Below are 115,343 nucleotides of genomic sequence, written 5' to 3'. Positions count from 1 at the left end.
CCTGCCCCTTTGTTTCTAGAATTTACGATATCGTTTGGGAAAACAATGAAGAGGGGGTTCCCGTCGTTATTGTAGGGGAGAAAGATCATCCGGAAATAAAAGGCATCGCCAGTTACGGCGATAATATTTTCATTGTAAAGGACGAAGAGGACGTAGAGAATCTTCCACTTCAGGACGAAAAGAAGATTGCCATGGTTTCACAGACCACAAATCCGAAGAAAATCGTCGATAAGGTGGAAGAAAGGCTAAAAGGTGTTTTCACAGGCGAGATTTTAAGGTATAATACCATATGTAAAGCCACAAACGACCGTCAGGATGCCTGTCGCATGTTGGCTCAAAATGTGGATTGTATGCTCGTTATAGGTGGTAAGAATAGTGCTAATACGAAAAAACTCGCTAAGATAGCGGAAGATCATTGCGATCACGTTTACCATATTCAAACCATAAATCAACTCGATCTACGTCCATTTAAAAAATTTAATAAAATTGGTATTACCGCCGGAGCATCCACTCCGGATTCGGTAATCAAGGAGGCTGTTAGTAGAATGGATAACTTAAATAGGGACGAAATGAACAATGAAATGATGGAGGCCATTGAGAACTCTTTCACACGTGTACGTCGCGGTGAAATTGTCAGTGGCGAAGTTTTGTATGTAACCGATGATGAGGTCATGGTAAACATCGGCTACCGTGCAGACGGTATTATCTCCAGAGATGAATTGTCCAACGATCCCGATGTTAAACCTGAAGAACTTTTCAACCAAGGTGACGAAATTCAGGTTTACGTCATGAAAATGGACGATGGAGACGGTAATGTCGTCTTATCCTACAAACGTGTTGAAAACATGAAAGTTTGGGATGAGATGGAAGAAAAATTTGAAAACGAAGAACGCGTTATGGCGCACGTTACTAATGTCGTCAAGGGCGGTTTAACTTGTGATGTAGATGGCCTCAACGGCTTTATCCCCGCATCTCACGCATCGGTTCGTTTCCAAAGAGACTTGAGCAAATATGTAGATCAAGATTTGGAATGCGAAATCATCGACTTCGACAAGAGCAGAAGAAAATTCGTACTTTCCCGTAAAAACGTGGAAGCTACCGAAATCGAAGAAAAGCGTAAAGAAGTTTATAAAACTCTCGAAGAAGGTCAATTCGTTGAGGGTACCGTTCAAAGACTTACAAACTTCGGTGCTTTCGTCGATGTAGGCGGCGTAGACGGATTAATTCATATTTCCGAATTATCCTGGAACCGCGTAAAACATCCCAGCGATGTTGTAAGCCCCGGCGAAAATGTAAAAGTTTTGGTTCTTAAGATCGATGAAGAAAAGAACCGCATCGCCCTCGGTTTAAAACAAACGACCCAAAAACCTTGGGATACCTTTGTTGAAACTGTACAAGTAGGCGACGACGTTAAAGGTACTGTCGTTAACATCTTGGACTTCGGTGCGTTTGTTCGCCTCGAATCCGGCGTTGACGGATTACTTCACGTTTCTCAAATCTCCAGACAACATGTCGAAAAACCGGCTGACGTTTTAGAAATCGGTCAAGAAATCGATGTTCGCGTTACCGACATTAACTTCGACGATAAGAAAATCTCTCTATCTATGAAGGCTCTTCAACCGGGCGGCGAAGACGAACAGGCTAGCCAAGAAAAGAAGAGAGAGAAAAAACCTCGTCGTAAAGACTTTGCTCCGGCAGAAGCTAAACCTGAAGAAGAAAACTTCTCCATGGCCATCGGCGATTTAATCAACTTTGGCAATTTAGAAGCCGAAGCAGAAGAAAGTCAAGACGAAGAATAAACAAGTAAGATGCGCTTTCCGAGGAGAGCGCATTTTTTGTAGGTGAACAATGACGAAAGAAGCCATTATACTCGGTATGATGTTGGGCCTTATTTTTTCATGGAAAAATAAGGTTTTTCTTTCATTGCCGACATTTAAAAACTTAATCATTGCAGGTATCGGCGCACTTATCTTTATAATAAGCATAAAATTGGCGCCGAATTCTCCCTCAATTCTAAAAATCTTTTCCGCTATACACGGAGTTTCCTTGGGGATCATAGGTTTTGGTTTTATAGTAGGGAAGCACTTGGGCTACCGATTAGTCGGGATAGGTGTGTTGTTAAACAGCCTCCCTGTCGTATTAAACGGAGCTATGCCCGTCGAGCCGTCACGCCTTATAGAAATAGGCGACGATCGTGCTCGCTCTCTTATTGCCGGAGGTAAGACATTGACACATGTTTTAGCTGACGAGGGAACAAGAGTGCGCTTTCTCTGCGATCGATTTATTTTTTCTTCTCCCATGACCTCGGCACGGGTCATGAGTCTTGGCGATGGTTTCATAGCCGTCGGCATCTTCGTTTTTGTAGCCAGTGCCGTATCGTATGTTTTTAGGAGGGCCAATCTAAATGAAATGGATAAGTGAAACTCTTTCCATCCTGCGAATCCAAGATATTATCGACATCGCCATTGTCGCAGTGATTATCTATTGGCTTTTAAAATTAATTCGTGGAACCCGCGCCGAACAATTGAGTAAAGGTATCGTCGTCGTATTGGTACTTACTAAGGTGAGTGAGGTTCTACAGATCTATATGCTGAACTACCTTTTAAAAAGTATGTTGACATGGGGATTCCTAGGTCTCTTCATCGTTTTTCAGCCGGAGATTCGTCGAGGTCTCGAGTTTATCGGGAGAAACAGTTCCTTAAAAAAAGGCTTAATTTATTCCAGCAAGCGCGACGAATCGACGATAAATGAAATTGTAAGCGGTGTAGCATCGTTATCGCGACAAAAAATTGGGGCTTTGATCGTTATCGAACGCCAGACAGGGCTGAACGAGATCATCGAGACGGGGACGCCGATCTACGGCGAGCTCTCCTCGGCTCTTCTCATAAATATTTTTATCCCCAATACGCCACTACACGACGGGGCCGTCATCGTAAACGGTGACCAGATCGTATCGGCAGCTTGTTTTCTGCCCTTGACGGAGCAAAAAGGTTTATCGAAGGAACTGGGAACTCGCCATAGAGCCGCCATAGGCATAAGTGAAAAAAGTGATGCTTTCGCCATTATTGTCAGTGAAGAGACGGGCTCGATCTCCATCGCGGAGTATGGTGGTATTAATCGTCACTTAGACTTGGCGACGCTGGAGCAATTACTGCGCGATATTTATTTCCCCAACGAATCGAAAAGCGAGGTAGAAAATGCGTGAACGCTACTTGAATTTCATGGCGAATAATCGAAACACCCTCGCAAAGATTTTTTCGTTGGTGATCGCCATTTTATTATGGTTTTTTATCATAACAGAAATCGATCCGACCATTAAAAAAGACTTTACCAATGTCCCGGTAGAACTCCGTAATCAATCCACGATGCGCGAAGCCGGTTTAGAACTTTTAAAACACGACGATTACACGACTAATATTGTGATCAGCGGCAAAAGAAGCGCCATTTTAGGTTTAAAAGAAGAAGATATTTCCGCTTATGTGGATCTTGAAGATATTCAGCCGGGTTCTCAACGACTGCCCATTCACTACCGTTTAAGCGACGAAAGTCTAACGATCGAACGTTCAAATCCTAAAGCCATAACCGTATCGGTAGATGAAATTGTAAAAGAGGAAAAGACCGTTACTGTTAAGAGTAAGGGCAAGCCCGATGACAACTATGTAATCGATCGGATTAGCGTCAGCCCCGAAAAAGTAACCGTCAGTGGACCCAAGCGTGATGTGGACAAGGTGCAGTCCGTCGTAGGTTATGTTGCCGTTGACGGAGCAAAGGATACGGTGGTGTCTACTGTAGAACTTTTTCCAATAGATCAAAGCAAAAATGTCGTATCCAATGTGGATATTTCACCTAACAGTGTAAGCGCCCAAGCCGTCATCTCAAAGGCATTGAGCGTTCCCATTAATGTGGAATACACAGACGAAAATGTCGAAGAGTTCAAACGAGAACGCGCCATTTTGACGCCGACCAGTATTTTGATTACAGGAGAGGGCGAGCAGATCGATAAGGTAGAAAGTGTTAAGACCAATCCGGTAAATCCGAGAGAGCTGATGACCGAATATACTCTACCCTTAACACTGGATCTTCCCGACGGAGTTCACTTAGTCAATCCCGATGAATCAATATTCCTGCGCTATATGAAAAATGAAACGGCCAAACGGAGCTTAGAAATTGATCCGAAGTCCATCGATTTAGGCGGGAAAAAATTTAAAATGCCGAGTCATATTACAGTGGACGTCTATGGCGAACAAAGTTTGGTGGATTCTATTAATGCGGAAGATCTGACCGTAACGATCGACGGCAACGGTAAGCTTACGGCGAAAGGACCGAAAGGGCTTGAAATTATTCAAATTCTTCCGCGGCAATTGAGCCGGTAACCTTGATACAATCCCGAAGTTTTGCTAAAATAACCTTTATCTTAAAATGAGGAGTGCAAGGAGGTACTGATGAAATATTTAGGAGACGGTTTAACATTTGACGATATCCTGCTTATGCCGGGCTATTCCGAAGTTTTACCGAATGAAGTAAGTTTAAAAACGAAAATCACCAACCAAATCGAATTAAATATTCCGCTTATGAGTGCGGGTATGGATACGGTTACGGAATCACAAATGGCCATTGCCATGGCACGTGAAGGTGGCATCGGTATTATCCATAAGAGCATGCCTTTAGAAGATCAGGTAAAAGAAGTAGATCGTGTAAAGAGAAGCGAACACGGCGTTATTACCGATCCATTTTCCCTTTCCAAGGAGCATGTTATTAAGGATGCTCTGGAGTTGATGAGCCATTATCGAATCAGCGGCGTACCCATCGTCGACGATAAAGGTATTTTAGAAGGCATTATTACCAATCGCGATATTCGCTTTGAAGATGATCTCTCTAAAAAAATTGCCGATGTCATGACCTGCGAAAACCTCGTTACAGGTCACGAAGGTATTTCCATGGACGATGCTTTAAAAGTCATGAAGGAATATAAAATCGAAAAACTTCCTTTAATCGACGATCAGCATTATTTAAAAGGTCTTATTACGATTAAAGATATCGAAAAAGCTATTCAATACCCGAATTCTGCAAGAGATGCCGGGGGCAGACTTCTAGTAGGCGCCGCGATCGGCGTTACCCACGATGTTTATGATCGGGTAGAAGCTCTCGTAGCTGCGGGAACGGACCTTTTCGTTATCGACACCGCTCACGGCCAATCGGCAGGGGTTTTAAAAACCATTCGTGAAATTAAAAAAGCCTTCCCCGATCTTCAATTAGTGGCGGGGAATGTGGCGACTTACCAAGGAACCATGGATCTTATCGACGCCGGTGCAGACTGTGTCAAAGTCGGTATCGGACCCGGTTCTATTTGTACTACGCGCGTCGTAACGGGTATCGGTGTACCTCAAGTAACGGCTATCTTAAACTGCTCCAAAGCCGGTCAAGAGAAAGGTATTCCCATTATCGGCGACGGCGGTATTAAATACTCCGGCGATGTTACAAAGGCCATTGCCGCAGGCTCCGACGTGGTCATGATGGGCTCCATGTTTGCCGGTACCGACGAAAGTCCCGGGGAAGAAATTTATGTAGAAGGACGTCGCTTTAAAACTTACCGGGGTATGGGCTCCTTAGGCGCCATGAGCAGTGGTTCCAGCGATCGTTATTTCCAATCGGAAACGAAGAAATACGTTCCCGAAGGTGTTGAAGGTCGAATTCCCTACAAGGGAAAAGTCGGCGACGTCGTTTATCAACTAGTGGGCGGTTTAAAGAGCGGTATGGGCTATGTAGGTGCGAAAGATATTCACGAGCTCAAGACCAAGACCGAATACATGAAAATTACGCCGGCAACTTTACAAGAAAACCATCCTCACAATATTACCATTACACGCGAAAGTCCGAACTATATCGGTTCTCGCAAATAGGCAAAAAAAGGCCGCTTCTGTAGAAACACAGGGGCGGCCTTTTTTGTTATTCGTATTTTAAACATCTTTTAGCGAAGGTAAAGGCAAGTATACTTTCGGCGGCGGCAAATCCAAGGACGATAAGTGAATCCTGTATTGTAAATCGAGTGAAGTGATTCATTTCATAGGCCAAGGTGTTTAGAGCGAAAACATTTTCGATTACGGGGAAGATCTGTTGGGCGCAAGACATAAAACCCGCCATGGTTACGGCCACGGAGATAAGGCTTACGCCGCCTAAGGATTTCATACGAATACTAAAAGCGGAGAAAATGAAGATTGCCGGAATTGCCAGAAAAATACTTGCAAAAAAGTAGTAGAGATAAAGTGAAAAATCGACGGAACCGAAACCACAGACGAATCGGCCGGACAGATAAAAACAGAAAAAGAAGAAAACCTGAGCGATAATGACGAGCGCCAGCGCTAAGAAACATTTCGCAAGAATAAACTGATGATGCTTGACGGTGCTTAGTCGGATAAAATTCAAACCTGCCTTGTGTTCCACTTGCCACAAAAGAGCGACGATGATGGCGATTAGTGGAACGTAGAAAAAAGAGAAGTAGAATAGGCCGATTTGGGTGAATAAACTTTCCCATTCATGGTTGAGCATGGCGCGATTGCCCATGTAATTAAAGGTACCAAAACTCGTCGCCAATAAAGGTACGACGAGAATGGCCAACAAAAGTGGGAACCATTTTATTTTTTTGACCTCGATTGAAAAAACAGAAAACATAGTGCCTCCTAAATAGTTTTGTCGCTACGAATATGCGTGTGTTTTTTTATTATAATTAAGCAGATTAATAAACCGGCGAGAGAAACTGCCAAGCTTAGCCAAGGAGTGGGGTTTAGTACGCGGGCAAATCCCTCGCTTTGCTTGATGTAGGAAATCGACAATAGGGAGCTGTACCACGCAAAAGGATTGACGAGAGTGAGTGCACGGGAAGTTAACATGGAGAGTATGCCCGACAGAGCCCCGCCCATGGAAAAGAATAGGGTAAAGTAAGGGCTCTTGGACCTTGTATCCAGAATAAGAAAGAAAGCGACAATAGCCGAGGCGATGAGCCACTGGCTGAAAAAAATCACGGCCACGTGTGTACTCGTCACTTGAGACAGATGAAAATGATTGGACCGTGCGGCCATTTGAAGGATCAAAACCCACTCTACCAACTGCAGAATGAAGAGGCGCAAACTAAGCCACGACCATTTTCTGAAGAGGAGCGTGGAAGGCTCTACGCCCAGCATTTCCTGAAGTTGAAACATATTGTTTTTCTCTTCGATCTCAACGACTTTTTTTACTAAAGCGGAAAGAAGTACAGGGTTAAAGATCAAATGAAATAAGAAGTAAGCATCCAAAAGAGAGAAGAGGGGGTAGATGTCTTTAATAAAAGAACCTTCAAATGCAATGACCCCCAAGACGACGACATGAACACATAACATGAGAAAAAGAAGAACGTAGAGGCGTAGACCTTTATATTTTCTCGATTCCGTATTATTCAACGGTTCCACCTCCCTTTTGTGTATCCTGAATAAACAAAGCTTCCAAGCTTTCACGCTCTTCTTCAATGCGATAAATATCGACGACTGAAGATAAGCGGCGCACGATTTCTGCCACTTCGTCATCGTCGGGATGATTTAAAATTAAGCGTTCTCCGCGAATTGCAAATTCTGTAGAGTTGAGTGCCTTGGCTGCCAAATCATTGTCGGATGTACGTAAGGAGAGAATCGGCGGATGAAGCTCTCGGTAGTTTTCAAGGGTTCCGTTATAGATCAAGCGACCGCTTTGAAGCATGGCAATATGGGTGGCGATTTTTTCCACTTCGTCGAGAATGTGAGATGAAATTAAAATCGTCGTATTCTTTTCCTCCGCCAATTGTAGAAATAGATGGCGCATTTCCAAAGTGCCGATGGGATCCAGTCCGTTAATCGGTTCGTCGAGAATTAATAATTTCGGATCGCCGATAATAGCCATGGCGATCCCCAATCGCTGTTTCATACCCAGTGAATAAGTTCTAACCTTGTCGTGACCTTTATTCTCAATACCGACAGATTGCAGTGTCGGTACAATATATTTTTTATCGATACCTTTTAACGTACATAGAATGGAAAGATTTTCTACGCCCGTTAAGTGGTCGTAATAGGACGGTCGTTCGATCAAGGCGCCCAACTTGCGATTCAGTATCTTTTGATTTTTAGTGGTTATTTTTTGGTCGAAAAGTGTCATCTCGCCGGAATCTTTTGAAATTAAGCCTAGTATGGACTTCATCAAAGTAGATTTACCGGCGCCATTGGGCCCGATTAAACCGTAAATGGCACCTTTAGGTAAGGTTAAGTGATCGATGTCCAAAACTGTTTTGCCGTGGTAACTCTTTTTTAAATTGTCGATGGATAAAAGATTTTCCATAAGAACCTCCTTTTTGTGTCATTATAAAATCGGAAGCTCACAGACTTATGGAACCTACATCACATTTAGATCACAAAGGATAAACTGCTTTTGCCCTGTGATAAAATAGCACTAAAAGGAGGCGACACTATGGAGAACAAGAAAGGTCCGGTTATTTTAATCGTAGACGACGAAAAATCCCTGTTGGATCACTTGGATAGGTATTTACGAGGTGCAGGATACGACTCGATTAAAACAGCATCCAATTTGGCCCAGGCGAAGTATCAACTGGCCCATCATTCCGTGGATTTAATAATTTTAGATTTAATGCTTCCCGACGGAAGCGGAATGGACTTGCTGAAATCCGTCCGTCAACGTTCCCATATGCCGGTCATTATTTTATCTGCTTTAGACGGCATCGACGATCGCCGCGAAGGCTTTGAATCGGAGGCCGATGATTATATCGTAAAGCCTTTTCTCGCAGAGGATCTTTTATGGCGCATAGAGGCTGTGCTTCGAAGAAGTTTCCGAGAAGAAAAGGGCAAGCTTGTCGACTTAAACGGCGCTTTATTCGATCTTTCCAAGGGAACGATTACGAGAGGAAACAATGAAGAGAAGCTGACGGCGAAGCAGTTTAAAATTTTGAGTTTACTTGCGGATAATTTAAATCATATCGTCTCCATCGATCAAATAATCGAAAGTGTCTGGGAAGAGACCTTTGGTTATGAAAATACATTGATCACCCATATTTATCGCCTGCGCGAAAAACTTGAAGATGACCCCTCAAATCCTAAACGATTGGTGACGGTAAAGGGTCTCGGTTATAAATTAGTAGGAAAGTCATAACGGAGTTACTATGTTTCAGTTCATATTACAAAAATTACGCCGTTTCGTTTATTTCACAGTCGCCTTTTCGCTGACCTTTATTTTTCTAATTTTCGTTATTCTGTACATAAATTACAATGTAAGCAAACAGTATGCTCAGCCCGATAGTGTCCACGTTTACATTATGGAGAATAAAGGCGACGAATTCTTTTTTACGACAGCAAACCGAAATTTTCTAAAAGAAAATAATCTCTGGGCCATTCGCATTGGCGCAAGCGGCAAGGTTATTGAATCCTGTAGAAAGCCTTCTGAAATTCCGGAAACTTATAATATGACCGATGTGGCCCGGTTTACCCGTTATTATTTGAAAGATTATCCCGTGCTGACGTACATTGTCGGCGACGAGCTCCTCGTCATCGGATATCCTAAGGGAACATTGGATAAGCTGCCCTTCAACTATTACAGCGCGGAGCAATGGCTTTTAAACGTAGATTTGGCACTTATTTTTTTATTAGGCTATCTATTCTTTCTCTTTTTTATGTACAGAAGGGAGCGGAACAATCTGTTCAAAAAATTATCCCCTCTACAAAGAGCATTGGGGAAAATTTACAGCGCTGATTATATTCCCCTGGAAGAGGATGGTCCCTTAAAAGATGTTTCTCGCGCAGTAAACGATGCCAATCGACGCTATGAACAGTTGAGTAAAAGCCAAAGCCAATGGATTCGCGGCATTAGCCACGATGTGCGCACGCCTCTCTCAAAACTCAGCTGGGGATTGAACGATTTAAAAACAGAAGAAAATGAAGAAGCTATTGAGGCAATGGAAGAGGAGCTGATGTGCATCAGCAAAACTATACAAGATCTCAATGATACGTCGCGGCTTCAGAATCTTAGCAACGAACGATTTGTTTTGAAAAACCCGATTCCCATTTTAAGAAAATTGTTAATTCGTTATTTAAATGAAAATCCGGATCGCAAGATTATCTTTGAAAATAAAATAAAAGAATCTACAAAAATTAAAATGGACTCTCACTTGTTTAGCAGAATGATCGAGAATATTATCAAAAATAGTTTGACATATCAAAGTGGCGATATTTATGTAAGCTGCTGTGAAGATATGGATTTTATTTGTATCAATCTATGGGATTATGGTGGAGGCGTCAGTAAAGAAGTATTGGAGCGTTTAGATACTTCTGATTTAATTTCTGTGAATGTGCATGGTATGGGGCTTTTAATTTCCAAACAAATCTGTTACTTACACGGCGGTGAGATGAGGGCTGAGAATGAAAATGATGGTTTTAAAGTTGAATTCACATTACCGATATCAAAGTAATTTTCAAGTAAAGCCGGATTCTACATTTATTGACAGTATTACTGGGTATTGATAACATGTTAAAGGATATAAGGAGGCTGATTATGAAAGTTTCAATTCTTATGGGTAGTTACAGCGATAGAGAAATCGCATTTGATGTTATTAAATCGTTAAAAGAGTTGGGTGTGGACTACGATGTTGTGGTTTACAGTGCTCACCGCACGCCCAATGAAGTGGTCGAATATGTAAAGGAACAGGAAAAACAAGGAACGGAAGTTTTTATTTCTATTGCCGGCAAGGCGGCTCATCTCGGCGGTGTCGTCGCAGCACATACGACGCGCCCCGTCATCGGCGTACCGGGCAAGACATCTGTAGCAGGGGGAATGGATTCCCTCCTTTCAACTGTTCAAATGCCCTCCGGCGTCCCTGTAGCGACGGTAGCCATTAACGGAGGAAAGAATGCCGGAATTTTAGCGGCACAAATTTTATCTGTAGCCGATGATGATCTTAAAAAACGTCTCGACGATTACAAGTTAAAATTACAATCGGAAGTTGAAGAAATGAATCGCAAACTCGAGGAGGATTTACGTGGCTAAAATGAAAACAGATGTGGAAATTGCCGGAGAGGCCCATTTAGAAGAGGTCTATAAAATCGCCGAAGATTTGGGGTTGAAAAATGAAGATATAAAGCCCTACGGTCATTATATGGCGAAGATTCAAGGGAATCCCTTTAATGCACCTAATGAAAAGGAAGGTAAACTGATTCTCGTTACCGCCATCAACCCGACACCAGCCGGGGAAGGGAAGACGACGACCAATATCGGTCTTGCCATGGCTATGAACCGCATGGGTAAGAAAACCATCAGCACATTGAGAGAACCGAGTCTGGGGCCGGTCTTCGGCATCAAGGGCGGAGCGGCCGGCGGCGGCTATTCTCAAGTTCTTCCCATGGACGATATTAATCTTCACTTCACAGGTGATTTCCACGCTATTACCAGCGCCAACAATCTTATCAGCGCCGCCATCGACAATCATATTCATCAAGGTAATGCGTTGAATATCGATCCTAAAAATGTAACTTTTAAACGTGTATTGGACATGAATGACCGTGCCCTGAGAGAAATCATCGTCGGTGCGGGCCCTAAGAAAAACGGCGTAATACGCGAAGAGGGCTTCGATATTACAGTAGCCTCTGAAATTATGGCAATTCTTTGCCTTGCACGCGATCTCGAAGATTTTAAGTCGAGAGTGGCAAGAATTATCGTTGCCTACACTATGGACAATAAGCCGGTCTATGTAAAAGATTTAGAGGTAGAAGGTGCCGTGGCCATGCTTATGAAAGATGCGATCATGCCCAATTTGGTGCAGACCATCGAAAATACGCCGGCTATTATTCACGGCGGGCCTTTCGCCAATATTGCCCACGGATGTAACTCTATTTTAGCTACAAAGGCGGCTTTAAATCTCGGTGATTATGCCGTTACGGAAGCGGGATTCGGCGCCGACCTCGGCGCGGAAAAATTCCTCGACATTGCAGCACAGGAAGGCGACTTCCACCCGAATTGTATCGTCGTCGTCGCCACTATTCGCGCTCTTAAATACAATGGGGGTGTGGCGGTAAAAGATCTCAGCGAAGAAAATGTAGAGGCGCTGAAAGCAGGATTCCCGAATTTGAAACGCCATGTAGAGAATATGAAAAAATACGGCGTTCCCGTGGTAATCGCCATTAACAAATTTCCCGCCGACACGGAAAAAGAGCTTGAAACCATTGGCGAACTTGCCGATGAACTGGGCGTAGATGTAGCTCTGTCCGATGTCTTTGCAAAAGGGGGAGAGGGCGGCATGGAGCTTGCCGAAAAAGTAATCGCTCTATGCGAAGAAGAAAGCAATTACAAACCCATTTACGAACGGAATACGAGTATCGAAGAAAAAATCGAGACCATTTCGAAAACTATTTACGGCGCAAAGGATGTAGTATATTCCGACGAAGCCAAAGCCGTAATGAAACGCATCGAAGATTTAGGAGCGGGCGACCTTCCCATTTGCATGGCGAAGACGCAAATGTCCTTTACCGATGACGCGACGAAGCTAGGTGCTCCGGAGGATTTTACGATTCATATTCGCGATATGCGTCTTTCCAATGGGGCGGGCTTTATCGTAGCGCTGACAGGTTCCATTATGACCATGCCCGGCCTGCCGAAAGTTCCCGCAGCCAATGGTATGGATATCGATCGAAACGGAAAGATTACCGGTCTATCATAAAGTGAGGTAAAATATGGCCTATACATCAAAAATCGAAGATAAAAATATGGACGAACTATTCGATGCCATTTTAAGCTTAAAGAACAAAGAAGAATGCTATCGTTTCTTCGAAGATATCTGCACTATTAAAGAATTAAAAGCTATCTCCCAACGTTTGGAAGTAGTAAAACTTCTCGTATCGGACAACACCTACCACGCCATCGAGCAGGAAACCGGCGCCTCTACGGCGACTATCAGCCGTATCAATCGCGCCCTTCATTACGGAGCGGACGGATACAATCTCGTCTTGAAGCGTTTAGGCTATTTAAATGACAAAGAAAAAGAAGATTAATAAAAAAGGTCGAAAGACGGGTAATAATTGTCCGTCCTTCGACCTTTTACTATGCTTTTAATTCTTCTACGAGCTCTTTTTTCGGCGTTACATACAGGGTAGAGAAGTCCGTATAAATAACGAGACCCGTTTGATTGGAGGGATGGCGCCTGATAAATTGACGTTTCGTGTAATCTACCTCTACATTAGACGATTGTCTGCTCCTACTGTAATAAGCGGCGAGCTCCGCACATTCGATTAAGACTTCTTCGGAAGGCTCCGTTCCGTCGGTTTTTAAAATAACGTGACTTCCCGGGCCGTTTTTTACGTGGAACCAATAGTCGTTTTTCCGAGCAAACTTTAAGGTGAGCTCCTGATTTTGACGATTGTTGCGCCCCACATAAATGGGATGTCCCTCAGATGATTTGAAGTGAAGAAATTCCGCTTTTTTTGAATGTTTCTTTTTATTTCCCCGACCGTGATCTTTGAATTTCTTTTTTAAATAATCTTCTCGAAATTCCTCTTGGATGCCGTCCACTTCGTCGACAGTCGAGGCATCTTCTAAATTATAGAGCATGGAATCCAGGTATTGGATTGTCGTGCGATTATTTTCGATGCGATCTGTTAAAGTGGCTTCGGCGTGTTTTAATTTGGTGAACTTTTTATAATAAGTTGCGGCGTTTTGGATGGCATCTTTCGTGTCGTCCAAGGGGATAGTAATAGGTTCCATATCGTCGTAAAAGTTTTCTAAGGTAATCTCGCGGCTCCCTTTTTCAATTTTCCATGCATTGGAAGAGATAAGGTCGCCGTAGACTTTTAATTTTTTACGATCCTTCGCTTCCCGAAGCTCCAATTCCATCTTTTCCTGCTTCGTCAATGCACGCTCCAAGTAGTTTTTAATCTGCTTGTGGAGGTTTTGACTCTTCTGACGAATTCTATCCTCCATGACGCGAATAATAAAAGTTTGATCCAAGAGTTTCGAAGGAGAATCGTAAAATGTCTTATTATCTTCGGGATAGTGTTTCAGATTAACGGCGGAAAAGGCGATAATTTTGTGACCGTCGGAAATGCTTTGAGGCCTATATTCTCCGTTTCGTACCTCGTCCATTACTTCTTTGAAGGATCGATAAAGAGGAGTTTTTTCCACGGTCTTCATAGGATCTTTTTCGGAATAACCGGCTCGATAGGCAATTTCAGACGCGATAAGGGGTGAGATGCCGAGGTAACGACGAATAAAAAAGTTTTTAACGGAAAGAGCTTTTTCCTCACTTGCCGATGCTATAAAATCGGTCTCCGTTTCTTCTAAGGGATTGACCCTGTCCATAATTCCCTCAAGAGTATAGTGAACTCCGGGGAGGATTTCCCGCACGCGGCTCGTGCCGTGATTAATACGCTTCAGTGCGTCTATAATTTTTTCGTCCTCATCCACGAGAATAATATTGGAATGCCGTCCCATCATTTCGATAATCAGCGTCTTTTTAACTTTATCGAAAAGATCGTTAAATCCCTCGACCTCGATACAGAGGACGCGGTCCATTTCGATTTGGTAAATTCGTTGAATTACAGTAGATTCAAGATGCTTACGCAACAACATACAGAAATTAGGAGGAGTTGCCGGGTTTTGAAATTTCTTTTCCGTAATATAAGCGCAGGGATTATTGGCCGAGGCGGACAACAATAAGCTGCCGCGTGCCCGATGACTTCTTAAATTTAAAATCAGGGTATCCTGTTGCGGCTGATATACTTTGTCGATTTTCCCGCCGGCATAAAGTGTGTCAAGTTCCTCGCTTACGGCTTTTGTCATAGTTCCGTCGTAACTCAATCTATCTCCTCCTTGTGATGCTGAAAGCTCGTTGTCTTTCATGTATAATAACATAGAGGAGGCGCCTATGCACAGCATGACCGGCTTTGGTTCGGTAGAACAAATGACAGAGAACACTACATTAAGTGTCGTTATAAAATCGGTAAATCATAAGAATCGGGACATTCGTATAAAAGGTTTGGGAGACTTTCAAGCTGTCGAAAATAATATAAAAAAAGCTATTGAAAGAGATGTCTTCCGTGGAAGGATTGAAGTTAGTTTTTCTATTAAGAAAAGCGGAGAAAAGAAGTTGAGTTACTCCGAGGAGACCGCCGAATTTTATATTTCGCTTTATGAAGAAATGGCGGGGGAAGAACCTTCGGTCCAATGGCTTTTATCTCGGCCCGGCGTCGTAGAAGTATTGGATTTAGACGAGGACATATCATCTGATTTTATTCAAAAGGCTTTCGAGGAGGCATTTGATGAATTTCTCGCCATGCGCAAGCGAGAAGGCAGCTATTTATCCGAGTGCTTAAAAGAAAAAATCAAGTACATAGAAAGTGAGCTCGATATAATAAAGGCTTCTACGGAAGAAGATAAAAAAACACAGCAAAAGTTTTTCCGGAATCGAGTTGAAGAATTTATGGAGGAGTATGCGATGGATCCCTCCCGGTTTGCCACGGAGCTCGCACTTTTGTATGAAAAAATTTCAATCGAAGAAGAAATCGACAGGCTTTATTCTCATATCGAGCAGTTTAATGTTATAATTGAGAGAAAAGGTTCTGTTGGTCGCAGTTTAGATTTTCTCCTGCAGGAAATGTTTAGGGAAGCTAATACAATGGCGAACAAATCGAGAACGATCGATGTCTTACATCGCCTCGTAGATGTTAAAACGGCTATCGATGATTTAAGAGAACAAGTTGCAAATGTAGAATAAATTAAAGGCGGTGTTGTGTGTCTAAAGGTTTTTTATTGGTACTTTCCGGTCCGTCCGGCAGCGGCAAGGGAACGGTAAGCGAAGCGCTCATGGCGAAAAATGAAGAAGTTAAGTTTTCCACATCTGTCACCACGCGAAAACCGAGGGTGATGGAAGTGGACGGCGAGAATTATTTTTTTAAAACCGAAGAAGAGTTTAAAGAAATGGTTAAAAACGACGAGCTGCTCGAATACGCCCATGTGCATACCAATTATTACGGGACGCCGAAAGAATTCGTCTTTAATGAGATCGAAAAAGGAGAAATTGTACTTCTTGAGATAGACGTTCAAGGCGCTCTTCAAATAAAAGAAAAGTACAAAGAGGCCGTATTTATTTTCCTATTACCCCCTACGATGGAAGAGTTAAAACAACGGATCGTCAATAGGGGAACGGAAAGTGAAAAGGACATCGAGACGCGCTTTACCAATGCTTTTAAGGAATTGGATTTCGTGGGCGAATACGACTACTTCGTCGTCAACGACAAGGTAGAACAAGCGGTCGAAGATATTGAAAATATTATTGCGGCGGAAAAGCTCCGCGTGAAACGATATAACGATATTAAAAAAGATATTGTAGAAAGAAGGTCGATACGATGAATATTATGTCATTTGGAGAAATTGCAAAGATAACGGACAGCCGCTATGAACTTGCGACCCTCGTTTCTAACAGAGCGCGGGAAATCGTAGACGGCGACGATGCTTTAATCGATACCGATCTTGAAAATCCCGTATCCATTTCAATGGAAGAAGTTTATAAGGGAGCGGTGAAGTTCACAACGAAAGAGCGTTTTGAAGAAATTCAAGCGGAAAAGGAACGTCGTGCCGAAGCGCTGAGACGGGAACTTGAACAAAGCGAAGGAGAGGAAGAAGGGGATGAGTAAGCATGTTCTCCTCGGCGTCAGCGGAGGAATCAGCGCTTATAAATCACCGGGTATCGTCAGCCGTTTAAAAAAGATGGGCATCGAGGTGCGCGTCGTCATGACGGAGCATGCCACGGAGTTTGTAACGCCTCTTACTTTTCAAACCATGAGCAATGAAGTGGTCCATGTGGAAATGTTTAATCAGCTTTCCAATATGGATGTAGAACATATTTCATTGGCTAAGTGGGCGGACTGCGTGATTATTGCCCCGGCTACGGCCAATACTATCGCCAAGCTCGCTTACGGCATTGCCGACAACATGCTTACTACCGTCGCCATGGCGACAAAGGCGAAGATTTTAATCGCCCCTGCCATGAACACCAATATGCTCGAAGCCGAATCAACTCAAGAAGCCCTGAGACTATTGAGTTCCAGAAAGAATGTGGAAATTCTTCCAACAGCGGAAGGTTTGCTGGCTTGCCAAGATGTGGGATCGGGAAAAATGCTCGAACCCGAGGAAATCGTAGATTATATCTTAGAAGCACTTACACCGAAAACCATGGAAGGTGTCGAGCTGACGGTAACGGCAGGCCCTACGAAAGAACGAATGGATCCAGTACGTTTTTTAAGTAATCACAGTAGCGGAAAGACGGGATACGCCATCGCCGTGGAGGCGCGCAATCGCGGTGCCAAAGTGCACCTTATCAGCGGGCCGACCCATCTTCCCGTACCGAGGGCCATCGATTTTATCGGCGTAGAGAGCACACAGGAAATGTTCGACGCTGTGGAGCGGGTATTTCCTACAACCGATGTATTGATTAAATCCGCCGCTCCAAGCGATTATAAGCCCGCTCATTATGTCGATGAGAAGATTAAAAAGAGCGGCGGCGAAAATATGACCGTAGAGTTTTCTCCTAATCCGGATATCGCCAAACATTTCGGCAATATTAAAGGCGATCGCGTCGTGGTCGGCTTTGCCGCCGAAAGTCACAATATGACGGAGTATGCTAAGAAAAAGTTGAAGAATAAAAACTTTGATTTTATCGTCGCCAATAATATTTGTGAAGAGAACGCGGGCTTCGGAAGCGAGACCAATCATGTTAAAATCTTTTCTGCAGACGGCGGGGAAGAGGATCTGCCCATGATGGAAAAGACGAAATTGGCCGAAGAAATTTTAGATCGTGTAACAGAGAATTTGAAAAGCTAGCACTGTCTAGCTTTTTTTACATGTAGGGAGTTCCTATGATTGTAGATGTTTATATCGACAAGGCTTTGCCGCAAATTGATCAATTATATAGCTATTCTTGGAACGACCATGGAGAGTCCCTTATAGGTCGACGGGTCGTCGTGCCTTTCGGCAGGGGCAACAAGATGGAAATTGCGGTAGTTGTCGCTGAACGTGAAGGAGACGAGTCTAAGCTTAAGGAAGTTTCCGAAGTAATGGACCGCAACCCTATTCTATCGAAAGGGGCTATCGCCCTCGGTCTAGCAATGCGAGAGAGATTTTTAACATCCTACGTACAATCCTTTCAACCCTTACTTCCCAAATATGTATTGGGGGAAACCGTAGAAGTTCTGATCGAGGAAAAGGATACGGCGAGAACGAAGGATCTTATGGGAGATAAGCACAAAATTCTAACAAAAGAACTTCCTATCAGTAAGGAATCCATTTTGAAAGAAGCGGTAGAAAATGATGAGGTTTCTTTTTCTTTCGAATCTTTAGACGGAGTCAAGGCGAAAAAGATCCCACATTTTCGCGCCATATGCGGAAGAGATGAAGATTTAACTGAAAAACAAAAGATCGTCTTCGATTTGCTGTTAGAGGATGGGCCCCTTACAAAATCGGAAGTTCGCGAACGGACGTCTTTTTCCGACTCTCCTTTAAACGGACTCATAAAAAAGGGAGCAGCCGAAGAGTCCCCCGAGGAGAATTTGAGAGGGGAAACGCCGCCCGAGCTCAGGGAAGATCAAATAAAAGCTATCGCCGATATTTCGAATTCTGAAAAGAAAGTGCACCTACTCTACGGCGCTACGGGAACGGGAAAGACGGAAGTTTATATGCAGTTGGCGGCCCTCGCAATGGAAGAGGGTAAATCTTCCATGATAATCGTCCCGGAAATCGGTTTGGCGACGCAAATGGTCTATAGATTAAAAACTCGATTTCCCGGGAAAGTGGACATTCTCCATTCCAAACGCAGTCAGGGAGAAAAGTCAAAATCCTGGATTCGCCTCAAGACGGAACCCGGACGCATTCTTGTCGGTGCCCGTTCGGCAATTTTTGCGCCGATTGAAAATCTCGGCTATATTTTTATAGACGAAGAGCAGGAGGAATCATACGATTATCAGGAAGGCCTCCGCTACGATGTCCGTACCGTCGCGGAAATGCGCGCTCGAATCGACGGGGCGAAAGTAGTTTACGGATCCGCCACGCCGTCGGTAGCTATGTATTCGAGAGTAGATGTGGATCTTCAAAAACACGATCTCGTGGGAGATCCTGAAAATGCAAAGAATAATTTGGAAATGACTGTCGTCGATATGCGGGAAGAAATCCTCAGAGGCAATACGGATATTTTATCTGCGGAGATGGTGGAAGGTCTGGAGGAAACCCTTAAGAATAAAAAGCAGGCCATTTTATTTATTAATCGGCGAGGCTTCAGTAACTTTGTTAGTTGCCGGACTTGCGGCTATGTTATCGAATGCGACGCCTGCGACATTTCCATGGTCTATCATAGAAAGACCGGACGATTGCACTGCCACTATTGCGGCCGCACCAAGCCCTATCCCCCTACATGTCCTTCATGTGGGAGCGAGTATCTTCGCCAATTCGGTATCGGTACGGAGCAAGTGGAATCTTGGATTCAAGAACATTTCCCGAACGCACGGGTCGTGCGTATGGATAAAGATACTATGGCGCAAAAGGGGAAATTTGATGCCCTCTACCGCGCCATGAATGATGGGGAGATCGATATACTGGTAGGCACGCAAATGCTCGCTAAAGGATTGGATTTTAAGAACGTAGACTTTGTAGGCGTAGTGGCGGCAGATCTGTCCCTCTTTGTTTCCGATTACCGTGCCCAGGAAAAGACATTCCAACTTCTTACACAAGTGGCAGGTCGGGCAGGCCGAGGCGATCGGAAGGGTAAGGCAGTAATTCAAACCTATAATCCCGATAATTACAGCATTCAATACGCTAAGGGGCGCCATTACGATCGCTTTTATCATCGGGAAATGGGAGAGCGTAAGCAGTTTCTATATCCCCCCTTCGTTCGCCTGTTAAAAATTCATATCAGAGGTCGGGGAAATGTAAATCAGACCGCTTACAATTGGATGAAGACTTTGGAGGCTATCAATCGTCACCATCACATGAACATTCAAATCGGCGCGCCCGTCGAACAGCCTCGTATTCAAAACAGGGAGCACATGTCTTTGACGGCGAAAATATTTCCCGAGGAGTATCAAACTTTTTTAAAGGTCTTCAAACGGGTATTAATGCATTATTATAGATCCGCCACAGATAAAAATATTTACGTTACCATAGAATTAGACGGATAGTAGGAGAGTGTAAAATGGCTATTTTAAAAATCAGAACAGATGAAGATCCTATTTTAAGAAAGAAATCCCGTGAAGTCGATACATTCGACGATAATCTAAAGCAATTAATCGACGATATGTACGAAACCATGTATGATGCGGAAGGCGTGGGCCTGGCCGCGGTGCAAATCGGCAAACTTAAGCGCATGCTCGTTATCGACGATTACGAAGGATCGAAGCTCGTTATGATCAATCCGAAGCGAATTGAAGAATCAGGCGACGTAGAGGCTCTGGAAGGCTGCCTGAGTGTGCCCGAGCGCGTGGGAAAAGTAAAGCGCTTTGAAACGGTAAAAGTGGAATATCAAACGGCCGACGGTGAAGAAACCGCAATAGAAGCGGAAGGCTTTTTGGCTCGTATCATTCAACACGAAATGGATCACTTGGACGGCATACTCTACACCGATCTTGCGGAAGAGATGTTCGACATCAATAAAGAAACCGGCGAGGGTGAATAATCATGTTAAAAAGTATTTTTTTCGGTACGCCGGAATTTGCCATCCCAACCTTAAATGCATTGGCAGACCTTACGGATCTAAAATTAGTCGTAACTCAGGAAGACAAGCGAAAGGGAAGAGGCAAAAAACTTTTGTCGACGCCCGTTAAAGAAAGAGCGGAGGAATTGAATATTCCCGTCTATCAACCTTCGAATATTAATACACCGGAATCGCTTCAACGATTGAGAGAAGAAGATGCGGACCTCTTTATCGTCGTGGCGTACGGTCAAATTTTGAAGAAGGAACTTTTGGAAATTCCGAAGCGCTATATTATGAATGTTCACAGCTCCCTCCTTCCCCGCCACAGGGGAGCGGCACCTATGCAGTGGGCCATATTAGCGGGAGATAAGGAGACTGGTGTCAGCTTTATGCAGATTGAAGAAGGTCTGGACAGCGGACCGGTTTACGATACGCGCTCTATCGAAGTAGGCGACAAAAATTTCGGAGAGATTCACGATACCCTCGCCGAGATGGGTGCCGACCTTTTGAAGTGTTTTATTGAGGATATGGGGAGAGGGGATATTGTCCTTCGAGAACAAAATGATTCCCTGGCTACCTATGCACCGAAGATCGACGACGATTTATTGACAATTGATCCCGAAAATCTTAAGGCTGAAGAAGCTCTTCGAAAAATACGGGCTTTTTCCCCTGAACCGGGTGCTCATCTCGTGATGCAGGGTGAAAGACTTAAGCTTTACGATGCCGAAATAAGCGAAGAAAATCTCGCCCCCGGTGAATTTAAGTCGACGAAGAAAAAGTTATATATCGGCATGAAGGAAGGATCTGTTTCCATAAAAGAACTTCAGCGGCCCGGAAAGAAACGCATGGCCGTAGGATCTTATTTAGCCGGCGCCCATTTGCCGGAAAGAGGTGAATTATAATGTACGGATATTATGGTTACGATATTCAATACCTTATGTATCTCTTGCCGGGTATGCTGCTCGCCATGTATGCTCAAGCAAAGATCAAGACAAATTTCGAAACGTATAGTAAGATAAGCAACTCTAAAGGGCTTACAGGAGAAATGACGGCCCGTCAAATTCTCTCGAGCTATCATATCGATAACGTTCGAGTAGAACGGGTTAAAGGATCGCTCACAGACCACTACGATCCTACACAAAATGTACTTCGTTTAAGCGATTCGGTGCATGACTCCACATCTATCGCTGCCGTAGGCGTCGCTGCTCATGAAGCGGGCCATGCGATCCAACATAATATTGGTTATGCGCCGTTGAAATTTAGAAACGCCATTGTTCCCGCCGCCAATATCGGATCTAATCTTTCGTTTTTATTCGTTTTTATAGGTTTAATGGCTTTTAGGCCCCTATTGAAAATCGGCATTGCCTTATTCGCCATTACGGTGTTATTCCAACTCCTAACCCTTCCCGTAGAGTACGACGCCAGTCGCCGTGCCAAGGTTATTTTACGAGACGGAATTTTATCGGGGCAGGAAATGGAAGGCGTAGAAAAAGTTTTATCCGCCGCAGCCCTGACCTATGTAGCGAGCCTCGTTACCGCTATCGGCACACTACTCAGATTTCTATCCTTGGACAGGAGACGTGATTGATGCGAAATCCGAGATTTAGCGCTCTGAAGACGCTGCAAAGAGTATCTCAAGGCGAATTTATTCAAGACGCATTCGACCGAAAAGGACTAAGCCCGAAAGATGAGCGATTGGCCGAAATTATTATAAACGGAACAATTCAAAACGAACTCTTTCTCGATTATGTGATCGATAAATTTGTCTCATCACCCTCCAAGCTTCAAGATAATATCCGTATTATTCTTCGGATGGGGATTTATCAACTACATTTCCTCGATCGCGTACCGGAGAGGGCGGCAGTAGATGAAAGCGTCAAGCTCGCAAAGAAGATCGCCAATCAGGGAGCGGCGGGCCTTGTAAACGGCGTCTTACGTTCCATTATTCGCGAAGGAGAAAATGCATTTACAATCGATGCTCGAGACGAAATTCATTACCTCTCCTTACGTTACAGCTTTTCAGAAGAATGGGTAAAGTACTTCAAGACTTTATTGGGAAATGATGTAGAAAAATTTCTGGCGTCAACTTTTAATTCCGCTCCCGTTACGCTCCGCCCTATCTGTATTGAAAAGGAAGAACTGCGAAAAAGACTTGAGGAAGAAGGCTTTGAGATAAGCGAAGCTATACTCGGGAAAAGTGCTCTTAATGTAGAAAACCCCCGAGGACTTTTCGATTCCAAGTCTTTTCACGACGGAATTTTTTATGTACAGGACGGCGCCTCTCAAGAGGTGGTGCCGTTATTTACAAAAGATGATAAAGCAGAAGCGCTGGATCTTTGCGCTGCTCCCGGCGGTAAGAGTTTTCAGATGGCGGAGTTATTTAACCATGTGGACAGTTGCGACAGTAGCGCCGAGCGCTTGAAACTAATGGATGAAAATATAAAGCGGCTGGGGTATGACAATATTACGACTCGAGTTCGAAATGCGAAGACACCTCTCCCTAAAAAGAAATACGATCGTATTTTAGTAGATGCCCCTTGTTCGGGCTTGGGCCTCTTGCGCAGAAAACCGGAAATAAAAAATCGTGTCAAGTTAGAAGACGTATTGCACTTGGCGCAAACCCAACGCCTTATTCTCGAGAACGCCTACGGTGCATTGGCGCCCGGCGGAGAGTTGATCTATAGTACTTGTACCGTAACAGTTGAGGAAAACGAAGGGGTGTTGGCATCCTTTTTAAAGGATCATCCGGAATGCACTCTTAGGGAAAAGGGTTTGCGCTACTGGCCTCACCAAAAAGATTGCGACGGTTTTTCAATGGCCGTCATCGTAAGAAAGGAAGACTATGCACTGGATGGAAATGACGCCTGATGAGCTGAAAGAATATATGGAGTCTCTCGGTGAAAAATCATTTAGAGGGACTCAGCTCTTTGAAGGCATACACAACCACCGCAAAAGCCTGAGAGAAATGAGCAATATTTCAAAGGCGATCATAGAAAAGTTGCCGGATGAACTTGATGGCATTCAAATCGTAAAGCGTCTCAGTTCGAAAATCGACGATACAAAGAAATACCTCTATCGTCTAAGTGACGACGAAATAATCGAAGACGTCCTGATGAAGTACCATCACGGTTATAGCCTTTGTGTATCCACTCAAGTGGGCTGTCGTATGGGATGTAAGTTTTGTGTATCCACTTTAAACGGAAAGATTCGCAATCTTCGCCCTTACGAAATGCTCTCCCAAATTTATGAAGTGGAGAGAGCGGAAGGTGTTTCTATTTCCAATATTATTTTAATGGGCAGTGGCGAACCTTTCGATAATTCGGATAATGTGTTTCGCTTTTTGCATCTCTTACACGATCCGAAAGGTAAAAATATGAGTTATCGCAATATGACTATTTCTACTTGCGGGCTTATCGAAGGCATCGAACGTTTAATCGAGGAAGATATTCCTGTTAATCTTGCGATCAGCCTTCACGAAACGGAACAGAAAGATCGCGAGGCTCTTATGCCAATAGCTAAGCGATATTCTTTAGCCGATTTATTTGCCGTTCTACATCGCTATGACCGCGAAACCGGGCAAAGGGTGACCCTTGAATATACCCTGATCGAAGGTAAGAACGACACGATGAAAAATGTGGAAGAGCTGGCTGATTGGACCAAGGGTATGCGATGTCACGTCAATCTTATTCCCCTTAATTCGACGAGTCATTTTGATCATACGAAACCCGACCGAAGTCACATTCTCCGCTTTCAAAGGGAGTTGTCCCAAAGGGGCGTATCGTGTACAATACGAAGAGAATTAGGCAGCGACATTCAGGCCAGTTGCGGTCAATTGAAGGCCGGTACGACCATAGAAGAAACAAGGTGATGCTATGAAAATATCTGCTTATAGCCATATAGGCGGAAGAGATAACAACGAAGACAGCTATTATGTCGACCCCAGTGGACACTTCGCTATTTTGGCCGACGGTATGGGTGGCCACGCCGCCGGTGAAAAGGCAAGCGAACTGGCGGTCGGAATATTAAAAGAAAAATTATCCGTCGCTGTCAAAAGTGAAAAAGATCTTCTGAATTTATTAAATGACGGAGTTCGGGAGGCAAACCATCAAATCTTTAAAAGCTCCGTCGACAACTTAAAATACAGAGGCATGGGTACTACCTTGAGCTTGGTCTATCTACTTAACGACAAGCTTTATTATATTAATATCGGAGATTCCCGAATCTACGGATACAAAGACGGCCTCTTTCAAATTTCGAAAGACGACAGTTTCGTGAATTATCTCGTGGACATCGGCGATATTTCAGAGGAAGAAGCGAGAGTCCATCCGAAGAAAAATGTGCTTACGAAGGCCTTGGGTACGACAAAAGGCGTAGAGTTTCAGATACGAAGCCTAGATGCCGATTTGCAATTCATCGTCTTATGCTCCGACGGCTTATCTGATGTCGTGGACTTCGACATCATTGCAAAGGTCTTAGAGAGTAGTGAAGGCGACTACTCGAAACTGCTGGTCCAAGAAGCCTTGGATCGAAACGGACAAGATAATATAACCGTTATTGTCTTTAATAAGAGTAGGTGAGAGAATGCAAGGAATGATTTTAGCTGACAGATATGAATGCATAAAACGCATCGGCACCGGTGGCATGGGTGATGTTTATAAAGCCCATGATCGCCGTTTAGATCGTATCGTCGCCATAAAAGTCTTAAAAAGTGAATATAATGAAGATGATAATTTCATACGTAAGTTTAGAAGGGAATCCCTCGCTGCGGCAAGTATTTCCCACCCGAATATCGTAAGTATATATGATGTAGGGATGGAAACCGTCACCGATCAGGACGTCTATTATATTGTCATGGAATATATCGACGGGAAGACACTGAAAGAGCTTATTCGCGAAGAAGGTGTGCTCAGTCAAAATCAGGCGCTGAATTACTTAATTCAAATCGCTGAAGCTCTTAAAATCGCCCATAACAAAAATATAATTCACCGAGACATTAAATCTCAAAACATTATGGTGACGCGAGATAATCGGGTGAAGGTGACGGATTTCGGCATCGCTCGCATGGCCGGAAATGCTACGATGACCGTAACCAATGCGGTTATGGGAAGCGTGCATTACTTCTCTCCGGAACAGGCGAGAGGACAAAAAGTCGACGCTCGAAGCGATATTTATTCTATGGGCATCGTGCTCTATGAAATGCTTACAGGGGACGTTCCCTTCGATTCGGAAAATCCCATTACCGTTGCACTCATGCATGTGCAAAATGAAATGCCCATGCCATCGGAACGTAATCCGAGAGTGAGTCCCGAAGTGGACATGGTTTTCAAACACATGACGGAGAAAAAGCCCGGGGATCGTTACGATAATGTGAGTTTAATCATAGACGATGTTAAAACTATTTTGCTCGGAAAAGTTTATGGAGATCACGGGCAAACGGATACGCGAACTACAGTGGTCATTCCGCCGAAAACAAGGGGAGCCGAGGGGCATACATCCCATGGCACCACAGCGCCCATAAAGCCGACGGGTAAAGTGGCGACGAAGAAATCCAAAAAGAAAAAATCCAATCCTTTGGCTACCATAGGCGGCGTAGTTTTGGCCCTTCTCGTCCTTTTTGCCCTGGCGTTCGGCGGTTCGAAGATTAAGAATATCTTGAGCGGAAATGCAGACAAAGACATTGTAGAGATGGTAGACTTTATCGGTAAAGATGTTTCCGACGCAAAAGATTTTGCCGGTACTCACGATTTAAAACTTGAGATTAACGAGAAGGAATCCGACGAAGGTGTATCTCCCGGTACGATTCTTTCACAATCTGTTGAACCGGGAGAGGTGTTGAAGCGAGGAGATCAGTTCTCGGTCGTCATTGCAAAGGAAAAGGAAATGGTAAATGTTCCGGATCTGGAAAATATGACGATCTCCGAGGCTCAATCGGTGCTCAAGTCCCTCGGCCTGAATCTTATAGTCGACAAAACGGAATATGACGAGGACGTTCCGGCGGACAGAATTATCAGACAAAAGCCCAGATCTGAAGAGTCCGTTGCAAAGGGAGAAGATGTCCACGTCGTAATGAGCAAGGGTCAAGATAGTAAAATGGCCGTAGTTCCCAATTTACGAGGCGTTACTATCGAAAAGGCGAGAGCACTTTTAAATCAACAAGGATTAAAACTCGGCAATATTGACGAACGGGAAGATATTTCCGTAGGACCCGGCGAAGTGGTTTGGCAACAATACAATAGCGGTAATCAAATCAAGCAAGGACAGACAGTAGATATTATTGTCAGCAAGCGTTCTTCTCAAAATAGCGGAGAAGAAAATTCTTCCAATGAACAGTCGGTAACGCAAAAGAGAATATCTTATAAAGTTCCCGACGACGGGAATGAACACAGCGTGCAAGTGATTTTGGAATCCAATGGAAGGGAAAAAATCGTAAGCGAAGAATCTGTAAATGGAGGCTCCTCCGTAACCTATCCCGTCCAAGGACGTTCCGGCGACAGAGCTATATTAAGTGTCGACGGCAGTGTCGTAAAAACGGTGAACTTTTAATGAGAATTAAAGGCAGGATCACAAAACTTCTCGGCGGCTACTACTATGTCGCAGGCGAAGACGGAGAACACTATGAAACACGAGCTCGCGGTATTTTTCGCCACGTAGGACAAAAGCCTGTAGTCGGCGATTATGTAGAAATTTCGATTGACGAGGGGCATCAACTTCATTCTGTGGAGAAAATTTTGGAGCGGACCAATAGTATATTGCGTCCGCCCATTGCCAATGTGGACCAAATCTTTCTTTTCATCCCTACGGCGAATCCGAAGTATAATTTGCTGCTTATCGACAAGATGCTCGCCTATTATGAATCGAAACATGTGGATGTAGTGCCGGTGGTTTCGAAATATGATATGGATCCCGAGGAAGGGGAGAAGCTTGTAGAACTTTACGAGGCAGGAGGATACGAGGTTTATCGTCTTTCGACCTTCGAAAGCGAGACTGTGGATTCCATAAAAAAACTATTGCCCGAAAAGACGACGGCCTTAAGCGGCGTTTCCGGTTCCGGCAAATCCACCTTCCTAAATAATATATTGGGCTTAAATCTGGAAACGGGATCGGTGAGCCAAAAAACCAACCGTGGTAAACACACGACTCGTCACACGGAAATATTTAAAGGGAAAGATAATATGTATCTTTTCGATACTCCCGGTTTTTCCAGTATGGAGCTGTCCGAAATCGATTCGGGGGAACTTGATCGATATTTCATAGACTTTCACGACTATCTGGGCCAATGTAAATTCTTAGATTGCACCCATAGAAAAGAACCCGGCTGTAGAGTATTAAAAGCCTACGAAGATGGTGAACTTCAAAGGTCACGCTACGAAAACTATTTGAAGATTTACGAAGAGTTATCAGAAAAGGAGAATTCTAAATGGCGCTAGTTGCTCCTTCTATTTTATCCGCTGATTTTTCGAAATTAGGGGAAGAGATCGAACGCTTGGATCGGGAACAAGTCGATTTTATTCATGTAGATGTTATGGACGGACATTACGTTCCCAATCTGACCTTCGGCCCGCCGGTGATAAAATCCATTCGTTCTTATACGGATATTCCCTTCGACGTTCATTTGATGATAGAGCATCCCGAACGAAGCTTAGAGGATTATATCGATGCGGGAGCCGACCGAATTACTTGTCATCTGGATGCCACGAGGCATTTAGAGCGTTTTATTCAAAGAGTAAAGTCTGCCGGTTTAAAGGCGGGGGTTAGTCTTTGTCCCCACGAATCGCCGGAAGCTTTGCGTTATTTGCTCGACGATTTGGACCTAGTGCTTTTAATGAGCGTCAATCCCGGTTTCGGCGGCCAATCCTTTATTGAATCTACCGTTCAAAAGGCAAAAGATCTCCGTGAACTTTTAGGAGATCGAGATTGCGAAATTATGGTAGACGGCGGTATCAATTTGAAAACCGGAAGAAAAATGGTAGATGCCGGTTGCGACAGCTTAGTAGCAGGTTCCTTTATTTTCAAACACGAGGATCCATCGGAAGCTATTCGCGGTTTAAAATCCCTATGAAAAAAGGTCTTATTATAACCGGGGGAGATAGACCCGCCCGAGAAATATTACTTCGAGAAATTCATTGGGCCGACGGCATTATTTGCGCCGACAGCGGATTTGATGCCGTGGAAGACTATCGAGAAAAAATTATTCTCGTTATCGGCGACTTCGACAGCACCCACCGAAAAGACGCTATCGAAAGATTGGATATACCTGTAGAAGTTCTTCCTCCCATGAAGGATGAGACCGACACGGAGATGGCTTTCCTACGTATGCTGGAACATGAGCCTGAGGAAATTCACTTACTCGGCGGCATGGGCAGTCGGTGGGATCATAGTTTGGCTACAGTACTTTCTTTGGAAGCTTATTTGGATCGCTGCGAGAAGATCACCATGATCGACGGACAGAACGAGCTCCAAATAGTTCACCCCGGAACATACTCCGTAAATAAAGGAAACTATTATTATTTCAGTGTCGTTCCCATCAGCGATTCCGTCATTTTTTCAACTCATGGTTTAAAATATGAAGTGAGTGAGCTGAAATTGCTTCGTAAAAAGACACGCGGCGTAAGCAATGAAATCGTAAAAGATAATGCTTCCGTAACTATTCACGAAGGAATCGCCTTATTTATAAAATCAAAAGATGCATAAGAAAGAGCCTTTGGTCATGAACGGCCAAAGGCTTTTTTAGTGAGGGGATAGATTAATTTACTTGATTACGGGGTTTAATACCTTTTTGGAAGTCCTCTAAATTATCGACACAGGCATTTCCCATTTCCAGACGCGCTTCCACTGTGGCATTTCCCAAGTGGGGAGCCAAGGTGACATTGGAGAGCTCGAGCAAATCTTCGGTAACCTTAGGCTCAAATTCATAAACGTCCAATGCGGCACCGGCAATATCACCGCGCTTTAGAGCGTCGGCTAAGGCTTGCTCGTCAATTAGAGGACCTCTCGCCGCATTAATAAAAGTGACCGTAGGTTTCATGGTTTTAAAGGCTTGCTCATCGAAGAGATGATGAAGTTCCGGTACGAAAGCTGAGTGTAGACTGATGAAGTCGGAGGACTCTAAAAGTTCATCGAAGGGTACGTAACGCGCTCCAAGGGATTCGATATCATCTTTACGATTTCTCGAATGATAAATTACGTCCATATCGAAGGCGAGGGCGCGCTTTGCCAAATTCTTTCCGATATTTCCCATGCCGAAGATGCCGAGAGTTTTCCCCTTCAGCTGCTGACCAAGGAAGTAAGTGGGGCGCCATCCCTTAAAGCCGCCGTCGCGTAAATCTTTATCACCGGCCACGAGCTTACGTGCTTGAGCGAGCATAAGGGCGAAGGTGAGCTCCGCAGTGGATACGGCGGAAGAAGGAGCCGGCGCATTGCATACGATAATGTTTTTTTCACGGGCATAGGCGATATCGATATTATCGAAACCGGCGCCATAATTTAGAATAATCTTCAAATCGGGAGCGCCGTCGATGACGGTTGAATCAATTTTATCCGACAGGGGACAAATAAGGGCGTCGACTCCCTTTAACCTTTCAATAAGTTCAGCTTTCCCTAAAGGCTCGTTACTATCGTTGTAATCGTAATCCACTCCCGATAATCTTTCAATAATCTCGTCGGGAACTTTACTTGAAATAAATAGTTTCATGGTCACTCCTATCAAAATAAAAAAAGCCGATTCCCTCGAATCGACTCATTATTAAAGTGCGCGCTCTACCTTACCGGATCTAAGGCAACGTGTGCAGACATAAATTCTCTTGTTGGAACCATTGACAACGGCGCGAACACGTTGAAGGTTCGGGGCCCACGCTCTGTTTCCCCTTTTATGGGAGAAGGAAATCGTGTTACCAAATTGTTTTTGCTTGCCGCAAATTTCGCATCTTTTAGCCATATTTACACCTCCTCCGACTCTTTTTCTGACTCCTCGTATTTTACCACAGTCAAAATTAAATTGCAATTATTCAAAGATGTTTTCTGAAACTTATCTGTGATATAATGGGGTAAACTCCGCAATCAGGAAAGGAGACTTACTAATGGAAGTTACAATCCCTACAAATAAGGGCAATATTACAATAGATAATCAAGTCATCGCTACCATCGCCGGCATATCGGCAATGGAAAGTTACGGTGTCGTCGGTATGGCATCTAAAAATGCGGCCGACGGTATTTTCCAATTATTAAAATTTGAAAACTTAACTCGTGGTATTGAAGTGAATACCGAGAACGAACGGGTTGTCATTAGTTTACACGTTATTATCGAATTTGGAATAAGAATTTCCACTGTCGGTCAAAACATTATCGACCGCGTTCGATTTAATGTAGAATCCTTAACGGGTCTCGACGTAGATGATATCGAGGTGCTCGTCGAAGGTATACGGATGAACTAGAGGTAGCTATGCAATTTATTACAACAGAAGATTTTATTGAAGCACTTTATAGTGCTTCGAATTATTTAGAACAAAACAAAACCATGGTCAATGACCTAAATGTCTTTCCCGTACCCGACGGAGACACGGGAACAAATATGTCCATGACCATTAAAAGTGCCGTAAAGCAAGTTAAGGGAACGTCCGCAACGGCCATCGACGAAGTGGCGTCGGAGATGAGTCGCGGCGCCTTAATGGGTGCACGGGGTAATAGCGGGGTTATTCTCTCTCAATTATTTCGCGGCTTTGCCGAAGGTCTAAAGGGAAAAGACCGAATCGATATCCCGTCCCTTGCCTACGCAATGAAAAAGGCATCGGAAATGACCTATCTCGCCGTCATGAAACCGACAGAGGGTACGATTTTGACAGTCGGTCGTGAAAGTGCCGAGTTCGCAATGAAAAATGCGAAGAAGTACAAGGATATGCTCGAATTTATCGAGGCAGTCATCGTACGAGCCAATGAATCTCTAAATAATACGCCCAATCTCTTACCCGTGCTTAAAGAAGCAGGTGTCGTGGATGCGGGCGGACAAGGTCTCGTTACGATTTTAGAAGGCGCCTTTATGGCTTTAAAAGGCGACAGCGTCGCTGCAGTCGATGAAGGAGAGGTTGTAACCTCTAAAGACAAGACCGTGCGTTCCGAAATTTCTACTGACGATATTAAGTTTGGCTATTGTACGGAATTTATTGTCACAACCGAATCCGATCATGTGGAAGATTTAAAGGCGAAGCTTGTGGAGCGGGGAGACAGTCTTCTCGTCGTTGGCGACGACAAGATGATTAAGGTTCACGTGCATACCAACGACCCCGGTCTCGCATTACAAAGCGGCTTGGAATTCGGTTTTCTTAAAGATATTAAAATCGATAATATGCGCATCCAACACTCTGAGCGCCTATTCAGCGCCGATCAGGTGAAGGAAAAGCAGAATTTAGAGAAACAAAAAGATGAGGATCTTAAGCCCTATGGTTTCGTTTCCATCTGTGCAGGGGAGGGGATCGAGTCCATCTTTAAAGATGTAGGCGTCGACTATCTCGTTACAGGCGGTCAAACCATGAACCCGAGTACGGAAGATATTTTAGCCGGCATCAACAAGGTAAATGCGGAGCATATTTTTGTTTTGCCGAATAACAGTAATATTTTCCTGGCTGCCGAAGCGGCTGCAGAAATTGCCGACAAGGATGTAACGGTTTTAAAGACTCGTTCTATCCCCGAAGGTATTACCGCCTGCATCCACTTTATGCCTGATTTATCCGTAGAAGAAAATACGGAAGCTATGATGGCGGCCGTTGAAGATCTTAAGACGGCACAGGTAACTTATGCCGTGCGGGATACGGAAATGGACGGAATCGACATTAAGAAAGGCGATTTTATCGGTTTATCTGAAAAGAAGATCGTGTCCAAAGGCCCGTCTATTGAAGAGACGACCATCGATGTGTTGAAGTATATGATCGACGACGATTCCAGTTTTATTTCTTTATATGCCGGAAGTGATGTAGATGACGAAAGTATTACATCTTTAGAAGCGGCCCTGGATGAAGCGTACCCGGATCTCGATTACGATGTGATGCGCGGCGATCAGCCGATTTATTACTATTTAATTTCAGTTGAGTAAAGGGCAGGCGAAAGCCTGCTTTTTCATTGGAGGAACTATGTTAGATGCTGATGTAAAAAATGTATCGGGCGTAGGACCGAAGATTGCAGAGCGCCTTAAACGATTAGATATTCATACGGTGGAAGATTTACTTTATACCTTTCCTTACCGCTACGAAAACCGAACAGAGCTCGTAGATTTTGAACACGCTTCCTTCGAGGAACCTAAGATGTATAGAGTTCGCATAATGGGAAAAGAAAAAGTTCGTTATTTAAAAAAGGGCTTAAAGATGCAGAATTTTAAAATTAGCGACGGAAACTCCCAAGCGGAACTTACTTTCTTTAACATGCCCTTTCTCGACAAACAATTGCGAGTGGGAAATGACTACTATATTTACGGGAAGCCGAAATTCTTTAATAGAAAGCTTCAATTCACAGGTCCTAAGCTTTTTACGGAAAAAGAGCGCAAGGAGGCTATGCGCATTTCGCCCATATATCCTTTAGTTGAAGGAATACAACAAGGACGTATGCAAAAGCTGATGAGTGAAGCGTTGGCAAGTTTTGAGATTCCTAAGATTATTCCGGATTATCTTTTAAAACGCTACGGCTTGCTCTCCGAGGAAGAGGCGCTGAAAAGCATCCACCGTCCAAAGACCATGGATGAAGCTCTCCTGGCTCGTCAATCCCTAATTTTTTCGGAATTTTTGTGTTTTCAACTCGCTTTAGGTCGTTTCGACGAGAAGCGAGGTGCGGAAGGATTTTCCATGAATGAGGAAAGCCTAAGCGATCAAATTCTCGAGAATTTACCTTTCGAATTGACGGAAGGTCAAAGGGAAGCTTGGGAGGATATAAAGAAAGATATGGCTTCCGATGAGCGCATGGAAAGGCTCGTACAAGGCGATGTAGGGAGTGGAAAGACTGTGATAGCCTTTCTCGCTATGGCTCGCTGTGTGGCCAGCGGCTATCAGGCTATGATGATGGCGCCTACGGAGATCCTTGCCAAACAACACTATGCAGATGCCTTCGAACACTTTATGCCTATGGGCGTAAAAGTAGAGCTCTTGACGGGATCGACTAAACCTGCCAAGCATCGTGAAATAATAGAAAACTTTAACAATGGTTCCTGCGACATTTTAATCGGAACCCATAGTCTTTATAATGAAGACATACAATCCGATCACTTAGGGCTTACGATTACCGACGAACAACACCGTTTCGGCGTAATGCAAAGGGAAGCACTACAAGAAAAGCAATCGAAAAGCGATCGTTTGATTATGACGGCGACGCCCATTCCGAGGAGCCTAGGCATCGTTATGTATGGAAACACTTCCATCTCTTCGATTCGAACCATGCCGAAAGGACGAAAGTCCGTGGAGACCACGCTTATAGGTGACGGAGATCTTGAAAAAGCCTATGGTTTTATCGAATCTTATTTGAAGAGCGGGCAGCAAGTTTATATCGTATGTCCTCTTATCGAAGAAAATCCGGAGCTTTCCCTGCACGCCGCAGAATCGGTTTACCGGTATTTTTCGACAGAGCGCTTTAAAGATTACAGCGTCGGGCTCCTTCACGGACAACAATCTCCCGAAGAAAAAAATGAAGTTATGGAGGCTTTCGAGTCGAATCGCCATCAGATTTTAGTATCTACTACCGTCATCGAAGTAGGCGTTAATGTGGTAAATGCCAATTTACTCTTTGTGTTCGACGCCGATCGTTTCGGCTTAGCCACGCTACATCAATTGCGAGGGCGTGTGGGCCGGGGCAATAGTCAGGCTTACTGCATTTTGCACTCGGCGAATCAGTCAACAAAAACGCAACAGCGTCTCGGAATTATGGCCGCTTCAAACGACGGATTTTATATTGCGGAAGAAGATATGAAACTTAGGGGAGGCGGTGATTTCTTCGGCACTCGCCAATCTGGAATGGTGAGCTTTCGCATAGGCGATCTATTCGAAAATATGGATATTATGCGCTACGCTAAAATCGAGGCAGACGCCATTTTAAAAGGGGAACATTTGAATGCTGAAGAGCAACCGGATCTATTAAACGGCGTCTTGGCTTATGAAAAAAGAACATTAGGTATTTAATGTTACGATAAATTGTCAACGATAAGGGAATATGCTAGAATTTAGGGGAGGATATTATGCGTGTAATTGCAGGTGAGGTAAAAGGTCGACGACTGAAGACGCCGAAGGATAATCGCATCCGTCCGACGGAAGATCGAATTAAAGAAAATATTTTCAATGTGCTCTTCGGTCCCTTCAGTGGAACCGTTGTTTTAGATCTTTTTGCCGGAACCGGACATATGGGAATAGAATTTCTAAGCCGCGGTGCCGATATCTGCTGGTTTTGTGACAATCACCCCGATAGCCTACGCCTTATCCAAGAGAATCTTTCTTTGACCGAATACGGGAATAGAGGACATGTTGTGAACGGCTCTTATGAAAAATGTTTAAACATGGCGAAGGAAAAGGGCTTACAATTTGACTACGTCTATATAGATCCCCCCTACGATCAAAAGAAATTTTATGATGAATCGGTGCGCATCATCGCACAAGAGAAACTTCTGGCAGATGGTGGGCGGATTATCATGGAAGCACCGAATATCTATGACTTTTCGGAGTATGAGCATTTAGTGCTCCTTCGAAAGAAGAAGTATGGTAACAAAAATATTTGGATTTACGAAAGTTGTGATTAAGAAGTGAAAGTTATCTATGCCGGGAGTTTCGATCCGGTAACTTACGGGCATCTCGATATTATTTTAAGGGCACGTAAAGTCTTTGGAGAAGTCGTGGTCGCCGTTTTAAATAATAAGAAAAAGACCGGTTTTTTTACAATTTCCGAGCGACTGGCACTTCTTGAAAAAACATTGGAGGGCGAAGATAATATCGAAATAGAAAGTTTCGAAGGTCTGCTCGTCGAATATGCTAAGAGTAAGAATATCGGTACAGTAGTGCGCGGACTGCGTTCCAATTCCGATTTCGAAAATGAATATATGGTAGCCATGGCGAATAAAAACTATGGCACCGATTTGGAAACAGTTTTCTTACTTACTACTCAGGAACACTTATTTATAAGTTCGTCGCTTGCGAGAGAGGTAGCAGCTTTTGACGGTGATACATCCTTATTTGTTCCGGAGATTGTGGGAAAGGCAATGAAAGAAAAAGTGAGAGAGAGGTAAAACTATGGAAGTCATGCGTTACATTGAGGATCTGAAAGATTTATTGGAAGTAAGTTCTACTATCCCCCTTACGGGAAAGACTATGGTAGATAAGGAAGAAGTAACGGAACTTTTAAACCGTATCGAATCCCAATTCCCTCAAGATATGGCGGAGGCCCAAAGTATTCGCGATCGTAAAGATGAAATCTTTAATGACGCCAATATGCAGGCTAAACAGATTATTCAAGCGGCTCATGTAGAAGCCAAGAAATTAGTCGACGAAGATGAAATTACTATGGAAGCTCAAGAGCAGGCGAGAGAAATTATGATTCGCGCCGAAACGGAAAGCGAACAGATTCGCCATTCGGCAAGAGAGTATGTAGACGGTCTGTTGGAAGATACGCAAGTTCATCTATCCGAAATGATTAAGACCATCAACGAAAACAGAAAAGAGCTTTAAAAAACGGCCTTGTGGCCGTTTTTTATCTGCCTTTAAAGAGGCGATTTATAGAAGAATAGGTGAGAATGCTCCAGAGATTCATGGCCTTTTCTTCATACAGTAAAAATTTCTGATTTTGAGAGGAAAGTTTTCGAGCGTCTTTATAATTGGTAAAGAGGGTTACGTCGGACTCCTTCATATCTTTTAAAAAAGTTCTTCCCTGTTTAGAAAAAGCTAATACGTGAAAAGCGCTCTGGTTCTTGACGGCATCTTGAACATCTATCGATGTCATGTTTAAGAAGCGGTGGAGGAGCAGTCGGGAAATTCTCCAGCGAGAATATCGTTTGGTCTTCGTATTCTCCAAAAACTCTTCAAATGAATTAAATTCACCTAGGGATTTTAAGATGCGATCGTCAATTCCTTTTTCGTAACCGTCGTAAAGACTCCAGTCACGGGATCTATCTAAACTTAAAGTGCGGTAAAGAAGATATAGAGATTCCAGCAAACGATCTTCAGAAAATTGGGGAGGGGTTCCGGCGCAAGCCTTTGCCAATTCTTGCGGGTTATTATGGAAATTCTTTCGAATATAAGAGGCGCTGACTAACGGGCGATCACTTTCTTTTACTCTTTCAATGGGACGAAACTCAATAGTAGAGTTTAGCTTTTTAAGGGCTTTAAAATAGCCGTAGGCGAGAATGGCATTGGATTGAAAGAGGTCTTTCCAAAGTGCATTCTCTGCCTCGAGAGCTGCTAAATATGACGTGCTGAAAGATTTTCCCTGCGCCAGGGATTTTTTTACTCGTTGAGAAAAGGCCGGTTTCTTCTCGTAATCGTAAATTTGTTGAAATAAATCCCTATTGCCCCATTCCGTGCCGCAAAAAACGGCATCGATGGATCCGAGTTTTTCGGCGACAGTCATGGCACCGTGGGAAAACATCTCGCCATAGCTCGAAGCGATCTGTATGGGAAGTGTAATGACAACATCGGCTCCATTTTTCACGAGATCCTGCGACCGCGTAAAGGGATCGGTAATGACGGGGAGGCCCCGCTGGGTAAAGGGACCGCTCATTAGGATGATGATGCGGTAGCCTTCTTTTTTAGCTTGCTCGATTAAATATACATGGCCATGATGCAGAGGATTGGTTTCTGCAACGATTAATGCGTTTTTCATAGTTTTTCATTCCTATTCAGCTCATAGTTTAGACATCGGCTCTTTATATGATATAATAACTAAGGAAAATTTTGAAAGTACTGAGGAGGAAATGTATGAATATTTTAGTCATTAACTGTGGCAGTTCTTCTTTGAAATACCAATTAATCGATATGGATAAGAAAGAAGTTCTAGCGAAAGGCTTGGCAGAACGTATCGGTATCGAAGGTGGCCGCGTAAAATACGAAGCAGCCGGAAAAGATGAAATCGTCATCGAAGAAATGTTAGCCGATCACAAAGCTGCACTTAAGATCGTTCTCGATTCTTTAAAACACGAAGATTACGGTGCGGTTAAGAGCTTGGATGAAATCGATGCAGTCGGTCACCGCGTCGTTCACGGCGGTGAAGCCTTTGCTGAATCGGTCGTAATCGACGAAAAAGTAATGCAAGCGATTAACGACAATGTTGAAATTGCTCCTTTACACAACCCGCCGAACATTATCGGTATTGAAGCTTGTAAAGAAATTATGGGCGATGTTCCCATGGTTGCAGTTTTCGATACGGCATTCCATCAATCCATTCCCGAGTTGAACTATATCTATGCATTACCCTACGAATACTACGAAAACTACAAAGTACGTCGCTACGGTTTCCACGGCACCAGTCACCAATACATTACCGAACGTGCAGCGGAAATGCTCGACAAAGATCTCAATGAAGTAAACCTGATTACTTGCCACTTAGGTAACGGATCCAGCATCAGTGCCGTTAAAGGCGGAAAATGCTTCGATACGTCTATGGGCTTTACGCCACTTGAAGGCCTTGCCATGGGTACTCGCTCCGGCGACTTGGACCCGGCCATCATTCCCTTCATCATGGATAAAGAAAAACTATCCACTGAAGAAATGAACAATGTATTAAATAAGAAGAGCGGCGTACTAGGCGTAAGCGGCGTTTCCAGCGACTTCAGAGATTTGGAAGAAGCTGCCGAAAAGGGAAATGACCGTGCACAACTTGCATTGGATATTTTCGAAAACCGCGTACGTAAATACATCGGTGCTTATTTAACTGAAATGGATCACTGCGACGGCATTATCTTTACTGCAGGTGTAGGCGAAAACTCCATTACCACACGGGAACGTGTCGTAGACGGCTTGAAGAGCTTAGGAGTTGAAATCGACAAAGAAAAGAACAATATGCGCGGAAAAGAAGCTGTCGTCAGCACCGACGCATCTTCCATTCCCGTTCTCGTTATTCCCACAAACGAAGAACTGAAGATCGCCATGGAGACTGCAAAACTCGTATAAACTCTTGACAATCGGTCTTTTTCTGTCATATAATAATGTGCAGCAGTTTTAGAGGTGATACCATGCGTACCGATATTTCTGAATTTTTAAGGGGAAATGGCATCCAAAAATCTGTTTCCGGCGAACTCTCGCCTGAGGACAGTCCTTTAGATGTTGAAGGCTTAGGTCTGGAAGATCCTGTAAATTATCAACTGGATATTTACAAGGTCGACGGAGACCTGGATGTGGATGTACATGTTGATTATACTTTTAACAGCCGTTGCGATCGTTGTTTAAAACCGATGCAAGAGGATGTTGAAAGTATGTCCCATATGGTGGTCACAACTGATCCTGACGAAGAGATCGAAGCCAATGTCTTAGTTGTGGATTCACTTGAAGCATTCCCCTTAAGAGAATTGGTATTCTCACAAGTTATAACCTCAGTTCCGACAAAGATCTTATGTGATTCGTCATGTAAAGGGCTTTGCCCGGTCTGCGGTGAGGATTTAAATGAACATCCCGATCACGAATGTGAGCAGGAGGGAATCAGTCCCTTTGAATCCTTAAAAAATTTATTTGATAATGAGTCTGAAGATAGGGAGGTGTAGAAATGGCAGTACCTAAGAGAAAAACTTCAAAACAACGTAAAAATAAAAGACGTGCATCTTCTTATCGTCTAAATAAAGCAACTATCGTTGAGTGTCCTAACTGTCACGAAACAAAATTGCCCCACCGTGTCTGCCCGAGCTGTGGATACTATGCAGGCAAAGAAGTTATTGCTAAAAGCGAAGAAATCTAAAAAAAGCTTCCGTTCATCGGAAGCTTTTTTCATGCTTAAAATGCCCAATTGCCGTCTTTAAATACGACGATCTCTTGACCCTCTTCGGTTTTGCCGACAATAGACATATCCTTGGAGCCCACCATAAAGTCAACGTGTACGAGACTGTCATTTACGCCCAATCCTTCGAGTTCTTCTTTCGAATATGCATCGGCTCCTTCTAAACAGGTGGGGTAAGCTCTTCCGAGAGCCAAGTGGCAAGAAGCGTTTTCGTCGAATAAGGTGTTATAGAAAAGTTGATTGCGGTTAGAAATGGGGCTGTCATAGGGAACGAGAGCTACTTCGCCTAAGCGCTTCGCGCCGTCATCAGTTTCCAATAGATGTTTTAGCGTATCTTTCCCGGTCTCGGCGTCATAGTCAACGACGGAACCATTTTCAAAACGCAAATAGAATTTATCGATTACATTGCCGTTATAGGCTAGAGGCATGGAAGCGTAGACTATACCGTTTACGCCACTGGCGTGGGGAAGCGTAAAGACTTCTTCTGTAGGAATATTGGCGACGAAAGGACTGCCGTCGGGCGTTGTACTTCCGCCTCCTGCCCACAAGTGATTTTTCGGGAGCTCAACGACTAAGTCTGTACCGAGGCTATTTCGATAGTGAAGAGATTTGAACTTATAATCGGTCATTTTTTTGGCCAAAGAGTTAACACGGTCCATGTGTTCTTTCCAAGTTTTAACGGAGTTTTCCGTTACCCGTGACATATCGAAAATAGCATCCCACAACTTTTCGATAGCTTCCTCTTCTTGAAGCTCAGGATATACTTTCTTCGCCCAAGCTTTCGTCGCTACACCGGCAACTGTCCAGGGATTTTTGTCACTCATCATAGCTTCGGAATAAAACTCCATTGCCTTGCTCCTGTTCATGATGGTGGCTTGAAGGACTTTGGGATCGACAGATTTTAACAGATCGGGATCGGTCCCCGTAAACGATAAGAATCCTGCACCTTGATCGAGATAATAGCGAAACATTTCTTTCTGATATTCCGGTACATTATTTAATACTTCTTGTGGAGCGTGTTTATAACGCATAAGAGTCAAATCGTCGTCGCTCCAGATAATATGAACATCACTAGCGCCGTTTAAATAAGCGTGTTTTGCCGAGAGGACAGCCAATTCGCGGCCTTCAATCGGGGAGCGTATAACGAGCGGTTGTCCTTCTTTTATTTGAATGCCTACTTTTATGAGCGTTTCGGCGTAGGCATCGAGTCTTTTTTTCAGATTCATAAATTCCTCCTTTATCTTATATATGGAATTATATCATAATTACTCCGGGAACCTTGCGCAGCCAATAGGCTCATGTTATAATATATCGGTACAAATACACACATGGGGCGAGAATATAGCCGTTGCTGAAAAGTAGCTGTATTTTAAAACCTCATGGAGGACTAAACAATTGGAGGTAAAAATGTCTGTAGTATCAATGAAGAGCCTGCTCGAAGCAGGTGTCCACTTCGGTCACCAAACCAGAAGATGGAACCCGAAAATGAAGAAATACATCTTCACAGAACGCAATGGTATTTATATTATCGACTTACAAAAAACCGTCGGTAAGATCGAAGAAGCTTACGACTTTGTTCGCGAAACTGTTCAAGACGGCGGCCAAATTTTATTTGTCGGCACTAAAAAACAAGCACAAGATGCCATTGAAAAAGAAGCTAAACGTTGCGGTGAATTCTATATCAACCAACGTTGGTTAGGTGGTCTTCTTACTAACTTCCAAACGATCAAAACCAGAATTGAACGTTTAAAAGATTTAGAAGAAATGGAAACAGACGGCCGTTTTGATGTACTTCCCAAAAAAGAAGTTATCGGTTTACGCCACGAAAGAGAACGTCTCGAAAAGTTCCTCGGTGGCATTAAAGATATGAACGGACTTCCCGATGTAATGTATGTTGTGGATCCGAAAAAAGAAAACATCGCCGTTAAAGAAGCACAAAAGCTTGGTATTCCCATCGTCGGTATCCTCGATACAAACTGCGATCCCGATGAATTAGATTACCCGATTCCCGGCAATGACGATGCCATCCGTGCCGTTAAGTTAATTACCGAAACAATGGCAAATGCCGTTATCGAAGGCAAGCAAGGTGCTCAAGACGACGCCGAAGTTGAATCCGAGCAACAATCCAAAGTGGAAACTGAAAATCAAATCACGGATAGTGCGGCTGAAACAGAAGAACAATAATAAGGAAATTTATAAGAGTTCTGAGCCAACGGAACTCTTATTTTTTTGAAAATCATAGAATTTTATAAGGGGGACTATCATGGAAATTACTGCAAAAATGGTCAAAGAACTTAGAGACAAAACTGGCGCCGGTATGATGGACTGCAAGAAGGCTCTTAAAGATTCCGACGGCGACATCGAACGCGCAGCGGACATTTTAAGAGAACAAGGCCTTAGCAAGGTTGCGAAAAAGAGCAATCGTATTGCAGCTGAAGGTATTGTAGAGAGCTATGTTCACAACAACCGCATCGGCGTTTTAATCGAAGTTAACTCCGAAACCGACTTTGTCGCTAAAAACGAAGACTTCAAAGAGTTTGTTCGCGACATGGCGATGCAAGTTGCTGCAACCAATCCCAAATATGTTACTCGTGAAGAAGTTTCCCAAGAAGAACTTGATCATGAACGTGCCGTATTAAAAGAACAAGCTTTAAATGAAGGCAAACCCGAACACATCGTTGAAAAAATGGTGGAAGGTCGTTTAGAAAAATTCTATCAAGAGATTGTCCTATTGGATCAACCTTATATTAAAGATGGCGACGTTACCGTTAACGAACTTTTAACCAATTTAGTCGCTAAAATCGGTGAAAAAATCAGCATCCGTCGCTTCTGCCGTTATGAAGTAGGCGAAGGTATGGAAAAACGCACCGAAGACTTTGCTGAAGAAGTAGCAAAGCAAATGCAATAAATCGGATTTAGACCATGGAACCTAGATACAAAAGAATTGTCTTAAAGTTGAGCGGGGAAGCCATGGCTGGCGAAAAGGGAATCGGCATCGATTCCTCGACCGTTCGATTATTTGCAAGAGAAATTAAGAAAATATCCGAAGAAGGTGTAGAGACTTGCATCGTCGTCGGCGGCGGCAATTTCTGGCGCGGTCGCGACAGCAAGGATATGGATCGTGCAACGAGCGACTACATGGGGATGCTCGGTACGGTCATGAACGCTTTGGCCCTTCAAGATGCCCTGGAGCAAATGGATGTTGTGACGCGTGTGATGACGGCTATCGAAATGAAACAGGTAGCCGAGCCATATATTCGTCGCCGCGCCATTCGCCATTTAGAAAAGGGTCGAGTGGTTATTTTCTCCGGCGGTATAGGAAACCCCTATTTTTCCACCGACACGACGGCTGCTCTTCGTGCAGCTGAAATCGACGCCGATGTTATTCTCCTTGCAAAAAAAGGCACCGACGGAATTTACGATTCCGATCCGAATCTTAATGCCGATGCCGTCAAGTTCGAAAGCTTGAGTTATTTCGATATTTTAAGCAAAAACCTCAAGATAATGGATTCTACGGCAACTTCTCTATGCATGGAAAACGACATTCCTCTTATCGTCTTTGGCATCGACCAATCGGAAAATATTTTCGACGCGGCCATGGGTAAAGAGTTGGGAACTTGTGTTAAATAAGGAGGATTATGTATGGAGTTCAATGACGTAAAACAGGAAATTCGTACGAAAACCCAAAAAACAGTTGATCGCTTAAAAGAAGATCTAGGCTCCATTCGCGCCGGACGCGCCAACCCGAGCTTATTGGACAGAGTTACGGTAGAAGCTTACGGACAGCAAACGCCTCTTAATCAAGTGGCGGGAATTACCGCTCCGGAAGCTCGTTTACTGACTATCCAACCTTGGGACGCATCCTTAATTCCCGCAATCGAAAAAGAGATTTTAAAGTCCGACTTAGGGCTTAACCCCTCTAACGACGGAAAACTGATTCGTCTCGCCATTCCGGCTCTAACAGAAGAGCGCCGTAAGGAAATGATCAAGGTCGTAGGAAAGGATGCCGAGCAATCCAAAGTCGCCGTGCGCAATATTCGTCGTGACGCCATCGATATTATTAAAAAAGCTGAAAAGAATAAAGAAATCTCGGAAGACGAATTAAAAGTCTACGAAGAAGAAGTTCAAAAGCTGATCGATGCAGCTATTAAAGATATCGACACCGTCGCCAAGGCAAAAGAAGACGAATTACTTGAAATCTAAATAAAACTTAATAGAGCCCCCTTACGGGGGTTCTTTCTTTTTAGGGGGAACTATGGACTCTGATAAAAAAGCTATGCCCAAGCACATCGGCATTATCATGGACGGTAACGGTCGCTGGGCAAAAAAAAGAGGATTACCGAGAACTTATGGCCATAAGGAAGGGGTCAAACGAGTTCTTGATATTGTACGAGAAGCCTATCGACTGGAGATTCCTTATCTATCGCTCTATGCTTTTTCTACGGAAAACTGGAAGCGGCCACAAAAAGAGATCGACAATTTAATGATACTGTTACAGAGTTTCTTAGTTAAATATATCGATGAGTTGGTGGAGAACCGGGTAAAATTAAATATAATGGGCGATATTTCCGCTCTCGACGGAAAGACGAGAGATTTAGTGGAAATGGCTCTCGATCGTACATCGAATGGCGATAAAATGATTTTAAATATCGGATTAAACTATGGCGGACAAGATGAAATCGTAAGAGCTGCTCGCCGTATAGCCTCCCTCGCTCAAGAAGGCGAGCTGGATCCCGAGTCTATCGACAAAACTCTGTTTCAGTCCCTTCTGTACACGAAAGATCAGCCGCCACTCGATCTTTTAATACGACCGAGCGGAGAGTTGAGGGTAAGTAATTTTATGCTCTATCAATTAGCTTATAGCGAGTTCTGGTTTTCGAATGTACTTTGGCCGGATTTTGATGAAGGAGTATTCAACGCCGCTATAGATGACTATCGTACGAGAGACCGAAGATTTGGAGGGCTGTAATGAATAATTTTCTAAAGCGCTCGTTGACGGCTGTGGTTTTATTGGCATTGCTCGCCGTCATTTTATACTTTGGAGGTCACGTGCTTCGCATTGCCGTCCTCCTGTTTTCTCTCGAGCTATGTCACGAACTTTCTCAAGCTTTTAAACATAAAGGACACGATATACCCGAGCATTACATTCTATTGTCGTGCTTTATTCATTTTGCCGTATTTCTTCTGTCATGGCCTGCCTTCTTAGCCTTTTCTGTTTCCACCTTCTTACTCGTACTTTATTATTTAAAAAGTCCACAATTTACGCTGGAAGAGTTCGGTCTTTGCATGTTGATATTAGTCTATGTTCCCTATTTTCTCTTTCCCATATTAAGTCTCGAGAAAACTTTTTACCTCTACCTGGTCTTCATTATTGCAGTATCTACCGATACTTTTGCCTATTTAACGGGTATGGCTTTCGGAAGACACAAACTGGTTCCTTCCATCAGTCCGAACAAAACTGTAGAGGGAGCCGTAGGTGCCGTCGTTTGTACCATTATCGTCGGTTTAATTTACTGTCGATTCGTGGGCATCTCTATCGATTGGATGCACGCATTGTTTATAGGAGTAGCATCCGTTACAGCTCAGCTCGGCGATTTGTTCGCCTCTAAAATGAAGAGGGCTACAGGTATAAAGGATTACGGCCATATGCTGCCGGGTCACGGAGGCTTTATGGATCGTTTCGACAGTATTTTAATGATAATACCGATGGTGTATATGCTCTATCGGTTTCCCCTTTAGGAGGTTATATGGCAAGTTTATTAGGTACTATATTTGTATTCGTTTTAATCATCGGACTACACGAGTTCGGCCATTTCGGTATGGCGAAACTTGTGGGGATTCGTGTCAACGAGTACTCCATCGGCATGGGACCCTTGCTCTATAAAAAACAAAAAGATGAAACCCAATACAGTATAAGGGCTCTTCCCCTGGGAGGCTATGTAGCCATGGAAGGGGAAGAGGACGAGTCCGACGACCCGCGAAGTTTTAATAATGCCGGGCTTCCGCAGCGCGCCGCCGTCATTGCCAGTGGCGCCGCTATGAATTTCGTCCTCGCCATCGTTGGTTTCACGCTCTTTACGCTTATTAGTGGCTATCCTACCAACACTGTAGGGGAGGTACTCCCGGACACCCCCGCCGCAACAGCAGGTATAAAGAAAGGGGATGTTCTTCTTTCGGTAAATAGTGAGCCCGTAAAAGAATGGAATGAATTTTCTGCTCTCATCGCCGAATCAAAAGAAGATGTAACCGTTGGTTATAGTCGCAGCGGAGAGGAACAGGAAATTACGATAAAGCCTGCCGCAAAAGACGGTAGACGCTATATCGGTATTAAGCCGGAAAGCGAACACCATCCTCTACGCTCCGTAAAAGATGGTTTTACTATGACGGGGAAAGTGATCGTGACCATTTTTGACGTGCTAAAACAATTATTTACAGGCGATCTTGGGGTGGACAAATTGTCCGGCCCGGTTGGTGTAGTAAAAATTATCGGCGATTCGGCAAAATTCGGATTCGGATCACTTATGTTTATTATGGCCTATATATCGACCAACTTAGGGGTAATGAACTTGCTTCCCATTCCTGCACTTGACGGAGGAAAACTTTTATTCATTTTAATCGAAGCCATTACAGGCAGACCTGTTGATAAAAAAATAGAGATGACTTTATCGTTTATTAGTTTTGCGCTCTTAATCGGTCTAATGATTTATGTTACGATATTCGGAGATATTGCGCGCTTTTTAAACTAGAAAGGACGATGACCTTTGGCAAGATATACGAAACAAATTGCAGTAGGGGATGTGCTGATCGGCGGGGGAGCGCCTGTAAGCATTCAATCCATGACCAATACAAAGACCAAGGATATTCGAGGAACCATCGCACAAGTAAAAGCCTTGGAAGCAGCAGGATGCGATATTATCCGCATGGCGATCAACGACGAAGACGATGCCAAGGCATTGGATACTATTATTCCCGCTATTTCTATTCCCGTCATTGCTGATATTCAGTTCGATTACCGCCTGGCTCTATACGCTATGGAGCATCATGTACATGGTCTGCGGTTAAATCCGGGAAACATCGGTGAAAGTTGGAAAGTAAAAGAAGTAGCGGAGGCAGCTAAAGCTGAGGGAATTTCCATCCGTGTCGGTGTCAATTCCGGATCGGTAAAACAGGAATTTATAGAAAAAATGGGCGGTGTCAATCCCGATTCCATCGTGGCGTCTGCTATTGAGCAAATTAACATGTTAGAAAAATTCGGTCTGGATGCCATCAAGGTTTCTTTAAAATCCTCGAACGTTCGTCAATCGGTGGAGGCTTACCGCGCGTTTAAAAAAGTTTCAGATTGTCCACTCCATTTAGGTATTACCGAGGCAGGCTCCCGAATGAACGGGATCGTTAAGTCTTCTGTTGGAATAGGCTCTTTGCTTCTCGACGATATCGGCGATACTATCCGAGTTTCCTTAACGGGGGATCCAGTAGACGAAGTGTTGTGCGCCAAGTCGATTCTAAAGAGCATAGGACTTCGAAACGACGGGATCGATTTTATATCCTGCCCGACCTGCGGTAGAACGGAAATCGATCTTATTTCTATTGCCGAAGAAGCTGAGAAGCGGCTCGCCAATGTGGATTTCCAGGGTAAAATCGCCATTATGGGCTGTCGAGTTAACGGACCCGGTGAGGCAAAAGAGGCGGATTATGGTATTACAGGAGGAAATGGCCGAGGGGTCATTTTTAAAAAAGGCGAAGTCGTGCGTTCGGTAGCGGAGGAAGCTCTCCTCGACGAATTAATTGATTTAATAGAGAGGGATCAGAGTGAAGAATGAAAATAGCCATCCATCAGAAAAGTATCTGATGGATTTTCTTTTATCAGAGAATCTTCAAATAAATAAATTAATTTATAATAGGAAAAAAGGTCGAATAACCATCCTTACAGACAGCGAGGAAAACGAACAATGGCTGGAGCTTAAAAAGAGAATGACCTCCTGTTACGACGGATTGGACGTTATTTTATCTTGTAAGGAAAAGAAGAAAGTAACGAGAAAGATGACGCAAGAGGATCTCTTTCAATGGATACTGGAACAACTGCCTTCAGGAGCTAGTTGGCTAAGTAAAGAATCTTTCAGCCTAGAGGCTCGAAGCCTTACCATTCGCGTTCCCAATCCTACAGTGGAGAGGAATATTCTTTCTCTAAAGTTAGATCAACTTCTCCTAAAGGAAACCGGCGAAATGTATCAGATTCGCTGCGAATGCGATGAAAATGGTTGTGAACTTCACGAGCTGAGTCAACTGATAGATGAAGAAGAGATCGTGTTCCGCGAAACGTTTGAAGAAACTGTCGTGCGTACGACGGAGAGCATGCCTAAAGAGGAAGATAAGGGAGTCTACAGCTACGGAAAAAATAAATTTGAAGGAATCGTGCCTCTGTCTCAGTGTCGAGTCGGAGAGATGGTAACTATTTCAGGAAATATTTTTGCCATGGACTCCCGCTCTATAAAAAACGATAAGACACTCTTCATCTTATCCGTTTTCGATGGAAGTGACAGTCGCAATGTTAAAGCATTCGTTAAAAATAAAGAGGCCGATGATTTCGCCTCTACATTTAAAGTAAATAGTGCCGTAGAAGTTTACGGTAAATTCGAATTCGATAGTTTTGAACGCAACGAAAGTATCATGGCGCGAAACATTCGAAAGGCACACCAAGCCTCTCCCGGGGACAGAAGCACAAAAAAACGTATAGAGCTTCACGTCCATACGAAGATGAGCAATACAGATGGCACTCATACCATTAATGACTTCGCCAAGCGCGCTAAGCTTTGGGGCCACGAAGCCATCGCCATAACCGACGATAATGTGGTTCAGGGATTTCCGGAGGCAATGCAGGCGTCGAAAAAACACGATATTCGAATTTTATACGGTATCGATGCCGATGTAGTTGACGACGAAGAAAAGATTTTTAAAAACCCGAGCAACACGAGCTATGGTTCAAGTTTTGTGGTTTTTGACTTGGAGACTACCGGCTTTTCCCCTCGATACGATGAAATCACAGAAATAGGTGCCGTAAAAATTGAGAACGGTAGAATTGTCGATCGATTCTCTACATTTGTAAACCCGCTTAGACCTATTCCATCTAAAATCGTTGAACTTACCAATATTACAGACGATATGGTGACCGATGCGCCGACCATCGATAAAGCTCTTCCTAAATTTGAGGATTTTATCGGCGACAGCATTTTAGTAGCCCACAATGCTTCGTTCGACTCTCGTTTTATCGAATTCAGGAGAAAGGAAAAGGCGAGCTATCCTACAATCGATACTCTTTTACTCGCTCAATGTCTGGACTTAAGGGTAAAGAACTATAAACTGGGAACATTGGCCAAACGATTCGGTATTAATCTACAGGGCGCTCACCGCGCCGTCAACGACGCGGAGGCTACGGCCGAGCTCTTTTTACATCTGGAAAGATTGGCTGAAAAAGAAGGTATAATGTCTCCGGAAGATTATAATCGACTGAAGCATCCGGAACCGGAAAAACTCTTTCCTACGAGATTGACCATATTCCCAAAATCAGTTGACGGGCTGACCACTCTCTATCGTCTGATTTCAAAATCCCATACAGAGACTTTTTATCGTACGCCTCGGATTTTAAAGAGCGAGATAATAAAGCACCGAGAGGAATTTATTATCGGAAGCGGGGGAGAACAGGGACTTTTAATGGACAGCTATCTGCGTGGAGCCGACGATGAGGAACTTTTAAATATTATAAATTCTCTAAGTTTTGTAGAAGTGGCGCCGCCAAAACGATACGGCAAAAGCTATATGGATGGTTTATTGAGAAACGAAACAGATGCTGAGGACATGATAGAACACTTGCTGAAGCTTGCTGATAAATGCAGCGTGCCGGTAGTTGCGTCGAATAATGTACGCTACTTAGATCCCGACGACGAAATATATCTCAAGGTATTGGAGTATTCGAAGTTTAGAGGCCGTCCCTTCAGCAATGGGGCAGCTTATTTCATGTCTACCGAAGAGATGCTTAGAGCTTTCGACTTTTTGGAGGATCGAGTCGAAGAAATCGTTATAGATAACCCGAAAGCGATTTGCAACAGTATCGAGGAATTTCCTCCCATACCATCGGGAAAATTTCCGCCCAAAATTGAGAATGCCGATGTGGACTTAAAAAACGATGCGGTCAATCGAGCTAAAGAAATTTATGGAGACCCTCTGCCGGAAATTGTCGCCGATCGCCTCCATACGGAGCTGGACAGTATTATCGGCAACGGTTATGCCGTTATGTACCGGATCGCCCAACAGTTAGTACAGAAATCCAATGATGACGGCTTCTACGTAGGCTCACGTGGTTCCGTCGGGTCATCTTTCGTGGCGACGATGACGGGAATTACAGAGGTCAACCCCTTGGCGCCTCACTATGTTTGTCCCCAATGTAAATACAGCGAATTTGTGGAAGACAAACAATACAGCACAGGATTCGATCTTCCTAAAAAGTCCTGCCCTCACTGCGGTACGGATTTAATCCGCGACGGCCATAAGATTCCCTTTGAAGTCTTCTTAGGCTTTTACGGCGACAAAGAGCCTGATATCGATTTAAACTTTGCAGGAGAATATCAACCGAAGGCCCATCAGTTTATCGAAGACTATTTCGGCGAGGGGTTTGTATTTCGCGCAGGTACCATCGGTACATTGGCGGAAAAAACGGCTTTCGGTCTCGTGAAAAAGTATTTGGAAGAAAACGAAATTGTCCGAAATCCCGTTGATATTGCGCGCCTTGCCAAAGGAATTGAGGGGGCAAAACGAACTAGTGGCCAACACCCCGGCGGCATTATGATCGTACCGAAGGACAATGACATTCATCATTTTACGCCGATTCAGTATCCTGCTGATGAAAAAAAGAAAAATGTCATTACCACCCATTTCGATTATCATTCCATCAGTGAAAATATTTTAAAGCTAGATATCCTCGGACACGATGCCCCTTCCATTTTGCGAATGTTAGAAGATATGACCGGCGTCGATATGAATGAAGTGGATATAAATGATGATAAAGTCATGAGTCTTTTCACGAGCATGGACGCTTTGAAAGCCGACGAGTCAATTTTTAAATTCGATACCGGCACACTGGGCATTCCCGAGTTCGGAACGGATTTTGTCGTCAGGATGCTTTTGGATACAAAGCCCGATACATTCGGCGCCCTCGTGAACATATCCGGCCTTTCCCATGGAACAGACGTATGGACAGGCAATGCACAGGATCTGGTCCATTCTAAAAAAGCGACGATATCCGAAGTTATCAGTACACGGGAAGATATCATGAACTATCTAATCATTGCCGGAGCCGAAAATAAAGTAGCCTTTGATACTATGGAGGCCGTCCGAAAGGGCAGGGGACTTCCCGAAAAATATATGGATGTATTGAAGACGCTCGATGTTCCAAGCTGGTATTTCGAAAGCTGTGAAAAAATCAAATACATGTTCCCGCGGGCCCATGCCGTCGCTTACGTTATGACGAGTATTCGCATCGCCTGGTATAAGGTTTATTATCCCTTGGCTTTTTACGCAGCCTATTTCACCACAAAACTCAACGACTTGAACGGCAACCTTCTAATCGAAGGAGCAGACAACGTGAAACGGCGGATAGAAAATATTAAAAATCTCGGCGATGAGGCCTCGAAAAAGGAACAGGACGAAGCCTCGCTCTTAAGGGTAGTTTTGGAAATGTACGCTAGAGGATATGAATTTGAACCTATACATTTGGGAAAATCTCATTACGATCGCTTCAGTATATATGAGGGAAAAGTTATTATTCCCATAAGCTCCTTGCCTGGAATCGGCAAGACCATTGCAAAAGAAATTTACAACGAGTATCAAAAAGGTCCGTTCTTATCAGTGGAAGATATGATTAGGCGAACGGGGGCTTCAAAAACGGTAGTAGAAGCTTTAACACAACACGGCGCCTTAAACGGAATTCCGAAAGATAACCAGTTAAGTATGCTGGACCTAGTTGGATCTCCAGCCGATTTATGATACAATAGTTGAAAGAAAGAGATAGATAGACGTTTAGAACTAGAGTGGGGCCCCCACTCTAGTTTTTTATGGGAGGTGAGTTCTTGAAGCGTCCTCAAGTACGTGAAGAAATTGTTCGTGCTGCTGAAGTTGCTGCAGAAGAACGAGGGTATGAGATTGTAGAAGTCGAGATTACCAAGAAACAACCGACGCGCGTTATTATAACGGTATTCCGTAAAGAAGGCGTCAATATAGATGATTGTGCGGAAATATCTCGTGCCGTTAATGAGAGTATTGACGACGATCTGATACAAGGTCAATATACGCTGGAAGTACAATCTCCCGGTTTAGATCGACCCATTCGGACGAAAGATGATTATCGCCGAAACTTAGGTAATAAGGTGGAAGTTCGTCTTTATAAAAAAATGGATGACAAGAAAGATTTTATTGGAATTTTGACGGATTATGGAGACGATACTGTCGACATCCGTGAGGAGAGCGGAGAAACTGTCACTTTCGATTCAAAATCCATCTCATTAATGCGACAGGTCATTGAATTTTAGGAGGCAGTTGAATAAGAATGAATGAAGAGTTTATTTTAGCTCTGAAGCAATTGGAAAGCGAAAAAGGTATTCGCGAAGACGTTATTTTAGAAGCACTGGAAACAGCTCTAATATCGAGCTATAAGAAAAACTACGGAACTTCTCAAACAGTTGATGTTTCCATCGACAGAGATACAGGAGAAATAAGCGTATCCGCCGAGAAAATCGTAGTAGACGAAGTGTTGGACGATCAAATGGAGATCTCCCTAGACGATGCGAAAAAAATAAATCCTCGTCTCGAAATCGGCGATGTCTACTATGAAGCCATCGATCCTGAAAAGTTCGGTCGCATAGCTGCTCAAACGGCGAGACAAGTAGTTATTCAGCGTATCAAAGATGCCGAACGAGAAGTCATTTATGACGACTATGCGGATAGAGAAAATGAAATTATAACCTGTGATGTCCAACGCGTCAGCAAAGGCAATGTCTTCGTAGATCTAGGAAAAACCGAAGCTATTTTACCTGTTTCAGAGCAAACACCTGGTGAAAGTTATGCCCAAGGCGATCGCTATAAGATGTTGATTTTAGAGGTAAATCGGCAACCAAAAGGACCGCAAATTGTCTTGTCGAGAAGCCATCCGAATTTGGTTCGCCGTTTATTTGAACTGGAAGTTCCGGAAATTCACGACGGTGTCGTTGAAATCTATTCCGTAGCACGTGAAGCGGGAAGTCGCACGAAGCTCGCCGTCTTCTCAAAAGATGAAGAAGTAGATCCTCTGGGAGCCTGCGTAGGTTTTAAGGGAAGCCGCGTCAAAACAATTGTTGACGAGTTACACGATGAGAAGATCGATATCGTGATTTATGAAAAAGACATCGCCACTTTTATCGGCAATGCTCTAAGTCCTTCAAAAGTGGTGGAAGTCTTTATTAATCATAGAGAAAAGGCAGCCATGGTCGTGGTGCCGGATTATCAATTATCTCTGGCCATCGGTAAAGAAGGCCAAAATGCCAGACTGGCCGCGAAACTTACCAACTGGAAGATCGACATAAAATCGGAAACGCAATTTAGCGAATATCTCGATGAAATCGACCAAACAATCGATGAATTCCGTGATGAATTCGAGAACACGGCGGTTCAAGATGATGAAATTGAAGATGAAGAAGCCCCGGCGGAAGAAGTTAAAGAATACGATAATTTCGCAAGTATCGGCGGCTTGACAGGTATGGATTTAAATAATTTATTTGTCGACGCTTCCTCTGAAACTACTGACGATGAAACGGAAGCATCGGACGATGTAGAAGAAGATGACGTTCCAGACTATTTGACAGACGATGAATAACTGGAGAAGCAATGAAAAAGCCTAAAAAAATACCTTTGAGAAAGTGTATTGGGTGCTCGGAATCAAAGCCGAAGCAAGAATTAATACGTATAGTTAAGAACAAAGACAATGAGGTTTTTATAGACAGTACGGGAAAAGCGAATGGTCGCGGTGCTTATCTTTGTCGGGACACGAAATGTTTCGATAAAGCCATAAAACACAGGGCTATTCAGCGTGCATTAAGTCAAGATGTTCCCAAGGAGACCATTGATGCGCTGCGCCAAACCTTAGAAGATCTATAGACCTCGCACTAGGAGGTGTTCTCATGTCGAATAAAAGAGTGTACACGGTTGCCAAGGAAATGGGAATGGCGAGTAAAGATCTCATGGCTATTCTCGAGCAGGCAAAGATACCTGTTAAAAGTCACATGAGTACGATAACGGAAGATCAACAAAAGGAATTGTTTACTTTTATCCGTCAAGCACAAGGTGCTCAGACTGAGGTGGCAGCAAAATCCTCTAAAAGTCAGAAAAAGACGGAAGAAAAGAAATCTGAAGAATCTTCCACAAAAAAAGTAAAAACCGAAAAAGACGTGAAATCTGCAGACGATGTCGAGGTCGATCGAAAGGCGGAAGCACCCGAGGTCAAGGACCCTCACGTAAACAAGAAGCGTGCTGAGGAGCCTGTAAAAAGTCGTAAACCTCATCGTAAAGAGATTGAAGAGGACGATGATTTTTCAGATCATTTTGAACGTTCCAGTAATAAGAAACAAAAGAAAAATAAAAAGTCCAAGCAATCTAAGAAAAAAGATGATGTAGATAAACGATCCGAAAAAAGTTTTGGAAATCAAGATTTTGAAAAACGCAGAGCTCCAAAGAAAAAGTCGAGAAGTCAAAAGCGCAAAGAACGTGAAGCGCGAGAAGAGGCGAAGGGGGATGACGGTATTAAAGTAAAAGCACCGTTAACGGTAAAAGAGTTTGCTGATACTATCGGCGTCAGTTTGGCACAGGTTATCACCAAATTAATCGGTTTAGGGGTTATGGCAACTCAAAACGAATCCATTGATCGAGATGTAATCGAAATTTTGGCCGATGAATTAGGTAAGGAAATTGAGTTTATTTCCGAAGAAGATCTCAATATAGAAGAAATCTACGGACTTGACTCTGAAGACCCTGAAGAATCCCTTAAGGAAAGACCTCCGGTTGTTACGGTTATGGGCCACGTCGACCACGGTAAAACATCGATCCTTGACGTTATTAAGCGCAGCCATGTAACCGACTCCGAAGCAGGCGGCATTACTCAACACATCGGCGCTTATCAAGTTTCGGTGGATGGAAAACATATTACTTTCCTGGATACCCCCGGTCACGAAGCCTTTACAGCTATGCGTTCAAGAGGCGCGTCCATTACCGACATTGCCATTCTAGTCGTTGCAGCCGACGATGGTGTTATGCCCCAAACGAGAGAGGCTATTCACCACGCCAAGGCGGCAGGTGTTCCTATAATTGTGGCCATCAATAAAATCGACCGTGAAGGAGCCAATCCCGATCGCGTGCGCCAAGAACTTACAGAAGAAGGTCTTGTAGCGGAAGACTGGGGCGGCGATACCATCATGGTTGAAGTTTCTGCAAAAACCAAAGAAGGTATCTCCGATCTCCTCGATATGGTGCTTCTCGTGGCGGAAGTTCAAGAGCTTAAAGCTAATCCTGATCGCTTAGCCATCGGTACGATTATCGAAGCTCGTCTCGACAAAGGTAAGGGCCCCATGGCGACGATTCTCGTACAAAAAGGTACCCTTACGAGCGACTGTTATGTCGTGTCCGGAACCTGTTACGGCCACATTCGCGCTATGACCAACGACAAGAAGAAGCATCTTAAAAAAGCCGGTCCGGCGACACCGGTTGTGGTGCTCGGTTTTGACGGCGTGCCCAATGCCGGAGATACGGTCTATGCAGTAAAAGAAGAAAAAATCGCCAAGGAAATTGCTGCAAAAAATATCGCGCAGGAACGCGAAGAAAAACTGGCTTCTAAAAATAAGGTCAGCTTAAATAATCTCTTCGATAAGATTAAAGAGGGCGAGTTAAAGGATTTAAACCTCGTCGTAAAAGCCGACGTAAAGGGTACGGTAGAAGCTCTGAACCAATCTCTCTTAAAGCTTAACGACAACGAAGACGTGGACGAAGTTCAAGTGAACATTATTCACTCCGGCACCGGCGGAATCAATGAGAGCGATATTAACTTAGCCTCCGCGTCCAATGCTCTGGTTATCGGCTTCAATGTTCGCCCGAATATTAACGCCCTGGAACTTGCGAAACAAGAAGACGTCGACGTTCGCACCTATCGTGTAATTTACGATATCTTGAATGATGTTAAGAATGCTATCAGCGGCATGTTGACACCCGAAATTACTGAAGAAGTATTGGGGCGCTGTGAGGTTCGTGAAACCTTTAAACTCCCAAGCAACGACATCGTCGCCGGTATCTATGTCCTTAAAGGTAAGATCCAACGTAAGGCGAAAGTGAAGGTACTTCGCGACGACGTTATTATTCACGAAGGTGAAATTTCTTCCCTTAAGCGTTTCCAAGATGACGCAAGAGAAATCGCTCAAGGTTATGAAGGCGGCTTAATGGTCGAAAACTTTAACGATATTCAAGTTAACGACTTACTGGAATGCTTTATCGAAAAAGAAATAAAGAAGGAATTATAAATGAAAGACAAAAGAGTACATCGTATATCTGAGGAAGTTAAAAGAGAACTTTCAGAGATCATTCAAACCAAGTTGAAAGATCCGAGAATACCTCCCTTAACCAGCGTATCCTACGTGTCGATCACTCGCGATCTTTCATTTGCCAATGTAGGAATTTCCGTCTTTGGAGATGAAGATCAAAAAGCGGATGCCATCGACGGGCTGGAAAGCGCAAAAGGTTTTATAAAAATGGAATTGGGCAAGAACTTGAAACTTCGCGCCATGCCGGATATTATTTTCGAATTGGACGAGAGCATTGAAAAGGGTATGGAGCTGCAAAAGACAATCGATGAGTTGAAAAAAGCGGAGTATGACGGTGAGTGATTTAAAGGATTTCAGCATCTCACTGGAAAAAGAAATTAAGAAAGCAAACTCAATCGCCATTATTTCCCACGTTAGTCCTGATGGGGATAATTTGGGAAGCTTGGAGGCCATGTACGGCTATCTTAGTTCCTTAGGAAAAGAGGTCACCTACGTCGGCAACGACTCCGTGCCTAAGGATTTCAGCTTTCTGCCATCTACTAAACACCGTGTCGACGTGGATTCTCTAAATAATAAAGTATTTGATTTGGTTATTGCGCTAGATTCTTCCGACATTCATCGCTTCGGAGAAGCAGGTGAATTGATCGTAAGAGCGGCTAGATTTACGGCGAATATAGATCATCATTTAAGCAATACTCTCTACGGTGATATGAACTATGTCGTGCCGCAGGCTACCTCCACAGGGGAAGTGCTCTTTAACGTATTGGAATGTTTAGACGCTGAATTTACGGGGGATATGGCCACGGGAATTTATACCGCCATATCTACCGATACGGGGAGCTTCCAATACGACAGTGTCAACGGAGGGACCCATCGCATTGTCGCCAAGCTATATGACTACGGTTGCGATCACAATATAGTGGTTCAATCGGTCTACCAATCCCGTTCTCGAGAAAAGCTCGCCTTAATGACGAAAGTTTTATCTCGTATTGAATTTTTAGCCGATGGGAAAGTGGCTATGGCCGCCTGTCAACTCGAGGATCTTGAAGAAACGGGAGCAACGTCTGAAGATACTGAGGGAATCGTCGAGCAAATTCGAAATATTGAGGGCGTAGAAATGGCTGTATTCTTAAAAGAAAAGGAAGCGGAAGTAAAGCTTTCCTTCCGCTCCAAGTCTTATATCGACTGCACTCAATTTGCCGGAGAATTTGGTGGCGGGGGACATGTTCGAGCGTCAGGTGCATCGGCAGCCATGAATCTCAATGACATTGCAAATAAGGTGAAAGAGCTCGTAGATGAAAAGATTGGATCTTTGAAATTATGAAGGGCGTCGTACTTGTAGATAAACCGGAGGGCATTACCTCCTTCGATGTCGTTCATCAAATGCGACGTCTATATCAAACGAAGCAAGTCGGTCATACGGGAACATTGGACCCGATGGCAACCGGCTTGCTTCCTATTTGTATCGGCAAAGCTACAAAGATCGCCGACTATATAGCAGATAATCGTAAGGCATACGTAGCCCATGCCGTAAAAGGTATTCGAACCGACACTTTTGACACTACAGGAGTTGTTTTTGCGAAAAGTGAAATCGAGATTCCTGAAGATCCGGAGCCTATTTTAGATCTTTTTCGCGGCGAACAAATGCAGCTTCCTCCCATGCACTCGGCCTTAAAGTATAAGGGTCGAAAACTTTACGAATATGCGCGCCGGGGAATTTGCGTTCCGCGTAAAGAGAGACCGATCAATGTTTCGAGTCTTATCATTTTGGAACGAAATGATGATGGCCTCACTTTGAAAGCTGAAGTGTCCTCAGGTACCTATATTCGCACGCTTATAGACGACATAGGCGTAGCGATGGGATCTTTTCTCACCATGGACAGTTTGCGACGGATATCGGTAGGGGACGAGAAAGTCGAAGATGCCCATACTCTGGATGAAATCGAGGCTATGGATGAAGATGAGCGGCAAAGTATTCTTATCCCCATGGATCGCCTTTTGGATCACGTTCCCGCAATTCATTTGCCCGGGCATCGTAAAAAGCCTATGTTAAACGGAATGTCCAGTCGTATTCATTTTCAAGTCGATGAAGCGCCTCTTTATCGCATATATGCAGGTGGCGATTTCATCGGAATCGGAACCCTGGAAGGGAATGGCGAAAAGAGAGAGCTGTACATTAAGAAGGTATTATATTGAGGTGTATATGGAGCTTTTGGAAGTCAATTTAGAATCTAATATTTCCGGAGAAACGGCCATCGCCCTAGGAAACTTCGACGGCATCCATCTAGGTCATCGTGCCTTATTGGATAAGGTCGTCGCCATGGCAAGATCATTGGGGTGCCCTGCGTCCGTACTGATCTTTAAAAACCACACCAAAAATCTTACAGAAGGCATCTCTCAAGAACTTTTGACCTCTCGTTCCCAAAAACATGAAATTTTCAAACGCGCGGGCATCGATATTATTTACGAAATGGATTTTGATAAGAGCATCATGCACTTGACGCCTGCGGAATTTGTAGAGCGCTTTTTAAGCGATCACCTGAAAATTAAGGGGATCGTCGTCGGTTACGACTATCGATTCGGATTCAAGGCGAAAGGTACGGTTACCGAATTGAGAACTTTGTGCCGGGATAACAATATTCAACTCGCCGTAGAAGATGCCGTCATGTATGAAGGGGAGGCCATATCTTCGACTCGTATTCGCCGGGCCATTAAAGACGGAAAGCCCGATCTCGCTCATCGTCTCTTGGGAAGACCTTTCAGCATCGAAGGAACGGTCGTAAAGGGAAAACAATTGGGTCGTACCATCGGCATCCCTACTGCTAATTTATTGTTGGACACCCACTATGTCACGCCGAAATTCGGCGTATATTTGACCCGAGTACGAATAGAAGATCGTTTTTATTTTGCCGCTACGAATATCGGCACCAATCCCACATTTAAAGAAAAAGAAATAAAAGTGGAATCTTATCTGTACGATTACGAGGGAGAGAGTCTTTACGGCAAGGCTATGGAAGTGGACTTAATTAAGTTTATTCGCCCTGAAATTACCTTTACCGGTGTAGATGAACTTAAGAAAAAAATGGACGACGATCTGGAATATATACGTGAAGAAATCAATGGAATGAATTTACAAAGTATTTAGATCATGTTAAAATGTAAAGGAATGTTTTAGTTTGGCTCGGTTTGTCGTTCCTCGACGCTGACTTAGTCAAACCGAATTAAATTTTAGGAGGAAATTATGTTATCTAAAGAACAAAAACAAGCGATCATTAAAGAATACCAACGTGAAGAAGGGGACACCGGTTCTCCTGAAGTGCAAGTTGCTATTTTAACGCACACCATTAATACCTTGAACGAACACTTAAAAGAACATAAAAAAGACCACCACTCTCGAAGAGGTCTTTTGAAAATGGTCGGTAAGAGAAGAAACTTACTTCGCTATTTGAAAAATAAAGACGTCGAGCGTTACAGAGAATTAATTGAACGTCTCGGCATTAGAGGATAAGGAATTACTGAAGAGCGGGCAACCGCTCTTTCTTTATAAGGAAAGAGAGTGACATGGAAAAGTCGTTTACAACATTATTGAACGGTGTACCTTTAACTGTTGAAGTCGGAAAAGTTGCAAAACAAGCCAATGGCGCATGCTGGGTTAAGCAAGGGGACAGCGTCGTACTTGTAACGGCCACTGCTTCTACGAAAGCTAAAGAAGGGGTGGATTTTCTTCCCCTAAGTTGCGATTATGAGGAAAAATACTATGCCGCGGGTAAAATACCGGGCGGATTTAATAAACGCGAAGGTCGACCGGGTACGAATGCTATTCTAACCAGTCGTTTAATCGACCGACCCATTCGTCCTCTCTTTCCCGACGATTTTCACCATAGCTTACAGGTAACAGCTACTGTCGTAAGCTATGACCCCGATTATCCTACGGATATTTTAGCGATGATAGGCTCGTCCATTGCCTTGTCGATTTCCGATATTCCTTTCCAAGGACCTACAGGATCGGTGCGCATCGGGATGAAAGACGATAAATTTATACTAAATCCATCGGTGGACGATCAGCAAGATTCCGATTTGAATCTCGCCGTTTCGGGAACTAAAGGTGCCATTATGATGGTAGAGGCGGAAGTTAATCTTCTAAGTGAGGATGTAGTACTTGACGCCATTATGTATGCTCACGATGAAATTAAAAAAATCGTCACCTTTATCGAAGACATCGTGTCCGAAGTTGGACGTGAAAAGATGGACTACATCGGTCTTGAAATCGACGAATCTTACGAGCAGAAGATCAATGAATTGGTCTATGGAAAAATAGAAGAAGCTTTGCGAATTGCCGATAAGACAGAGCAAGGTCATGCATTGGGTCAAATTAAAGATGAGCTCGTAGAGTCTCTGGAAGAAGAGGAAGATTATCGGGATGTTCAAGTAAATTCAATTTTTGAATCCATTACTCAGGAAGTTTTCAAAAAGCAAATTCTCGTAGAGGGCGTACGCAGCGACGGAAGAGCTTTTACTGAAATTCGTCATCTATCTTCAGAAGTCGGTCTACTGCCACGGGCCCACGGTAGTGCTCTATTTACCCGCGGCCAAACCCAAGCTCTTACGGCAGTTACTCTGGCGGCGTTGACGGAAGGACAAATCATCGACGGTCTTGATCCGGAGTACACAAAACGCTATGTACACCACTATAATTTCCCCTCTTATTCGGTAGGGGAGACCCGTCCGCCGAGAAGTCCGGGTCGCCGAGAAATAGGTCACGGCAATCTTGCTGAACGTGCACTTATTCCCGTTTTACCTACAGAAGAAGAATTCCCGTACTATATTCGCGTTGTTAATGAGATATTGGAATCCAACGGCTCTTCGTCTCAAGCGAGTATTTGCGGTTCTACTTTAGCCCTTATGGATGCCGGCGTTCCCATTCACGCACCGGTAGCGGGCATTGCTATGGGCTTAATAGATAATGGTGACGACCCGGTTATTTTAACGGATATCCAAGGTTTAGAGGACCACTACGGCGACATGGACTTTAAAGTCGCCGGTACGAGAGAGGGAATTACCGCCCTTCAGATGGATATTAAAATCGACGGTGTATCGAGAGATATTTTAATGCGCGCTCTCGCTCAGGCGAAGGATGCACGTATTGAGCTCTTGGATCATATTCACGGTACAATCGCCGAGCCCCGCGAAGATCTGTCGCCTTATGCACCGCGCATTACCGGCTTAATGATCGATCCCGAAAAAATCGGTGAAGTTATCGGTAGCGGCGGAAAGGTTATTCATAAAATTACAGAAGAGACAGGTGCTCAAATTGAAATTGAAGACGACGGTCGCGTCTCCATCATTGCCAATGACGACGGCGCATTAGCTGCTAAAAAGATTATCGAAGACATCGTTCACGAAATCGAAGTGGGTGAAGTATTCGAAGGTACGGTTACAAAGATCGTGGACTTCGGCGCTTTCGTTGAAATCTTATGGCAAAAAGAAGGACTCCTTCATATTTCCAATATTGACCACAAGCGCATCGCTCAAGTCTCCGATGTATTGAGCGTAGGCGATAATGTAAAAGTAAAAGTCATTAATCTCGAGCGTGGAAAAATCGGACTGTCGAGAAAGGCTCTTTTACCTAAGCCTGAACGCAAGGATAAAGAAGCAAAGCCACAAGATAATAAAGAGTAAAACTGAAAACCGCTTCGGCGGTTTTTTCATATGGAGGAATAATGAAAGTAAAAGTTTTCAATCAATCCAATCACCCCCTTCCCGCATATAAAACCAGCGGTGCATGTGGCATGGATCTTCAGGCAAATCTTAAAGAGCCCATGATTCTCGAACCCTTAGATCGCGTTATGGTGCCCACCGGTTTGTTCTTTGAAATTCCGGAAGGGGTAGAGGGACAGGTGCGCGCGAGAAGCGGTCTCTCATTAAAAAAAGGCCTTACTACGGTCAATGGTATCGGTACTATCGACAGCGATTACCGTGGCGAGTTAAATGTTTTATTAATCAATCTGTCTAAGGAAAATGTAACCATAGAAGATGGGGATCGCATCGCACAAATCGTTTTTATGCGCTATGAGACCGCCCAATGGGAAGAGGTCGAAGAACAAAGCGAGCTGTCAAAAACTGTTCGAGGCGAAGGAGGATTCGGCCATACAGGTGTTCGCTAACACTTTCAGAATGGAATTATTATGGTATAATAGAGGCGAACATATATTTGATTAAAGGAGACTATTTTGCCTAAAAAAAGAAAAGCCGGAAATAATAAAAAACACAGTGGAGATGAACAAAGGCCATATTTGGTCGGCGGCTTCCTCGTTATTTTAGCCGTATTATCTCTTATCAGTTTATATAGCGACCAAATGGGCCTTTTCGGTGAGTGGGCGAGCAGTTCAATTTACTTTTTATTTGGCTCCGTGGCGCCTCTTTTTTGTGTCTTACTTTTTATTATCGGTCTATGTTTTATTACCGAATGGCCGTTAAAACAAAAAATTAAATTTTTAATTTTGTCTGTCGTACTGTTTCTAGGCAGCATGTTGTTGGTCTATAACCCCGATCGTACGCCTTTAGCATGGAGTGAGAGAGTGGATAACTTTCATCATCTCCCAATTGACGGGGGTCTTGTAGGTGATCAGTTTGCGCGTCTTCTCGTGGGATTTTTAGGAGTTGTTGGAAGTCGTATATTACTTGTTCTTATCACTATTTTTATCCTATATCGAATGCTGACGGAGGATCAGAAAAAAAGAATAGGGAAGAGCTTTAAAAATAAAATCGAAAATTCTCGTACCTCTCTACGCGAAGCTAAAGATAATCGAGTTGAAAATCAAAAGGTGAAGGATACAAAAACTCGAAAAAATCGTAAAAAAGAGCCCGTTATGTCGGGTATGGCCGCCTTTAAAGATGAAGACCGTCCAAAAGAATCTGTGGTGGAGATTCGCGATTATATTCCCGAAGAAGAAAAGAAACCGAAACGGGTCGAGCCGTTAAATGATGCCGAAAAGGAATCTTTTTCTAAAACAATTCAAACGGAGAGCGTGGACATCGTATACGACTACCCTCCAATTTCATTGCTTAAACCTACGGAGGGAAAGCGAGGCGGAAGTCACGAAGATATTCGTAAAAATGCCGATATTATCGAAGAAGTCATGGATAATTTTAATGTAGACTGCCATGTTACCGCTATCAATCGCGGCCCGTCTATTACGTCCTATGAACTCGAACCGGCCCCGGGTGTAAAGATCAGCCGGATCGTATCATTACACGATAATTTAAGCTTATCCTTGGCGAGTTCCGATATTCGAATTGAAGCTCCTATTCCCGGTAAAAGTGCTATCGGTATCGAAGTGCCCAATACAGAAAAAGACAGCGTAGGTTTACGTGAAATTATCGAAAGCAAAGCTTTTAAACAATTAGATTCCGCAGTTCCCTTATCCCTAGGAAAAGATGTCAGCGGCGAAACGATCGTTTCTTCCATCGATAAAATGCCCCACTTACTGATCGCCGGGGCGACGGGTTCAGGTAAATCCGTGTGTATTAACTCTATATTAATGGGTATTTTATACAAAGCACCGCCGGAGGAAGTACGCCTTATTTTGATCGATCCGAAGGTGGTAGAGTTAGGAATTTATAACGGGATTCCCCATTTGTTGATTCCTGTCGTAACGGACGCTAAAAAAGCCGCCTTTGCCTTAGCTTGGGCGGTGGAAGAAATGGAAAAACGTTATAAAGCATTTGCGGAAACCGGTGTTCGCGACATTTCAGGCTATAACGAGAAAATTAAAGCGGAAGACGGAGAAAAGATGCCGAAGATCGTCATCGTCGTCGACGAGTTGAGTGACCTTATGATGGTAGCAGCAAAAGAAGTGGAAGATTATATTACGCGACTCGCGCAAATGGCTCGAGCCGCCGGAATCCACCTTATTTTAGCTACACAACGCCCCTCGGTTGATGTTATTACGGGTACCATTAAGGCAAATATTCCCTCACGAATCGCTTTTTCCGTATCCTCTTCCATCGACTCCCGTACGATTTTGGATATGTCCGGCGCTGAACGACTTCTCGGAAAAGGAGATATGCTATTCTATCCGAGTAGTTATTCGAAGCCGAAACGCGTTCAAGGTGCCTTCGTCTCGGATCACGAAGTAGAGCAGGTATTAAACTTCGTAAAGTCCAATACAACTGAGACTGAATATGACGAAGAGGCAATGGATACACTGGAGAAGAAAGTTACGAAGGCGGTTTCCGACGAAGACCCCTTGCTTTACGATGCCATTGACATCGTCCTCAATCAGGAGCAGGCCTCCATTTCGTTTTTACAACGCAAGTTAAAAGTAGGATATGCACGTGCGGCAAGAATCGTCGACCAAATCGAGGAAATGGGCATCATAGGGCCTCATGAAGGTTCAAAGCCCAGAAAATTATTAATGACAAAAGAACAGATAGAAGCAATGAAAGAAGATCAGGAGAATATATGAAGCAAGTGTCCATCGTTACATTAGGTTGTTCTAAAAATGACGTCGATTCCGGTCAAATGCGAGGTGTTTTAAACGAAGAAAAATATCGCTTCACAAACTCCGTAACAGATGCGGAGGTAATCGTCGTCAACACCTGCGGCTTTATCGACGCGGCTAAAGAAGAATCCATCGATACTATTTTAGACCTCGCTCGTTTAAAAACGGAAGGCAAACTTGAAACTCTGCTCCTCGCCGGCTGCCTTGCACAGCGTTACCCGGAGGAGCTTTTAGAAGCCATTCCCGAGGCCGATGGAATTATAGGTCCCGGCCATATACGTTCGATTAATGAGGCCATCGAAGTGGCCTATAAAGATGAAAAACCGATTTACACCGAATCCATCGAGACAGATTACATCGAGGAATTTAAACGTGACGAAGTTTCGATAACAGAATATGTGAAAATTTCCGAAGGTTGTAATAATCGTTGCACCTATTGTATTATTCCCTATTTAAAAGGAAACAATATTAGTCGACCTATAGAGGCCATTGTCGAAGAAATTAAATACCTCGTAAGTCGCGGTACACGCGAGATTATTCTTATCGCGCAAAATACAACGGATTATGGCATTGATCTTTACGGCCGCTACGCTCTCGTGGAACTTTTAAAGGTCTTGAGAGATATAGAGGATTTAAAATGGGTTCGGATTTTATACGCCTATCCCGATCACTTCGATGACTCTTTAATCGAAGAAATGCGAGATAATCCCAAGATTTTACCTTATATCGATATTCCCATTCAGCACGCATCGGATAAAGTTCTGCATGCTATGAATCGTAAAACCGACCGTAAGGCTGTTGAGCGTCTGATCGAACGTCTACGTGATGAGATTCCTCATATGGCCATTCGCTCAACATTTCTACTGGGCTTTCCGGGAGAGACTGATGATGATTTCCAAGAGGTTATAGATTTCATTGAAGAAACGCCTATTGATCGTGCCGGTGCCTTTTCTTATTCGAAAGAGGAAGGGACGCCTGCAGCGGAATTGGAGGATCAGGTACCTGAAGAGATCAAGAGGGAGCGTGTAGAAAGTTTTATGAATGCTCAAATGCTCTCCTCTGAAAAGCTTATGGAAAATCATGTGGGCAAAACCCTAGAGGTTCTTATTACGGAAAAAGCGGACGAAGGCTATATCGGACGATCTTATTTAGATTCTCCTGATATTGACGGTATCGTTATGGTTCAAGCAGATAAGAATTTGGAGCCGGGAGAATTTGTGCAGGTAAAAATTACCGAGGCCACGGCCTATGATCTGGGAGGCGTTTACATTGAACATAGCAAATAAATTGACGGTACTGAGACTGGCACTTGTGCCTGTTTTCGTGATCCTTATGTTGATCGGTTCGCGATCCGCAGCTGTTTTAGGCGCTGTCGTATTTACGATCGCCTCTTTTACAGATTTTCTGGACGGACATTTGGCGAGAAAGCATAATCTTGTCACTACTTTCGGTAAGTTTTTAGATCCGTTGGCGGACAAAATTCTTACGATTTCGGGATTTATAATCTTGGTGGAACAAGGTATTATTCCCGCATGGGGCGTCATTATCATTGTGGCACGCGAGCTTGCTATTACAGGGTTTCGTATTATTGCAGCTTCCGAAGATATTACTATTGCGGCAAGTCCCTTCGGTAAATTGAAGACCATCACGCAGCTCGCGTCTTTAATCGCCTTGTTGTTTTCTCCGCCAATTCCTCAGGGAATCGGTGTCTTTATCTTTTATATCGCCGTCATCTTAACGGTACTTAGCGGTATCGATTATTTCGTAAAAAACAAAACCGTACTTGACCTGGAAAACATGTAGGAGTTTTTATGATTTCAGAAATCATCACCATAGGAACCGAAATTCTTATCGGTTCCATAACCAATACAAACGGTCCTTATCTTTCTCGAAAACTTACAGATGTAGGTTATGAGGTGCGCTATCACGAATCCGTACGGGATAGTTATAGCGACATTCGCGACGCTATTGAATTGGCTATGAAGCGAAGCAATGTTATCTTCTTGTGCGGCGGTCTGGGACCGACTCAGGATGATATGACGAAACAGGCTTTAGCCCACGCCTTGGGACTGGAACTCGTATTCGACGAGGAAGCATGGGAATATATCGTAAATGTTTCCATGAGTTTTTCAAAAAACATTACGGAAAATAATAAGCGTCAAGCCGAATTTCCGAAGGGCGCCATTATAATCGATAATCATAAGGGAACAGCACCGGGCTGCCTTTTAAATTATGAAGGCAAGCAATTTTTCCTTATGCCGGGCCCGCCGAGAGAATTTGAGCCGATGGCCGATGATATAGTCGAGAACTATTTGGAAAAAGTTGCCGGTGAGAACTTTGTAACAAGTCTTCGCCTTCTCAATATCGGCGAATCTCTATGTGAATCTATATTTAGAGAAGAAAAAATCGAAACGGAAAATGTAGAGATTAACACTTTTGCAAAAACAGGTGAAGTGGAAATAAAAATAATTGCCCATGCCGAAAATCCGGAAGATGTTAAAAGAATTGGAAAAGAGCATGCCCAAGCTGTAGAACGGGTTAAGGAGCTCTTTAAAGATCACCTCTACGGCAATGGAGAGAGAGACTCCTTTGAAACCTTAGTCGACCTTTTGCGAGAAAAAAATATGACGATCAGTTTTGCGGAGTCCGTTACCGGCGGAACCCTGGCGACGATGATCACGGGAGTCGCCGGGGCCAGTGATGTTTTAAAAGAAAGCTACATTACCTACAGCAATGAAACTAAAGAAAAGCTTTTAAAGGTTAAACCCCAAACTATAGAGGCTCATAGCGTGGTATCGAAAGAGGTGGCCGGAGAAATGAGCGCAGGTCTTTACAACAAGACGCAATCCACTTATTCTGTAGCCACGACAGGGGAGGCCGGCCCCGAGCCCTCCACAGATCACGAGGTCGGTACCGTCTTCTACTCCATTAGTAAAAATGGTGAAGAAATAATGGGCGGCAAACGTCTTTTTAAAGGGGATCGAAAGACTATCCAATTTAGAAGCTCTAAATTTATTTTGGCTTCTATTCTATTACACGAGTTAGGAGAGAATAATGGACGAAAGTAAAAGAAGAGCATTAGACGACGCTATTGCAAAAATCGAGAAAGAATATGGTAAAGGCGCCATTATGCGTCTCGGCGAAAATGCCAATTTAAATTTAGAATCCATTCCCACCGGCTCTCTAAGCCTAGACATCGCCCTGGGAATAGGAGGTATTCCGCGCGGTAGAATTTTAGAAATTTACGGCCCTGAATCTTCCGGTAAGACGACGCTGGCACTTCATATGATTGCCGAAGCACAAAAGCTGGGGGGAACTGCAGCTTTTATCGACGCCGAACACGCTCTGGATCCGACCTATAGCAAAAACTTAGGTGTGGATATAGAAAACCTCATTATTTCTCAACCGGATACGGGAGAACAGGCGCTGGAAATTACCGAAAGCTTGGTGCGCAGTAATGCAGTGGATTTAATCGTTGTGGACTCCGTAGCCGCCCTCGTACCGAAAGCGGAGATCGAAGGGGAAATGGGAGACAGTCATATGGGCCTCCAAGCGCGCCTTATGAGCCAAGGATTAAGGAAATTAACGGGAGCCATCAGCAAATCCAAAGCCTCTGTTATTTTTATTAACCAACTTCGCGAAAAAATCGGCGTTATGTTCGGCAATCCGGAAACAACTACGGGAGGTCGCGCTCTTAAGTTCTTTACCTCTGTACGTATGGATATCCGTCGTATCGACAGCATTAAAAAGGGAGACGACATAATCGGTAATCGCGTTCGCGTTAAAGTTGTAAAAAATAAAGTGGCACCTCCTTTTAAAAAAGCTGAATTTGACATTATGTACGGAACCGGCATATCGAAAGTGGGGAGTACGCTGGATGCTGCCGTCGAAGCCGGGATCGTAGAAAAGGCGGGATCCTGGTTCAGTTATGGCGAGGCAAAGCTAGGTCAAGGCCGGGAAAACTCCAAGAATTTCTTACTTGAAAATCCCGATCTATTAGAAGAAATCGATCATAAAGTTCGCGAGCATTATCATATGGATAATAAAAATGATACAGTGGAGGAGAATAATCAGCCCTTTGAGGAGGAATAATCCTTGAGATTTATATACTTCACCGACAGTCATGTTCGGGGTACCAATCCGAAATCGCGAACAGATAATTTTTTTGAAACGGTACTAAATAAAATCCTAGAGATACAGGAGCTTTCCATTTCTTGGAATGCCGATTATATTCTTCATGGAGGCGATCTCTTCGATCGTCCCGATGTCTCTATTTCGGTTATGAACGAGGTTATTCCGGTCTTACAGAAATTCACGAAACCTATCTACGCTATTAGTGGAAATCACGATATTTATGGCCACAATCCCATTACCTTACCGCGAACCATGATGGGGCTTTTGGATACTTTGGGAATCATTCATATTTTAAATAACGAAGCTATTCTTTTAGAAGATGGAGAGACCACGGTTCAATTAAGCGGTGCACCTTATATTTACGGTTTGGATCGAGAGGAAAATCGCGATCTTTATATTGTGAAAGAGAAAGATCCTAGAGCTGATTTTGCTATTCATCTTGTGCACGGGTTTTTAATGACCGACAGCACGAAGGCTATGTTCTCCCATACGACGATTTCAGATATTTTGGAAACTAAGGCGGATTTAACACTGAGTGGCCATTTGCACGACGGCATTCCCATTACTGAAATAGAAGGAAAGATCTTCGCCAATCCGGGCGCTACGGTTCGTATTTCGAATTCTCTTACTGAGCTGAAGCGTCGACCTAAAATACTTTTGATCGAAGTCGTTAAGAATAGTTGCACAATCGAAGAATACTATTTGAAGTCCGCACAGCCCGGTGACGAAGTACTGGACCGCACAGAGATCGAGATGCATAAATTTAAGCGCAGAGAATTAGCGGAATTTAAAGAATCTATCGAGGGTGCAGGTAGATACGATCATATTAATTTTTTAGATGTTATCGTCGATATTGCCGAAAATGAAAAACTAGATAAAACAATAAAAGATGAAGCTTTAAGGCGCATCGCCGATGTAGAGGAGCGAAGGAGTAATCTGTGAAGTATATTGAAAAAATAATTCTGAAGAATTTTCAATCCCACAACTATACAGAACTCGATTTATCTCGCGGCGTCAATGTTATCGTCGGACCTTCCGACAGCGGAAAAACTGCTATTATGCGAGCTCTTCGCTGGAATCTATTTAACGAACCTTCCGGAGTAGACTTCGTACGGGAAGGGGAGAGCGAAGTAGCGGTTACTGTCCGTTTCCAAGATCGTGTGGAGGTCACAAGGCTCAGGAGTAAATCTAAAAATCAATATATTTTAAGAAAACCCGACGAAGAGGAAATTGTATTTGAAGGATTTGGTACCCATGTACCTCAAGAAATACGGGAGACAACAGGCATCTATAAGGTCATGTTGGATGATAAAAAATCTCTTCCCCTAAATTTTTCAGATCAGTTGGAAGGGCCTTTTTTGCTGCAAGAGACCGATGCCTATAAAGCCCAGGCTATCGGACGTATGGTTGGAGTAGACGTTTTAGATGAAACCATGCGCAATACCCTTAGGGATAAAAAACAGTTGTCTACGCAAAAAGATTTGATGGAATCGGAAATAGAGGAGACCGAAAAATCTCTCGAGGCTTTCCAATCCTTAGATGAAATGTTGGAGCTACGCGACAGATTAGCAGTATATTTGCAAAAACTGAAGGATCTGGAAAAGCGTTCAAATGATGCCAAAAGCTTTTTAAGCAAGCGTCGATATATAAATGAAGAGCGCTCTAAAATCATAGATGTACTGAATGAATACGCCCATCTCGATGAAATGAAAGATCATCTCCTCTTACTGGAAGCCAAAGCCAGACGCTATTCCAGAGATCGTTTATTAATGGAGAGTTATATTCGAAACCGTCGAGAGCAAGAAGGTACTAGAAATATAATGGCCACCATGGGAGATGGAAAAAAACAGGATGAACTTTTCTATTCTCTAAAGTTAAACTATGAAAATCTGGCGGAATTAAAACCGCTCTATGCCTCTTATAAAAGAATTCAAGATGATTTAAACATAAATAGAGAGATGTTGAGTCGATTATCTTCTATCGATGACTTTCGTGGAGAAGAGCTCGTTTCATACTTTGCTACATACAAGCAATATAATGATCTTTTTCTCCAGTACAGAGAACTTCAAGAGCGACTTCAACGTGGCCATATTTTTTTAGAACAATTTAGAACCGTTGACAAAGCGGGAGATATATTGATAAAGGCTGAAGAGAATAGAGAAAAGACTCAGATAATTCAATCGCTTGTTACTTCTTGGAGAAACCTATATGCAGAAAAAGAGAATCACAAACGAACTTTAACAAACTCTCAGAAACAAACAGAGGACGCTATGGAGGCTTATATGACCGCTCTTTCCGGAGCCGGCACATGTCCTCTTTGCAGACAACCCATCGATAAAGATCACTTGTCAGCGATTAAGAAAAGTTTGGAGGATTAAATGGATCTGGAGCAACAAATCAATGATTTAAATCGTCGCTACGAACGTGCAAAAGACACGCGTAAACGGGCAGAATGGCGAATGGAAGAACTTGAAAAAGAAGAAAAAGAGCTCAATGAAAAAATAAAAGCCCTCGGTTTAGATCCCGGTTCTTTAGAAACGGAAATAGAGAAAATTGAAAGAGAAATACAAGACCTGTTGAGCGAAGCGGAACGCCTTCTTCCTGAGGAACGTTCATGAGGATTCAGGAACTTGAAGATCGTCTTCAAATTTTTTCTAAAACCGTGGATCAAGAGGAGGCTCGGCGAGATCTTATACTCGAGAATCTGAAGAAACAACATGCTGCTTTAGAGGCGGTAGAATCAAAAGAAAAGCTACTCAATGGAGTCGTAATCTTACTGCAAAAGGCGGCTGATTATTCCAGAAATCAAGCTAAGCATCAAATCGAGGATATCGTAACGCAGTCCATAGCCTATATTATGCAAAACAGCTCGAAATTTACGGTTGATCTATCGGAAAAGAGGGGTCTTCCTATTGCTGAATTCTTTGTGGAATCCGATTACGGCGATTATAGCGTCAAAACAAAACCTGAGCAGAGCAGGGGAGGAGGGGTTGTAGATATCGTTTCCCTCGCACTTCGCATTGCTTTTCTTGAAAACCATCGTCCTAAAATCGAAGGACCTCTTTTTTTAGACGAACCGGGCAAGCACATCAGTAATGATTATATTTTTAATATGGGGGAGTTTTTAAAAGAATGTTCCCGTCTTTTCCACCGGCAAATCATCATGGTGACACACGACGATTATCTTACCAATATTTGCGATAAGAGTTTTCGAGTAGAGATCCGAAACGGTGAAAGCACCGTCAGTCCTGTAATTAATGATGAAGACGAAAGCCTCCGCTAATCATTACACGGTAAAGTGATTCTATGTTATAATGAATACGTGGTTTACACCATTTGAAACTTGAAAATTGAATAGGAGGTGTTCCATTTGCCAGCATACATTTCAATTATTGTGGCATTGTTTATTGGAATCCTCGGAGTAGCAATTGGTTATTTTATTCGTCGTAATATAGCAGAAGGTAAACTGAAGCATGCGGAAGAATTAGCCAAAAATATCATCATTGATGCGGAACGAGAAGCAGAAAACAATAAACGGGATATTTTATTCCAAGCGAAAGAAGAAATTCATAAGCTAAGAGACACGGTACAACAAGAAAATGATGCTCGAAAGTCGGAACTTCAGCGTTTTGAAGATCGTTTGATTTCAAAAGAAGATCTTCTTCAATCCAAAAGTGCGACACTTGAAAAGAAGGAATCGCAAATTCTTGAACAACAAACTCGAATTCAGGAAAAGGAAGATTCTGTGGATGCACTTATCGAAAAGAAATCTGAAGAGATTCAGAGAATTTCCGGATTGTCGAAAGAAGAAGCTAAGCAAATTCTTCTAAATCAGCTGGATAGCGAACTCACCCAGGAATCGGCTCTAAGGATTCGCGAATTTGAGCGCCAAATTAAAGACGATAGTAAGAAGATTGCACAAGACATTATCGTGCATTCCATTCAACGTCTCGCTGCCGATGAAGTAGCAGAAGCCACGGTTTCCGTCGTTGCCCTTCCTAATGAAGAAATGAAGGGACGCATTATCGGAAGAGAAGGTCGCAATATTCGCGCAATCGAAGCTTTAACCGGCGTCGACCTCATTATCGACGATACTCCGGAAGCAGTAGTAGTTTCGTCCTTTAACCCCATTCGTCGAGAAATCGCGCGATTGGCCCTTGAAAAGCTCGTCCTGGACGGTCGTATACATCCGACGCGTATTGAAGATACGGTAGAAAAAGCGCGACAAGAAGTGGATGAAGTGATCAAGGAAAGCGGTGAAGAGGCCGCCTTTGAAGCGGGAGTCCATGGTCTGCATCCGGAACTGGTAAAATACCTAGGACGTTTAAAATTCCGTACGAGTTTCGGTCAAAATTGCTTGAGACATTCTATCGAGGTATCGAAGATCGCAGGCTATTTGGCTGAAGAAGTAGGGGTCGACTCGAAACTTGCAAGACGTGCAGGTCTGCTACACGATTTAGGAAAATCCATCGATCATGAAGTGGAAGGTCCCCACGTCGAGTTGGGTGTCGACCTTGCGAGACGCTACAAAGAGCCTGAAGCTGTTATAAACGGTATCGAAGCCCACCATGGCGATGTAGAGTTTGCCAATCTGGAGGCTATACTTGTTCAAGCTGCCGATGCAATCAGTGCGGCGCGGCCGGGCGCTCGTAGGGAAACTATCGAAACCTATATTAAACGCTTACAACAATTAGAGGCTATTGCCGAAGAATTTGACGGCATCGAAAAATCCTATGCCGTACAAGCCGGCAGAGAATTACGCATTATCGTAAAACCCGGCGAAGTTGATGAAGCGCATATGGTAACGACGGCTCGAAAGATCGCTCAGGAAATCGAATCACAACTGGATTTCCCCGGTCAAATAAAAGTCAATGTTATCCGCGAAACACGCGCCATCGAGTACGCAAAATAAAGACCTGCCGTAAGGCAGGTTTTTTTATTATAGAAATCAATTTAGAAAGGAATTCGCCGATGATCCAATCCGGTATAGTCGACGACTATTTAAACTATTTAAAAGCGGCACGAGGCCGTTCGGAAAGCACGACGAGAGAATATTATTACGATATACGTCAGTTTCTACGCTATATGCGCATTCGAAAAGAACATTTAAAAGTGGAGAGCTTAGATGAAGTCTCCATTGACGAAGTAGATAAAAGTCTTTTGGAGTCTATCGATAAATCGGATATCTATGCCTATATCTCCTATCTGGATTCCGGACGAGGCAACAGCGGACGTACAAAGTTCAGAAAAATTTCATCTGTTCGCTCCTTCTTCGACTATCTTACTTATAAAGTAGAGCTGCTGGACAAAAACCCTGCGGAAAACATCGATATGCCGAAAATCGAGCGCTCACTTCCCGTCTACCTTACGTTGGAAGAAGCGGTTCGACTACTAAATACGGTGGAAAACTCCAAGCAAAAGGACATTTATCGCCTTAGAGATTATGCTATTACAACTTTGTTTTTAAATTGCGGCTTACGATTAAGCGAGCTCTCGAGTTTGAACGTAGAAGATTTAAACAAGGACAATACCTTACGCATTATGGGTAAAGGTTCAAAGGAAAGACTTGTCTACTTAAACGGCAGCGTACAGGAGGCTCTCAGAGCCTATTTAAGGAAGCGAAATGAATTAGAGATGGATCAGGATGCATTATTTTTAAGCATGCGTAAAAACCGCATGAGCAATCGTTCTATTCAACATATGCTGGAGAAACACTTAAAAGCCGCCGGATTTGATACCCGCAAATACACGGTCCACAAATTACGCCATACAGCCGCTACCTTAATGTACCAATACGGCAATGAAGATCTTAAATCTCTACAGGAAATTCTGGGCCACGAATCCGTCTCCACGACACAGATTTATACTCACGTTAATTTGGAAGATATACGCTATACTATGAACCAAAATCCTCTTTCCAATATGGAAGATGTAAAGAAAATCATCGACGATGATACACAAGAGTAAACATATGTTTGAACGTGTGTTCCGTTCTTTGTGTTTTACAATCAGAGTTAAGAGAAGCTATCTATAAGTTGATTATTTCACAAAGTAGAAATAAATCACGATAGAGTATATTATCAAATTGAAGTTAGGCTGTAATTTATTTGTAGCAGACCTTAAAACATCTTCAGCCATAAAATACCTTTTTAAAAGTCTCTATTGAATTTGCGTATACATCATGTAGTGCAGATATAAAACTTATGAGGCGGATCAACTAAATGACGTGGACGTAAATTCAGTTATTAAAGCTAAAAACAGGATCCTCAGAGACGTTCTTAAAACCCCTTTTTGAAGAGAATGGGTTATATTTAGTCACAAAATTTGTATTTTGTGACTAAATTAATTTCGTGCTCTATATCTTAACTCTTCCTTCTACTCTACCTTTACCGGAATTGTAGTGAGATATCTGTAAAGTATTTTTTATAGAGATTCTATTTTACTTCTGTGGTGCGGATATATCTAAGCATTTGCGATTGGAGAACATCGCGTAAGGTTTATCGTCTGACTCAATCGGGAATCGTGCTCAATAGAAAAAGCTTCCTCTTTTACGAAGGAAGCTTTTTTAATATAGGTAAATTTAATTCTAATGCTTGATTACGATTTGCAATACATCGCCGGGATGAATATCGGCTGAATCTTTTAATTGGTTCTCTTCCATTATGGAGTCGACAATCATTCGTAAGTCGTCTTTTTCCCCGGCATAAGATGCGGCTATGTTCCAAAGTGTATCGCCGCTTTGAACATGATAATCCTCTCGAACGAAATACGTTGTTTTTGCAGAGGGCGCAAAGTTCATACCCATCATAATTAGTAATAGAATTCCTATTATAGGAATCAGACGCAAACGACGGCGTCGATACTCCGATTTTGATACGAGCCGCTGATTATTATTTTTTATTTGTACTTTATTCATAGAAACCCTCCAATAGTATCTGGAACGCTTGTTCGATCATTTGTTCTTATTGTATTCGAACATGTGTTTGATGTCAAGGGTTTTTAGAATATATGTTTGAAATATATGTTCGCATTTGGTATACTGACATTAACTTAGAAAAGGAGCTTTATTCTATGTATGAAGATTTGACCGATCGCGAATCAACTATTCTTTTATTTATAAAACGTTACATCGAAACCAATGGCTACCCCCCTTCTATTCGAAATATTTGCGAGGGTTGCAATATTAAGAGTACATCCACTGTACATTCCCATTTGGAAAAGTTGGAATATAAGAACTATATTCGACGAGGTGCCACTATTAATCGCGCCATCGAAATTGTTCAGCAAGATGACGATTTTCTATATTCAAAAAAGAAGACTGTAGACATCCCCATTTTAGGTAATGTGGCCGCCGGCATGCCCATTCTCGCCGCAGAAAATATTTCCGATACGATTCCCCTGGCCAATGATGTGGTAAGGGATCGCAATTTATTCTATTTGACCGTTCGGGGCGAAAGCATGGTTGAGGCCGGTATTTTAGACGGAGATCAGGTTCTTATCGAGCAATGCTCGACGGCACGCGAGGGAGAAATTGTCCTCGCCCTCATCGACGAAGAAGCCACAATCAAGACGTTTTATAAAGATAAAGAAAATCACCGCTACTGCTTACAACCCGAGAACTCTTCCATGGAACCGATTTATGTCGAGGAGCTTCAAATTCTCGGTAAAGTGATCGGTCTTTATCGCATGTATTAAACTAAAGTGCTTATAGCGATCTATAAGCACTTTTTTGTTGCACTAAAAAACCCTCGGTTTCCCGAGGGCTTGCTTAATCCATGAGCTCCATTGCTTTTAATACTCTTTTAAGAGTGATTTTAATATGATCGTAGGTCAGCCCCCCTTGGAAATAGACGCGATAAGGCTCGCGCATAGGGCCGTCGGCCGATAGCTCAATAGAGGAGCCTTCAATAAAGCCTCCTGCCGCCATGATGACCTGATCTTCATATCCGGGCATATCCCAAGGATAAGGCGTAACGTGTGAATCCACGGGTGATGCGCTTTGAATGGCGCGACAAAAAGCGATGAGGTTTTCGTCGGTTTTCAGCGCCACTGATTGGACGATATCACTTCTCGGATCTTTCGACGAAGGAATGCAATCAAATCCTAAGTGCTCGAATGTCTTTGCAAAGAGGAGAGCTCCCTTTATACACTGATTGACCCTGTGAGGTGCGAGAAATAAACCCATGAGTGTATTTCGCGTCTGGCCGAAACTTAAACCGCACTCTTTTCCGATTCCGGGAGCTGTCAGTTCCGCAGCGACCCGCTCGACGATATCCTCGCTTCCGACCACATACCCGCCGGAAAGGCTTAAGCCTCCCCCCGGATTTTTAATGAGAGAGCCGGCCATCACATCTACGCCCACCTGACTGGGCTCTTGGATTTCCGTAAATTCGCCGTAACAATTGTCTAGAAAGATAATCCCCTTGTAGTTCTTGCGAATTTCTCTAACCGCTCGCTCGATCTCCGATACAGTAAAGGCTCGGCGATCGGAATAACCCGTGGATCGCTGCATAATCACAAGGTCCACATCGTCGGTAATGGCGTCGCTGATGCCGTCGAAGTCGATCATACTGTCTTTTAGAGGTAATTCTTTATACTCGACCCCTCGCTCCTTTAAGTTTCCGGGTTCATCGCCGGAGGTTCCCAAGACCTTATGGAGGGTATCGTATGGCGATCCGGTAATGGATAAAATGGTGGAGCCGTAAGATGTTAGGGCACGAAGCACTAATGCGATGGCATGCGTTCCCGAAACCATATTCGGACGCACCAGGGCGTCTTCTGTGCGGAAGATATCCGCATAGACGGCTTCAACTTTCTCACGCCCTACATCGCCGTAGCCATAGCCTGTAGCCCAGTTAAAATCTGTCGAGGCTAAGCGAACCTTTTGCAGTGCGTTTAGTACTTTTTCCTGATTGGCATAGGCTATGCGATCCAACTCCAGAAATTGTTCCTCCAGACTTTTCTCAATAGTCTGTAATTCATTGTCATTTATCATTCTAGTTCACTCTTTCCAATACAGTCTTTATTGCTTCGTCCACGCTCATAGATTCCATATCTAACAAAATACCGTCTTCTTCTTTTCGAAACCATGTGAGCTGACGTTTGGCGAAATTGCGGCTGTGTTGCTGAATTTTTTCGATGGCGGTTTCCCGGTCCCACTCCCCTTTTAAGTAGCTTACTACCTCTTTGTAGCCGATGGCCTGAAGGGGTTTTACATCGCCATAGTGTTTATAGAGCTCTTCCACTTCTTGAAACAGACCTTCCTCCACCATTTGAAGCACTCTGCGGTTGATGCGATCATAAAGGGTCTCCCTTTCCCAATGAAGGATAAAGTAATCCCACTCTACATCTTCACGCTTTTTACGCAAGTTTTCAGGCTCATAATTTCCGGTCTCAATTTTTTCCAACGCACGCATGACGCGTCGTGGATTTAATAGATCGGTTTTAGCAGCCAGTTCAGGATTTTTCTCCTCAAGCATCTCGACCAGATGACCGAGTCCTTCTTTTTCGTAAATTGAGTTAAGCTCGTTTCTATACTTCATAGACGGCTTGTTGCCGAATTGAATATCGTAAATCAAACCGTGAATATAGAGAGCGGTGCCGCCACAAATAATGGGAATTTTTCCTTCTCCGTTTAAGCGGTCGATTATAATCATGGCCTCTTCGTAAAAATCGGCTGCAGAATAGGGCTCGTCGCCTTCTTTTATATCGATTAAATGATGAACGATTCCTTCTTTTTCCTCTTCCGTTACTTTTCCCGAGCCGATATCGAATCCCTTATAAACCTGCACGGAATCGGCGGAAATAATCTCCGTATTCATAATCTTGGCCAGTTGTACGGAGAGATTGGACTTTCCCGAACCTGTAGGTCCCGTAATTAAAATAAAGCGTCTCATATCCCCTCCCTTAAAAACAGTTTTTCAAATGTTCTTTTTTCCAAGTGAATCATCGTCGGCCTGCCGTGAGGACAGGTGAAAGGTGTCTCCGCTTGATTTAAATCATCTAACAATGCATAAGCTTCTTCTTCAGACAATTGATCGCCGGCTTTTATAGCGCTTCGACAAGCGAGACGCATGATCTTGTAAATATTTTGCTCCTTCACATCCACGCCCTTTTCCAGTTCGTGGAGTGAGTTAAGGAAAAATTGTCGAAGATCGGGAATTAAAATATGTTGAGGCACCTCTCGAATAAGGACGGTATTTTCGCCAAAAGGTTCCGGGGTGAAGCCTAATAAATTATAGGCTTCTCCATAGCTTTCGATTAGCTGCATTTCTTCGGGCGTCAGGGAGATTTGAATGGGCTCCAGAAGTAATTGCGTGGCTACAGCACCGGAATCAATGGATCGTCTATATTCTTCATAGAGGATGCGCTCGTGGGCTGCGTGTTGATCCACTAACAGCACCCGATGGTCTCGTTTATTTTCGAAGAGAATGTAGGTGTGGAAAATTACGGCTAAAAACTCATAGAGCTCCACATTGAGCGGGGGCGTCTTCACTTTGTCCTCTTTGGTTTTTACCTCTTCTCTCTTGCTATTTTCATTCGTTTTATCTTCAGAAGTACTGTAACTCTCTTTCGGTTCGTAGACTTTCTCAACGGTTATCCCGGGAGTTTCCCACTCAGTATTTTCAGCAATAGTCGGACTTTCCATTTTTTCGCGATGAAGTTCAAAAATCGTCTTCTCAGGCTTTTGTATCTCTTCTTTTTTAGATGAAGAGCCGGTAATCTCTTCCACTACGGGGATTTCGCTTTTGGATTCCAAGGCTCGCGCCACCAATCGCTCTAACAAGACGGCGATTTGATTGTGATTCGATAGTCGTACAGTTTGTTTTTGAGGGTGAATATTGACATCGATCAAAACGGGATCGATGGTTAAATAGAGAATAAAGATCGGATAATGATGCAGGGGAATTAGAGACCTGTAGGCTTTTCTCACGGCATTTGAAATATCGTCACTCTTTACGCCGCGTCCGTTAATGAAGATATATTCCCGTTCCGGCGTGGATCGATGAAGTAAATTGTTCCCAACATAACCCTCGATACTATAGGATTCCGTTTCGAACTCTATGGGCACCAGATTCTTGGCGATTTCCTTTCCGAGAATGGAATAAATATGGTTCCGATTATCCCCCGACGCATGGGACTGAAGTAAAGTTTTCCGATCCCAGAGGAGATGGAAGGAAATATCTTTTCGACTTAAAGCGATGACTTCCACCATTTTTATAATCCGGCGGATTTCTTTATTCGTACTTTTCAAAAATTGTTTGCGAACGGGCGTATTATAAAAAACATCCCTTACGATCATGGTGGTACCACGAGCCGAACCTACGGGACTCACTTCGGAAACCTTTCCTTCCTCCACCGATACGGAATAGCCGAAAGATTCATGCTCTGTTTTTGATATACATTCCATATAACTGATATTGGCTATGCTCGCCAAGGCCTCGCCACGAAAACCCAAACTCGTAATCATAGAGAGATCGGAGATAGTACGTAATTTAGACGTAGCGTGGCGATTAAAGGCCTTTTTTATTTGATCTTTCGGTATACCTTCTCCATTGTCGGACACTCGAATCTCGTCGAGGAGATTTTCCGATAAGCGGATATTAATGGAGGTAGCCTTTGCATCCACAGCATTTTCTACGAGTTCTTTAATAATCGACGCGGGATTTTCGACAATTTCACCTGCGGCGATCTGCGAAATCGTCTGATCGCTTAATGAAAGGATATCACGCACGGTCTACCTCCTCCTTTAAAGATTGTAAAAGCATAAGCGCCTCTAAGGGCGTAGTATTATCCAGATCGATCGATTTTATTTTTTCTCTTAATTCGTCGTCTTCGCCATCGATTACCGGCTCATCTTTAATGTAGAGAGCTGCACTTTCCAAATTATTCTGCTTTTCCAGATCGACTAATACTTGACGAGCACGTTCGATAACCGCCGGTTTTACGCCGGCCAGCTTAGCCACATCGATTCCGAAAGAATAGTTACTTTCTCCGAGAACGATCTTTCGCAAAAAACGAATTTCTCCATCTACTTCTTCTGTAGCTACCGTCACATTTAAAATACCGTCGTATTTGTCCGCAAGTTCCGTAAGTTCGAAGTAGTGGGTCGCGAATAAGGTTTTGGCATGAACCTCATCGTAAATATATTCGATAATGGACCAGGCGATGGAAAGCCCGTCGTAAGTGCTCGTACCCCTACCAACCTCGTCGAAGAGAATCAAAGATCTCGGGGTGGCGAGCCTTAAGATTTCCGCTACCTCCGTCATTTCTACCATAAAGGTGGACTTCCCTCGCGTAAGAAAATCCGATGCACCGATGCGCGTAAAGATTTGATCCACAATGGGAAGATCGGCCCTTTCGCAGGGTACAAAGGAGCCGATCTGCGCCATAATTTGAATCAGGGCAACTTGACGCATATAGGTGGATTTCCCGGCCATATTGGGTCCGGTAATCACTTGTAAAAAGCCACCATCGGGATCCAGCTGAGTATTGTTCGGGATGTACTCTTCTTCTATTGTGCGTTCCACTACGGGGTGGCGGCCGTTTTCGATAGAAAGAATACCTGCGCTATTCAGTGAAGGACGAACGTAGCCATATTGATCGGCAATAGTCGCAAAGGAACAGATGACATCCAATTCAGCTACAGCTTCTGAAACGGCTTGAATATGTTCAAGATCACCGGCTATACGAAGACGTAAAGAATCCAGAAGTTCCAACTGACGCTCCAAAGCTCTCTCTTTGGCGTGGAGGATCTTCTCCTCCTGTTCCTTCAACTCGTCGGTGAAAAAACGCTCCGAACCAACCAAGGTCTGTTTTCGAATAAATCGATCAGGCACCAGAGGGATATTCGATTTGGACACGTCGAAAAAATAACCGAGTATTTTGTTATATTTAATCTTCAGGTTTTTTATTCCCGTGGCTTCCCTCTCCCGTTCCTCCAGTTGAAGGATCCATTGAGCACCACCCTCGGAGCTGTCAAACAGTTCGTCGAGCTCCGAATCATATCCTTTACGAATAAAGCGTTGTTCATGATAGGCAGCCGGAGGATCATCGATAAAAACTGTTTCCAGTTCTTTCGCCAGCTTCGAACAGGGATCTATATCTTTGAAAAGATCGTAGAGAACCCCATCACCTTCCCTTTCCAGTAGAAAGAGAATATCCGAGAAGGCCGCCAAACTTTTTTGTAGGCGGAGCATTTGCTTAGGCGATAAATTCTGATTGGCGATGGATAGAGCTAAGCGGTCGATATCGTAAATCGAACCCAACTTTTCAAGTATATCGTCGAATAAAATACGATTTGATTGGAGAAATTCGATTCGGTCATATTGCGCATTTAATGGATCGATCGCCATCATGGGCCGCAGGATTTTTTCACGCATCTTGCGACTTCCCATGCGCGTTGTACAGTGATCCAATGTATCGTAAAGTGAATCTTTTTTCGTACTGTCGTGGGTATTTTCTACGAGCTCCAGATTGCGAATTGTCGTATCCGACAAATCCATGGAGCCGTCTCCGTCATTTATGCTTTGAATATAGAGGTGATCTTGCTCGTGGAGCTGTGTTTTTTCCAAATAAGCGACGAGTAAATTTAGTGCGGGATTATATTCCGAAAGAAATAATTCAAAGTAACGCTTATAAAGCTCGGGATCCCCTTCCTCTACCCTATGAATGCTAACCACGCCCGCTTGTTTAGAGGCGGCCGAAAGCTCCCGTTCGTAGGTAAAGTCGTTAAAAATGACTTCTGCCGGCCGATAAAAACCGAACTGTTTATCGAGAAAGCTCAAAGCATCTCGGTGGTCCCAGATGATTTTTTGCTCCAAACTGACACGACCGGACGCATAATCACAATGGGCGAGCATCATTAGCTTGCCCTCCATAGCCACCGAGGTGATCCTTCTGGTCTCGTCCGGATTTTCTTCATCGACAAAGGTACCCGGTGTCACGATCTTAATAATCTCACGCTTTACGAGTCCCTTGGCCTCTTTCGGATCTTCCACTTGATCGCATACACTTACTGAATAGCCTTTTTTTACGAGACGCTTAATGTATTGATTTGCTACTCGAAAGGGTACGCCGCACATTGGGATTTTTTCTTCCAGGCCACCGCTTTTTTTCGTAAGAGTTAAATCGAGAAGCGACGATACCTCGATGGCATCGTCGAAAAAGAGCTCGTAAAAATCGCCCATTCGATAGAATAAGTAGGCTTCGGGATTTTTATTTTTTGTCTCTACATAATGGCGCATAGCCGGCGTGAGCTTGTCAATATCAATTGTCTTCATGGACGATTTCTCCTCTAAGCGAGAAAGTGTTTCCTCCCACAATCTTTACCTTGCGAATTCTTCCGATAGATTCTCCCTCATATGGCACGTGAACGAGCTTAAAACCATTGGTTCGTCCGCTCATCATAGTCTCATCATTTTTGCTTCTGGAATCGAAGAGAACCTCCTGTTCCGTACCGATTAAGGCCTCGTACTTCTCTCTTTGAATGCGATAAACCTCATCTAAAAGTTTTTGAAAGCGGGCGTCCTTAACTTCTTTCGGCACCTGATCTTCCATTCGATCGGCGCGGGTTCCCTCTCTTCTAGAATAAATAAAAGTAAAGGCGCTGTCGTACCGAACGCGACGCACAAGATCTAGGGTATCCTCAAAATCTTCCTCCGTTTCGCCGGGAAAGCCCACCATAATATCCGTAGATAATGCGATATCCGGGCGGACGTCGCGTAGCTTATCGATCAACTCAAAATAATCTTCCCTCGTGTAATGGCGATTCATGGCTTTAAGCACGCGATTGGAGCCCGCTTGAACCGGAAGATGTAAGAAATTGGCAAGTTTCGGTAATTCTCCGTAACAGGCGATTAAATCATCGCTCATATCTTTGGGATGGGATGTGGTAAATTGAATCCTTTCAATACCTTCGATTTCATGAACTCTTCGAAGCAAATCGGCAAAAGAAGTTTTTTCTTCCAAGGTCTTTCCATAAGAGTTTACGTTTTGGCCCAGTAGGGTCACCTCGTTGACGCCGTCAGCGACGAGAGCTTCAATTTCTTCTATAATATCCTCGGGAGATCTGGATATTTCACGTCCTCGCGTATAGGGCACGATGCAATAGGTGCAGAAATTATTACAGCCGTAAATAATGTTTACATAGGCCGAATTTCCGGATACTTCTGAGAAAATACGATTATCCAAATTAGAGTAGCTCTCCTCGATGTCCACGACCCTCGAGTTGCGATCGTCATTTTCTAAGATCAGTTGAGGTAATCTGTAGATATTATTAGTACCGAAGACGATGTTTACGTGGGGAAACGTCTCCAGTACATAATCTCTTGATTCTTTTCTCTGCATCATGCAGCCGCAAACAGCAACTTTTAAATTTTTATTTGTTTTTTTTATATGCTTTAAGCGACCGATGTGGCCGATTACTTTATCTTCCGCACTGTGACGAACCGAGCACGTATTAATGATAGAAAAGTCGGCCTTTTCCTCATCGTCAATTTCGATCAAGCCCATGGTATCCAGTAAAGTTTTTATTTTTTCCGAATCATGTTCGTTCATTTGGCATCCGTGCGTCGTCAAGACGTAGCGTTCGCCGCCGTGTGTTTCACGAACACGTTCGATAAATTCTGTATTTAAATCTTGCATAATCGCTCCTTTAAACAATGTAACTGTTATTATACCATAGACATTTTCTCTATTTAGGCAATAAAAAAGACATCCGCAGATGTCTTTTTTCTAATTTAGTAAGCTACAAAAGCTTTAGATTTGGTACCGCAGATGGGGCACTCTTCTTCGTTTTTATCGAAGGTGATGTAGCCACAAACAGGGCAAAGTAAAATATCTTCAGCATCTAAGTCATTGCCTGCATCTACTGCTTTTTTAGCTTCTCCGTAGCGTTCAGCGTGTACTTTTTCTGCCGCAACTGCATATTCCATTGCCTTCACTGCTTCATCTTCGTCTTGCATTTTAGCAACTTCAATGTATGCCGGGTACATTTCCGTGTATTCGAAAACTTCGCCGTCGATACCTTTTTGAAGGTTTTCGGAAGTGTTTCCGATACCGAAGCCTGCCATGCTGGTTACGGGAAAATCGCCGTGAACATCTTTCAAAGCTTGGAAATGTAAGTTGGCGTGTACTTTTTCAGCATCGCCTGTGCATTTGAAAAGACGTTCAACATTTGGGAAGCCTTCTTTTTTAGCAGTTTTACCCCAAATACCGTATCTCATGCTTGCTTGGCTTTCGCCTCCAAAAGCACTTCTTAAGTTATCTTGTGTCATAGCGTGCATAATGAATCCTCCTTAATATTGCTTAGTACATAACCATTATAAACGATGGAATGAAAACTAACAAGTTTATCAAAGAGCCCGCTGTACAGGTTAAATTATTGCATATTTTCGATCTTTGCCGCTTGATCTGCTGCGGTCAAGGCATCGATTAAGTCCGTTAAATCCCCGTTATTAATATCATCGATACGATGACTGGTGTAGTTGATGCGGTGATCGGTTACCCGTCCTTGAGGATAGTTATAAGTGCGAATACGTTCGGAACGATCGCCGGAGCCAATTTGAGATTTCTTCTCCTGACTTACGGCATCTTCCTGTTTTTGACGCTCCAAGTCGTAGAGCTTGGTCTTTAATATCTTAAAAGCTTTGTCCTTATTTTTAAGCTGACTTTTTTCATCTTGGCAGCTTACGACTATGCCCGTCGGCTCGTGAGTTAGACGCACTGCGGAGTCTGTCGTATTGACCGATTGTCCTCCATTACCAGAGGAGCGGAATACGTCGACGCGGACCTCGTTAGGATCGATTTCAACTTCGACATCGTCGATCTCAGGCATGACGATAACCGTAGCCGTAGAAGTATGAATTCTTCCGGAAGATTCCGTCTCGGGAACCCGTTGTACGCGGTGAACACCCGATTCGTACTTTAATCTGGAATAGGCACCTTTTCCTTGAATTAAAAGAATAGCTTCCTTATATCCTCCGATGCCGATTTCATTGCTTGAAAGTAGCTCCGATTTCCATCCGTTATTATCAGCGTAGTGAATGTATTGACGAAGTAGAACTCCCGCAAAGAGGGCCGCTTCATCGCCCCCTGCCCCGCCTCGAATTTCGACGATGACGTTTTTATCATCGTTTTCATCTTTCGGGATCAACAATACCTTAAGTTCATCCTCAATTTTTTCGAGAGATTCTTCATCTTTTTTGATCTCTTCTTTTATGAGTTCACGCATTTCGTCGTCGATCTTGTCGTCGAACATGCTCTTATTATCTTTTAGATCTTGAGAAACCTTAACATAGTCTCTGTATTTTTTTACGATAGGTTCGATCTCCGCGTGCTCGATGGCGGTTTTTTGCAGGAGCTTGCTGTCACTTTGAACCTCGGGATCCATCATCATATTATTTAATTCTTGGTAACGATCCTCATAAACTGTTAAATTTTCAAACATCTTACAACCTCCCATATAGTACGCGATCGAGACCGGAAAAATCTCGTCGTATGTGTATATCTTTAAATCGATGATCTTCTAAAAGCTTTTTAACGGTTTCCCCTTGATAGGCGCCGATTTCAAATACGAGATAACCGTCGGATTTTAAATAACGACGAGCCTCTTTTGTAATGGCCTCATAGAAATCCAATCCGTTTTTCCCGCCATGTAAGGCGAGATGAGGTTCGAAGTCTAAGACACTTTTATCCAGCTCTCTCATTTCTTTTTCACTGATATAAGGCGGATTTGAGTAGATCAAATCAAAGCTGTCGTCTATTTTATCAAATAAATCCGATTGAATGAATTTTAAATTATGAACCTTATGATTTTCTTTGTTAATCGAAGCCACATCTAATGCATCTTTTGAAATATCAGCAGAGATGATCTCCCCGTCGGGAAAGAGTTTAGCCAAGCTAATGGCGACACAACCTGAACCCGTTCCGATTTCCAAAATCCGCGGCGTCTTTAGATTCAGTGAGCGGATAAGATCTATACTATGTTCCGTATCGTATCGCGGGATTAAAACTCGTTCGTCGACATAAAATGCCTCGCCCATAAAATACGCTTTGTTGAGAATATAAGGTAGTGGCTTCCCTCCCTCCACCTCTATTAAAACGGATTTAAGGAGCACCGTCTCATCTGTAGTGAGTTCTCGTTTACTCTCAAGAATAAAGTCTTTCCTCGTAATATTGAAAAGTTCTTCTAAAAGATCGTGTGCCTTTATTTCTTCGCCCGGACCTAATGCTTCCATGCACAATTGAAAAGCTTCTTTTAATTCCATGTATCGTCTTCTCCCGCTTCAGGAAGAACGGCTTTTAACGAGGCGATTCCCACTTCCATCTGTTCCTCATTAGGCTCTTTCACCGTAAAGTACTTTTGAATCATAAGGCCGGGATAGCGCAAAATCATTGTGAGTCGATTATCATATTTTCCTATTAATCGATTGACCTCAAATCCTATTCCCGCAATGACCGGAAACATCAAAAGCCGTACGACGATGCGACCTAAAAGTGAGGGCCAGCCGAAGAATGAAAGGACGACCACAGAGATAACCAGTACCATAAAAAGAAAGCTCGTGCCGCAACGGGGATGGAGTCTCGAATATTTTCGTACTTCATCTACTGTTAGAGGGGTTCCGGCCTCGTAACATGCGATGGATTTATGCTCAGCTCCGTGGTATTGGAAGACTCGAGCAATGTCTTTTTGTTTAGAGATAAGTGCCAAATAAAGAAAAAATATGAAGATGCGAAAGATCCCCTCGACGAGGTTTAAAAGAATATGGTTTTCGATTTTGTTTTGGAAAAACGTCGCCATTAAATTCGGCAAGATCATAAAAAATAAAACCGCCGATAGAATGGAAATAAGGACAGAAAGAACTTCTTCCATTTTCTGGTGGTGCTCCGGAAAGTGTTTTTCCAAAAAACCCACCTCGTCTTCATCATCTTCCCAAAAAGAAGCCGAGTAAATAATGGCGTCCACACCGACGAGCATGGCCTCGATCAGTTTGACCGCTCCTCGTAAAATCGGAATATTTAAAAAAGGAAACCTCTCTAAAATACTGTTATTATTTTCAATGCGCATGGCGATATCTCCGCCGGGCTTTCGGACGGCATAGGCCGTTTTAGAGGGACCTTTCATCATGACCCCTTCGATGAGTGCTTGCCCGCCGATAGTGGTCTTAAACGATTGTTTCATATATTTAAGATACTCCTTATAAAAAAAGGTCCGTTTTCACGGACCATTCTTTATCTCTTATATTTTTTGTTGAATTTATCAATACGTCCGCCTGTATCCGTAAACTTTTGGCGTCCTGTGAAGAAAGGATGACATTCGGAACAAACTTCCACTTTTAAATCCTCTTTTACAGAGCCCGTCTTGAAGGTGTTGCCGCAAGCGCAGGTTACAGTTGCTTCTTTATATTCGGGATGGATACCTTTTTTCATCTGTCCACACTCCTTTCTGTAGATTTTAATTCAATTTACTAACTAATTTAGGATAACATAATCGTCCTAAATTGTCAATTACTTTGCGTATTCCGGCTTGTGATTCAAATCGTGAACACTATCGATGAAACGCACAGTGCGAGAGGGCAATCTCAAGACGAGGGACTGAGTCGTCGCCTTATTCCCTTTCATGAAATGAACACCTTTCAATAGATCTCCATTGGAAATACCTGTGGCGGAGAATATAACATCGTCGCCCTTAACCAAGTCGTCGATAGTGTAGATTTTACCTTCTTCGGCAGGGCTTTTTTCGATGCGGGAAAGTTGAGCGTCATCGTAGTGAACGAGGCGCCCTTGAAAGTCGCCACCCAAACATTTTAAAGCAGCCGCTGCGACTACGCCTTCAGGTGCGCCGCCGACACCCATAATTAAATCGATACCGCTTTCGTCGAAGCAAGTGTAGATAGCCGTTACTATATCCCCATCGCTGATCTTACGAATGCGTGCACCGGTTTTCCGGATCTCTTTAATGAGATCGTCGTGGCGCGGGCGATCCAATACAGAAACGGTAATATCTTCCGGAGATTTGCCGATAGCTTCTGAAACGCGCTTAATATTATTTTCTACGGTGTCATCTAATTGGATCTGACCCTTGGCCGCTGGACCACAGGCGATTTTTTTCATATACACGTCGGGAGCATGTAGGAGACATCCTTCCGGTGCAACTGCCACGACGGCAATGGCGTTGTTCATGCCGTTGCTGATGGCGGTGGTACCGTCGATAGGATCGACTGCAATGTCAACGGCTACATCGTCGTTTTGGCGTGTGCCGATTTCTTCGCCGATGTAAAGCATGGGCGCTTCATCTATTTCTCCTTCACCGATAACGACAGTTCCATTAATATGCACCGTATCGAACATGCGACGCATGGCATCAACTGCAGCACCGTCGGCTGCGTTCTTGTCCCCTTTTCCGAGGAATTTTGCGCCGGAAAGAGCCGCCGCCTCTGTTACACGTGCAATATTCAGACTTAAATCTCTATCCATTGACTCTCCTCGTTCCTTCAAAATCTTTGTTAAATTGTTCGATTCCCTTATCTGTCAGAGGGTGGCTCACCATTTGTTTAAACACTTTAAAGGGCACAGTAGCAATATGAGCTCCTGCCATTGCTGCTTGCTGAACATGCAAAGGATGGCGGATACTGGCGGCGATAATTTCACTTTCGTAGCCGTAAAAATCGATAGTATCGGCCAAAGATTTTATTAAATCTAATCCGTCATTCCCGATATCATCCAGTCGTCCGATAAAGGGACTTATGAAACTTGCGCCGGCTTGCAGGGCAAGTAGAGCCTGGTTAATGGAGAATATCAGCGTGCAGTTGGTCGGAATCCCCTCATCTTCCAAAGCCCGAATAGCTTTTAAGCCTTCGACAGTCATAGGAATCTTGACGACGACATTCTCATGGATGGCGTGCAGCGCCTTACCCTCGCGGATCATGCCCTCCGAATCTTCCGACGTTACCTCGGCACTGATAGGACCGTCGACGATGGATGTAATCTTCTCTATAACCTCTTCAAAAACTACGTCTTTTTCCTTGGCGATAAGACTGGGATTGGTGGTGACGCCGGAAAGAACACCCCAGGATTCGATTTCTTTTATTTCATCTATATTAGCTGTGTCGATAAAAAATTTCATTATTTCCAAGCCTTACCGTCACTGCCGAATACTTTAATTTTTTCTTTAACCGTATCTGCCATGCGAGCACGAGCAGGTTTAAGAATTTTTCTAGGATCGATTTCGCCGGGATTGGCTTCCACAAATTCCTTTACTGCGCCTGCAAAGCTTGCGCGAATGTCGGTGTCGATATTAATCTTACGAATACCCGCCTTCACAGCACTTTCCAAGGTATCATAGGGTACTCCGCTGGATCCGTGAAGGACAAGGGGGACCGGTACCACGCGGTCAATTTCTTTAATACGCTCGATATCGACCTTGGGCTCGCCTTTGTAGACCCCGTGTGCCGTACCGACGGCAATAGCCAGGGAATCTACACCGGTTTCTTCTACAAAAATACGTGCTTCTTCGGGATCAGTATAGGTGGCTTCCGCTTCCGATACGACGATGTGATCTTCGGTACCGCCGATCTTTCCGAGTTCCGCTTCAACAGAAACGCCGACGGAGTGGGCAATACGCACGATTTCTTTTGTAAGGCGAATATTTTCTTCTAATTCATGTTTCGAGGCATCGATCATGACGGATGTAAATCCGTTGCGAATACATTTCATGATTTCGTCAAAATCCGTTCCGTGGTCCAGGTGAAGGGCCATGGGGACATCGACCAGTTCAGCCGTCGTCTTGACGAGTCCGGTGATATATTCGATGCCCGCATATTTAATAGCTCCTTGAGAAGCTTGCAAAATAACCGGCGCTTTTAGATCGCCTGCAGCTTCTGCAATAGCTTGAATAATCTCCATATTGTTAACATTAAATGCCCCTACGGCGTAACCGTTTTGATCGGCATGTTCAAGAATTTGTTTTCCTGTAACTAGCATAGTCAAGTCCTTTCTCTAATCAATTGATTCTAAGAGAACTACGGCCATGGCCGTCATGCCCTCTTTTCTACCTTCATACCCCATTTTCTCCGAAGTTGTCGCTTTAACCGAAACATCTTCTATAGGTTTTCCACATACATGGGCAATATTCTTGCGCATCTCTTCGATATAGGGGGCGAGCTTCGGTGATTGGGCGATAATCGTGCTGTCTATATTTCCCACACGATAGCCTTTGTTCTCGATGAGATCGATGACCTCTTCCATCATTTTCAAACTCGATCCGTCTTTAAAAGCCGGGTCTGTGTCGGGAAATAATTTACCGATATCGCCTAGAGCTAAAGCTCCTAAAATGGCATCTTCAATCGCATGAACGAGCACGTCTGCATCGGAGTGACCTAAGAGACCTTTCTCATGAGGGATCTCAACGCCTCCTAAAATCAACTTACGCCCCTCTACCAAAGCATGAACATCGTATCCAATTCCAATTTTCATTCTTCCATCCTATCTGAATAAATTGCATCTGCGAAAATAAGGTCCTCCGGCGTGGTGATCTTAATATTTTTGTAAGAACCACGTATAAGCCGTATCTTCTTCCCCGTCTTTTCCACCAGTGAACAATCATCCGTACCGTAGTAACCTTCTTCATAAGCTTGCTTATATGCATGAATTAAGACTTCTTTATGGAAGCCCTGAGGCGTCTGAATGGCATAAAGTTTTGAACGATCGGGGGTAAACTGTGCCCAATTGCCGTCTTCACTTATTTTTACCGTATCCTTCATCGGCGTCATGAGGCAGCATGCTCCCGATGAACGAGCTCCTTCAATTACCGATAAGATTTCCCGTTCGGTCACGAAGGGTCTGGCACCATCATGAGTTAATATAATGCCGTCGAAATCCTGCAAATAGCGTAGGCCCTCCCAGATGCTATCTTGTCTTTCATCCCCGCCGAGAACGATAGAAACCTCATGCTGCAGCTCCATAGTATTGAGAATGTTACGCATCATTTCCTCTTCCCCGGAGCGGATAAGGAGAATGATTTTATCGATTGCTTCTAGGGCGTCAAAAACTTCGATTGTATGGCGTATCATGGGTTTGCCATGAATGGGAAGATATTGTTTATTTTGACTGAGACGCATGCGCTTCCCCATGCCGGCAGCGGCTATTAAGACGCATACCTTATGATTATTCATCGCCCGACTCCTTTTCCAGAGTTTGTGAGAAGTCGATATTATTGAGGGCATAAGCAATAATGTCTCGCGCCATGGGAGCCGCAATGGTCCCGCCGGAACGTCCGGCTTGTTCTACGATAACAGCTACCGCTACTTGAGGATCATTGGCAGGCGCATAACCGATGAACCATGCGTGGTTTTCTCCCGATGCATTTTCTGCAGAGCCCGTCTTACCGGCAACTTTTGTGCGTCGCATAGCGGCGCGCTTACCCGTTCCGTTTTCTACGACGGAGATCATGTATTCGTTTAGCTTTTTCGCCGTTGTCTCGTCGGTAGCCTGTTGCAATACTTTAGATTCGTGGGTTCGAATGCTCTTACCCTTTTGATCCTCTACTTCTTTAACGAGAATCGGTTCCATCATTTTACCGTCGTTGGCCACAGCGCCTGCCACCATGGCCATATGAAGAGGCGTTACCAAAACGTCGCCCTGACCGATGGCTGATGCAGCTAAGGTCGTTTTCGGAATATTTTTCTTATAATCGAATACGGAGGGCGACACGGGAAGGTCAAAGGGAATTTTTTTATTAAAGTAAAACTGATCGGCTGTGCCGCCTAATTTCTCCTTGCCCAATTTGGCACCCTTAGAAACGAAGTAAGTGTTAATGGAATGGGTCATGGCATCTTTCAGATCTACATTTCCGTAAACGGCACCTTCCGCATTTTTAAAGTCTCTACCGTCGATGGTTTGAATTCCCTCATCGTCGTAATTTTGATTCAAATCCCCGTTCAATATAGACGCTGCAGTGATCACTTTGAAAGTGGAGCCGGGTGGATATCTACCATTGATGGAGCGATTCAAAAGGGCTCCCGCTTTGTTTTTTTGCAAAGAATTCCAGTCTTCCGCCACGGACGTGGCGTTGAAGTCCGGTAAAGAAGCCATAGCGTATACTTCACCCGTCTTCGGATTCATGACGACAATACTACCCCGCTCGGCGTTTTCTTCTAAAAGTTCACGAGCTTTAGATTGTACTTGAGTATCTATCGTTAGAATAAGGGAATTTCCTCCTTGTTTTTTATTGCTTAGCCAGTTTGAAATTTTTACAATGGCTCGGTTGCTATTTCTGTTCAATAGAAAATCATTGTAGCTTGCCTCGAGCCCACTCTTGCCGAGGGAAGGATGAGAGTAACCGATAATGTGAGAATACAAAATAGGGTAACTGTATTCCCTATGGTAGTGGCCGGGTTCCCCTTTTGAGGTAGCTAAAAGTTCGCCATTGCGATCGTAAATATCGCCTCTCTTAATTTGAGCTTCTTCAATGTAGCCCCTTCGGTTGGAAGGGTGATTTCGCACGGTCTCCGCCTCGACGATATAAAAATAGGTTAAATAAATAATGGTTCCTAGAAAAAGGGCAATCAAACCGGCCATAAGGATGACGATTCGCTTAAGCTCTGATTTCTTCATCGTTCACCTCATGCTTTCCGTCTCGTTCATATTTCCAAGTTAAGTCCTCGGACGCTACCTGTAAAATACCGAGGGCAATAAAACTCGATAAAATCGAACTACCCCCGTAGGACATAAAGGGCAAGGTTATTCCTGTCATGGGAATGAACTTCGTCACACCTCCAATGTTTAAAAAGGCCTGAATCGAAATCATTACAGTGGCGGTAATGGCCAGTATTCTGTAAAACTTATATTCTTGCTCCAAGGCAATTTTGATCCCTCTATAAATGAGAAGAATGTAAAGAAGAATAATGGCAAAACCTGCAAAAAGTCCCATTTCTTCGCAGATAACCGGGAAGATAAAATCCGATTCCGACACGGGTATAAGCTCCGGATGTCCGAAGCCGATGCCGGCGCCGAAAAATCCACCTTCCGCAATGGCAAAAAGAGACTGCACGATCTGGCGCCCCGCATTATAAACATCGTTCCAGGGATTTAGCCAGATATCAAAACGCGTCCTTACGTGTGAAAATAAAAAATACCCTGCAATAGCCCCTAATAACAAGAGTGCAATATTAATAAGCTTAGCCTTAATGTCCGGATCGTATATAAACTGAACCGACATATACATCGCCATAAACATTACTGCCGTTCCCAGATCTCGCTGGATAAAAAGTAAGAGAACAAAGAAGTAAATAATGGCCATAATAATGTAGCTGGCGTAGGGATATCTCCTATATTTTTCGTAATTGGTGTAAAAGCTGCCTAGTATAAACATCAATAGGATCTTTATAAATTCCGTAGGTTGGAAGACTATAAATCCAAGGCTAAGCCAGTTTCTCGATCCACCCACTGTTTTACCGAAAATAAGAGTAGATAAAAAAAGCAAGACGCTTATAATCAATGCCAAAGATCCATATCGTTCTAAATTCGGAAACACTCGTACGACAAAATAGGTCGCATAGAAAAGCAGAACACCGATAAATGCCCACTGCAACTGTTTAATCCCGGTTTCCGGTTTGATCCTAAAGATGGTAACTACCCCTATGGTGAGGAGCAACGATATAATAAGAAAAATATAATTATCCCCGGTCGTAATCTTTCCCAATATAAAATTAGAAATATAGATAACAAAAACAAGACCGCCGGTTAAAAATAACAGCTGGCGGTCGAGATCTCCCTCGTAGGTATAAAAAACCAAAAGAATAGCCAATACTTCAAAAATCAAGAGTATATCGCGAGGTCGTCTTAACAGTTTATTGATCACAGTCCACCTACTTTGCTTGATCTACAAATAAAAATTGAATGAAACCGACGCCGATGCGGTCGCCGTTTTTAAGTTCCGCTTCATCATATAATGTTTGACCGTTTAAAAAAGTGCCGTTAGCGCTATGAAGATCGCGAATGTAATAGTGACCGTCTTCTTCCTGTATTACCAGGTGATTTTTAGAGACAAAATTGTCTTTAATGACGATATCGTTTTTGCTGCTTCGTCCCAATTTCGTCAGACCTTTCAAAACGTAATATTCTTGCATTTTAAAATTTAATGAATCTAATCGATTGACTACTTTTAAATAGGCCTCATCCTTATTCGCTTCTACTGAACGCATGGAACGTATATCCAAATAGATCATGCGAATAATAGTAAAAATAAACAAGTAGATGATCAGTATGAAAATATATTTAAATAACTGCGATAGTATTGAATTCATCGTACACCTCAACTTAATTTTACCTAAATACTATCATAGAAATCGCTGATTTTCAACGAGAGGGCACTTGAGAAGCTCGCTAATTGAGAGAAGAAATATCTAAATTATGTTAAAATAGACCGATGATGACTATGGAAATAAAACGCATTCAAAAATCAAATAATCTATTTATCGTCGAGCTGGATCAGGAGAACCCTTTAAGTTTACCGGAGTCGGTTTTTGTCAGGCACAATCTCTATAAGGGAAAAGAGCTGACGGAAAATGATATACTCGAAATCCGAAAAGATAGCGAGCGCCAAATCGCCATCGATTTCGCCCTTAAAAAACTTCGTAATCGTAAGACCACATGGGAAATAGAAGATTTGCTTATCCGGGAAGGTATCGGCGAAGATGCCATTGCAGGCGCCGTCGACTACCTGAAGGAATATGGCTTTCTTAACGACGAGGAATTTGCCGAACTCTTCGCTCGAGACAAGCGGAACCTTAACGGCTACGGCCCTATTAAAATCCGCTATCTTTTAAAGCAAAAAGGCGTCGACGAAAGATTTATCGCCATGGCTTTAGAAAAATTTACTCACGAAGATGAAGTAGAAATGATTGACAAGATCGTCGGAAAAAAGTATGTACGCGGTCATGGTTTGTCGAAAGACAAAACTAAAATCATTCGCTTTTTACTCTCTCGCGGTTTTCAATACCCCGCCATTAAGGTGGTGCTCAATCGATGGCCGTAAAACACTACGTTTATATTTTAGAATGTGGTGATAAAAGTTTCTACACCGGCTACACCACCGATCCTGAACGAAGACTTCAACAGCACAACAAGGGAACGGCCTCAAAATATACGCGAAGTCGACTCCCCGTATCCATGGTATACTTGGAGTCTGTTTCGGACAGATCCACGGGCTTAAAACGAGAACACGCCATAAAAAAATTAACGAGAGAAAAGAAAATGAAGCTAATCCGGAAAGGAGGAAATAGCCTTGGGCCGACAAGAGATAAATAGCTTAGAAGAGGCTAAAAGTTTAATTAATATTGCCATGACAACCGGCCAAATGCTCATTAAAAATGGAGCCGAAATATATCGCGCCGAAGACACCATCGAGCGCATGATCTTGTCTATGGAAAATATAACGGAGGTCGACGTCTTCGCCCTTAGTTCCGCACTTTTTGTTTCCGCCGAATATGATGAAGAATCTATTACCATGTTCAGGGATATTGAAAATTCAGGAGTCAATTTAAATCAGATCGACGAGTTAAATACTTTTTCACGACGTTTCGTTTCGGGAGAGATTTCACTCTATGAATCACGCAACAAGTTGATGTCTATATCCCATGCTACCAAGCGCTCTCTCCCCGTGACCATGTTTTTTACCGGCCTTTGTAGCGCCTCTTTCGCCATTATGTTTGGAGGCACATGGCATGATTTCGCCTACACTTTTTTTGTAGGTTTCATCCTTAATTACTGCATGCGGCTTACGGCGAAGCATAATGTCTCCTTCTTTCCCGAAGCTTTTTTAGGCACCATGGTTGTTTCAATTTTAGCACTTATAGGCGTTAAGGCCATGCCGATCCTTCACATGGATATGATCATTATCGGAGCTATTATGCCCCTGGTTCCGGGGATGATCGTAACAAATTCTCTAAGGGATATTATCAGCGGCGATTATGTTTCCGGACTGATCGGGATCACGAAAGGTATCTTCGTCGCATTCGCTATTGCTCTCGGCGTCGGATTTATTTTAAATTTAGAAAAGATTATAGGAGGTTGATATGACGATTCAAAAAGCTATTATAATGTTTTTCGTTTCGTTTTGCGCCACCATAGGCTATGCCATACCCGTGGAAGCGCCGAAGCGATCTCTCCTATCGAGCTGTTTCAGCGGAGGGATATCTTACCTTCTATACCTTAAGATTCTCGATTTAGACGGCAATGCTTTTTTTGCCGCCTTCCTGGCCGCTTTTTTAATGGGTATTTTAGGTGAATTTTTTTCAAGACTTTATAAAATGCCGGCCACTATTTTTATAATGCCTCCACTCATTACTTTGGTTCCCGGAGGCGGAATGTACTATACTATGAGTTATTTAATCAGCGACAATATGGATATGTTTCTTCGAGAAGCAGTCAAAACTTTTTCAGTCGCTATCGCCCTTTCTTTGGGAATTGTGGCATCGGGCCTATTCTCCAAATCTCTTCGAGCTTTCCGAAAACGCTCCGAATATAAAGGACGTCCCAGATTGGATCGCTACCGTTGAAAATGAGAATTCAAAAAGCCATAGATCGGAGATACTTTTCTTCCGATCTATGGCTTTTTTTACAATATTTTCGTCATTTTCAATTGTGCGCGATCCCCTTCTTTTCTATCAACCTTCTTTAAAACCACAAAGCTGATAATAAAGGAAAGGGCACCCAAAGCAAATATATAGAGATCGCGATTGGAAACGCTCGTCGGTATTAAAAACTGACCTATAAAAATCAAGGCTAAGAAAGCCACTAATGGAATTCCGTAGACCTTGTAGATGGAACGCAGGACGAAATGATCGTTTACGTAGAGTTCCACCGTGTCTCCCGCTTCCGCATTTAAATCATTGGGAACGGAAATAAACTCGGACTTGGATTCGCATGCAGTGCTGGAGCAGCTGGCACATCCCGTACCGCAAGCTCCTTTTCGAGTCACTTCCATATAGGCCATTCCTTTATTTACCGAAAGTATACGCCCAATTTGAATCATGCTATCACTCCTCTATTACGCGAATATGCACCTCTTCCAGTTGTTTTTCCGAAAGTTCGACAGGTGCCCCGGTTAAGAGGTCGCTCGCCGATTGAGTTTTCGGGAATGCAATGACGTGGCGCATATTCTTTTCACCGGTTAATAACATTATTAATCGGTCTAAACCGTAGGCTAAACCACCATGTGGCGGTGCGCCGTATTTGAAGGCTTCCAATAGGAAACCGAACTTATCTTGAGCTTCTTCTTCCGTGAAGCCTAAGGCCTTAAACATCTTCTTTTGAACCTGTCCGTCATGAATACGAATGGAGCCGCCACCCATTTCATCGCCGTTCATAACGATGTCGTAGGCCTTCGCACGACAATTTGCAGGATCCGATTCGATCTTATCGATATCTTCATCCATGGGAGCCGTAAAGGGGTGGTGTTTTGCCACATAGCGCTCTTCTTCTTCATCGTATTCGAATAAGGGGAATTCGACGATCCAAAGAGGCGCAATAACGTCTTTTGGAATTATATCCATTTCTTCGGCAATGTGATTTCTTAGATTACCCAGTGCGGCAAACACTATATCATTTTTATCCGCAACAAATAAAATCAAATCGCCCGTTTCCGCATCAACCCGTTCGACAATACTGTTCATAATATCGTCGCCGACAAATTTTAGAATAGGAGATTGGATTTCGTCTTCTTTTACCTTTGCCCAAGCTAATCCCTTAGCTTTAAAGTCTTTCACAAAAGCTTCCAACTTGTCGATCTTTTTGCGGGAATAAAATTCTTCACCGCCTTTTACCACGATGGCGCGTACACTGCCACCGGAAGAAACGGCGCCGGAAAATACTTTAAAATCGCAGTTTTCGACGATGTCGGAAACATTCTTCAGTTCCATACCGAAGCGTACATCCGGCTTATCCACGCCGTAGCGATCCATGGCTTCGCGATAGGTCATGCGATCAAAAGGTGTTTTGAGATCCACATCGATCACTTCTTTAAAGAGCTTTTTCAAATAACGCTCGTTGATTTCCATTACATCGTCTGCCTCGACGAAGCTGAGCTCCATATCGATTTGTGTAAATTCCGGTTGACGATTAAAGCGTAAGTCCTCATCTCTAAAGCAACGGGCGATTTGAATATAGCGATCAAAGCCCGATACCATTAGAAGTTGCTTCATCAGTTGAGGAGATTGAGGAAGAGCATAGAACGAACCGTCGTGAATGCGGCTGGGCACCAGATAGTCTCTCGCTCCTTCAGGCGTCGGTTTATTGAGCATCGGCGTCTCCACTTCGACGAAGCCTTCATCGTGGAAGAAGTCTCTCGTTAGTTTATATACCCGAGAACGCGTCCTTAAAACGTGTTGACTGTGAGGTTTACGCAAATCCAGTGTGCGATATTTTAAACGAAGATCGTCGCTTACATCATCGTCGTCTTTCACGTAAATGGGAGGTACTTCAGATTCGTTTAAAATTTTCAATTCACGCGCCAGTATCTCAATGTGTCCTGTAGGAATATTTTCATTTACCGAACTGCGAGCTCTTACATCCCCTTCTACGGCCACGACGAACTCGGAGCGTAAAGACGTTGCTTTATCAAAAACGGATTCGTCCACTTCGCTATCGAAGACGACCTGGACGATACCCGTATAGTCCCGAACATCTGTGAAGACAAGAGCACCAAGGTTCCTGGATTTTTGTACCCATCCCATAACCGTAACTGCTTCTCCAATATGTTCTTCGTTTAAAGTACCGCACAAATGGGTGCGCTTTAATGTTCCCAGTGATTCTCCCATGATTCCTCCTAACAAATTCTTTCGTCTATCTTTTTAAGCCATTCCGCTCTCTCTTCTCCCGAAGAAGCGTCGGCTAACATCTGCCAAATATATTTTGCAGCATGATCCATTCCCTGGCAACCGGCAAGGAGTAAAACATCTCCCGGCTCTACCTTGGGAAGAATGGTATCGATGGCTTCCTTTAAAGAATCGATAACGGGTACGGTATGCCCCGCTTTTTCCATTTCTTTGAGAAAAGCCTCCAGCTCTTTATCCGTTACCTCATCCTTCGAAGATACAACCTCGACAGATTTCGTCGCAATGAAATCTTTAAGAGGCAATTTCGGCATCCACTTTACTGTTTCTTCCGCATTCTCGCGATTGAGTTCCGCCCCTCTTCCTCCTCGAATCGCATAAAGTAAATGAAGATTCTTATAATCCATGCGACAAAGTGTTTCTAAGGTAACGGCAATATTTTTAACATTGGCATAATGATCGTCGATGATCATATACTCTTTATTATAGATCAATTCGAAGCGTCTTTCGACTCCTCTGAAATTGTATAAGGCCTTTTGTATGGTGGAAGGGTTCACCCCTGCCAATAAACCGAAACTGATGGCCATCATAGCATTTAAAACTGTATGGAATCCCGTGACCTGAAGGTCAATGGGAAGCTCCAATTTTTTTAGAGACCATTTACCGGCTTTGCGATCTTCTTTCACTGTGTAGGTAAATTTCGGAAAACCGCTGGAAATATCGATATTTGAAACGCCGATCAATGCATCTTTTTCTACGCCTGCCGTAAAAACTTGACCTTCCGTCTTATCTTTCAAATCGTCGATAAGTTGGGCGTCGATGTTTAAAATAACCGCCGTTTCCTTCTGGGCATGACGAATCAATCGGCTCTTAAAATGGAAATAATTTTCAAAGGTGCCGTGTTGTTCTAAGTGTTCTACGGAAATATTATTAAAGCTTACGATATCGTAATCGATACCCCTGCTACGGTAGAGCTCTTGAGCCGAGGAAGAAACTTCCATTACAACGACCTCAACGCCGCTGTCGGCCATGTTCCGTAAATGTTTTTGGAGATGAATAGATTCGGGGGTCGTTAAGATCGAGGGAATGGAGACATCTTTATATTGCACCTCTACCGTGCCGATAACGCCTACTTCGTATCCCGCCGCTTTGAAAATATCGCGAAGCATATAAGCGGTGGAGGTTTTACCGTTGGTAGCCGTTACGCCATAAACCTTCATCTCCTTCGACGGATCGCCGTAAAAGGTACAAGCGAGATCGGCCAACGCTTTGCGAGGATTCTCGACGATTACTTGAGGAATATCCACCTCGACCTCGTGATCGCAAACCACAAGTGCCGCTCCTCTTTTCTTGGCTTCTTCAATATAATCGTGACCGTCCACCAGTACGCCCTTCATGGCGACAAATATATCCCCTTCGCCGATCTCTCTCGAATCGTTTGAAATATTGGAAATATTTAAATCTCCGTCAATTTGTCTGATTCTATTTTTTATTTCTACTCTTTCAAGTAAGGTATTCAGTTTCATAAAACCTCTCTCAAATGCTTCTTCTTTTTATCGATAATTTCACCGAATCGCTCGGTATAATCTCTCATATTTCTGAAATTTGAAAATTTGCTCACGGTCTTACCCGTTTCATCTACGAGTTTTGTCGTGGAGGACATACCTACGCCGATAACCGAATGGATCTCTTCCATCATGATCATATTGTAGAGATTGTCATGGCCTTCTCTGGAAAAGCCGATATTGGAACCATTACCCATAATACGTTTTTGACGATAGAGGTAGTAAGGATGATAGCCGGATTCCGCCATTCGTTTCATCGAATAATTCTGCATTTTCCGGATATTTTTTGTATAGACCCCTTCGTTTTCAAACAGCTTAGATCCGTTTTTAAGGGAGAGTACATGAACCGTTATGTTTTCGGGATTTAAGTCTATAACTTCATCGAAAGTGTGGGCTACTTGTGGAATACCTTCGTCTCCAAGTCCCAGGATAAGATCCATATTAATTTCAAAATCAGTCATTTCACGCACCTTGTAGTACGCCCGTTTTATGTCCTCTTTGTTATGGGGACGTTTTACTTTTTCCAGTGTTTCATCCACCATCGTTTGAGGGTTGATGCTGATTCGCGTAATAGGATAATCCCTTAGCATAATCAAAAGTTCCTCATCGATTGTTTCAGGCCTTCCTGCTTCCAGGGTAAACTCCACAGGATTTAAATGAGACAAATGATCCAACAGCCTTTTAAGCTGAGGCTTCGGAATAGAGGTCGGCGTTCCTCCGCCGATGTAAATCGTCGTCGGCTCCTCTTCCATCTCATCTAAAACGAAATCCAGCTCTTTCAATAAATGTTCCATGTAAAGAACCACGGCATCCGTGTTGTCGCTTCGAATGGTAGGATAGCTACAATAGTCGCAACGAGTCGGACAAAAAGGAATATGAATATATAGAGAATACCCCTTTCCCTTTATATGATCAGTCTTTTCGCTTTCCAGTAAGGCGATCTCCATTAAGAGATTGGCGATGTAAGGACTAAGCAAGTATTCGTCGATTAAATACTTTTTCGTCTTTTCATCTCCTAAAAGACTGCGTTGTTTTTGTAGGAATTTTATTGGCCGCGTGCCGGTCAGAGTTCCCCATAAACAATCTTCTTTCGATTCGTGATCTATATCTCGAACGATCCAAGACGCTATAGCGCGTTTCGCTACGTATGCATCACTGAAGACAAAATCTTTTTCAAAGCGATCGTCGCCGATAACGAGTACGACTTTTTTTATATTCTCTTTCGTTTCGATAGATAAAAAAAGTTCACCGGAAGTTTCATAATACGGAAAATAGATTCGAAGAAGTTCATAGAATGTATGAATCTCCGAATCTGTACCTTTTACAATGCGGATCATAAGACGTGTTGCATGTAAGGATTAATGCGTTTTTCGATCCCTATAGAAGTTTCCGGCCCGTGGCCCGATAATACTCTTAAATTTTCATCAAGCTGTGCTAATTTCCGCAAGGAACGCATCATGGCCTGTACATCTCCTCCCGGGAAATCCGTACGCCCGATGGAGCCTTGGAACAAAGTGTCTCCGCTTAAAATGAGATCATCGTAAAAATAACATACTGAGCCGGGGGTATGGCCCGCCGTCTGCATCACTTTTATCTTTCCGCAATTCAGCTCAATAGTATCTCCGTCATTTAAGAGAACATCCGGTTCTTTATCCGGCACTTCACCGCCCATCATGGCAATAAATTGCGGCGCTTGATTATTGAAGTTTTCCAACTCGTCCTTGTGCATATATACTTTAACGCCGAGAGCATCCCGTACTTTATTAAGAGCCGCTACGTGATCGCCGTGTGCGTGGGTCAGTAAAATCGCTTCGATAGTCAAGCCTAAGTGTTCGGCTTCGGCAAGAATGCGGCCGGCTTCAGCTCCGGGATCTACAATAAATCCTTTTTTATTCTCGCCATTATATACGATGTAACAATTGGTCGTACCGCCGACCAAAACCGTTTTAAATGCCATTAAAAACCCCTTTCGCTATCTAATAAAATCGTAACGGGTCCGTCTGCCACCATATCGATAGCCATATCGGCGCCAAATTTTCCCTTAGCTACAGAAAATCCCCTCGATTCAACATATTGAATCAATTTTTCGTACATGGGTTCGGATACATCGCCTTTAGCGGCGCGAATATAGCTCGGTCGATTTCCCTTACGTCCGTCACCGTATAGAGTAAATTGACTCACGATCATAATATCGCTTCCGCTATCTTTGGCGTTTATATTCATAACACCCTCATCATCTTCAAAAATGCGGAGGCCGACGATTTTATTTCCGATGTATTCCATGTCCTTTTCTGTGTCTTCTGCAGAAATACCGACGAGAACCATCATTCCTTTTTCAATCGATGAAACTGATTCTCCGTCGACACTAACGGCTGCACGTTTCACCCGTTGAACTACTGCGCGCATATTACCTCCTTAACCGCTTACGCGATAAACCTCGATGACATGCTGAACATTTTCCAGCTTCTTAATTAGACGCTGTAATTCCTCGATATGATGAATGCGAATGGTGGTCCGAATAATGAGATCACCTTCTTTATTTTCTCGAGCAGATAGGTTTTGAATATCGAGGCGTGCATCGTGAATTCGATTGGCAATGTCGGCGAGTACATTGCTTTTGCTGTCGGCGCGAATTTCCAACTCCGCACTGTAAGTTTCCTGCTCGTCTATATCCCATCTTACGGGAATGAGACGCTCTTCACTCATATTGTTTTTCAGATTGATGCAGTCGGATCGATGGACACTTACACCTCGACCCATGGTAATAAAGCCGACAATTTCATCACCGGGAACCGGCGTACAACATTTAGCAATGCGCACCTTTACATTGTCTATTCCTCTTACAATAATGCCACCCGTATTTCGATGTTCATGCCGCACCGGCGTCGTAAAGTCCTCGGCATCGAATGTAGTCGCGTTAGCTTCCTGGACTTCTTCTTTATAATGCTCTGTGAGCTTCGCCGTTACCTGGCGTACGCTCATGCTGCCGTAGCCTATTTGAGCATAGAGATCTTCAAGATTGTCGAATTTTAAGCGCTCCCTTACATCCTCCATCCAATCGTCGCGGATCAGCTCATTAGGCTTTAAGCCGATACGCTTAATCTCTTGCTCGATCATAACTTGTCCCTTCGCGATGTTTTTGTCCCGATCTTTGACTTTAAAATATTGTCTGATCTTTGTACGTGCTTGGGGACTGGCGACAATGGAAAGCCAGTCTAAAGAAGGCTCTGAGTTTTTATTTGTGATAACTTCGACGATTTCGCCGTTTTTAAGTTTATGACTTAGGGGAACGATGCGGCCGTTAATCTTTGCACCTACACAAGTATTGCCAACAGCCGTATGCACACGGTAGGCAAAGTCGATAGGCGTGGAATTATCCGGGAGATTTATAACATCTCCGTTTGGGGTAAAGACGAATACTTCGTCGGCAAAAAAGTCGACCTTTAAAGTTTCCATAAATTCATTGGGATCTTTTAGGTCTTTTTGCCATTCGAGTAATTGACGAAGCCAGGTCAGATTCTCGTCAAAACTCGTGGATTTTTTTGCCCCTTCTTTATATTTCCAGTGCGCGGCGATACCATATTCCGCCGTCTTGTGCATTTCCCAAGTCCGAATTTGCACCTCGAAAGTTTCTCCCCTGTCGTCGATAACAGTCGTGTGAAGAGACTGGTATTTATTCGGTTTCGGCATGGAAATATAATCTTTAAACCTACCCGGAATAGGCTTATACATAGTGTGTACCACACCGAGAGCGCCATAACAGTCTTTTACGTCATCCACAAGGATGCGAATGGCTTGAAGGTCATAAATCTCCTCGAAAGTCTTTCCCTTTTTCATCATCTTTTTATAGATGCTGTAAAAATTCTTAGGCCTTCCTGTAATATCCGCCGCTATTCCGGTGCGCTTTAATTGATTGGAAATATCGCGAATCAATTCCTCGATAAGTTCCTCTCGTTCGCTCCGACGCTTATTGATCATATCCACGAGCTTATAATAATTCTCGGGATCTAGGTAACGCAGAGATAAATCCTCTAACTCACTCTTTACACGACTCATACCCAGTCGATCAGCGAGAGGTGCGTAAATTTCGATAGTTTCCAGAGCTTTCTCGCGTTTTTTCTCAGGCGTCATATATTCGAGCGTTCGCATATTATGCAAACGATCGGCAAATTTAACGATGATGACGCGAATATCTTTCGCCATGGCCAGCACCATCTTCCGAATATTTTCGGCCTGCTTCTCTTGTTTGGTTTGATAAGAGAGCATCTTCAATTTTGTCACGCCGTCTACGAGATCCGCTACTTCTTCACCAAACTTTTCTTTAACATCGTCGTAGGTTACGCTGGTATCTTCGATCGTATCATGAAGAAGACCTGCAATAATCGTAGGCACATCCATATTCATTTCAGCCAGAATATACGCCACGTTAAAAGGATGGACGATGTAATCTTCGCCGGAGTTACGCTTTTGTCCCTCGTGGTGCTCTTCGGCAAAATAATAGGCTTCGCGAATAATATCCGTATCCGCCTCGGGATTATAAGATAGAACCTTTTCAATTAATTTTTGAATCATTTAATCACCATGTCTAGATTGTCGCAGATCTTCAATTTGGAATTGAAGTGTGTTTTTATCTCTATAGGTATCGATAGTCGGGACATAGGCTATGTCCACGATCAAACTGCCGTCGGGGCGCCGCGCATTTTGGGTAAAGGCAATAAATTCGTCGCTTTCTTGAAATAAAATGCCATCGTAATCTCTTCCCTTATAGTACAAGGTCAGCTTAATTACATTTCTATTCTTCCCGAAAATTCGAAAATCTCGAATATAAATGCCCGTGGCGCCAAAAAGAGGCTTGGGATTGCCGTTTCCGTAAGGCTGAAAACGTTCCAGTCTGGATACGGTTTCATAGCTCGCTTTATCGATGGGGACGATAGCATCGAGACGAATACGCGGAACAAGATCCCGAGGATCCAAGCCACATTTTTCTAATGCGTCCAGTTTAAAAGGAACAAAGCGGTCTCGATTTAAACTTAAACCGCAGGCCATGGCATGGCCACCGAAGCTCGTGAGGTATTCTTCACTCTTCCGAATATTCTCCACCATATTATAAGCTTCGATACTGCGCCCGCTTCCCTTTAGTCCCTTTTCTCCTCTCGTAATGACGATACAGGGACGGTTGAATTTGGATTTCAGCTTGCCCGCAATGATGCCCGCAATGCTCTCGTCGATACTTTCATCTTTCAGAATATAGAGTAGCTGCTCCCGCTCCTTCGGGCTTTCCAGCTGCGCTTCCAGTCGCTTCGTTCCCTCGACAGTTAGGGCTTGACGCTTGGCATTTAAATCCCTGAGATAAATGGCCGTCTTTTCAGCAAAGGACGGATCATCAGTTAAGAACAACTCCACCGCATCTTTCGCCGTTTCCAATCTCCCGGCCGCATTAATCGTAGGCCCGATAATAAAACCGATATGGTAGCCTCCAATATCCCCGCGAATACTCGCAGCATCGCGAAGGGCATTAAAGCCAATGTGATCCGTTCGGTTCAGCCTTTCCAGACCCGCTATGGTAAGGATCCGGTTCTCTCCTTGCAAAATCATAACATCGCAAATAGTAGCCATAGCGGCAAAACCGATGAGGTCGGGATCCATCTCCTCTATTTTCCCTGAAATAGTATATAGATAGTTTATAAAATAATATGACAAAGCGCCACCACATAATTCTTTAAATGGGTAGCGACATTGTTTTTGGTGAGGATTAATAATAGCGTCGGCTTCGGGAAGAATTTCTTCCTCTTCATTTTTTACCACCTGATGATGATCGATGACGATCACTTTAATGCCCAGTTCCTTGCAACGCTGAATGGCTTGAAACTGAGCAATGCCGTTATCGCAGGTGATAATGAGTTCGATATCGTCTTCTTTCGCCCGCTCCGCCATGTCTACCTGCATACCGTAGCCGTCTTTTCGGCGATGAGGAATATCGTAGTCTACATCATAGCCGAGGCCTTTTAAACCCTTTACCAGAATAGTCGTACTCATAGTTCCGTCACAATCATAATCGCCGATAATGCGCACTTTTCCCTTTGTCGATTGGAGAATATTGCCGGCTTTCACCATATCTTTCATCGAAATAGGAGAGGCAATATTCTCCATAGAAGGATGAATGTAATCCTCTATGGCACGCTTTGTATCTAAACCGCGATTTAATAAAACCCTATACTCCCACTCCATTAAACCTAATGTGCGGAAATCGATGGCTTCTTTTGGCTGATTATTTTTGACGGACCAGTATTTCATACAACTTCATTAGACTCCTTGGCGTAAACTGTAAGGGCACATTCGAGACGTTTGCGTTCCATTTGGCAACCTACTTCAAAAGGCTCATAGATCGTGCCGTTATTGTGATAAGCGTTGGCGTGGCAGCCGCCGCTGCAGAAATATTTTGCCCAGCATTCCGTGCAGGCATCTTTATGGAAGACATCGGCTTCGTGGAATTGTTTTTGTAATTCTTTGTTAACAATACCTTCGTCTACATTTCCCAGTAAGAAATCTTCTTCACCTACAAATTGGTGGCAGGGATAAATTTCTCCTGTAGGCGTTACGGCCACATATTCACTGCCGGCACCACACCCGATGCTCTTTTTATAGGCACAGGGTCCTCCGGAAAGATCGATCATATAGTGGAAAAACAGAAAATCGGGATCTTCTTCGCGAATCCGCAAATAATCTTCACTTAGTTTTTCATACTCTTTTAAGATTTGATCCAGATGCTCTTCACGAATAGCGTACTCTTCATTAGGATCGGTCACTACCGGCTCCATACTCGTTTTTTGAAAGCCGAGATCATGATAAAGCATAACATCTTTCGAAAAATCAAGATTGTGATTGGTAAATGTGCCGCGAATGTAGTAATCCTTGTCTCCCCTGCCGGCGATCAGCTTTTTAAATTTCGGCACGATCGTATCGAAACTTCCCTTGCCGTTAACTGTCGGCCGCATCGGGTCGTTGATTTCCTTGCGTCCATCTAAAGATAATACCACATTGGCCATTTCACGATTTAGGTATTCGATGTTGTCGTCATTTAATAGGAGGCCGTTAGTGGTCATGGTAAAGCGGAAGTGTTTGTTATATTCCTTTTCTCTCGCTCTGCCGTAATCCACTAGTTGCTTGACGACTTCAAAGTTCATCATGGGCTCGCCACCAAAGAAGTCTACCTCTAAATTATAGCGATTGCCGCTGTTTTCCAATAGGAAGTCTAAGGCTTTTTTCCCCGTTTCTAAATCCATCATCATGCGATCCCCGTGGAAGTCTCCTTGAGATGCAAAACAGTAGGCGCATCTCAAGTTGCAATCGTGGGAAACGTGAAGGCACATGGCCTTTATATGACAGTCGGGATTGAATCCGCTTAAGTCCACCGGCTCGTCCTTTGAATAAAGCAGACCCTCTTCCATAAGATAATAAAGTTCGTCATAGCCTTCGGCCAAGGCCTTTTGGTCATAACGATCTTTATATTTTTCGATTATTTCGTCTTTTGTGAGATCCAAAAGATCCGCCGCCATCTCGAAAATCATTTCGTCTACGACATGAACCGATCCGGATGCCACATCCAGTATTACAAACTGACCATTTCCCTTAAAACGATGAATATTACGCACAGATTTCCCTTTCTAAAATAAAAAGGTGTGGGAGTCCCACAACCTTTTTATCGTTCTTTATTTTCGCACTTTTGATTACCAACGGTGCAAGATGTCTTGCAAGCAGATTGGCAAGATGTTTGGCACTCGCCGCAGCCGGCTTTTTCAAGACCTTTACGTAGCGAACGTTTCGTAAGTGTTTTTATGTATTTCATACAAACTCCTATTCTTCTTCCTTATTTTCTGCCGTATTTTTGCGGTGTCCCGGCTTAATAACCGATTTGACGGCCCATTTAGCTATTTCAAGTCGAGTCTTCATGCCGGTGCTTTCAATAATCACCACATCCGCCTTAACTTGAACAATTTTGCCGATAATGCCTCCAATGGTTTGGATTACATCATCCACCGCCAGCTTTTCCATCATCTCCAGGGCTTCTTTTTCCCTCTTCTTATTCGGACGAATAATGCCGAAGTAAAAAATGCCGATCATGAGCACGACGGAAATTAACGTAGGGACCATAGAATTTCCATTTCCAAATTCCATACAAACCTCCTATCCGTTGATCTTATTATAACCATATTTTGCGTAAAAGTCATCTTTAAAGGACAAGAAGTTATCGTTTTCGATAGAGATGCGAATATTTTCCATTAACTTTAATAAGAAATAAAGATTATGGTAACTTGCAAGTCTGAGTCCTAAGATTTCGTTAGCTTTAAATAAATGGCGGATATAAGCACGTGAATAATTTCTACATACGTAGCAATCACATTCAGGGTCTAAGGGCAGAAAATCTTCCGCATATCTGGCGTTTTTAATGACCAAGCGTCCATGGGCCGTAAAGACTGTGCCCTTTCTCGCATTTCGCGTAGGCAATACGCAATCCGCCATATCAATTCCCCGTTCTACCGCTTCGAAAAGATAATCCGGCGTTCCGACCCCCATTAGGTAACGAGGCTTATCCTCGGGCATAAAGTCTGTCGTATAATCTAAAACGTCACACATTAAATCCAGAGGTTCCCCTACGGAAAGACCTCCGACGGCGTAGCCCGGAAAATCTAAGGACACGAGCTCCTCCGCACTTTTCTTTCGGAGGTCCTTATACATTCCCCCTTGAACAATGCCGAAGAGATTTTGTCCCTTTTTGTCGTCGTGATAGACTTTGCAGCGTTCCGCCCATCGCGTGGTTCGATCGCTTGAATGAGCGATATAATCCCTCGTGGCGGGATATGGAGCGCATTCGTCGAAGGCCATAATAATATCGGAGCCTAAAATATGCTGAATCTCCATACTTTTTTCAGGGGATAAAAATTGTTTGGAACCGTCGATGTGACTTCTGAACATGACCCCTTCCTCCGTAATCTTTCGACGATGAGAAAGACTGAATACTTGGAAACCGCCGCTATCCGTTAAAATAGGACCGTTCCAGTTCATGAACTTGTGGAGACCTCCGGCCTTTTCGATAATATCCGTTCCCGGCCGCAGAAATAAGTGGTAGGTGTTGGACAGAATAATTTGGGCATTCATAGCTTCTAAATCTTCAGGCGTCATGGTTTTTACGGTGGCTTGAGTCCCCACGGGCATAAAGATCGGCGTTTGAATGGTGCCGTGTTCCGTCTCTAAAACGCCTCGACGCGCCTTCGTTTCAGTTGATGTGTGGGTAACGGTAAATTTCATTCTTTCCTCGATTCTATAAACATAGCGTCTCCAAAGCTGAAGAAACGATATTTTTCTTCTACTGCGTGACAGTATGCGTTTAAGATTTCATCTCTCCCTGCAAAGGCGGATACGAGCATAATAAGAGTAGATTCCGGTAAATGGAAATTCGTTATAATGCCGTCGACGATTTTAAATTCGTAGCCGGGATATATGAAGATATCCGTTTCTTTTGAAATAGGCTTAATTTCTCCCATAGCTGCCATAGCGCTTTCAAGCGTGCGTATGGAGGTGGTTCCTACGGCAATTACGCGTCCGCCTCTCGATTTGGCCTCGTTAATTTTACGAGCCGCTTCCTCGTCGATACAATAATACTCGCTATGCATATGGTGTTCTTCCACCGTCTCAGCCTTTACGGGACGGAAAGTTCCCAGGCCTACATGAAGGGTGATCTCCGCAATTTCCGTTCCCTGTTTACGGATTTTGTCCAACAAATCCTCTGTAAAATGAAGACCTGCGGTAGGCGCCGCGGCGGAGCCTTCATATTTCGCATATACCGTCTGGTATCGATTTTTATCTTCTAATTTTTCATGAATGTAAGGAGGTAAGGGCATCTCACCGAGCTTTTCTAAAATTTCCAGAAAGACGTCATCGTATTCAAAGCAAATGAAGCGAAGACCGTCTTCAGAAATATCTACTACCTTGCCGGATAGCCCGTGAGGAAATTCAATTACCGTACCTGATTTCATCTTTCTTCCCGGACGCACCATACACTGCCAAAGATCTTTTTCCATTTCTTTAACGAGGAGCACCTCGATATGCTCATCCTTTCCCGGGCGCGATCCGAAAATTCGCGCAGGTAACACCTTTGTGTTGTTTATAACCAGCACATCTTCCGGATTAATAAAGTTTAGGATGTCCTTAAAATGAAGATCCTCGTAACTTCCGTTACTTTTTAAATGTAAAAGACGCGATTCGTCGCGTTTCTCCGCCGGATGTTGTGCGATTAATTCTTCCGGTAGATCGTAGTAAAAGTCCCTTGTCTTCATAGTGTCCTTTCTCTATTGAATATGGGTTCCCGGATAGTAATAGGCGAGAATCTCGCGATAGCCCATTCCATTTTCCGCCATATTAATGGCTCCGTACTGACTAAGCCCGACGCCGTGACCGTACCCTCTTCCGTAGAAAGTGGTATCGCCCGAAATCGTCATATAGGAATCCATAGATTGATCTTGTGTCTCGACAGATTGAATACCGTCCGCCGTTAAAATATTCTGAACGTCTACTGCCACGAGGCCGTCAGATGTAATGGCGTGTTGCTGTGTAACGGGAGCCGTACCGTTTGCTGTAATCGCGGTAACTGCCGTAACTTGCGGTTCGGTCTCAAGGGGGCTCGTTTGAAATTGAGTACTCTTGAGTTTAATAGAGCCCATGCGCATGCGAAATTGATTGCCCGTCATTTCTTTCGTTCCCCGCGAACCTTCGACGGCTAGGCGCTTAATGCGGCCGCTGCTGCTCCTTTCGAGGACGCGAATACCACGCATATCCCCTATTTCGGGAAAAATACGGTTCAACTCAGCTTTTTTGTATGTGGCCTTCCACTGACTGTGATTGGTTTTAACAGAATAGGGATCCGCCATGGATTTTAAATAAGGAACACCATTGCCTCCCCAAACATCCTCGATCGATTCCGTTACTCCGCCACTTGTGGCATGGAAGATCGTGTTAGCCACTTCATTGCCAAAGTATAGAACCTCGCCTCGAGTATCGTCTACCGCCTGATTCGTGTTCTTTGTTTCTACGCTCATACCTGCATAGGCTTGAGAAGCGGAAGTGTCGTCGAGATTATAGCCCTGTTTTTCGAATTTATTCCAGTTGGCATAGGCGAAGGATCTGGAAATGACAGCCTGTACCTTGAGAGCTTCCATTGTAGTCGAGGCTCCGATTTCTTTCGGTATAATGCCCTTTACATAATCTTCCACATCCACAATATTGACAGTGCCCAGGCTACTTCCTGTGGGAATAAAGCGAATAGATCCGCGATAATCTTTTCCCTGAACAGTTAAAAAACCTGCAGGAGAAGAAAATTCGTCACTCTCCGAAACATTACTCCTCGTCAATCTCGCACTGTTTCCCAAATACTGGCCGTTTTTATAAACGCCCTTTGGAGACGCCAAGGTAACCGAAGAGCGATTGGGGCCGATCTTTACGTGAATAGATTCGCCGGCAGCGAAGCCATTCTCTACATAGCCGAATAATAAAAAGCAAATCGCCAGAATATAAACTAGATATTTTCTCATTGCTCGTCCTTTCTGAAGGGAATCCCCAAATGATCATAGGCGTGGCGAGTGGCCACTCTTCCTCTCGGCGTTCGTTGAATAAAATTAATCTGAAGCAAATAAGGCTCGTACACATCTTCAATCGTGATACGTTCCTCTCCTATGGAAGCGGCAATCGTATCGATCCCCACAGGCCTTCCGTCATAGTCGAGAATCATCGTCTTTAAAATTCGTCGATCCAGCTCGTCCAAACCGAAAGCATCCACATCTAAAAGTTTCAATCCTTCGCTTGCCACTTCTTCATCGATTAAGCCGTCTTTACATACTTCCGCAAAGTCTCTTATTCGCTTTAAAAGACGATTGGCGATGCGCGGCGTACCTCGACTTCTTCGAGCGATTTCCATTGCTCCGGTAGTGCTTAAGGGAATGTTCAGGATTTGAGACGATCTCAATAAAATCTTCTGCAAACTTTCCACATCGTATAGTTTTAAATTCAACAAGACCCCGAAACGATCTCGAAGAGGCGATGCCAATTGGCCCGACCTTGTCGTAGCTCCGATTAAGGTAAAGTGATTTAAATCCAATCGTAATGAGCGGGCAGACGGACCTTTTCCGACGATAATATCCAGCGCATAATCTTCCATAGCCGGATACAAAACTTCTTCAACCGTTCGGGGAATTCTGTGGATCTCGTCGATGAACAATACATCGTGTTCTTCTAAATTTGTAAGAATACTCGCAAGATCCCCCGGCCTTTCGATTGCCGGTCCGGAAGTCACGCGAATATTCACGCCCATTTCATTGGCGATAATATTGGCGAGTGTTGTCTTGCCGAGGCCCGGCGGTCCGCTTAAGAGCGTATGATCCAATGCCTCTCCCCGGCGTTTGGCCGCTTCAATGAATATTTCAAGTTTTTCCCTCGCTGCATCCTGCCCAATGTAATCGGTGAGAAAACTCGGCCGTAAAGCTGTTTCTACTCGATCTTCCTCAGGCAAAATTGTACGAGAGACCAGACGTTCCTCTTCCATATTCCCCCCTACCTATTACTCGAAAGCTTTTTAAGCGCAGACTTCAAAATTGCTTCCACATCGTCACCTTCAGCTTCCGCCACGGCACTTTTCGCTTCACTTGCGGAGTATCCGAGACCCATTAAAGCGTCGGAGGCTTCCTCCTGGGCACTGGTAGCGATGGCAACTCCTTCTGTCTCAAACTCCTCACTCGCTTCAAATCCGGTGAGTTTATCCTTTAATTCGAGTAAAATGCGCTCCGCTGTCTTCTTTCCGATACCCGGCGCCTTCATTAAGCTCTTTACATCTTCATTTCGAATAAAGCTTACGATGGACTCCGTTTCATAGCCGCTTAAAATACCGATGGCCACTTTCGGTCCGACGCCGCTGACCGTTATAAGTAAATGAAAAAGTTCTCGATCTTTTTCTCGAGTAAAGCCATAGAGGGTGAAGGCATCATCCCGCACTTGCAGGTGTGTATAGAGAAGAGTTTTCTCTCCCATAGGAATACGACCGATGGCGATAATCGGAACATAAACCGCATAGCCCATCCCCCCCGTTTGCACTACAATGTGATCCGGTCTTTTATCCACCACTTTTCCAATTAAACGATCGATCATTTTTCACCTACTTTAATTTAAACTTCTGCTTATTTTTCATAGAGTGACTGTGGACGATGGCGATGGCCAAACCATCGGCGGCATCGTCAGGTCTCGGGATCTTCGGAAGATGTAAATACATCTTTACCATTTCCTGTACTTGCCGCTTCTCCGCACGTCCATAACCGGTAATCGCTTGCTTTACTTGTAAGGGTGTATATTCGTACACTTCCAAACCTTCCCGCATACAAGCTAAAATCTCCACACCGCGCGCTTGTGCTACCGATATGGCCGTCGTAATGTTTTTATTAAAGAAAAGTTCCTCCATTGCCACTTCATCGGGCTTGGCGTCTCGTATTAAATTTGTTAATTCTTCATATAATTGATACAGTCGTTTTGAATACTCTGTTTTGCTGGAGGTCTCGATGGTGCCGTATTCTACAGCATTCAATCGATTCCCTTCCACATCGATGATCCCGTAGCCCATGGTCGCAAGGCCCGGATCTATTCCCAATACTCTCATACAACTCCTTAAAAAAAGGGCTCTTGCGAGCCCCTTTACTTACGGATGATAACGTCTTAAGACCAGATCATTAATCCCGCACCAATAAGCGGAACAATAGATTCGCAATCCGTCTCGGTATATAAAATTCTTAAGCTTACGGTTTAAACCTGCAAGCTCTTGCTGGCTCAAAGTGTATTCCGATTCCCTATATGGATTTTTCGGCGATTGAAAATTTACCTGCAGTTGGCGGTCAACGTAATGGTTTAAAGTATAAACTTTTCGCTTTAAAATATGCTTCGAAAAGCGTGCCGCCTGCTCCTTAACGAGACTTTCTCCGTAACCGTGAACGTGGCGAGCGACACATCGTTTA

115 protein-coding genes (2 of these 115 cut by a window edge) are annotated in these 115,343 nt (G+C 43.7%); 70 read left to right on the top strand and 45 right to left on the bottom strand.

The annotated features are described in order from the left end of the window. The 5 genes from PEPTYR26121_RS02330 to guaB all read left to right on the top strand — a co-directional run. On the top strand, nt 1–1,799 hold the 3' portion of the coding sequence (locus PEPTYR26121_RS02330) for a bifunctional 4-hydroxy-3-methylbut-2-enyl diphosphate reductase/30S ribosomal protein S1 (RefSeq protein ID WP_246285872.1). It extends 295 nt beyond the left edge of the window; only the last 1,799 of its 2,094 coding nucleotides appear in the window; its start codon lies off the left edge, out of view; it ends in the stop codon at nt 1,797–1,799. A gap of 49 nt (nt 1,800–1,848) precedes the next feature. Further along, nucleotides 1,849–2,421, top strand: coding sequence for a DUF5317 family protein (locus tag PEPTYR26121_RS02325; protein ID WP_180498824.1), 573 nt, complete (start codon nt 1,849–1,851; stop codon nt 2,419–2,421). Beyond that, nucleotides 2,405–3,205, top strand: a complete 801-nt coding sequence (cdaA, locus tag PEPTYR26121_RS02320; RefSeq protein ID WP_180498822.1) for a diadenylate cyclase CdaA — start codon at nt 2,405–2,407, stop codon at nt 3,203–3,205. The genes PEPTYR26121_RS02325 and cdaA overlap by 17 nt, the downstream gene beginning before the upstream one ends. Then, a complete protein-coding gene (locus PEPTYR26121_RS02315) occupies nt 3,198–4,373 on the top strand; it encodes a CdaR family protein (RefSeq protein WP_180498820.1) in 1,176 nt (391 codons plus the stop codon). Before cdaA ends, PEPTYR26121_RS02315 begins: the two co-directional genes overlap by 8 nt. A 69-nt stretch (nt 4,374–4,442) precedes the next feature. Then, nucleotides 4,443–5,900 carry an IMP dehydrogenase gene (gene guaB / locus PEPTYR26121_RS02310; protein WP_180498818.1) on the top strand — a complete coding sequence of 486 codons (1,458 nt, stop codon included), beginning with the start codon at nt 4,443–4,445 and terminating at the stop codon, nt 5,898–5,900. A gap of 46 nt (nt 5,901–5,946) precedes the next feature. On the opposite strand, the gene PEPTYR26121_RS02305 is transcribed toward guaB, so the two are convergent. The 3 genes from PEPTYR26121_RS02305 to PEPTYR26121_RS02295 are packed head-to-tail and all read right to left on the bottom strand — an operon-like array spanning nt 5,947 to nt 8,337. Then, nucleotides 5,947–6,669 carry an ABC transporter permease gene (locus PEPTYR26121_RS02305; protein ID WP_180498816.1) on the bottom strand — a complete coding sequence of 241 codons (723 nt, stop codon included), beginning with the start codon at nt 6,667–6,669 and terminating at the stop codon, nt 5,947–5,949. 8 nt (nt 6,670–6,677) lie between these two features. Next, a complete protein-coding gene (locus PEPTYR26121_RS02300; protein WP_180498814.1) occupies nt 6,678–7,433 on the bottom strand; it encodes a hypothetical protein in 756 nt (251 codons plus the stop codon). Next, complete coding sequence (locus tag PEPTYR26121_RS02295; RefSeq protein ID WP_180498812.1) at nt 7,426–8,337, bottom strand: ATP-binding cassette domain-containing protein; 912 nt, start codon at nt 8,335–8,337, stop codon at nt 7,426–7,428. The genes PEPTYR26121_RS02300 and PEPTYR26121_RS02295 overlap by 8 nt, the downstream gene beginning before the upstream one ends. A gap of 129 nt (nt 8,338–8,466) precedes the next feature. Between PEPTYR26121_RS02295 and PEPTYR26121_RS02290 the strand changes: the two genes are divergently transcribed. The 5 genes from PEPTYR26121_RS02290 to PEPTYR26121_RS02270 all read left to right on the top strand — a co-directional run bounded on the left by PEPTYR26121_RS02290 (nt 8,467) and on the right by PEPTYR26121_RS02270 (nt 13,046). Beyond that, a complete protein-coding gene (locus tag PEPTYR26121_RS02290; RefSeq protein ID WP_180498810.1) occupies nt 8,467–9,162 on the top strand; it encodes a response regulator transcription factor in 696 nt (231 codons plus the stop codon). 10 nt (nt 9,163–9,172) lie between these two features. Beyond that, complete coding sequence (locus PEPTYR26121_RS02285; protein WP_180498808.1) at nt 9,173–10,474, top strand: sensor histidine kinase; 1,302 nt, start codon at nt 9,173–9,175, stop codon at nt 10,472–10,474. Between the two features lie 83 nt (nt 10,475–10,557). Then, a complete protein-coding gene (gene purE / locus PEPTYR26121_RS02280; protein WP_180498806.1) occupies nt 10,558–11,049 on the top strand; it encodes a 5-(carboxyamino)imidazole ribonucleotide mutase in 492 nt (163 codons plus the stop codon). A 1-nt stretch (nt 11,050) separates the two neighbouring features. After that, nucleotides 11,051–12,715: a formate--tetrahydrofolate ligase gene (locus PEPTYR26121_RS02275; RefSeq protein ID WP_180499214.1), complete on the top strand. Its 1,665-nt coding sequence runs from the start codon at nt 11,051–11,053 to the stop codon at nt 12,713–12,715. Between the two features lie 13 nt (nt 12,716–12,728). Continuing rightward, nucleotides 12,729–13,046 (top strand): YerC/YecD family TrpR-related protein, encoded by a 318-nt coding sequence (locus PEPTYR26121_RS02270; RefSeq protein WP_180498804.1) that lies wholly within the window; start codon nt 12,729–12,731, stop codon nt 13,044–13,046. A gap of 49 nt (nt 13,047–13,095) precedes the next feature. Here PEPTYR26121_RS02270 and PEPTYR26121_RS02265 read toward each other — a convergent pair whose 3' ends face one another. Further along, complete coding sequence (locus PEPTYR26121_RS02265; protein ID WP_180498802.1) at nt 13,096–14,901, bottom strand: Rqc2 family fibronectin-binding protein; 1,806 nt, start codon at nt 14,899–14,901, stop codon at nt 13,096–13,098. A 13-nt stretch (nt 14,902–14,914) separates the two neighbouring features. Here PEPTYR26121_RS02265 and PEPTYR26121_RS02260 point away from each other — a divergent pair, with 13 nt between their 5' ends. Genes PEPTYR26121_RS02260 through PEPTYR26121_RS02190 form a run of 15 tightly spaced genes read left to right on the top strand, consistent with a single transcriptional unit; the run spans nt 14,915 to nt 29,416 of the window. Beyond that, the gene (locus PEPTYR26121_RS02260) at nt 14,915–15,763 is read left to right on the top strand and encodes a YicC/YloC family endoribonuclease (RefSeq protein WP_180498800.1); all 849 of its coding nucleotides are present in this window, start codon (nt 14,915–14,917) and stop codon (nt 15,761–15,763) included. Nucleotides 15,764–15,780: 17 nt separating this feature from the next. Next, a complete protein-coding gene (gmk, locus tag PEPTYR26121_RS02255) occupies nt 15,781–16,398 on the top strand; it encodes a guanylate kinase (protein ID WP_180498798.1) in 618 nt (205 codons plus the stop codon). A gap of 5 nt (nt 16,399–16,403) precedes the next feature. After that, nucleotides 16,404–16,682: a DNA-directed RNA polymerase subunit omega gene (locus PEPTYR26121_RS02250; RefSeq protein ID WP_246285871.1), complete on the top strand. Its 279-nt coding sequence runs from the start codon at nt 16,404–16,406 to the stop codon at nt 16,680–16,682. Further along, complete coding sequence (gene coaBC, locus PEPTYR26121_RS02245; RefSeq protein WP_180498795.1) at nt 16,675–17,868, top strand: bifunctional phosphopantothenoylcysteine decarboxylase/phosphopantothenate--cysteine ligase CoaBC; 1,194 nt, start codon at nt 16,675–16,677, stop codon at nt 17,866–17,868. Before PEPTYR26121_RS02250 ends, coaBC begins: the two co-directional genes overlap by 8 nt. A gap of 35 nt (nt 17,869–17,903) precedes the next feature. Then, on the top strand, nt 17,904–20,213 hold the full coding sequence (gene priA, locus PEPTYR26121_RS02240) for a replication restart helicase PriA (RefSeq protein WP_180498793.1): 2,310 nt from the start codon (nt 17,904–17,906) through the stop codon (nt 20,211–20,213). A 14-nt stretch (nt 20,214–20,227) separates the two neighbouring features. Further along, entirely contained in the window at nt 20,228–20,707 is a 480-nt protein-coding gene (gene def, locus PEPTYR26121_RS02235; protein WP_180498791.1) for a peptide deformylase, read from the top strand. A gap of 2 nt (nt 20,708–20,709) precedes the next feature. After that, nucleotides 20,710–21,627, top strand: a complete 918-nt coding sequence (fmt, locus tag PEPTYR26121_RS02230) for a methionyl-tRNA formyltransferase (RefSeq protein WP_180498789.1) — start codon at nt 20,710–20,712, stop codon at nt 21,625–21,627. Next, nucleotides 21,627–22,313, top strand: coding sequence for a zinc metallopeptidase (locus PEPTYR26121_RS02225; RefSeq protein WP_180498787.1), 687 nt, complete (start codon nt 21,627–21,629; stop codon nt 22,311–22,313). Before fmt ends, PEPTYR26121_RS02225 begins: the two co-directional genes overlap by 1 nt. Beyond that, nucleotides 22,313–23,593: a 16S rRNA (cytosine(967)-C(5))-methyltransferase RsmB gene (rsmB, locus tag PEPTYR26121_RS02220; protein ID WP_180498785.1), complete on the top strand. Its 1,281-nt coding sequence runs from the start codon at nt 22,313–22,315 to the stop codon at nt 23,591–23,593. Before PEPTYR26121_RS02225 ends, rsmB begins: the two co-directional genes overlap by 1 nt. Beyond that, nucleotides 23,568–24,593 (top strand): dual-specificity RNA methyltransferase RlmN, encoded by a 1,026-nt coding sequence (gene rlmN / locus PEPTYR26121_RS02215; protein WP_180498783.1) that lies wholly within the window; start codon nt 23,568–23,570, stop codon nt 24,591–24,593. Before rsmB ends, rlmN begins: the two co-directional genes overlap by 26 nt. A 4-nt stretch (nt 24,594–24,597) precedes the next feature. Further along, nucleotides 24,598–25,302 (top strand): PP2C family protein-serine/threonine phosphatase, encoded by a 705-nt coding sequence (locus PEPTYR26121_RS02210; RefSeq protein WP_180498781.1) that lies wholly within the window; start codon nt 24,598–24,600, stop codon nt 25,300–25,302. Nucleotides 25,303–25,306: 4 nt separating this feature from the next. Then, nucleotides 25,307–27,268 carry a Stk1 family PASTA domain-containing Ser/Thr kinase gene (gene pknB / locus PEPTYR26121_RS02205; RefSeq protein ID WP_180498779.1) on the top strand — a complete coding sequence of 654 codons (1,962 nt, stop codon included), beginning with the start codon at nt 25,307–25,309 and terminating at the stop codon, nt 27,266–27,268. Continuing rightward, on the top strand, nt 27,268–28,152 hold the full coding sequence (rsgA, locus tag PEPTYR26121_RS02200; RefSeq protein WP_246285870.1) for a ribosome small subunit-dependent GTPase A: 885 nt from the start codon (nt 27,268–27,270) through the stop codon (nt 28,150–28,152). Before pknB ends, rsgA begins: the two co-directional genes overlap by 1 nt. Continuing rightward, nucleotides 28,143–28,784: a ribulose-phosphate 3-epimerase gene (gene rpe, locus PEPTYR26121_RS02195; protein ID WP_180498777.1), complete on the top strand. Its 642-nt coding sequence runs from the start codon at nt 28,143–28,145 to the stop codon at nt 28,782–28,784. The genes rsgA and rpe overlap by 10 nt, the downstream gene beginning before the upstream one ends. Further along, the gene (locus PEPTYR26121_RS02190; RefSeq protein WP_180498775.1) at nt 28,781–29,416 is read left to right on the top strand and encodes a thiamine diphosphokinase; all 636 of its coding nucleotides are present in this window, start codon (nt 28,781–28,783) and stop codon (nt 29,414–29,416) included. Before rpe ends, PEPTYR26121_RS02190 begins: the two co-directional genes overlap by 4 nt. A 52-nt stretch (nt 29,417–29,468) precedes the next feature. Here PEPTYR26121_RS02190 and PEPTYR26121_RS02185 read toward each other — a convergent pair whose 3' ends face one another. Together PEPTYR26121_RS02185 and rpmB are read right to left on the bottom strand one after the other, a co-directional pair. Then, nucleotides 29,469–30,416, bottom strand: a complete 948-nt coding sequence (locus tag PEPTYR26121_RS02185; RefSeq protein ID WP_180498773.1) for a 2-hydroxyacid dehydrogenase family protein — start codon at nt 30,414–30,416, stop codon at nt 29,469–29,471. A 51-nt stretch (nt 30,417–30,467) separates the two neighbouring features. Further along, nucleotides 30,468–30,659: a 50S ribosomal protein L28 gene (gene rpmB, locus PEPTYR26121_RS02180; RefSeq protein WP_180498771.1), complete on the bottom strand. Its 192-nt coding sequence runs from the start codon at nt 30,657–30,659 to the stop codon at nt 30,468–30,470. A gap of 142 nt (nt 30,660–30,801) precedes the next feature. On the opposite strand from rpmB, the gene PEPTYR26121_RS02175 reads away from it, so the two are divergent. From PEPTYR26121_RS02175 to PEPTYR26121_RS02150, 6 genes are read left to right on the top strand one after another with little or no spacing between them, the layout of a single operon-like run. After that, entirely contained in the window at nt 30,802–31,155 is a 354-nt protein-coding gene (locus PEPTYR26121_RS02175; RefSeq protein WP_180498769.1) for an Asp23/Gls24 family envelope stress response protein, read from the top strand. A gap of 8 nt (nt 31,156–31,163) precedes the next feature. Then, entirely contained in the window at nt 31,164–32,807 is a 1,644-nt protein-coding gene (locus tag PEPTYR26121_RS02170; RefSeq protein WP_180498767.1) for a DAK2 domain-containing protein, read from the top strand. Between the two features lie 37 nt (nt 32,808–32,844). Further along, on the top strand, nt 32,845–34,872 hold the full coding sequence (gene recG / locus PEPTYR26121_RS02165; protein WP_180498765.1) for an ATP-dependent DNA helicase RecG: 2,028 nt from the start codon (nt 32,845–32,847) through the stop codon (nt 34,870–34,872). A 56-nt stretch (nt 34,873–34,928) separates the two neighbouring features. Continuing rightward, nucleotides 34,929–35,483 carry a 16S rRNA (guanine(966)-N(2))-methyltransferase RsmD gene (rsmD, locus tag PEPTYR26121_RS02160; RefSeq protein ID WP_180498763.1) on the top strand — a complete coding sequence of 185 codons (555 nt, stop codon included), beginning with the start codon at nt 34,929–34,931 and terminating at the stop codon, nt 35,481–35,483. Between the two features lie 3 nt (nt 35,484–35,486). Next, a complete protein-coding gene (gene coaD, locus PEPTYR26121_RS02155) occupies nt 35,487–35,966 on the top strand; it encodes a pantetheine-phosphate adenylyltransferase (protein ID WP_180498761.1) in 480 nt (159 codons plus the stop codon). Nucleotides 35,967–35,970: 4 nt separating this feature from the next. After that, entirely contained in the window at nt 35,971–36,405 is a 435-nt protein-coding gene (locus tag PEPTYR26121_RS02150) for an ATP synthase subunit B family protein (protein WP_180498760.1), read from the top strand. Nucleotides 36,406–36,427: 22 nt separating this feature from the next. Here PEPTYR26121_RS02150 and PEPTYR26121_RS02145 read toward each other — a convergent pair whose 3' ends face one another. Then, nucleotides 36,428–37,555, bottom strand: coding sequence for a nucleotidyltransferase family protein (locus tag PEPTYR26121_RS02145; protein ID WP_180498758.1), 1,128 nt, complete (start codon nt 37,553–37,555; stop codon nt 36,428–36,430). Between the two features lie 95 nt (nt 37,556–37,650). On the opposite strand from PEPTYR26121_RS02145, the gene PEPTYR26121_RS02140 reads away from it, so the two are divergent. The 3 genes from PEPTYR26121_RS02140 to rpmF all read left to right on the top strand — a co-directional run bounded on the left by PEPTYR26121_RS02140 (nt 37,651) and on the right by rpmF (nt 39,619). After that, nucleotides 37,651–38,841 carry an acetate kinase gene (locus PEPTYR26121_RS02140; RefSeq protein ID WP_180498756.1) on the top strand — a complete coding sequence of 397 codons (1,191 nt, stop codon included), beginning with the start codon at nt 37,651–37,653 and terminating at the stop codon, nt 38,839–38,841. Nucleotides 38,842–38,903: 62 nt separating this feature from the next. Further along, on the top strand, nt 38,904–39,428 hold the full coding sequence (locus tag PEPTYR26121_RS02135; protein ID WP_180498753.1) for a YceD family protein: 525 nt from the start codon (nt 38,904–38,906) through the stop codon (nt 39,426–39,428). 2 nt (nt 39,429–39,430) lie between these two features. Then, nucleotides 39,431–39,619 (top strand): 50S ribosomal protein L32, encoded by a 189-nt coding sequence (gene rpmF, locus PEPTYR26121_RS02130; RefSeq protein WP_180498751.1) that lies wholly within the window; start codon nt 39,431–39,433, stop codon nt 39,617–39,619. Nucleotides 39,620–39,654: 35 nt separating this feature from the next. On the opposite strand, the gene PEPTYR26121_RS02125 is transcribed toward rpmF, so the two are convergent. Continuing rightward, nucleotides 39,655–40,884, bottom strand: a complete 1,230-nt coding sequence (locus PEPTYR26121_RS02125) for an aminopeptidase (RefSeq protein ID WP_180498749.1) — start codon at nt 40,882–40,884, stop codon at nt 39,655–39,657. Between the two features lie 181 nt (nt 40,885–41,065). Between PEPTYR26121_RS02125 and rpsB the strand changes: the two genes are divergently transcribed. The 31 genes from rpsB to PEPTYR26121_RS01970 all read left to right on the top strand — a co-directional run bounded on the left by rpsB (nt 41,066) and on the right by PEPTYR26121_RS01970 (nt 74,867). Continuing rightward, nucleotides 41,066–41,842, top strand: coding sequence for a 30S ribosomal protein S2 (rpsB, locus tag PEPTYR26121_RS02120; protein WP_180498747.1), 777 nt, complete (start codon nt 41,066–41,068; stop codon nt 41,840–41,842). 79 nt (nt 41,843–41,921) lie between these two features. Then, entirely contained in the window at nt 41,922–42,566 is a 645-nt protein-coding gene (tsf, locus tag PEPTYR26121_RS02115) for a translation elongation factor Ts (RefSeq protein WP_180498745.1), read from the top strand. 14 nt (nt 42,567–42,580) lie between these two features. Beyond that, the gene (pyrH, locus tag PEPTYR26121_RS02110) at nt 42,581–43,288 is read left to right on the top strand and encodes a UMP kinase (protein WP_180498743.1); all 708 of its coding nucleotides are present in this window, start codon (nt 42,581–42,583) and stop codon (nt 43,286–43,288) included. 12 nt (nt 43,289–43,300) lie between these two features. Beyond that, nucleotides 43,301–43,861, top strand: a complete 561-nt coding sequence (gene frr / locus PEPTYR26121_RS02105) for a ribosome recycling factor (RefSeq protein ID WP_180498742.1) — start codon at nt 43,301–43,303, stop codon at nt 43,859–43,861. 52 nt (nt 43,862–43,913) lie between these two features. Continuing rightward, nucleotides 43,914–44,627, top strand: a complete 714-nt coding sequence (gene uppS / locus PEPTYR26121_RS02100) for an undecaprenyl pyrophosphate synthase (protein WP_180498740.1) — start codon at nt 43,914–43,916, stop codon at nt 44,625–44,627. After that, complete coding sequence (locus tag PEPTYR26121_RS02095; RefSeq protein ID WP_180498738.1) at nt 44,627–45,397, top strand: phosphatidate cytidylyltransferase; 771 nt, start codon at nt 44,627–44,629, stop codon at nt 45,395–45,397. The genes uppS and PEPTYR26121_RS02095 overlap by 1 nt, the downstream gene beginning before the upstream one ends. Nucleotides 45,398–45,405: 8 nt before the next feature. Next, nucleotides 45,406–46,404, top strand: coding sequence for an RIP metalloprotease RseP (rseP, locus tag PEPTYR26121_RS02090; RefSeq protein ID WP_180498736.1), 999 nt, complete (start codon nt 45,406–45,408; stop codon nt 46,402–46,404). A gap of 15 nt (nt 46,405–46,419) precedes the next feature. After that, nucleotides 46,420–47,478, top strand: a complete 1,059-nt coding sequence (gene ispG / locus PEPTYR26121_RS02085; protein WP_180498734.1) for a flavodoxin-dependent (E)-4-hydroxy-3-methylbut-2-enyl-diphosphate synthase — start codon at nt 46,420–46,422, stop codon at nt 47,476–47,478. Continuing rightward, nucleotides 47,468–51,694 (top strand): PolC-type DNA polymerase III, encoded by a 4,227-nt coding sequence (locus PEPTYR26121_RS02080; RefSeq protein ID WP_180498732.1) that lies wholly within the window; start codon nt 47,468–47,470, stop codon nt 51,692–51,694. Before ispG ends, PEPTYR26121_RS02080 begins: the two co-directional genes overlap by 11 nt. An 83-nt stretch (nt 51,695–51,777) precedes the next feature. Continuing rightward, a complete protein-coding gene (locus PEPTYR26121_RS02075; RefSeq protein WP_180498730.1) occupies nt 51,778–52,236 on the top strand; it encodes a ribosome maturation factor RimP in 459 nt (152 codons plus the stop codon). A gap of 17 nt (nt 52,237–52,253) precedes the next feature. Continuing rightward, nucleotides 52,254–53,555, top strand: coding sequence for a transcription termination factor NusA (nusA, locus tag PEPTYR26121_RS02070; protein ID WP_180498728.1), 1,302 nt, complete (start codon nt 52,254–52,256; stop codon nt 53,553–53,555). Between the two features lie 11 nt (nt 53,556–53,566). Next, nucleotides 53,567–53,836 carry an RNase P modulator RnpM gene (gene rnpM / locus PEPTYR26121_RS02065; RefSeq protein WP_180498726.1) on the top strand — a complete coding sequence of 90 codons (270 nt, stop codon included), beginning with the start codon at nt 53,567–53,569 and terminating at the stop codon, nt 53,834–53,836. A 23-nt stretch (nt 53,837–53,859) separates the two neighbouring features. Further along, nucleotides 53,860–56,241 (top strand): translation initiation factor IF-2, encoded by a 2,382-nt coding sequence (infB, locus tag PEPTYR26121_RS02060; protein WP_180498723.1) that lies wholly within the window; start codon nt 53,860–53,862, stop codon nt 56,239–56,241. After that, the gene (rbfA, locus tag PEPTYR26121_RS02055; protein WP_180498720.1) at nt 56,242–56,604 is read left to right on the top strand and encodes a 30S ribosome-binding factor RbfA; all 363 of its coding nucleotides are present in this window, start codon (nt 56,242–56,244) and stop codon (nt 56,602–56,604) included. It abuts the gene before it with no gap. Next, on the top strand, nt 56,597–57,586 hold the full coding sequence (locus tag PEPTYR26121_RS02050) for a DHH family phosphoesterase (protein WP_180498718.1): 990 nt from the start codon (nt 56,597–56,599) through the stop codon (nt 57,584–57,586). Before rbfA ends, PEPTYR26121_RS02050 begins: the two co-directional genes overlap by 8 nt. After that, nucleotides 57,583–58,458: a tRNA pseudouridine(55) synthase TruB gene (gene truB / locus PEPTYR26121_RS02045; RefSeq protein WP_180498715.1), complete on the top strand. Its 876-nt coding sequence runs from the start codon at nt 57,583–57,585 to the stop codon at nt 58,456–58,458. Before PEPTYR26121_RS02050 ends, truB begins: the two co-directional genes overlap by 4 nt. Nucleotides 58,459–58,465: 7 nt before the next feature. Beyond that, nucleotides 58,466–59,407, top strand: a complete 942-nt coding sequence (locus PEPTYR26121_RS02040) for a bifunctional riboflavin kinase/FAD synthetase (RefSeq protein ID WP_180498713.1) — start codon at nt 58,466–58,468, stop codon at nt 59,405–59,407. Between the two features lie 96 nt (nt 59,408–59,503). Continuing rightward, a complete protein-coding gene (gene rpsO / locus PEPTYR26121_RS02035; RefSeq protein ID WP_218956308.1) occupies nt 59,504–59,770 on the top strand; it encodes a 30S ribosomal protein S15 in 267 nt (88 codons plus the stop codon). A 53-nt stretch (nt 59,771–59,823) separates the two neighbouring features. Then, the gene (gene pnp, locus PEPTYR26121_RS02030; protein ID WP_180498711.1) at nt 59,824–61,941 is read left to right on the top strand and encodes a polyribonucleotide nucleotidyltransferase; all 2,118 of its coding nucleotides are present in this window, start codon (nt 59,824–59,826) and stop codon (nt 61,939–61,941) included. 41 nt (nt 61,942–61,982) lie between these two features. Then, nucleotides 61,983–62,426: a dUTP diphosphatase gene (gene dut, locus PEPTYR26121_RS02025; protein WP_180498709.1), complete on the top strand. Its 444-nt coding sequence runs from the start codon at nt 61,983–61,985 to the stop codon at nt 62,424–62,426. Between the two features lie 66 nt (nt 62,427–62,492). Further along, nucleotides 62,493–64,730, top strand: a complete 2,238-nt coding sequence (locus PEPTYR26121_RS02020; protein WP_246285869.1) for an FtsK/SpoIIIE family DNA translocase — start codon at nt 62,493–62,495, stop codon at nt 64,728–64,730. Continuing rightward, complete coding sequence (gene rimO, locus PEPTYR26121_RS02015) at nt 64,727–66,052, top strand: 30S ribosomal protein S12 methylthiotransferase RimO (RefSeq protein WP_180498707.1); 1,326 nt, start codon at nt 64,727–64,729, stop codon at nt 66,050–66,052. The genes PEPTYR26121_RS02020 and rimO overlap by 4 nt, the downstream gene beginning before the upstream one ends. Next, complete coding sequence (gene pgsA / locus PEPTYR26121_RS02010) at nt 66,036–66,569, top strand: CDP-diacylglycerol--glycerol-3-phosphate 3-phosphatidyltransferase (protein WP_180498705.1); 534 nt, start codon at nt 66,036–66,038, stop codon at nt 66,567–66,569. The genes rimO and pgsA overlap by 17 nt, the downstream gene beginning before the upstream one ends. An 8-nt stretch (nt 66,570–66,577) precedes the next feature. Beyond that, nucleotides 66,578–67,834 (top strand): competence/damage-inducible protein A, encoded by a 1,257-nt coding sequence (locus PEPTYR26121_RS02005; RefSeq protein WP_180498703.1) that lies wholly within the window; start codon nt 66,578–66,580, stop codon nt 67,832–67,834. Continuing rightward, nucleotides 67,821–68,858: a recombinase RecA gene (gene recA / locus PEPTYR26121_RS02000; protein ID WP_180498701.1), complete on the top strand. Its 1,038-nt coding sequence runs from the start codon at nt 67,821–67,823 to the stop codon at nt 68,856–68,858. Before PEPTYR26121_RS02005 ends, recA begins: the two co-directional genes overlap by 14 nt. Before the next feature lie 3 nt (nt 68,859–68,861). Continuing rightward, on the top strand, nt 68,862–69,842 hold the full coding sequence (locus tag PEPTYR26121_RS01995) for a metallophosphoesterase family protein (RefSeq protein ID WP_180498699.1): 981 nt from the start codon (nt 68,862–68,864) through the stop codon (nt 69,840–69,842). After that, nucleotides 69,839–71,278, top strand: a complete 1,440-nt coding sequence (locus PEPTYR26121_RS01990; protein WP_180498697.1) for an AAA family ATPase — start codon at nt 69,839–69,841, stop codon at nt 71,276–71,278. Before PEPTYR26121_RS01995 ends, PEPTYR26121_RS01990 begins: the two co-directional genes overlap by 4 nt. Then, entirely contained in the window at nt 71,279–71,518 is a 240-nt protein-coding gene (locus tag PEPTYR26121_RS01985) for a hypothetical protein (RefSeq protein WP_180498695.1), read from the top strand. Then, nucleotides 71,515–72,183: an ATPase gene (locus PEPTYR26121_RS01980; protein WP_180498693.1), complete on the top strand. Its 669-nt coding sequence runs from the start codon at nt 71,515–71,517 to the stop codon at nt 72,181–72,183. Before PEPTYR26121_RS01985 ends, PEPTYR26121_RS01980 begins: the two co-directional genes overlap by 4 nt. Nucleotides 72,184–72,270: 87 nt before the next feature. Continuing rightward, nucleotides 72,271–73,812, top strand: coding sequence for a ribonuclease Y (gene rny, locus PEPTYR26121_RS01975; protein ID WP_180498691.1), 1,542 nt, complete (start codon nt 72,271–72,273; stop codon nt 73,810–73,812). 59 nt (nt 73,813–73,871) lie between these two features. Continuing rightward, the gene (locus PEPTYR26121_RS01970; protein ID WP_180498689.1) at nt 73,872–74,867 is read left to right on the top strand and encodes a tyrosine recombinase XerC; all 996 of its coding nucleotides are present in this window, start codon (nt 73,872–73,874) and stop codon (nt 74,865–74,867) included. 619 nt (nt 74,868–75,486) lie between these two features. Here the strand turns inward: PEPTYR26121_RS01970 and PEPTYR26121_RS01965 are convergent. Then, the gene (locus tag PEPTYR26121_RS01965; RefSeq protein WP_180498687.1) at nt 75,487–75,816 is read right to left on the bottom strand and encodes a LysM peptidoglycan-binding domain-containing protein; all 330 of its coding nucleotides are present in this window, start codon (nt 75,814–75,816) and stop codon (nt 75,487–75,489) included. Between the two features lie 155 nt (nt 75,817–75,971). Between PEPTYR26121_RS01965 and lexA the strand changes: the two genes are divergently transcribed. Continuing rightward, complete coding sequence (gene lexA / locus PEPTYR26121_RS01960) at nt 75,972–76,595, top strand: transcriptional repressor LexA (RefSeq protein WP_180498685.1); 624 nt, start codon at nt 75,972–75,974, stop codon at nt 76,593–76,595. A 73-nt stretch (nt 76,596–76,668) separates the two neighbouring features. Here lexA and PEPTYR26121_RS01955 read toward each other — a convergent pair whose 3' ends face one another. The 18 genes from PEPTYR26121_RS01955 to PEPTYR26121_RS01870 form a co-directional block, all read right to left on the bottom strand. Next, nucleotides 76,669–77,895, bottom strand: a complete 1,227-nt coding sequence (locus PEPTYR26121_RS01955; RefSeq protein WP_180498683.1) for a methionine gamma-lyase family protein — start codon at nt 77,893–77,895, stop codon at nt 76,669–76,671. A 1-nt stretch (nt 77,896) separates the two neighbouring features. Continuing rightward, complete coding sequence (miaA, locus tag PEPTYR26121_RS01950) at nt 77,897–78,796, bottom strand: tRNA (adenosine(37)-N6)-dimethylallyltransferase MiaA (protein ID WP_180498681.1); 900 nt, start codon at nt 78,794–78,796, stop codon at nt 77,897–77,899. Beyond that, nucleotides 78,793–80,634 (bottom strand): DNA mismatch repair endonuclease MutL, encoded by a 1,842-nt coding sequence (gene mutL, locus PEPTYR26121_RS01945; protein WP_180498679.1) that lies wholly within the window; start codon nt 80,632–80,634, stop codon nt 78,793–78,795. The genes miaA and mutL overlap by 4 nt, the downstream gene beginning before the upstream one ends. Beyond that, nucleotides 80,627–83,182, bottom strand: coding sequence for a DNA mismatch repair protein MutS (gene mutS / locus PEPTYR26121_RS01940; protein ID WP_180498677.1), 2,556 nt, complete (start codon nt 83,180–83,182; stop codon nt 80,627–80,629). Before mutS ends, mutL begins: the two co-directional genes overlap by 8 nt. After that, on the bottom strand, nt 83,169–84,545 hold the full coding sequence (gene miaB / locus PEPTYR26121_RS01935; RefSeq protein ID WP_180498675.1) for a tRNA (N6-isopentenyl adenosine(37)-C2)-methylthiotransferase MiaB: 1,377 nt from the start codon (nt 84,543–84,545) through the stop codon (nt 83,169–83,171). The genes mutS and miaB overlap by 14 nt, the downstream gene beginning before the upstream one ends. Before the next feature lie 95 nt (nt 84,546–84,640). Beyond that, entirely contained in the window at nt 84,641–85,186 is a 546-nt protein-coding gene (locus tag PEPTYR26121_RS01930) for a rubrerythrin family protein (RefSeq protein WP_180498674.1), read from the bottom strand. Nucleotides 85,187–85,281: 95 nt separating this feature from the next. Next, nucleotides 85,282–86,349 (bottom strand): peptide chain release factor 1, encoded by a 1,068-nt coding sequence (prfA, locus tag PEPTYR26121_RS01925; protein WP_180498672.1) that lies wholly within the window; start codon nt 86,347–86,349, stop codon nt 85,282–85,284. A 1-nt stretch (nt 86,350) separates the two neighbouring features. After that, nucleotides 86,351–87,169 (bottom strand): peptide chain release factor N(5)-glutamine methyltransferase, encoded by an 819-nt coding sequence (gene prmC / locus PEPTYR26121_RS01920; RefSeq protein ID WP_180498670.1) that lies wholly within the window; start codon nt 87,167–87,169, stop codon nt 86,351–86,353. After that, a complete protein-coding gene (locus tag PEPTYR26121_RS01915; protein WP_180498668.1) occupies nt 87,160–88,083 on the bottom strand; it encodes a DUF1385 domain-containing protein in 924 nt (307 codons plus the stop codon). The genes prmC and PEPTYR26121_RS01915 overlap by 10 nt, the downstream gene beginning before the upstream one ends. A gap of 50 nt (nt 88,084–88,133) precedes the next feature. Continuing rightward, nucleotides 88,134–88,331, bottom strand: a complete 198-nt coding sequence (rpmE, locus tag PEPTYR26121_RS01910; protein ID WP_068369212.1) for a 50S ribosomal protein L31 — start codon at nt 88,329–88,331, stop codon at nt 88,134–88,136. Between the two features lie 78 nt (nt 88,332–88,409). Beyond that, nucleotides 88,410–89,378, bottom strand: a complete 969-nt coding sequence (gene glpX, locus PEPTYR26121_RS01905; RefSeq protein ID WP_180498666.1) for a class II fructose-bisphosphatase — start codon at nt 89,376–89,378, stop codon at nt 88,410–88,412. Further along, nucleotides 89,371–90,027 (bottom strand): fructose-6-phosphate aldolase, encoded by a 657-nt coding sequence (gene fsa / locus PEPTYR26121_RS01900; RefSeq protein WP_180498664.1) that lies wholly within the window; start codon nt 90,025–90,027, stop codon nt 89,371–89,373. Before fsa ends, glpX begins: the two co-directional genes overlap by 8 nt. Further along, nucleotides 90,027–90,884 carry a class II fructose-1,6-bisphosphate aldolase gene (locus tag PEPTYR26121_RS01895; RefSeq protein WP_180498662.1) on the bottom strand — a complete coding sequence of 286 codons (858 nt, stop codon included), beginning with the start codon at nt 90,882–90,884 and terminating at the stop codon, nt 90,027–90,029. Before PEPTYR26121_RS01895 ends, fsa begins: the two co-directional genes overlap by 1 nt. Nucleotides 90,885–90,899: 15 nt before the next feature. Then, nucleotides 90,900–91,376 carry a 2-C-methyl-D-erythritol 2,4-cyclodiphosphate synthase gene (gene ispF, locus PEPTYR26121_RS01890; protein WP_180498660.1) on the bottom strand — a complete coding sequence of 159 codons (477 nt, stop codon included), beginning with the start codon at nt 91,374–91,376 and terminating at the stop codon, nt 90,900–90,902. Next, complete coding sequence (gene ispD, locus PEPTYR26121_RS01885) at nt 91,373–92,074, bottom strand: 2-C-methyl-D-erythritol 4-phosphate cytidylyltransferase (protein ID WP_180498658.1); 702 nt, start codon at nt 92,072–92,074, stop codon at nt 91,373–91,375. The genes ispF and ispD overlap by 4 nt, the downstream gene beginning before the upstream one ends. Next, a complete protein-coding gene (locus PEPTYR26121_RS01880; RefSeq protein WP_180498656.1) occupies nt 92,067–93,515 on the bottom strand; it encodes a peptidoglycan D,D-transpeptidase FtsI family protein in 1,449 nt (482 codons plus the stop codon). The genes ispD and PEPTYR26121_RS01880 overlap by 8 nt, the downstream gene beginning before the upstream one ends. Then, nucleotides 93,496–94,761 (bottom strand): FtsW/RodA/SpoVE family cell cycle protein, encoded by a 1,266-nt coding sequence (locus PEPTYR26121_RS01875; protein WP_180498655.1) that lies wholly within the window; start codon nt 94,759–94,761, stop codon nt 93,496–93,498. Before PEPTYR26121_RS01875 ends, PEPTYR26121_RS01880 begins: the two co-directional genes overlap by 20 nt. Nucleotides 94,762–94,768: 7 nt before the next feature. Further along, on the bottom strand, nt 94,769–95,206 hold the full coding sequence (locus PEPTYR26121_RS01870) for an FHA domain-containing protein (RefSeq protein WP_180498653.1): 438 nt from the start codon (nt 95,204–95,206) through the stop codon (nt 94,769–94,771). Nucleotides 95,207–95,337: 131 nt separating this feature from the next. On the opposite strand from PEPTYR26121_RS01870, the gene PEPTYR26121_RS01865 reads away from it, so the two are divergent. The 4 genes from PEPTYR26121_RS01865 to PEPTYR26121_RS01850 are packed head-to-tail and all read left to right on the top strand — an operon-like array spanning nt 95,338 to nt 97,459. Next, on the top strand, nt 95,338–95,937 hold the full coding sequence (locus PEPTYR26121_RS01865; RefSeq protein WP_180498651.1) for a RecX family transcriptional regulator: 600 nt from the start codon (nt 95,338–95,340) through the stop codon (nt 95,935–95,937). Next, a complete protein-coding gene (locus PEPTYR26121_RS01860; protein ID WP_180498649.1) occupies nt 95,928–96,209 on the top strand; it encodes a GIY-YIG nuclease family protein in 282 nt (93 codons plus the stop codon). Before PEPTYR26121_RS01865 ends, PEPTYR26121_RS01860 begins: the two co-directional genes overlap by 10 nt. Beyond that, nucleotides 96,187–96,975: a threonine/serine exporter family protein gene (locus tag PEPTYR26121_RS01855; RefSeq protein ID WP_180498647.1), complete on the top strand. Its 789-nt coding sequence runs from the start codon at nt 96,187–96,189 to the stop codon at nt 96,973–96,975. The genes PEPTYR26121_RS01860 and PEPTYR26121_RS01855 overlap by 23 nt, the downstream gene beginning before the upstream one ends. 1 nt (nt 96,976) lies before the next feature. Continuing rightward, nucleotides 96,977–97,459 carry a threonine/serine exporter family protein gene (locus tag PEPTYR26121_RS01850; RefSeq protein WP_246285868.1) on the top strand — a complete coding sequence of 161 codons (483 nt, stop codon included), beginning with the start codon at nt 96,977–96,979 and terminating at the stop codon, nt 97,457–97,459. 59 nt (nt 97,460–97,518) lie between these two features. Here the strand turns inward: PEPTYR26121_RS01850 and PEPTYR26121_RS01845 are convergent, their stop codons facing one another. The 18 genes in view from PEPTYR26121_RS01845 to PEPTYR26121_RS01760 are tightly spaced (at most 47 nt apart) and all read right to left on the bottom strand, a layout consistent with a single transcriptional unit that may run on beyond the window. Beyond that, complete coding sequence (locus PEPTYR26121_RS01845) at nt 97,519–97,935, bottom strand: SoxR reducing system RseC family protein (protein ID WP_180498645.1); 417 nt, start codon at nt 97,933–97,935, stop codon at nt 97,519–97,521. Nucleotides 97,936–97,939: 4 nt separating this feature from the next. Further along, nucleotides 97,940–99,718 carry an aspartate--tRNA ligase gene (gene aspS / locus PEPTYR26121_RS01840; RefSeq protein WP_180498643.1) on the bottom strand — a complete coding sequence of 593 codons (1,779 nt, stop codon included), beginning with the start codon at nt 99,716–99,718 and terminating at the stop codon, nt 97,940–97,942. A gap of 8 nt (nt 99,719–99,726) precedes the next feature. Continuing rightward, entirely contained in the window at nt 99,727–101,259 is a 1,533-nt protein-coding gene (locus PEPTYR26121_RS01835; RefSeq protein WP_180498641.1) for a Mur ligase family protein, read from the bottom strand. Next, entirely contained in the window at nt 101,256–102,635 is a 1,380-nt protein-coding gene (gene hemZ, locus PEPTYR26121_RS01830) for a coproporphyrinogen dehydrogenase HemZ (RefSeq protein ID WP_180498639.1), read from the bottom strand. The genes PEPTYR26121_RS01835 and hemZ overlap by 4 nt, the downstream gene beginning before the upstream one ends. Next, nucleotides 102,632–103,255 carry an MBL fold metallo-hydrolase gene (locus PEPTYR26121_RS01825; RefSeq protein ID WP_180498638.1) on the bottom strand — a complete coding sequence of 208 codons (624 nt, stop codon included), beginning with the start codon at nt 103,253–103,255 and terminating at the stop codon, nt 102,632–102,634. Before PEPTYR26121_RS01825 ends, hemZ begins: the two co-directional genes overlap by 4 nt. Further along, the gene (gene dtd / locus PEPTYR26121_RS01820; protein ID WP_180498636.1) at nt 103,255–103,704 is read right to left on the bottom strand and encodes a D-aminoacyl-tRNA deacylase; all 450 of its coding nucleotides are present in this window, start codon (nt 103,702–103,704) and stop codon (nt 103,255–103,257) included. The genes PEPTYR26121_RS01825 and dtd overlap by 1 nt, the downstream gene beginning before the upstream one ends. A 9-nt stretch (nt 103,705–103,713) precedes the next feature. Next, nucleotides 103,714–105,870 carry a RelA/SpoT family protein gene (locus PEPTYR26121_RS01815; protein ID WP_180498634.1) on the bottom strand — a complete coding sequence of 719 codons (2,157 nt, stop codon included), beginning with the start codon at nt 105,868–105,870 and terminating at the stop codon, nt 103,714–103,716. Then, nucleotides 105,871–107,592 carry a single-stranded-DNA-specific exonuclease RecJ gene (gene recJ / locus PEPTYR26121_RS01810; protein ID WP_180498632.1) on the bottom strand — a complete coding sequence of 574 codons (1,722 nt, stop codon included), beginning with the start codon at nt 107,590–107,592 and terminating at the stop codon, nt 105,871–105,873. Beyond that, complete coding sequence (gene scfB / locus PEPTYR26121_RS01805) at nt 107,589–108,950, bottom strand: thioether cross-link-forming SCIFF peptide maturase (RefSeq protein ID WP_180498630.1); 1,362 nt, start codon at nt 108,948–108,950, stop codon at nt 107,589–107,591. Before scfB ends, recJ begins: the two co-directional genes overlap by 4 nt. 47 nt (nt 108,951–108,997) lie before the next feature. Next, a complete protein-coding gene (gene scfA / locus PEPTYR26121_RS01800; RefSeq protein ID WP_180498628.1) occupies nt 108,998–109,144 on the bottom strand; it encodes a six-cysteine ranthipeptide SCIFF in 147 nt (48 codons plus the stop codon). An 8-nt stretch (nt 109,145–109,152) separates the two neighbouring features. Further along, complete coding sequence (gene yajC / locus PEPTYR26121_RS01795) at nt 109,153–109,473, bottom strand: preprotein translocase subunit YajC (protein WP_246285867.1); 321 nt, start codon at nt 109,471–109,473, stop codon at nt 109,153–109,155. A gap of 9 nt (nt 109,474–109,482) precedes the next feature. Then, nucleotides 109,483–110,604: a tRNA guanosine(34) transglycosylase Tgt gene (gene tgt, locus PEPTYR26121_RS01790; protein ID WP_180498626.1), complete on the bottom strand. Its 1,122-nt coding sequence runs from the start codon at nt 110,602–110,604 to the stop codon at nt 109,483–109,485. Continuing rightward, nucleotides 110,601–111,632, bottom strand: a complete 1,032-nt coding sequence (gene queA, locus PEPTYR26121_RS01785; protein ID WP_180498624.1) for a tRNA preQ1(34) S-adenosylmethionine ribosyltransferase-isomerase QueA — start codon at nt 111,630–111,632, stop codon at nt 110,601–110,603. The genes tgt and queA overlap by 4 nt, the downstream gene beginning before the upstream one ends. Before the next feature lie 12 nt (nt 111,633–111,644). Next, nucleotides 111,645–112,883, bottom strand: a complete 1,239-nt coding sequence (locus tag PEPTYR26121_RS01780) for a SpoIID/LytB domain-containing protein (protein ID WP_180498622.1) — start codon at nt 112,881–112,883, stop codon at nt 111,645–111,647. Further along, the gene (ruvB, locus tag PEPTYR26121_RS01775) at nt 112,880–113,890 is read right to left on the bottom strand and encodes a Holliday junction branch migration DNA helicase RuvB (protein ID WP_180498620.1); all 1,011 of its coding nucleotides are present in this window, start codon (nt 113,888–113,890) and stop codon (nt 112,880–112,882) included. Before ruvB ends, PEPTYR26121_RS01780 begins: the two co-directional genes overlap by 4 nt. Before the next feature lie 8 nt (nt 113,891–113,898). Next, nucleotides 113,899–114,489: a Holliday junction branch migration protein RuvA gene (ruvA, locus tag PEPTYR26121_RS01770; protein ID WP_180498618.1), complete on the bottom strand. Its 591-nt coding sequence runs from the start codon at nt 114,487–114,489 to the stop codon at nt 113,899–113,901. Between the two features lie 7 nt (nt 114,490–114,496). Beyond that, nucleotides 114,497–114,991, bottom strand: a complete 495-nt coding sequence (ruvC, locus tag PEPTYR26121_RS01765) for a crossover junction endodeoxyribonuclease RuvC (RefSeq protein ID WP_180498616.1) — start codon at nt 114,989–114,991, stop codon at nt 114,497–114,499. Nucleotides 114,992–115,030: 39 nt separating this feature from the next. After that, nucleotides 115,031–115,343, bottom strand: partial view of a hypothetical protein gene (locus tag PEPTYR26121_RS01760; protein ID WP_180498615.1) — the final stretch only. It continues 443 nt past the right edge of the window; 313 of the gene's 756 nt are visible here — the last part of the coding sequence; the start codon falls outside the window, past its right edge; its stop codon occupies nt 115,031–115,033.

It is taken from the genome of Aedoeadaptatus nemausensis (genome assembly GCF_903819165.1).
GTDB classification, from domain to species: domain Bacteria; phylum Bacillota; class Clostridia; order Tissierellales; family Peptoniphilaceae; genus Aedoeadaptatus; species Aedoeadaptatus nemausensis.
This window is presented reverse-complemented; position numbering and strand designations above follow the sequence as displayed.

Excerpts from the sequence above, each read along its gene's own strand:
- frr (WP_180498742.1), top strand. The coding sequence starts at position 43,301 with ATGGAGTTCAATGACGTAAAACAGGAAATTCGTACGAAAACCCAAAAA.
- tgt (WP_180498626.1), bottom strand. The coding sequence starts at position 110,604 with ATGAAATTTACCGTTACCCACACATCAACTGAAACGAAGGCGCGTCGA.
- PEPTYR26121_RS02285 (WP_180498808.1), top strand. The coding sequence starts at position 9,173 with ATGTTTCAGTTCATATTACAAAAATTACGCCGTTTCGTTTATTTCACA.
- ispD (WP_180498658.1), bottom strand. The coding sequence starts at position 92,074 with ATGAATAATCATAAGGTATGCGTCTTAATAGCCGCTGCCGGCATGGGG.
- PEPTYR26121_RS01870 (WP_180498653.1), bottom strand. The coding sequence starts at position 95,206 with ATGAATTCAATACTATCGCAGTTATTTAAATATATTTTCATACTGATC.
- rpmB (WP_180498771.1), bottom strand. The coding sequence starts at position 30,659 with ATGGCTAAAAGATGCGAAATTTGCGGCAAGCAAAAACAATTTGGTAAC.
- PEPTYR26121_RS02140 (WP_180498756.1), top strand. The coding sequence starts at position 37,651 with ATGAATATTTTAGTCATTAACTGTGGCAGTTCTTCTTTGAAATACCAA.
- truB (WP_180498715.1), top strand. The coding sequence starts at position 57,583 with ATGAAGGGCGTCGTACTTGTAGATAAACCGGAGGGCATTACCTCCTTC.
- def (WP_180498791.1), top strand. The coding sequence starts at position 20,228 with ATGGCTATTTTAAAAATCAGAACAGATGAAGATCCTATTTTAAGAAAG.
- PEPTYR26121_RS01880 (WP_180498656.1), bottom strand. The coding sequence starts at position 93,515 with ATGAAGAAATCAGAGCTTAAGCGAATCGTCATCCTTATGGCCGGTTTG.
- PEPTYR26121_RS02250 (WP_246285871.1), top strand. The coding sequence starts at position 16,404 with ATGTCATTTGGAGAAATTGCAAAGATAACGGACAGCCGCTATGAACTT.
- PEPTYR26121_RS02135 (WP_180498753.1), top strand. The coding sequence starts at position 38,904 with ATGCGTACCGATATTTCTGAATTTTTAAGGGGAAATGGCATCCAAAAA.
- ruvB (WP_180498620.1), bottom strand. The coding sequence starts at position 113,890 with ATGGAAGAGGAACGTCTGGTCTCTCGTACAATTTTGCCTGAGGAAGAT.
- PEPTYR26121_RS01965 (WP_180498687.1), bottom strand. The coding sequence starts at position 75,816 with ATGAATAAAGTACAAATAAAAAATAATAATCAGCGGCTCGTATCAAAA.
- PEPTYR26121_RS02270 (WP_180498804.1), top strand. The coding sequence starts at position 12,729 with ATGGCCTATACATCAAAAATCGAAGATAAAAATATGGACGAACTATTC.
- PEPTYR26121_RS01915 (WP_180498668.1), bottom strand. The coding sequence starts at position 88,083 with ATGAAACAATCGTTTAAGACCACTATCGGCGGGCAAGCACTCATCGAA.
- PEPTYR26121_RS02265 (WP_180498802.1), bottom strand. The coding sequence starts at position 14,901 with ATGTTATTATACATGAAAGACAACGAGCTTTCAGCATCACAAGGAGGA.
- dtd (WP_180498636.1), bottom strand. The coding sequence starts at position 103,704 with ATGCGCGCAGTAGTTCAACGGGTGAAACGTGCAGCCGTTAGTGTCGAC.
- cdaA (WP_180498822.1), top strand. The coding sequence starts at position 2,405 with ATGAAATGGATAAGTGAAACTCTTTCCATCCTGCGAATCCAAGATATT.
- PEPTYR26121_RS01985 (WP_180498695.1), top strand. The coding sequence starts at position 71,279 with ATGGATCTGGAGCAACAAATCAATGATTTAAATCGTCGCTACGAACGT.
- PEPTYR26121_RS02005 (WP_180498703.1), top strand. The coding sequence starts at position 66,578 with ATGATTTCAGAAATCATCACCATAGGAACCGAAATTCTTATCGGTTCC.
- rpsB (WP_180498747.1), top strand. The coding sequence starts at position 41,066 with ATGTCTGTAGTATCAATGAAGAGCCTGCTCGAAGCAGGTGTCCACTTC.
- scfA (WP_180498628.1), bottom strand. The coding sequence starts at position 109,144 with ATGAAATACATAAAAACACTTACGAAACGTTCGCTACGTAAAGGTCTT.
- prmC (WP_180498670.1), bottom strand. The coding sequence starts at position 87,169 with ATGGAATTAAAAGAAGCTTTTCAATTGTGCATGGAAGCATTAGGTCCG.
- purE (WP_180498806.1), top strand. The coding sequence starts at position 10,558 with ATGAAAGTTTCAATTCTTATGGGTAGTTACAGCGATAGAGAAATCGCA.
- rseP (WP_180498736.1), top strand. The coding sequence starts at position 45,406 with ATGGCAAGTTTATTAGGTACTATATTTGTATTCGTTTTAATCATCGGA.
- recG (WP_180498765.1), top strand. The coding sequence starts at position 32,845 with ATGTTAGATGCTGATGTAAAAAATGTATCGGGCGTAGGACCGAAGATT.
- dut (WP_180498709.1), top strand. The coding sequence starts at position 61,983 with ATGAAAGTAAAAGTTTTCAATCAATCCAATCACCCCCTTCCCGCATAT.
- rlmN (WP_180498783.1), top strand. The coding sequence starts at position 23,568 with ATGCACTGGATGGAAATGACGCCTGATGAGCTGAAAGAATATATGGAG.
- priA (WP_180498793.1), top strand. The coding sequence starts at position 17,904 with ATGATTGTAGATGTTTATATCGACAAGGCTTTGCCGCAAATTGATCAA.
- PEPTYR26121_RS02210 (WP_180498781.1), top strand. The coding sequence starts at position 24,598 with ATGAAAATATCTGCTTATAGCCATATAGGCGGAAGAGATAACAACGAA.
- PEPTYR26121_RS02305 (WP_180498816.1), bottom strand. The coding sequence starts at position 6,669 with ATGTTTTCTGTTTTTTCAATCGAGGTCAAAAAAATAAAATGGTTCCCA.
- rpe (WP_180498777.1), top strand. The coding sequence starts at position 28,143 with ATGGCGCTAGTTGCTCCTTCTATTTTATCCGCTGATTTTTCGAAATTA.
- yajC (WP_246285867.1), bottom strand. The coding sequence starts at position 109,473 with ATGGAATTTGGAAATGGAAATTCTATGGTCCCTACGTTAATTTCCGTC.
- rnpM (WP_180498726.1), top strand. The coding sequence starts at position 53,567 with ATGAAAAAGCCTAAAAAAATACCTTTGAGAAAGTGTATTGGGTGCTCG.
- PEPTYR26121_RS02260 (WP_180498800.1), top strand. The coding sequence starts at position 14,915 with ATGCACAGCATGACCGGCTTTGGTTCGGTAGAACAAATGACAGAGAAC.
- PEPTYR26121_RS02315 (WP_180498820.1), top strand. The coding sequence starts at position 3,198 with ATGCGTGAACGCTACTTGAATTTCATGGCGAATAATCGAAACACCCTC.
- PEPTYR26121_RS02290 (WP_180498810.1), top strand. The coding sequence starts at position 8,467 with ATGGAGAACAAGAAAGGTCCGGTTATTTTAATCGTAGACGACGAAAAA.
- PEPTYR26121_RS02125 (WP_180498749.1), bottom strand. The coding sequence starts at position 40,884 with ATGAATCTGAAAAAAAGACTCGATGCCTACGCCGAAACGCTCATAAAA.
- PEPTYR26121_RS01835 (WP_180498641.1), bottom strand. The coding sequence starts at position 101,259 with ATGAAACTGAATACCTTACTTGAAAGAGTAGAAATAAAAAATAGAATC.
- pyrH (WP_180498743.1), top strand. The coding sequence starts at position 42,581 with ATGGAACCTAGATACAAAAGAATTGTCTTAAAGTTGAGCGGGGAAGCC.
- PEPTYR26121_RS01845 (WP_180498645.1), bottom strand. The coding sequence starts at position 97,935 with ATGATTCAAATTGGGCGTATACTTTCGGTAAATAAAGGAATGGCCTAT.
- PEPTYR26121_RS02295 (WP_180498812.1), bottom strand. The coding sequence starts at position 8,337 with ATGGAAAATCTTTTATCCATCGACAATTTAAAAAAGAGTTACCACGGC.
- aspS (WP_180498643.1), bottom strand. The coding sequence starts at position 99,718 with ATGGGAGAATCACTGGGAACATTAAAGCGCACCCATTTGTGCGGTACT.
- mutS (WP_180498677.1), bottom strand. The coding sequence starts at position 83,182 with ATGAAGACAATTGATATTGACAAGCTCACGCCGGCTATGCGCCATTAT.
- hemZ (WP_180498639.1), bottom strand. The coding sequence starts at position 102,635 with ATGATCCGCATTGTAAAAGGTACAGATTCGGAGATTCATACATTCTAT.
- PEPTYR26121_RS02095 (WP_180498738.1), top strand. The coding sequence starts at position 44,627 with ATGAATAATTTTCTAAAGCGCTCGTTGACGGCTGTGGTTTTATTGGCA.
- rbfA (WP_180498720.1), top strand. The coding sequence starts at position 56,242 with ATGAAAGACAAAAGAGTACATCGTATATCTGAGGAAGTTAAAAGAGAA.
- PEPTYR26121_RS02185 (WP_180498773.1), bottom strand. The coding sequence starts at position 30,416 with ATGAAACTATTTATTTCAAGTAAAGTTCCCGACGAGATTATTGAAAGA.
- miaB (WP_180498675.1), bottom strand. The coding sequence starts at position 84,545 with ATGCAAGATTTAAATACAGAATTTATCGAACGTGTTCGTGAAACACAC.
- uppS (WP_180498740.1), top strand. The coding sequence starts at position 43,914 with ATGGACTCTGATAAAAAAGCTATGCCCAAGCACATCGGCATTATCATG.
- ispF (WP_180498660.1), bottom strand. The coding sequence starts at position 91,376 with ATGAAAATTGGAATTGGATACGATGTTCATGCTTTGGTAGAGGGGCGT.
- lexA (WP_180498685.1), top strand. The coding sequence starts at position 75,972 with ATGTATGAAGATTTGACCGATCGCGAATCAACTATTCTTTTATTTATA.
- ruvA (WP_180498618.1), bottom strand. The coding sequence starts at position 114,489 with ATGATCGATCGTTTAATTGGAAAAGTGGTGGATAAAAGACCGGATCAC.
- tsf (WP_180498745.1), top strand. The coding sequence starts at position 41,922 with ATGGAAATTACTGCAAAAATGGTCAAAGAACTTAGAGACAAAACTGGC.
- fsa (WP_180498664.1), bottom strand. The coding sequence starts at position 90,027 with ATGAAATTTTTTATCGACACAGCTAATATAGATGAAATAAAAGAAATC.
- PEPTYR26121_RS01860 (WP_180498649.1), top strand. The coding sequence starts at position 95,928 with ATGGCCGTAAAACACTACGTTTATATTTTAGAATGTGGTGATAAAAGT.
- rpsO (WP_218956308.1), top strand. The coding sequence starts at position 59,504 with ATGTTATCTAAAGAACAAAAACAAGCGATCATTAAAGAATACCAACGT.
- ruvC (WP_180498616.1), bottom strand. The coding sequence starts at position 114,991 with ATGAGAGTATTGGGAATAGATCCGGGCCTTGCGACCATGGGCTACGGG.
- rpmE (WP_068369212.1), bottom strand. The coding sequence starts at position 88,331 with ATGAAAAAAGGTATCCATCCCGAATATAAAGAAGCAACTGTAACCTGC.
- rsgA (WP_246285870.1), top strand. The coding sequence starts at position 27,268 with ATGAGAATTAAAGGCAGGATCACAAAACTTCTCGGCGGCTACTACTAT.
- infB (WP_180498723.1), top strand. The coding sequence starts at position 53,860 with ATGTCGAATAAAAGAGTGTACACGGTTGCCAAGGAAATGGGAATGGCG.
- PEPTYR26121_RS02190 (WP_180498775.1), top strand. The coding sequence starts at position 28,781 with ATGAAAAAAGGTCTTATTATAACCGGGGGAGATAGACCCGCCCGAGAA.
- recA (WP_180498701.1), top strand. The coding sequence starts at position 67,821 with ATGGACGAAAGTAAAAGAAGAGCATTAGACGACGCTATTGCAAAAATC.
- PEPTYR26121_RS02150 (WP_180498760.1), top strand. The coding sequence starts at position 35,971 with ATGGAAGTCATGCGTTACATTGAGGATCTGAAAGATTTATTGGAAGTA.
- coaBC (WP_180498795.1), top strand. The coding sequence starts at position 16,675 with ATGAGTAAGCATGTTCTCCTCGGCGTCAGCGGAGGAATCAGCGCTTAT.
- PEPTYR26121_RS02170 (WP_180498767.1), top strand. The coding sequence starts at position 31,164 with ATGCAATTTATTACAACAGAAGATTTTATTGAAGCACTTTATAGTGCT.
- prfA (WP_180498672.1), bottom strand. The coding sequence starts at position 86,349 with ATGTTTGAAAATTTAACAGTTTATGAGGATCGTTACCAAGAATTAAAT.
- PEPTYR26121_RS01895 (WP_180498662.1), bottom strand. The coding sequence starts at position 90,884 with ATGCTAGTTACAGGAAAACAAATTCTTGAACATGCCGATCAAAACGGT.
- PEPTYR26121_RS01850 (WP_246285868.1), top strand. The coding sequence starts at position 96,977 with ATGACGATTCAAAAAGCTATTATAATGTTTTTCGTTTCGTTTTGCGCC.
- PEPTYR26121_RS02275 (WP_180499214.1), top strand. The coding sequence starts at position 11,051 with ATGAAAACAGATGTGGAAATTGCCGGAGAGGCCCATTTAGAAGAGGTC.
- nusA (WP_180498728.1), top strand. The coding sequence starts at position 52,254 with ATGAATGAAGAGTTTATTTTAGCTCTGAAGCAATTGGAAAGCGAAAAA.
- PEPTYR26121_RS01815 (WP_180498634.1), bottom strand. The coding sequence starts at position 105,870 with ATGATTCAAAAATTAATTGAAAAGGTTCTATCTTATAATCCCGAGGCG.
- PEPTYR26121_RS01970 (WP_180498689.1), top strand. The coding sequence starts at position 73,872 with ATGATCCAATCCGGTATAGTCGACGACTATTTAAACTATTTAAAAGCG.
- PEPTYR26121_RS01955 (WP_180498683.1), bottom strand. The coding sequence starts at position 77,895 with ATGATAAATGACAATGAATTACAGACTATTGAGAAAAGTCTGGAGGAA.
- rsmB (WP_180498785.1), top strand. The coding sequence starts at position 22,313 with ATGCGAAATCCGAGATTTAGCGCTCTGAAGACGCTGCAAAGAGTATCT.
- PEPTYR26121_RS02325 (WP_180498824.1), top strand. The coding sequence starts at position 1,849 with ATGACGAAAGAAGCCATTATACTCGGTATGATGTTGGGCCTTATTTTT.
- PEPTYR26121_RS02145 (WP_180498758.1), bottom strand. The coding sequence starts at position 37,555 with ATGAAAAACGCATTAATCGTTGCAGAAACCAATCCTCTGCATCATGGC.
- queA (WP_180498624.1), bottom strand. The coding sequence starts at position 111,632 with ATGAAGACAAGGGACTTTTACTACGATCTACCGGAAGAATTAATCGCA.
- PEPTYR26121_RS02225 (WP_180498787.1), top strand. The coding sequence starts at position 21,627 with ATGTACGGATATTATGGTTACGATATTCAATACCTTATGTATCTCTTG.
- PEPTYR26121_RS01980 (WP_180498693.1), top strand. The coding sequence starts at position 71,515 with ATGAGGATTCAGGAACTTGAAGATCGTCTTCAAATTTTTTCTAAAACC.
- rpmF (WP_180498751.1), top strand. The coding sequence starts at position 39,431 with ATGGCAGTACCTAAGAGAAAAACTTCAAAACAACGTAAAAATAAAAGA.
- rimO (WP_180498707.1), top strand. The coding sequence starts at position 64,727 with ATGAAGCAAGTGTCCATCGTTACATTAGGTTGTTCTAAAAATGACGTC.
- guaB (WP_180498818.1), top strand. The coding sequence starts at position 4,443 with ATGAAATATTTAGGAGACGGTTTAACATTTGACGATATCCTGCTTATG.
- pnp (WP_180498711.1), top strand. The coding sequence starts at position 59,824 with ATGGAAAAGTCGTTTACAACATTATTGAACGGTGTACCTTTAACTGTT.
- rsmD (WP_180498763.1), top strand. The coding sequence starts at position 34,929 with ATGCGTGTAATTGCAGGTGAGGTAAAAGGTCGACGACTGAAGACGCCG.
- PEPTYR26121_RS01865 (WP_180498651.1), top strand. The coding sequence starts at position 95,338 with ATGGAAATAAAACGCATTCAAAAATCAAATAATCTATTTATCGTCGAG.
- pknB (WP_180498779.1), top strand. The coding sequence starts at position 25,307 with ATGCAAGGAATGATTTTAGCTGACAGATATGAATGCATAAAACGCATC.
- fmt (WP_180498789.1), top strand. The coding sequence starts at position 20,710 with ATGTTAAAAAGTATTTTTTTCGGTACGCCGGAATTTGCCATCCCAACC.
- PEPTYR26121_RS01780 (WP_180498622.1), bottom strand. The coding sequence starts at position 112,883 with ATGAGAAAATATCTAGTTTATATTCTGGCGATTTGCTTTTTATTATTC.
- PEPTYR26121_RS02175 (WP_180498769.1), top strand. The coding sequence starts at position 30,802 with ATGGAAGTTACAATCCCTACAAATAAGGGCAATATTACAATAGATAAT.
- PEPTYR26121_RS01825 (WP_180498638.1), bottom strand. The coding sequence starts at position 103,255 with ATGGCATTTAAAACGGTTTTGGTCGGCGGTACGACCAATTGTTACATC.
- recJ (WP_180498632.1), bottom strand. The coding sequence starts at position 107,592 with ATGAAATACTGGTCCGTCAAAAATAATCAGCCAAAAGAAGCCATCGAT.
- PEPTYR26121_RS01930 (WP_180498674.1), bottom strand. The coding sequence starts at position 85,186 with ATGCACGCTATGACACAAGATAACTTAAGAAGTGCTTTTGGAGGCGAA.
- PEPTYR26121_RS02040 (WP_180498713.1), top strand. The coding sequence starts at position 58,466 with ATGGAGCTTTTGGAAGTCAATTTAGAATCTAATATTTCCGGAGAAACG.
- miaA (WP_180498681.1), bottom strand. The coding sequence starts at position 78,796 with ATGAGACGCTTTATTTTAATTACGGGACCTACAGGTTCGGGAAAGTCC.
- glpX (WP_180498666.1), bottom strand. The coding sequence starts at position 89,378 with ATGGATAGAGATTTAAGTCTGAATATTGCACGTGTAACAGAGGCGGCG.